This is a genomic window from Stenomitos rutilans, from assembly GCF_059505485.1.
In genome coordinates this window covers 1-115,343 of record NZ_JCACKR010000022.1, presented here as the reverse complement: position 1 = coordinate 115,343, position 115,343 = coordinate 1, and the positions used below count along the sequence as shown (strand labels likewise).

The 115,343-nt window shown below is 50.7% G+C and carries 94 protein-coding genes, 1 tRNA gene and 1 pseudogene (1 of these 96 running past the window's edge); 46 read left to right on the top strand and 50 right to left on the bottom strand.

Going from position 1 to position 115,343, the window contains the following annotated elements:
• On the bottom strand, positions 1-489 hold the 5' portion of the coding sequence (locus AC5JLP_RS02535) for an ABC transporter permease (RefSeq protein WP_496066326.1). It extends 366 nt beyond the left edge of the window; the window shows 489 of its 855 coding nt (coding positions 1-489); the start codon lies at positions 487-489; its stop codon lies off the left edge, out of view.
• Between the two features lie 245 nt (positions 490-734).
• Positions 735-1,781: an ABC transporter permease gene (locus tag AC5JLP_RS02530; RefSeq protein WP_496066325.1), complete on the bottom strand. Its 1,047-nt coding sequence runs from the start codon at positions 1,779-1,781 to the stop codon at positions 735-737.
• A 766-nt stretch (positions 1,782-2,547) separates the two neighbouring features.
• On the opposite strand from AC5JLP_RS02530, the gene AC5JLP_RS02525 reads away from it, so the two are divergent.
• Complete coding sequence (locus tag AC5JLP_RS02525) at positions 2,548-2,949, top strand: hypothetical protein (RefSeq protein WP_496066324.1); 402 nt, start codon at positions 2,548-2,550, stop codon at positions 2,947-2,949.
• Positions 2,950-3,148: 199 nt separating this feature from the next.
• Positions 3,149-4,618, top strand: coding sequence for a LuxR C-terminal-related transcriptional regulator (locus AC5JLP_RS02520; protein ID WP_496066323.1), 1,470 nt, complete (start codon positions 3,149-3,151; stop codon positions 4,616-4,618).
• Between the two features lie 155 nt (positions 4,619-4,773).
• On the opposite strand, the gene AC5JLP_RS02515 is transcribed toward AC5JLP_RS02520, so the two are convergent.
• Positions 4,774-7,128 carry a CHASE2 domain-containing protein gene (locus AC5JLP_RS02515; protein ID WP_496066322.1) on the bottom strand — a complete coding sequence of 785 codons (2,355 nt, stop codon included), beginning with the start codon at positions 7,126-7,128 and terminating at the stop codon, positions 4,774-4,776.
• Positions 7,109-7,960, bottom strand: coding sequence for a FecR family protein (locus AC5JLP_RS02510; protein ID WP_496066321.1), 852 nt, complete (start codon positions 7,958-7,960; stop codon positions 7,109-7,111). The genes AC5JLP_RS02515 and AC5JLP_RS02510 overlap by 20 nt, the downstream gene beginning before the upstream one ends.
• Positions 7,961-8,655: 695 nt before the next feature.
• On the opposite strand from AC5JLP_RS02510, the gene AC5JLP_RS02505 reads away from it, so the two are divergent.
• Positions 8,656-8,817 carry a hypothetical protein gene (locus AC5JLP_RS02505; protein ID WP_496066320.1) on the top strand — a complete coding sequence of 54 codons (162 nt, stop codon included), beginning with the start codon at positions 8,656-8,658 and terminating at the stop codon, positions 8,815-8,817.
• A 458-nt stretch (positions 8,818-9,275) separates the two neighbouring features.
• Here AC5JLP_RS02505 and AC5JLP_RS02500 read toward each other — a convergent pair whose 3' ends face one another.
• Together AC5JLP_RS02500 and AC5JLP_RS02495 are read right to left on the bottom strand one after the other, a co-directional pair.
• A complete protein-coding gene (locus AC5JLP_RS02500) occupies positions 9,276-9,812 on the bottom strand; it encodes a shikimate kinase (RefSeq protein WP_496066319.1) in 537 nt (178 codons plus the stop codon).
• Between the two features lie 67 nt (positions 9,813-9,879).
• Complete coding sequence (locus AC5JLP_RS02495; RefSeq protein WP_496066318.1) at positions 9,880-10,668, bottom strand: HAD family hydrolase; 789 nt, start codon at positions 10,666-10,668, stop codon at positions 9,880-9,882.
• A gap of 230 nt (positions 10,669-10,898) precedes the next feature.
• On the opposite strand from AC5JLP_RS02495, the gene AC5JLP_RS02490 reads away from it, so the two are divergent.
• Complete coding sequence (locus tag AC5JLP_RS02490; protein ID WP_496066317.1) at positions 10,899-12,557, top strand: peptidase M15A; 1,659 nt, start codon at positions 10,899-10,901, stop codon at positions 12,555-12,557.
• Positions 12,558-12,802: 245 nt separating this feature from the next.
• Entirely contained in the window at positions 12,803-13,594 is a 792-nt protein-coding gene (locus AC5JLP_RS02485) for a hypothetical protein (protein WP_496066316.1), read from the top strand.
• A 113-nt stretch (positions 13,595-13,707) separates the two neighbouring features.
• Here AC5JLP_RS02485 and AC5JLP_RS02480 read toward each other — a convergent pair whose 3' ends face one another.
• On the bottom strand, positions 13,708-15,321 hold the full coding sequence (locus tag AC5JLP_RS02480; RefSeq protein ID WP_496066315.1) for a serine/threonine-protein kinase: 1,614 nt from the start codon (positions 15,319-15,321) through the stop codon (positions 13,708-13,710).
• A 527-nt stretch (positions 15,322-15,848) separates the two neighbouring features.
• On the opposite strand from AC5JLP_RS02480, the gene pheT reads away from it, so the two are divergent.
• Together pheT and AC5JLP_RS02470 are read left to right on the top strand one after the other, a co-directional pair.
• On the top strand, positions 15,849-18,368 hold the full coding sequence (pheT, locus tag AC5JLP_RS02475) for a phenylalanine--tRNA ligase subunit beta (protein WP_496066314.1): 2,520 nt from the start codon (positions 15,849-15,851) through the stop codon (positions 18,366-18,368).
• An 87-nt stretch (positions 18,369-18,455) separates the two neighbouring features.
• Positions 18,456-18,725 (top strand): YciI family protein, encoded by a 270-nt coding sequence (locus AC5JLP_RS02470; protein WP_496066313.1) that lies wholly within the window; start codon positions 18,456-18,458, stop codon positions 18,723-18,725.
• 31 nt (positions 18,726-18,756) lie between these two features.
• Here AC5JLP_RS02470 and AC5JLP_RS02465 read toward each other — a convergent pair whose 3' ends face one another.
• The 7 genes from AC5JLP_RS02465 to AC5JLP_RS02435 all read right to left on the bottom strand — a co-directional run bounded on the left by AC5JLP_RS02465 (position 18,757) and on the right by AC5JLP_RS02435 (position 25,435).
• Positions 18,757-19,515: an energy-coupling factor ABC transporter ATP-binding protein gene (locus AC5JLP_RS02465; protein WP_496066312.1), complete on the bottom strand. Its 759-nt coding sequence runs from the start codon at positions 19,513-19,515 to the stop codon at positions 18,757-18,759.
• Positions 19,512-19,781, bottom strand: coding sequence for a UPF0367 protein family (locus AC5JLP_RS02460; RefSeq protein ID WP_496066311.1), 270 nt, complete (start codon positions 19,779-19,781; stop codon positions 19,512-19,514). Before AC5JLP_RS02460 ends, AC5JLP_RS02465 begins: the two co-directional genes overlap by 4 nt.
• A 316-nt stretch (positions 19,782-20,097) precedes the next feature.
• A complete protein-coding gene (locus AC5JLP_RS02455) occupies positions 20,098-21,489 on the bottom strand; it encodes a sensor histidine kinase (RefSeq protein WP_496066310.1) in 1,392 nt (463 codons plus the stop codon).
• 108 nt (positions 21,490-21,597) lie between these two features.
• Entirely contained in the window at positions 21,598-22,395 is a 798-nt protein-coding gene (locus tag AC5JLP_RS02450; protein WP_496066309.1) for a winged helix-turn-helix domain-containing protein, read from the bottom strand.
• Positions 22,396-22,511: 116 nt separating this feature from the next.
• Positions 22,512-23,582: a SpoIID/LytB domain-containing protein gene (locus AC5JLP_RS02445; protein WP_496066308.1), complete on the bottom strand. Its 1,071-nt coding sequence runs from the start codon at positions 23,580-23,582 to the stop codon at positions 22,512-22,514.
• Between the two features lie 42 nt (positions 23,583-23,624).
• Entirely contained in the window at positions 23,625-24,287 is a 663-nt protein-coding gene (locus tag AC5JLP_RS02440; RefSeq protein ID WP_496066307.1) for a DUF2301 domain-containing membrane protein, read from the bottom strand.
• Positions 24,288-24,481: 194 nt separating this feature from the next.
• Positions 24,482-25,435, bottom strand: a complete 954-nt coding sequence (locus AC5JLP_RS02435) for an alpha/beta hydrolase (protein WP_496066306.1) — start codon at positions 25,433-25,435, stop codon at positions 24,482-24,484.
• A gap of 190 nt (positions 25,436-25,625) precedes the next feature.
• Between AC5JLP_RS02435 and AC5JLP_RS02430 the strand changes: the two are divergent.
• From AC5JLP_RS02430 to AC5JLP_RS02415, 4 genes and pseudogenes are all read left to right on the top strand, one after another.
• Positions 25,626-26,017 (top strand): annotated as a pseudogene (locus AC5JLP_RS02430) (IS1 family transposase); the annotation flags it as partial.
• A gap of 212 nt (positions 26,018-26,229) precedes the next feature.
• A complete protein-coding gene (locus AC5JLP_RS02425; protein WP_496066305.1) occupies positions 26,230-26,646 on the top strand; it encodes a hypothetical protein in 417 nt (138 codons plus the stop codon).
• Positions 26,639-27,133, top strand: coding sequence for a hypothetical protein (locus AC5JLP_RS02420; protein WP_496066304.1), 495 nt, complete (start codon positions 26,639-26,641; stop codon positions 27,131-27,133). Before AC5JLP_RS02425 ends, AC5JLP_RS02420 begins: the two co-directional genes overlap by 8 nt.
• A 1-nt stretch (position 27,134) precedes the next feature.
• Positions 27,135-27,587 (top strand): hypothetical protein, encoded by a 453-nt coding sequence (locus tag AC5JLP_RS02415; protein WP_496066303.1) that lies wholly within the window; start codon positions 27,135-27,137, stop codon positions 27,585-27,587.
• A 485-nt stretch (positions 27,588-28,072) separates the two neighbouring features.
• Here the strand turns inward: AC5JLP_RS02415 and AC5JLP_RS02410 are convergent, their stop codons facing one another.
• From AC5JLP_RS02410 to AC5JLP_RS02400, 3 genes are all read right to left on the bottom strand, one after another.
• On the bottom strand, positions 28,073-28,501 hold the full coding sequence (locus tag AC5JLP_RS02410) for an HHL1-like protein (RefSeq protein ID WP_496066302.1): 429 nt from the start codon (positions 28,499-28,501) through the stop codon (positions 28,073-28,075).
• Between the two features lie 789 nt (positions 28,502-29,290).
• Positions 29,291-29,881 (bottom strand): L,D-transpeptidase, encoded by a 591-nt coding sequence (locus AC5JLP_RS02405; RefSeq protein WP_496066301.1) that lies wholly within the window; start codon positions 29,879-29,881, stop codon positions 29,291-29,293.
• 112 nt (positions 29,882-29,993) lie between these two features.
• A complete protein-coding gene (locus tag AC5JLP_RS02400; RefSeq protein WP_496066300.1) occupies positions 29,994-30,764 on the bottom strand; it encodes a proteasome-type protease in 771 nt (256 codons plus the stop codon).
• Positions 30,765-31,117: 353 nt separating this feature from the next.
• Here AC5JLP_RS02400 and AC5JLP_RS02395 point away from each other — a divergent pair, with 353 nt between their 5' ends.
• From AC5JLP_RS02395 to AC5JLP_RS02385, 3 genes are read left to right on the top strand one after another with little or no spacing between them, the layout of a single operon-like run.
• A complete protein-coding gene (locus tag AC5JLP_RS02395; RefSeq protein ID WP_496066299.1) occupies positions 31,118-32,269 on the top strand; it encodes an NAD-dependent epimerase/dehydratase family protein in 1,152 nt (383 codons plus the stop codon).
• 6 nt (positions 32,270-32,275) lie between these two features.
• A complete protein-coding gene (locus AC5JLP_RS02390) occupies positions 32,276-32,572 on the top strand; it encodes a hypothetical protein (RefSeq protein ID WP_496066298.1) in 297 nt (98 codons plus the stop codon).
• Between the two features lie 59 nt (positions 32,573-32,631).
• Positions 32,632-33,744, top strand: a complete 1,113-nt coding sequence (locus AC5JLP_RS02385; RefSeq protein ID WP_496066297.1) for a glycosyltransferase family 4 protein — start codon at positions 32,632-32,634, stop codon at positions 33,742-33,744.
• A 40-nt stretch (positions 33,745-33,784) separates the two neighbouring features.
• Here the strand turns inward: AC5JLP_RS02385 and AC5JLP_RS02380 are convergent, their stop codons facing one another.
• From AC5JLP_RS02380 to AC5JLP_RS02370, 3 genes are all read right to left on the bottom strand, one after another.
• Entirely contained in the window at positions 33,785-34,024 is a 240-nt protein-coding gene (locus tag AC5JLP_RS02380) for a DUF7219 family protein (protein WP_496066296.1), read from the bottom strand.
• A 255-nt stretch (positions 34,025-34,279) separates the two neighbouring features.
• Entirely contained in the window at positions 34,280-35,242 is a 963-nt protein-coding gene (locus tag AC5JLP_RS02375) for an FTR1 family iron permease (protein WP_496066295.1), read from the bottom strand.
• 101 nt (positions 35,243-35,343) lie between these two features.
• The gene (locus AC5JLP_RS02370; protein ID WP_496066294.1) at positions 35,344-36,357 is read right to left on the bottom strand and encodes a 4-helix bundle domain-containing protein; all 1,014 of its coding nucleotides are present in this window, start codon (positions 36,355-36,357) and stop codon (positions 35,344-35,346) included.
• Between the two features lie 616 nt (positions 36,358-36,973).
• On the opposite strand from AC5JLP_RS02370, the gene AC5JLP_RS02365 reads away from it, so the two are divergent.
• The 3 genes from AC5JLP_RS02365 to mug all read left to right on the top strand — a co-directional run bounded on the left by AC5JLP_RS02365 (position 36,974) and on the right by mug (position 39,327).
• The gene (locus AC5JLP_RS02365; RefSeq protein WP_496066293.1) at positions 36,974-37,516 is read left to right on the top strand and encodes a GAF domain-containing protein; all 543 of its coding nucleotides are present in this window, start codon (positions 36,974-36,976) and stop codon (positions 37,514-37,516) included.
• A gap of 469 nt (positions 37,517-37,985) precedes the next feature.
• Positions 37,986-38,765, top strand: coding sequence for a photosystem II electron transport protein, Sll1252 family (locus AC5JLP_RS02360; protein ID WP_496066292.1), 780 nt, complete (start codon positions 37,986-37,988; stop codon positions 38,763-38,765).
• 10 nt (positions 38,766-38,775) lie between these two features.
• Complete coding sequence (gene mug / locus AC5JLP_RS02355; RefSeq protein ID WP_496066291.1) at positions 38,776-39,327, top strand: G/U mismatch-specific DNA glycosylase; 552 nt, start codon at positions 38,776-38,778, stop codon at positions 39,325-39,327.
• Between the two features lie 93 nt (positions 39,328-39,420).
• On the opposite strand, the gene AC5JLP_RS02350 is transcribed toward mug, so the two are convergent.
• The 4 genes from AC5JLP_RS02350 to AC5JLP_RS02335 form a co-directional block, all read right to left on the bottom strand.
• Entirely contained in the window at positions 39,421-40,926 is a 1,506-nt protein-coding gene (locus AC5JLP_RS02350; protein ID WP_496066290.1) for a glycosyl hydrolase family 57, read from the bottom strand.
• A 140-nt stretch (positions 40,927-41,066) separates the two neighbouring features.
• Positions 41,067-41,819 (bottom strand): GDSL-type esterase/lipase family protein, encoded by a 753-nt coding sequence (locus AC5JLP_RS02345; protein ID WP_496066289.1) that lies wholly within the window; start codon positions 41,817-41,819, stop codon positions 41,067-41,069.
• A gap of 73 nt (positions 41,820-41,892) precedes the next feature.
• Positions 41,893-43,737, bottom strand: coding sequence for a DUF262 domain-containing protein (locus AC5JLP_RS02340; protein WP_496066288.1), 1,845 nt, complete (start codon positions 43,735-43,737; stop codon positions 41,893-41,895).
• Positions 43,738-43,821: 84 nt separating this feature from the next.
• Positions 43,822-46,440 carry a M1 family aminopeptidase gene (locus AC5JLP_RS02335; protein WP_496066287.1) on the bottom strand — a complete coding sequence of 873 codons (2,619 nt, stop codon included), beginning with the start codon at positions 46,438-46,440 and terminating at the stop codon, positions 43,822-43,824.
• 215 nt (positions 46,441-46,655) lie between these two features.
• On the opposite strand from AC5JLP_RS02335, the gene AC5JLP_RS02330 reads away from it, so the two are divergent.
• Positions 46,656-47,696, top strand: a complete 1,041-nt coding sequence (locus AC5JLP_RS02330; protein WP_496066286.1) for a class I SAM-dependent methyltransferase — start codon at positions 46,656-46,658, stop codon at positions 47,694-47,696.
• Between the two features lie 129 nt (positions 47,697-47,825).
• A complete protein-coding gene (locus AC5JLP_RS02325; RefSeq protein WP_496066285.1) occupies positions 47,826-48,293 on the top strand; it encodes a DUF29 domain-containing protein in 468 nt (155 codons plus the stop codon).
• A 107-nt stretch (positions 48,294-48,400) separates the two neighbouring features.
• Here AC5JLP_RS02325 and AC5JLP_RS02320 read toward each other — a convergent pair whose 3' ends face one another.
• The 5 genes from AC5JLP_RS02320 to AC5JLP_RS02300 all read right to left on the bottom strand — a co-directional run bounded on the left by AC5JLP_RS02320 (position 48,401) and on the right by AC5JLP_RS02300 (position 53,120).
• Positions 48,401-50,479: an FAD-dependent oxidoreductase gene (locus AC5JLP_RS02320; RefSeq protein ID WP_496066284.1), complete on the bottom strand. Its 2,079-nt coding sequence runs from the start codon at positions 50,477-50,479 to the stop codon at positions 48,401-48,403.
• 132 nt (positions 50,480-50,611) lie between these two features.
• Positions 50,612-50,845, bottom strand: coding sequence for an acetyltransferase (locus AC5JLP_RS02315; protein ID WP_496066283.1), 234 nt, complete (start codon positions 50,843-50,845; stop codon positions 50,612-50,614).
• Positions 50,846-51,197: 352 nt separating this feature from the next.
• Entirely contained in the window at positions 51,198-51,581 is a 384-nt protein-coding gene (locus tag AC5JLP_RS02310) for a VanZ family protein (protein WP_496066282.1), read from the bottom strand.
• Between the two features lie 244 nt (positions 51,582-51,825).
• Positions 51,826-52,497, bottom strand: a complete 672-nt coding sequence (locus tag AC5JLP_RS02305) for a Pr6Pr family membrane protein (RefSeq protein WP_496066281.1) — start codon at positions 52,495-52,497, stop codon at positions 51,826-51,828.
• Between the two features lie 143 nt (positions 52,498-52,640).
• Positions 52,641-53,120: a hypothetical protein gene (locus AC5JLP_RS02300; protein ID WP_496066280.1), complete on the bottom strand. Its 480-nt coding sequence runs from the start codon at positions 53,118-53,120 to the stop codon at positions 52,641-52,643.
• 131 nt (positions 53,121-53,251) lie between these two features.
• On the opposite strand from AC5JLP_RS02300, the gene AC5JLP_RS02295 reads away from it, so the two are divergent.
• Positions 53,252-53,494: a hypothetical protein gene (locus tag AC5JLP_RS02295; RefSeq protein WP_496066279.1), complete on the top strand. Its 243-nt coding sequence runs from the start codon at positions 53,252-53,254 to the stop codon at positions 53,492-53,494.
• Between the two features lie 58 nt (positions 53,495-53,552).
• Here the strand turns inward: AC5JLP_RS02295 and AC5JLP_RS02290 are convergent, their stop codons facing one another.
• Positions 53,553-54,338 (bottom strand): MBL fold metallo-hydrolase, encoded by a 786-nt coding sequence (locus AC5JLP_RS02290; RefSeq protein ID WP_496066278.1) that lies wholly within the window; start codon positions 54,336-54,338, stop codon positions 53,553-53,555.
• A 121-nt stretch (positions 54,339-54,459) separates the two neighbouring features.
• Between AC5JLP_RS02290 and AC5JLP_RS02285 the strand changes: the two genes are divergently transcribed.
• The 5 genes from AC5JLP_RS02285 to AC5JLP_RS02265 all read left to right on the top strand — a co-directional run bounded on the left by AC5JLP_RS02285 (position 54,460) and on the right by AC5JLP_RS02265 (position 59,105).
• Positions 54,460-58,095, top strand: a complete 3,636-nt coding sequence (locus AC5JLP_RS02285; RefSeq protein ID WP_496066277.1) for an NACHT domain-containing protein — start codon at positions 54,460-54,462, stop codon at positions 58,093-58,095.
• Positions 58,096-58,154: 59 nt separating this feature from the next.
• On the top strand, positions 58,155-58,340 hold the full coding sequence (locus AC5JLP_RS02280; protein ID WP_496066276.1) for a hypothetical protein: 186 nt from the start codon (positions 58,155-58,157) through the stop codon (positions 58,338-58,340).
• Positions 58,327-58,548, top strand: a complete 222-nt coding sequence (locus tag AC5JLP_RS02275; protein ID WP_496066275.1) for a type II toxin-antitoxin system VapC family toxin — start codon at positions 58,327-58,329, stop codon at positions 58,546-58,548. The genes AC5JLP_RS02280 and AC5JLP_RS02275 overlap by 14 nt, the downstream gene beginning before the upstream one ends.
• 74 nt (positions 58,549-58,622) lie before the next feature.
• On the top strand, positions 58,623-58,796 hold the full coding sequence (locus AC5JLP_RS02270; RefSeq protein ID WP_496066274.1) for a hypothetical protein: 174 nt from the start codon (positions 58,623-58,625) through the stop codon (positions 58,794-58,796).
• Between the two features lie 216 nt (positions 58,797-59,012).
• Positions 59,013-59,105 carry a DUF2283 domain-containing protein gene (locus AC5JLP_RS02265; protein ID WP_496066273.1) on the top strand — a complete coding sequence of 31 codons (93 nt, stop codon included), beginning with the start codon at positions 59,013-59,015 and terminating at the stop codon, positions 59,103-59,105.
• Positions 59,106-59,222: 117 nt separating this feature from the next.
• Here the strand turns inward: AC5JLP_RS02265 and AC5JLP_RS02260 are convergent, their stop codons facing one another.
• Positions 59,223-59,531 carry a hypothetical protein gene (locus AC5JLP_RS02260; protein WP_496066272.1) on the bottom strand — a complete coding sequence of 103 codons (309 nt, stop codon included), beginning with the start codon at positions 59,529-59,531 and terminating at the stop codon, positions 59,223-59,225.
• Positions 59,528-60,493 carry a DMT family transporter gene (locus tag AC5JLP_RS02255; RefSeq protein ID WP_496066271.1) on the bottom strand — a complete coding sequence of 322 codons (966 nt, stop codon included), beginning with the start codon at positions 60,491-60,493 and terminating at the stop codon, positions 59,528-59,530. The genes AC5JLP_RS02260 and AC5JLP_RS02255 overlap by 4 nt, the downstream gene beginning before the upstream one ends.
• Positions 60,494-60,627: 134 nt before the next feature.
• On the opposite strand from AC5JLP_RS02255, the gene AC5JLP_RS02250 reads away from it, so the two are divergent.
• Positions 60,628-61,545, top strand: a complete 918-nt coding sequence (locus AC5JLP_RS02250; RefSeq protein ID WP_496066270.1) for a LysR family transcriptional regulator — start codon at positions 60,628-60,630, stop codon at positions 61,543-61,545.
• Positions 61,546-61,573: 28 nt separating this feature from the next.
• Here the strand turns inward: AC5JLP_RS02250 and AC5JLP_RS02245 are convergent, their stop codons facing one another.
• The 3 genes from AC5JLP_RS02245 to lysS all read right to left on the bottom strand — a co-directional run bounded on the left by AC5JLP_RS02245 (position 61,574) and on the right by lysS (position 64,266).
• The gene (locus AC5JLP_RS02245; protein WP_496066269.1) at positions 61,574-62,158 is read right to left on the bottom strand and encodes a YdeI/OmpD-associated family protein; all 585 of its coding nucleotides are present in this window, start codon (positions 62,156-62,158) and stop codon (positions 61,574-61,576) included.
• Between the two features lie 188 nt (positions 62,159-62,346).
• Positions 62,347-62,562 (bottom strand): hypothetical protein, encoded by a 216-nt coding sequence (locus AC5JLP_RS02240; RefSeq protein ID WP_496066268.1) that lies wholly within the window; start codon positions 62,560-62,562, stop codon positions 62,347-62,349.
• 153 nt (positions 62,563-62,715) lie between these two features.
• Positions 62,716-64,266, bottom strand: a complete 1,551-nt coding sequence (gene lysS, locus AC5JLP_RS02235) for a lysine--tRNA ligase (RefSeq protein ID WP_496066267.1) — start codon at positions 64,264-64,266, stop codon at positions 62,716-62,718.
• A 401-nt stretch (positions 64,267-64,667) separates the two neighbouring features.
• Here lysS and AC5JLP_RS02230 point away from each other — a divergent pair, with 401 nt between their 5' ends.
• The gene (locus tag AC5JLP_RS02230; protein WP_496066266.1) at positions 64,668-66,341 is read left to right on the top strand and encodes a hypothetical protein; all 1,674 of its coding nucleotides are present in this window, start codon (positions 64,668-64,670) and stop codon (positions 66,339-66,341) included.
• 10 nt (positions 66,342-66,351) lie between these two features.
• On the opposite strand, the gene AC5JLP_RS02225 is transcribed toward AC5JLP_RS02230, so the two are convergent.
• Positions 66,352-66,609: a hypothetical protein gene (locus AC5JLP_RS02225; protein WP_496066265.1), complete on the bottom strand. Its 258-nt coding sequence runs from the start codon at positions 66,607-66,609 to the stop codon at positions 66,352-66,354.
• Positions 66,610-66,640: 31 nt separating this feature from the next.
• On the opposite strand from AC5JLP_RS02225, the gene metH reads away from it, so the two are divergent.
• Positions 66,641-70,378, top strand: coding sequence for a methionine synthase (gene metH, locus AC5JLP_RS02220; RefSeq protein WP_496066264.1), 3,738 nt, complete (start codon positions 66,641-66,643; stop codon positions 70,376-70,378).
• Positions 70,379-70,542: 164 nt separating this feature from the next.
• The gene (locus tag AC5JLP_RS02215; protein WP_496066263.1) at positions 70,543-71,034 is read left to right on the top strand and encodes a hypothetical protein; all 492 of its coding nucleotides are present in this window, start codon (positions 70,543-70,545) and stop codon (positions 71,032-71,034) included.
• A 186-nt stretch (positions 71,035-71,220) separates the two neighbouring features.
• Here AC5JLP_RS02215 and AC5JLP_RS02210 read toward each other — a convergent pair whose 3' ends face one another.
• From AC5JLP_RS02210 to AC5JLP_RS02200, 3 genes are read right to left on the bottom strand one after another with little or no spacing between them, the layout of a single operon-like run.
• Positions 71,221-71,931, bottom strand: a complete 711-nt coding sequence (locus AC5JLP_RS02210) for a carbonic anhydrase (RefSeq protein ID WP_496066262.1) — start codon at positions 71,929-71,931, stop codon at positions 71,221-71,223.
• The gene (locus AC5JLP_RS02205; protein ID WP_496066261.1) at positions 71,928-72,239 is read right to left on the bottom strand and encodes a P-II family nitrogen regulator; all 312 of its coding nucleotides are present in this window, start codon (positions 72,237-72,239) and stop codon (positions 71,928-71,930) included. Before AC5JLP_RS02205 ends, AC5JLP_RS02210 begins: the two co-directional genes overlap by 4 nt.
• Positions 72,240-72,243: 4 nt before the next feature.
• Positions 72,244-73,212, bottom strand: a complete 969-nt coding sequence (locus tag AC5JLP_RS02200; protein ID WP_496066260.1) for a sodium-dependent bicarbonate transport family permease — start codon at positions 73,210-73,212, stop codon at positions 72,244-72,246.
• Positions 73,213-73,423: 211 nt separating this feature from the next.
• Here AC5JLP_RS02200 and AC5JLP_RS02195 point away from each other — a divergent pair, with 211 nt between their 5' ends.
• Together AC5JLP_RS02195 and ndk are read left to right on the top strand one after the other, a co-directional pair.
• A complete protein-coding gene (locus AC5JLP_RS02195) occupies positions 73,424-73,924 on the top strand; it encodes a pentapeptide repeat-containing protein (RefSeq protein WP_496066259.1) in 501 nt (166 codons plus the stop codon).
• A gap of 242 nt (positions 73,925-74,166) precedes the next feature.
• Entirely contained in the window at positions 74,167-74,616 is a 450-nt protein-coding gene (ndk, locus tag AC5JLP_RS02190) for a nucleoside-diphosphate kinase (RefSeq protein WP_496066258.1), read from the top strand.
• A gap of 122 nt (positions 74,617-74,738) precedes the next feature.
• Here the strand turns inward: ndk and AC5JLP_RS02185 are convergent, their stop codons facing one another.
• Positions 74,739-75,491, bottom strand: a complete 753-nt coding sequence (locus AC5JLP_RS02185) for a TerC family protein (protein ID WP_496066257.1) — start codon at positions 75,489-75,491, stop codon at positions 74,739-74,741.
• Positions 75,492-76,012: 521 nt separating this feature from the next.
• Here AC5JLP_RS02185 and psaM point away from each other — a divergent pair.
• On the top strand, positions 76,013-76,105 hold the full coding sequence (gene psaM / locus AC5JLP_RS02180) for a photosystem I reaction center subunit XII (RefSeq protein WP_496066256.1): 93 nt from the start codon (positions 76,013-76,015) through the stop codon (positions 76,103-76,105).
• A 370-nt stretch (positions 76,106-76,475) separates the two neighbouring features.
• The gene (locus tag AC5JLP_RS02175; protein WP_496066255.1) at positions 76,476-76,871 is read left to right on the top strand and encodes a slr1601 family putative cell division protein; all 396 of its coding nucleotides are present in this window, start codon (positions 76,476-76,478) and stop codon (positions 76,869-76,871) included.
• A gap of 80 nt (positions 76,872-76,951) precedes the next feature.
• Here the strand turns inward: AC5JLP_RS02175 and AC5JLP_RS02170 are convergent, their stop codons facing one another.
• Positions 76,952-77,797, bottom strand: a complete 846-nt coding sequence (locus AC5JLP_RS02170; RefSeq protein WP_496066254.1) for a tetratricopeptide repeat protein — start codon at positions 77,795-77,797, stop codon at positions 76,952-76,954.
• Between the two features lie 446 nt (positions 77,798-78,243).
• On the opposite strand from AC5JLP_RS02170, the gene AC5JLP_RS02165 reads away from it, so the two are divergent.
• Complete coding sequence (locus tag AC5JLP_RS02165; RefSeq protein WP_496066253.1) at positions 78,244-78,708, top strand: hypothetical protein; 465 nt, start codon at positions 78,244-78,246, stop codon at positions 78,706-78,708.
• Between the two features lie 72 nt (positions 78,709-78,780).
• On the top strand, positions 78,781-79,338 hold the full coding sequence (locus tag AC5JLP_RS02160) for a glutathione S-transferase family protein (RefSeq protein ID WP_496066252.1): 558 nt from the start codon (positions 78,781-78,783) through the stop codon (positions 79,336-79,338).
• Between the two features lie 30 nt (positions 79,339-79,368).
• Here the strand turns inward: AC5JLP_RS02160 and AC5JLP_RS02155 are convergent, their stop codons facing one another.
• Together AC5JLP_RS02155 and AC5JLP_RS02150 are read right to left on the bottom strand one after the other, a co-directional pair.
• Entirely contained in the window at positions 79,369-79,878 is a 510-nt protein-coding gene (locus AC5JLP_RS02155; RefSeq protein WP_496066251.1) for a hypothetical protein, read from the bottom strand.
• Positions 79,879-80,257: 379 nt separating this feature from the next.
• The gene (locus AC5JLP_RS02150) at positions 80,258-80,521 is read right to left on the bottom strand and encodes a hypothetical protein (RefSeq protein ID WP_496066250.1); all 264 of its coding nucleotides are present in this window, start codon (positions 80,519-80,521) and stop codon (positions 80,258-80,260) included.
• Between the two features lie 39 nt (positions 80,522-80,560).
• Here AC5JLP_RS02150 and AC5JLP_RS02145 point away from each other — a divergent pair, with 39 nt between their 5' ends.
• Positions 80,561-81,982 carry a glycoside hydrolase 100 family protein gene (locus AC5JLP_RS02145; protein WP_496066249.1) on the top strand — a complete coding sequence of 474 codons (1,422 nt, stop codon included), beginning with the start codon at positions 80,561-80,563 and terminating at the stop codon, positions 81,980-81,982.
• Between the two features lie 4 nt (positions 81,983-81,986).
• On the opposite strand, the gene AC5JLP_RS02140 is transcribed toward AC5JLP_RS02145, so the two are convergent.
• The 4 genes from AC5JLP_RS02140 to AC5JLP_RS02125 form a co-directional block, all read right to left on the bottom strand.
• Positions 81,987-82,071 (bottom strand) — tRNA-Ser (locus tag AC5JLP_RS02140).
• An 89-nt stretch (positions 82,072-82,160) separates the two neighbouring features.
• Positions 82,161-84,404 carry a ComEC/Rec2 family competence protein gene (locus tag AC5JLP_RS02135; protein WP_496066248.1) on the bottom strand — a complete coding sequence of 748 codons (2,244 nt, stop codon included), beginning with the start codon at positions 84,402-84,404 and terminating at the stop codon, positions 82,161-82,163.
• Between the two features lie 105 nt (positions 84,405-84,509).
• On the bottom strand, positions 84,510-89,390 hold the full coding sequence (locus tag AC5JLP_RS02130; protein WP_496066247.1) for an ATP-binding protein: 4,881 nt from the start codon (positions 89,388-89,390) through the stop codon (positions 84,510-84,512).
• On the bottom strand, positions 89,383-89,571 hold the full coding sequence (locus tag AC5JLP_RS02125) for a hypothetical protein (RefSeq protein ID WP_496066246.1): 189 nt from the start codon (positions 89,569-89,571) through the stop codon (positions 89,383-89,385). The genes AC5JLP_RS02130 and AC5JLP_RS02125 overlap by 8 nt, the downstream gene beginning before the upstream one ends.
• Positions 89,572-89,758: 187 nt before the next feature.
• Between AC5JLP_RS02125 and ilvA the strand changes: the two genes are divergently transcribed.
• The 6 genes from ilvA (at position 89,759) to glgB (ending at position 98,938) form a co-directional block, all read left to right on the top strand.
• Positions 89,759-91,270, top strand: coding sequence for a threonine ammonia-lyase, biosynthetic (ilvA, locus tag AC5JLP_RS02120; RefSeq protein ID WP_496066245.1), 1,512 nt, complete (start codon positions 89,759-89,761; stop codon positions 91,268-91,270).
• 411 nt (positions 91,271-91,681) lie between these two features.
• Positions 91,682-93,262 carry an RluA family pseudouridine synthase gene (locus AC5JLP_RS02115; RefSeq protein ID WP_496066244.1) on the top strand — a complete coding sequence of 527 codons (1,581 nt, stop codon included), beginning with the start codon at positions 91,682-91,684 and terminating at the stop codon, positions 93,260-93,262.
• A 102-nt stretch (positions 93,263-93,364) separates the two neighbouring features.
• Positions 93,365-93,517, top strand: coding sequence for a hypothetical protein (locus tag AC5JLP_RS02110; RefSeq protein ID WP_496066243.1), 153 nt, complete (start codon positions 93,365-93,367; stop codon positions 93,515-93,517).
• Positions 93,518-93,560: 43 nt separating this feature from the next.
• Positions 93,561-94,367, top strand: a complete 807-nt coding sequence (locus AC5JLP_RS02105) for a pentapeptide repeat-containing protein (protein WP_496066242.1) — start codon at positions 93,561-93,563, stop codon at positions 94,365-94,367.
• A 431-nt stretch (positions 94,368-94,798) separates the two neighbouring features.
• Positions 94,799-96,922 (top strand): glycogen debranching protein GlgX, encoded by a 2,124-nt coding sequence (gene glgX / locus AC5JLP_RS02100; protein WP_496066241.1) that lies wholly within the window; start codon positions 94,799-94,801, stop codon positions 96,920-96,922.
• A gap of 75 nt (positions 96,923-96,997) precedes the next feature.
• Entirely contained in the window at positions 96,998-98,938 is a 1,941-nt protein-coding gene (gene glgB, locus AC5JLP_RS02095; RefSeq protein WP_496066240.1) for a 1,4-alpha-glucan branching protein GlgB, read from the top strand.
• 4 nt (positions 98,939-98,942) lie between these two features.
• Here the strand turns inward: glgB and AC5JLP_RS02090 are convergent, their stop codons facing one another.
• Together AC5JLP_RS02090 and AC5JLP_RS02085 are read right to left on the bottom strand one after the other, a co-directional pair.
• On the bottom strand, positions 98,943-105,479 hold the full coding sequence (locus tag AC5JLP_RS02090) for an AAA family ATPase (RefSeq protein ID WP_496066239.1): 6,537 nt from the start codon (positions 105,477-105,479) through the stop codon (positions 98,943-98,945).
• A 180-nt stretch (positions 105,480-105,659) separates the two neighbouring features.
• Positions 105,660-107,405, bottom strand: a complete 1,746-nt coding sequence (locus tag AC5JLP_RS02085; RefSeq protein WP_496066238.1) for an ArnT family glycosyltransferase — start codon at positions 107,403-107,405, stop codon at positions 105,660-105,662.
• 146 nt (positions 107,406-107,551) lie between these two features.
• On the opposite strand from AC5JLP_RS02085, the gene AC5JLP_RS02080 reads away from it, so the two are divergent.
• Both AC5JLP_RS02080 and leuC read left to right on the top strand, forming a co-directional pair.
• Entirely contained in the window at positions 107,552-108,955 is a 1,404-nt protein-coding gene (locus AC5JLP_RS02080) for a CPBP family intramembrane glutamic endopeptidase (protein WP_496066237.1), read from the top strand.
• A gap of 81 nt (positions 108,956-109,036) precedes the next feature.
• A complete protein-coding gene (leuC, locus tag AC5JLP_RS02075) occupies positions 109,037-110,440 on the top strand; it encodes a 3-isopropylmalate dehydratase large subunit (RefSeq protein ID WP_496066236.1) in 1,404 nt (467 codons plus the stop codon).
• A 61-nt stretch (positions 110,441-110,501) separates the two neighbouring features.
• Here the strand turns inward: leuC and AC5JLP_RS02070 are convergent, their stop codons facing one another.
• Complete coding sequence (locus AC5JLP_RS02070; RefSeq protein ID WP_496066235.1) at positions 110,502-110,789, bottom strand: hypothetical protein; 288 nt, start codon at positions 110,787-110,789, stop codon at positions 110,502-110,504.
• A gap of 394 nt (positions 110,790-111,183) precedes the next feature.
• Here AC5JLP_RS02070 and AC5JLP_RS02065 point away from each other — a divergent pair, with 394 nt between their 5' ends.
• Both AC5JLP_RS02065 and AC5JLP_RS02060 read left to right on the top strand, forming a co-directional pair.
• Positions 111,184-111,981: an MlaE family lipid ABC transporter permease subunit gene (locus tag AC5JLP_RS02065; RefSeq protein WP_496066234.1), complete on the top strand. Its 798-nt coding sequence runs from the start codon at positions 111,184-111,186 to the stop codon at positions 111,979-111,981.
• A 248-nt stretch (positions 111,982-112,229) separates the two neighbouring features.
• Positions 112,230-115,238, top strand: a complete 3,009-nt coding sequence (locus AC5JLP_RS02060) for a WD40 domain-containing protein (RefSeq protein ID WP_496066233.1) — start codon at positions 112,230-112,232, stop codon at positions 115,236-115,238.
• Positions 115,239-115,343: the final 105 nt, after the last annotated feature.

Below are 115,343 nucleotides of genomic sequence, written 5' to 3'. Positions count from 1 at the left end.
TGCACGAGTCAGACGCGTGAAAATGGGAATTTGCACTACTCCAACCGCTACGATAACGCTCTGCAAATTGGGACGAGCCACCGTGACAATGGCGATCGCCAGCAGAATGGAGGGAAACGCTAGCAAAATATCCGTCAGCCAGCCAATAATGCGTTCTAGCCAGCCTCGAAAATACCCAGATAGCAGCCCCAAAACAACGCCGATCGCCAGTCCAAACCCCACTGAGATGACGCTGATCAATAATGATGTCCGAATGCCGTACCACACCAGCGTGAGCACATCACGCCCCAGCGCATCGGTACCAAACCAGTGCGTGACTGTGGGTGCCACAAGCCTCGCCAAATAATCTCGATCGGTCGTTGGTTCGTAGGGATGCAGCACCGGAGCGAATAGTGCTAGAGCAATGAGTGCGATCGTCAAGATGAGTCCAATTTTGCCAGCCGTAGATTGCCAGAAGTGCTGGAAGGTGCGTTGAGTAGTGTATTGCATGAGAAGGGTAAAAGGCAGAGGGCAGAAGGCTAAAGGCTAAAGGCTAAAGGCTAAAGAAGTTGTTGGTTGTAAAGCTCTAAAGCCTTTCGGCATATCAGAAACGGGCATACAAGAAAGGTTATTGGTTGTTAAAAGTAAGCTGTCAGCTGGTGGCTGACGATTCGTCGCTGATAGTTCTTCAACTCAAAACTCTCTAGCTTGTCGGCGCAAAGCGCTACTCAAAACTTCTACTTCCCCTTCATCTGTTACTTAAACTGGACTCTAGGATCAAACGCAGCGTAGGACAGATCGACGAGTAGGTTGATGAGGACGAAGGCGATCGCCACTGTAATCACGCCGCCTTGCACAACAGGATAATCGCGCGCCAAGATACCGTCGTAAATCCAGGAGCCGATGCCAGACCACGAGAAAATCGTTTCGGTGAGAATTGCGCCTCCTAGTAAGGTGCCGAATTGTAAGCCTGCGATCGTGGTGATGGGCAGCAGCGCATTCTTAAAGGCATGGCGTAGAATGACCCAGCGTTCGGGTAGCCCCTTGGCGCGAGCCGTGCGAATGTAGTCCTGCGACAGGGTTTCGAGCATGGCACTGCGGGTAATGCGTGCCAGAATAGCGAGCGGAATGGTGCCCAGCGTCAGTGCAGGCAAGATGAGATGCGCCAGAATATCGGTTAGTGCGTTGCCATCAAGGCGCAACAGTGCATCCAATACATAGAAGCCCGTCAGTGGTTGAAAGCGAAACCCAGCATCAACGCTGATGCGTCCACCGGGTGGCAGCCAATGTAGGTGAACCGCAAACAGATAGATCAGTAGCAATCCCAACCAATACACAGGCAGCGAAACACCCAACAGTGAGCCAGCCATCGCCAGGTTGTCTAGCCAGCGATTTTTACGAACCGCCGCAAAAATTCCAGCCGGGATGCCAACTAGCCCTGCAACCAGCATGGCCGCGATCGACAGCTCTAGCGTCGCCGGAAATCGCAACCGAATCTCTTCAGCGATAGGAATGCCGCTCATAATGCTAGTGCCCAGCTGAACGTGCAGCAGGTCATTGAGAAACGTGAGGTATTGAGTGACTAATGACTGATTCAACCCAAGCCGTTCTCGCAGTGCGATCAGCTGTTCGGGTGTTGCGCGTTCTCCAAGCAAGGCTACTGCTGGATCGCCGGGGATAAAGTGCAGGAAGCCAAAGACTAAGAGAGTAATGCCAAACAAAACGGGCACCAGGCTGAGCAATCGTTTAACAATGTAGAGCCACACAAGCAGTTGACCAAAGATTCGTATGGTTGATGACAACGCTTCAGCAGTAACGACTTTAGGACTTACGCAGTCGCCCCTTTTTCTTGTATGCCCAAGGGGCTTAAGTCCCCCAGGATTGGGGGACTTTGAGTGCTTGCTCCCCCTTTCTTGTATGCCCGCTAGGGCTATAAATTGGGGGCTGGGGGGCTAGTTTTAGAGAATTTGCGTAAGTCCTGGACTTAAATCGTTTCAGCAGCCTGAGCATTTCGGTCGTCGGCTGATTCTAAACCATTTCTCAAGTTGGGATGCGTAGAAACATTCCGGCGTGCAAAATCTCTCCTCTCGATCCGTTGAATTTGAGCAAAGGGTTGTGCGATCGCCAGTTTTTTCGCAAAGCTTAAAAGGGTTTTACATAGCGCAACAGATGGTTAGAGATCTTAACGATTTGCTAAGGTCTGTCAAATCAGCGATCCCAGCTTTGTTAACTCAAATGAATCAAAATACTCCGGATAAACATGGAAAATATGAGTGGAAAGAGCCATATTAAATATGTTGGCAAGTGGCTTCTTTTCTCAATCTTTCAGTGGCTTGAACGGCATTTAAGTGACAACCAGCACGTGTACTTAACGCCTAACTGAGCGTTGCTAATTCTGTGAATAGATCGCGATCGAGCGCCTAAATTTGTGCGATCTTTCCCCCTGCTGCCACGTTTTCTTTGCGGTTGGCATTCTACATACGTTGCCCTTGTCATACCCAAAGACCTTAATGACACTAAAACGGTTACGGCTCAAAGCTCCTCAACTTTAACAAGGATAGATTTATTATGTCGTCACCATTTAAAACAGGCGTAGAAGAATATGCTCGCCAGTGCACCGTACAACGGCGGCGTTATGAAGACTGTAGGCAACAAACTCGGCAGGATGAGACCTCTAGCGCCGTTACCCAAACCTGGACAGTGGCTCAAACGATCGCTGTGAGAGAAGCAGCCCAAGCGCATAACTTAGAGCACTGCACAGAACACACTCTGCAAAGCTGCATGATTGATCTATTAGAGTTGCCCGTTGATCCACTGAGTTGGGAAGGACAAGATTCGGTTTTAGGTAAGACTAAAACTTCAGAGTTTGAAGAGCAACAATGTCAGGATGATCATATATCAAACCCTTCTCAAACGGTTACTAACCCTGTGGGAAAAACTCCTTGTTCTGTAAGGTATGGTGCGCCGTAACTGGAGCAGTGCTTTGACAACATTGGCATTGTTATCAGCAAAGTCTCTCTTGCGGCAAGAGCACTCTTACTGTGAGGGCAGATAATACAGCAAGCACCAAGCAATTCTACTGTTGTGTAGAGTTGAATTGTATTTCTAGATACAAAGCAAGCCTGATAATTGCGTCTCAATAGAGAGGAACGCGTTGTAGAGGTTGCTCGTGCCTGAGCCGACTTCTGGATTTTTAAACTCTACTCGGCTGTTATTTGAGTTGCAGCAAGGCAACGAAATTGCTCGCAGTCTCAGCGGTTGCTTGAAGCCTGAAGCGATCGCGCACCGCGTTACAGAGGGTATGGTAGCCGAGTTTGGCTGTGCGTTTGCCCGCATCTGGTTGGTTGAGCCTGACCGCACCACACTTAAACTGGTGGCGTCCTCTGGTATGTATACCCGCATTGATGGGTCTTTTGCCAGCGTACCGATGGGAGCCTTCAAAGTAGGCAAAATTGCTCAGAATGGCATTCCTTTTTTGAGTAATGCCCTGGCTGATGAAGCGTGGGTGCGCGATCGAGAATGGGCGATCGCAAACGGCATCCGTGGTTTTGCGGGCTACCCCTTAACAGCAGGTGGCGACGTGGTTGGCGTGCTGGCTGTTTTCAGCCGTCAGCCAATGGCACCAGAATTTCTCGAAGTGTTGCAGAGCCTTTGTGCAACGGTCACGATTGCCCTGGAAATTGCGCTACAGCATCAGCAAGAAAAGCAGGCATGGCTTCAGGAAAAGCAAGCATGGCAAGCATCGCCTCAGCTTAATTCTGCAAATCGTAGTCCGTTGTCTGAGCAACTCGCAAGCATTCTTGCCAACGTGCGACCGACTCTCGTTGGAACTGAAGTGCCATTATCCGCACCGCTCACCTACCTGTTTCTACGGGCAGCGGAGATTCTGCGCGACATGCAATGTCTGTACTGCCGCCTCACGTATGACACCGCATCCATTTCTTTAGAAGCCATGACATCATCGTGGATACCCCAGGCTTCAGAGACCAATCACCTCAGTATCTCGCCTTTTAGCGAGCTGTTGTTTGCTGTGAGCTGCTTGGGGGGACGTTTACAAATCTATATGGGGGGCGATCGACGGGCTGTCCAAGTGTTGCTGGCCGTTCCCTATCCGGGCTGTGTTTTAGGGCCGCGTTTACATGTCCGGTGCGCGTACCCTGTCCTACAGATGGCGTTTACGCACCTCGCCTACCTGGCAGGCTTAACTCTTTGCGAAACGGCAGACGATATGACCGTGCCCATTCTTACCGATACACTTACCCCCACTGAAAGGCTCAGTCCGCTTTTGTGGATCGAGACGCAAACGCAACCTGTGCCGAAACAGGCAAGAGCCAAGTTGAACCTGACGATCGCGCCTGTCCAATTGCGTGCTGCGGTCGAAGCAGTCACTCAAGGCGAAACCTGGGGCTTTGACCAAAAGCCAGAAACCGATACAAAGCAGCTTTCGGAGCGTGAGCAAGAAATTATGGCATTGCTGGCGCAAGGGCTACGCGATCGCGACATTGCAATGACTCTGCACATCAGCGATCGCACAGTCAAATTTCATATCAACAACATCCTGGCGAAACTCAACGCCAAAACGCGCTTTCAGGCACTCTATCAAGTAACCCGCAACGGTTGGATTCATTCCAGTGGATGAGGAGTTTTGAGTTTTGAGTTGAAGAACTATCAGCGGGCAGCCAACCGTAAAACGGAAGCAAGCTACCTGCTCCACTGTCCCATTTGCTTCTGACAACCAAAAACTTTTCTTGTATGCCCTTTCTTATATGCCTGAAAGGCTTTAGGGCTTTACAACTAAAAACTTCGTTCGCCTTCTTTTAAGTCTTGTTTGGAGTTGACTGGATATTTCAGCGGTAGCTGAACTGTAAAGGTTGTCGTTCCAGAGGCGCTGTTGACCAGAATTTTGCCGCCTAGATAGTCTACCAGGCGACTAACCAGGGCTAGCCCTAATCCTGTGCCTCCACGCTTCCAGGGATCGGCTTGGGGCACACGGTAAAACTTTTCAAAAATGCGGGGAAGTTCTGATGCTGGAATTTCGGTACCAGAATTCTTCACCACCAGTTCCATATAGGGAGGTGCCCAATTGACCGCTACGTTAATTGCACCGTCTGGCGGCGTATATTTGCACGCATTGTTGACAAGTTCTACTACAATGCGCTCCAAACTCGGTTGGTCGGAGACCAGGACAGGGAGTTGCTGTGGCAGATCGATCGACAAACTTTGATGTTGCGTTTCTGCCCGCTCTAAGAAACCCTGAATGATAGGTGGAAGCCAATCGTTGAGGTTGATGCTTTCGGGCGCGTAGGTTTGAGCACCCGCTTCTAGACGCTGTAGATCGAGAAGATCATTGATGAGATCGGTTTCACGCGCACATTCATACTGCAAAATCTTTAGATAATGGGCAGTAGAGGCTTCCGAACGGGTGACTTTGAGCAATTCGATCGCCATTTTGATATTTGTCATCGGCGATCGCAGCTCGTGCGAAACGGTACTCAAAAAGTCGTCTTTGAGTTGTGCCAGTCGCTGAAGTTCTTTGACCTGTTGTTCGAGGGTAGCTTCTACCTGCTTACGGGGAGTGATGTCTTCTAGCACCAGCAGAAAGCCATCCAATTGAAAAGGGTCATCCGTCGTCATCTGCCGCTGATAGGTCAGCGGTTCTAGCTGTAGCTCAAACCAGCGATCGCCCTGCTGCAACTCATTGGGGCGCACGGGAACCTGCTGTCTCAAGGTTTGCAAGTCAGACTGCCACTGCTCAGCGCTGAGCCACAACGGTACCAGGTGCTCACTTAAATGGCTGCCAATTGTTACCTGCAACCACTGCGCAGCCATTGGGTTGCAAAACCATACGAAACCATCCAGGTCAGCGGCCAGTAGCCCGATCGGCAGGCTGCGAGCGATCGCGGCCTGAGCCGACTGAGAGCGTGCAAACTGTTCTGCCAGCGTCGCCATGCGGGTGACACTTTGCACCAATCCCGCTTTTTGGCAGGGGCTGGTAGTTTTGTAAGCAATTGGCTGTAGCCGTGACCGTGAAATCAGGTCGCCTTGATGGTGCTGCCAGAGACGCTGCACCTGCACTTGTAGCAATGTTGCCAGCCGCATGCGATCGTTGATACTGACTGCAAGCGTCGTCAAGCTAGCCAAACCCAGCGGTAAGGCAATTGGCACCCAGTAACCGAACTTGAATAGCAGCAAACTCGCAGCACCCCAGCCGGAACACAATCCCAAGAAGATGAGAAGCTGAAATAACTCTCGACGACCGCTCAACAGCCAACTCAGACCAGGTCCTGCTAAACACAACAGCAGCAATGACCAAATAAACGAAGTCGGTTGTAGGGCATTTTGCTGCAAGAGATTGTTGATGACAGCCGCATTAAGATACACTCCCCCAATCGGTGGATTGCGGTTGAAGGGAGTCAGGGATGGATCGATGCCCGCAGCCGTTACACCGATCAGAACAAGCTTATTTTGCAGTGCTTGCTCTGACACTCGACCCTGCATAACGTCACTAAACGAGTATTGCTGTAGGCTCTGGGCTCGTCCTGCCCAGTTCAGCCACAGAGATTGGTTGTTTTTTGGTAAAGGTACAGGAGCGTGAACCAGCGTATAGGCTTCTACAGCCGCTAATCCCAGCGTTGGCACGCCCTTATCGTACAAGTCAACGTGACGTACCAGTCCATCCGCATCAGACTGAATGGAAATGTGCCCGGTGGCGATCGACGCATTTTGTAAAACTGGCACAGGCTTGAGCGGTAGACCTGTGCTATCACGTGCCTGCGCCAGCACTACACGACCAGAATGGGCGATCGCCTGTGCCAGATTAGCATCCTCTGGACTAGGCTCAGACCAGATCAGGTCGATCGCAATCACACTCGGTGCCATCGCTTCATCTTGTGACAACACTTTCAGTAATTTTACGTACTGTTCACGCGACCACGGAAACCGACCCAACTGATTAATACTGGCATCATCGATCGCAATCAGCACCAAGCGCTCGTCCCACGGTTGCTCTCCTCTTAATTGAAACAAAACGCTGTAAGCTATTTGCTCTAAGGGTTTCAGCGCTCCCAAAGAAAGTAGGCCAGCAAAAACAAGGGTCGTTAACCCACCCGGAAGCAACCGCCAACCATAGTTACTGAAGCGCCAGATCATACATTTTTTGTCTTCCAAGCGGTGTCATAACGACTACCTGAATTCTCAGGTATGATGGCACTAGCTGCAAGTCAGTGATAAACCTTCCCTCGCGATCGGTGCTTTGCGAAACGCCATCAACCACCACACTGTTAACCGGATTAACTTGGCCCTGGAGTCGCACTTTACGCACACCCCTCTCAATTCTTTTCTCAAAGTCATATTGCAAACTGGTGTCATCTGTCCACCGTACTGGGTGTGATGGCGGTTCTCCAGGTAAGGTAAAACTTTGAAACCCCGCTCCTACAGTAACAGACCGATTTTGTGCTGTACTCATCACAAGCCCCTGGCGAACTGCTAAACCGGTCTTGCCATTGGGCTGTACTGCCACGCCAAACTCAGTACCACGTACTCCACTTAAGCCCACAGGAGTTTGAATCTCAAGCTCTGAGCCTTTATGAGTAAAGCGACGCACTCGCAGTCGAGCATTGCCTATAGGCACATCTAGTCGTGTAATCCGACCGTTATCAGGTGCCATCGCTAACGATCGCACGCGCAACGTTGTTTGCTCAGACACTTCAATGACACCCACACCCGTGTCAACGATGAGCGTAGCCGAAGATTTTTTACCTGTCGTAATGCTGTCACCCACCGCTTGCAGTCGATCGCCAACCTGCGCTGCATGACGGCTAGAGCTATGTTCGATCGTGACCTCATTTGTCACTTCACGTACCTGAAGCCAGCGATCGACCCGTACCTGTATTGCCTGTTGCGCCATGCTCTGAGTCACAAGCACAACGAGAAGAATGGCTGCTATAACCACAGTCCCAATTGGCGCAGCCTGACGCTTCATGCATGCCTCTTTTGCTAATAGTCTCAAGATTGCGATTAATCTGTAGCTTGCGTAGTAACAATTATGCTTTAGCGGTTAAATACAGCGATCCTCTTTGCTTTGTGAAATGATTCTGGCTTAGCCTACGCCTTTGGCGAAGAGCTTTTAGCTTTCAGCTTTAAATTCCAGGCTGACCGCTGACCGCTGACCGCTAACTGCTGGCCGCTGCTTGAATCCAACACAGCATGCTTTTCACGCATAATTTAGGACTGCCATAGCAAACTTAAACATAAAGATGCGGATGCTTTTCTTAAAAAAGAAGAGCAATCCGTGATCGTGCCGATGATTTCAACGTCATGTACGCCCAGAAACGGAGAAAACGATTTAGGCCTCAGGTCTTCGGGTGCTCAGTCACATGTGTAGTTCGATTCTGCTTTCCAGGGCGATCGTCTGCATTCATCCTTCTCAAAACTCAACATCCCCAGTGTGTGGCAGACACAAGCATTGTGAAAGAAAAGCAGTCTCAGCCTTTTAATCATAGGCTGCTTGACTGATGGCTACAAGCAACTTGAGTCAGCCGAGATTATTTGTTGTAAAGGCGCACAGCCGTCGCCCTACTCTGCTAGCGACTCGCTCAGTTTCTGTAGCGCGTTCTACGCAAAAGCCCTCCTCGTTGAGAGAAGGGCTGACACATGATGTTAAAGCGTAATCCAGCAATGGTTAGGTCATGTACTCACCACTCCACTGCTTGCTTTCTTGCGGTGTACCTCGGTGCACCATCACAAGCAACGGCGATCGTGGTCAATAACGGACTCCACGCTTATGCAGTGAAGCAAGAAGTTGGGGGCGAACCTGCTTTGCCCACAAGTCAAAATTAAAGTCGTTTGCATTGCTGCCAATGGCTTCAGCAGCCTTTTTTTGTTCGTTCTCAGCTTTCCCTTTCATACATTTCCCAATGGTCTCTATAGGTTACTTTGCAGCAAAACAGACGTTCATATCTACGCCTTACGGCATAATCTATGGTGAGAACATGCAACAAATGCAATCAATCAATGTCATTTGCGCATGGCTTTCATCAAAGCATTCAGCACGGTCATCTCTAGCTAGCAATTGCCTTGCTAAGGGGCATTGCTAGAAGTTGTGTAAGTGATGTCTGTATCATTGATGACAGAATCATTCTAAAAGCGTCCGTCTAGGGCTGTGGTTAAGCTTTCGTAAATGTTCGACAAATCTAGAATACCCCTCCTACCCCAGGAAGACCCATCGTTCAGAGGCTAATTTTGTGTTTTCCTCATAAGCTTTTTTGCTCTGCTTTTGTCCTGCTGGTAAACCAGGGCTACGCCTTTCTGAGCACCTGTTTGACTTGCTCGATCGCTCGATCGGCTACTTGTTCTGGCGTTTCACCATCATGATGGCTAAGGCGTACATCAGCTTGCGCGTAGAGTGACTGCCGCTGCTCAAGGAGCGCATGAAGCTTCACGGCTGGATCGGTATCCTGGAGCAAAGGGCGCGTGTTGTCTGCTTGCAATCGCACCTGAAGTTGTGTGACTGGAACATCAAGCCAGACGACAATGCCATGACGCAGGTAGCCCCAGTTTTCGCGTTTAAGTACAATGCCACCACCAGTCGCAATCACCGACCGTGTATACGCCGCTAACTCTGCCAGAACCTGGCTTTCAAGCTTGCGGAAGGCTGCCTCGCCTGATTGAGCAAACAAGTCACTGACCAATAAGCCAGTCACGCGCTCAATGACACGATCGGTATCAAAGAAGCGGTAGTTGAGCCTGTCTGCCAGATATTGCCCAACCGTCGTCTTGCCTGCACCCATCAGGCCAATCAGGTAAAGGTTTGTACCTTTTAAGAAATCACTCACCGTCAACGCTAAGCCAACTTGCCTTTGTCAGAATACCGCGATCGCGTTTCACCTGACACCCGTTACCTCAGTGCCTCATCATTGCTTGTGCGACAAGCTGTTGGGCTAAGGCTTGAAAGCCTTCCCCCTCTGCTAGATCTGCCACATAAGCTGGTTGGTACGCCAAACGATCGCAGTAATCCAACACATTTGCCACACCCACCGAAAGGGGAAATTTGCTCGGATCAAAGAGGCTTTCATCATTAGGGCTGTCGCCAATCGTCACAATATTTTCGGTCGTGCAGGTCGGAAAATAGTGCTGCAACACGTATTGCAGTCCAGCGGCTTTTGTCTGCGATCGCAATGTAATGTGGCATTGCACAGTGCTATAAGTGAAGCCCCAGGCATGCTCGTGACAAAGCTGCTCAAGTTGGACAAGCTCTGCCGTTGCTAAACCCTGCACATCAAACGTCCAGTCGGTCAAACGAAAGCGGTTGTCATCCGACTCTCTCAGCGTTGGGAATAGGGACTGTAAACGCTGAAACATCTCTGCTAGCTGCTGACGATGCAGTGTTGTATCCGCGATGGAAACAAGCAATCTTTCTGAGTCCTGCGCTCCAGCATAGAGCAAGCCACCGTTTTCAGCGATCGCGCCCCAAACAGGCAGGTAATGAGCCAAGCCGCTGACCCACCCCGCCGATCGTCCCGTGACAATAAGCACCTGAATCCCTACAGCGGCTAACTGCTCAAACGCTTGCAGCAAAGCAGGTGTAAATTTTCCTACCGTCGTTAATGTCCCATCCATATCCGTAGCCACCAGACACACGGACTGAGCGTTAATAGCAGACAATGGCTGTAGTAGGGGTGCGATCGACATGAATGGGAAAAAAGCTTTAAATTTATGAAAATGATTCTGGCTTAGCCATCAGCTATCAGCGGTCAGGTAGAAGTTTTGAGTAGGGCTTTACGCCGACAAGCTAGAGAGTTTTGAGTTGAAGAACTATCAGCGGTCAGCTTTCTTCTAACAACCAACAACCAACTTCTTTAGCCTTTTACCTTTAGCCTTTTACCTTCTTTGCCTCCTCCTACCCTATCCCCTTCGTCTCTATGGGACAACTCACTTCTGCTCAGCGTAGGCTTCTGTATGTGGAAGCTGCAGCCCGATCGGGAATCCACAATGCCATCCTTGCAGCACTCTACCGGGTGCAAGCCAAGCCAGCCCTAACCGATGGTGAAATTGGCATGGGTATTGCGCCTGCAAATCAGATTTTATTGGAACAACTTGATACCTTCCCTGCCCAGGTACAGTATGCCGCCCACACAATCCGTAGCTTCATCAATGACCTGATCAAGGCAGGATGGCAAAGTACAGACCTATGGAATGTAGAGAAGGGACGCTATACAGACAGGTTTGTGCAGGCGATCGCAGCGGGTTACACCGCACGATCAAGCGATCCAACAGCGGCCCTTTTGGAAGCAAGTGACGCAGAAGGGTTATTACAGGCATACATCGACAACGTTGCAGCAGACGCGCAAGCAGCGGGGCTACCCGAATCGCTCACAGGTCTTGAGGCTGCACTGCTAGCCTTTCTACAGCAATTGCCTCGCTGCTATTTCAGCCTGCCTCACCAACGAAATGCGTTAGTAGAAGCCGTCCGCCTGTGGCAGCAGTTAGATACGCACGCAGCCGCGATCGCCTTCCTTCAAATTGAGTCAGCCAATCAGGGCGCGATCGCAGACGAAGTTCAACTAGATAGGGCGTTACGGCAGTTTGTTCCGCTCATCGCCTCTGACTATGCTGGCTATCCTCATCAGCATGAGGCTCTGTTGCGGCTGACGCAACTCTGGCAGCAGTTAGACTCACGCGAAGCCGCGATCGACGCGCTTTTGCAACATCGTTCACCCACCCTAAACTTCAATAGCCTGGATGCAGCTTTGATTGCGATCGTCCAGCGGGTTCCCCAAAGCTACGAAGGTAAAGGCGACCAGCGTAACGCACTCGTCGAAGCCTTTCGCCTCTGGCATCGACATGGCACCCGTAGTGAGTCCTTGGTTGCGCTTGGCATCAATCCTGACCTTTTCACCACGGCCGACCCATCGCAGACCGACATTACCAACGCCGCCATTCAGCTTGACCAGGCACTGCTAGACTTTTTTCATCGCCTACCCAGGCTTTACACAGAGACTGATGGACAGCGTGATGCGTTGCTGCGGTTAACCCAGCTCTGGCGATCGATCAGCACCCCCGAACAGGCCCTTCAGTCGCTGCTGAATGATCTAAAGCACATGGCAACCGCACAGCGCGATACACTAGAAGCGCCGCCCGCACCTGCTCTACTCCCGTTACCAACTCGCCCTGATCGCTGGACTCCAGACACCCTTCAACTCGATGTTGCTATCATCCCGAACGGCAGTTTTACCTGGGCAGAAGCAACCAGTGGTGGCATCTGGATGCCAGCTAACCAATCAATCGTGGATGCCATTGTGCGATTGGCCCAACTCATCCAGCAGGCACGCGATCGCCTCAATCGTCCGTTTCACATCACAAATTGGTACTGTACCACTGATATCACCGATACCTCAGACACTGCCTCCTACGCTTACTCGCTGGGCGATGCCCTCACCTTCTACTGCCACGGCTTCACAGGCAACCAGCTCTATTGGTTTCTAGACCCTTGGTGGACAGGAGGGTTGGGGCGTTATGAATCTTTTCCCTATCTCTGTTACGTCAATGCCCGGAGCGATCGCGCCCGCTGGGTACAGTAATGCTCTACCGCTTCGTCACAATGCACCAAAGGCAAATTGGCACATCAATCGCGGTCTATGTACATCAACCCAACTTAAAGACTGGCTGTTGGAGGCTTTGAGCCTTATGCAACAATTCCAAGAGCAGCATAAGCAACAGCTCCTCAGCGGTTTTTATTTTTGCAAATTAAGGTAGGTTAGTGATGTCCAATCGCTTTATTTAGGGAATCCTACCAATAGAACTACACGTTTCAACCCTCACTGCCATGTCAACCCCTATGCTCTTTGTAGAAACCTGGTTGGCTCAAACACCCAGCAAGACTGCAAAGCCAAAACCGATCACCACAGAACCTGCAAAGGCTCCAGATGCTAACTCTAACCAGCTATGGATGATGACATCTGGCGGACTACTACTGCTGCTGCTTGTTTTGGGGGTTTTCTCCAAACTGGCGATGGACAAACTTGCCAAGCAGGTAAAGTTTGAAACCTTTAAGAACCGGGAGCTACAAAAGAAGCTAAAGTTTGCTGTGGAAACCATCGGCAAGATGGAGAAAAACCCGGATCTAATCCACTCCCGCGAGTTTAACCTCGACTATCTTAGAATGCGGATGGATGAGGAGGTCTTCCACTTTGCCATTCTGAACCAAATTAAAATTAAGGTCAAGGATAAGATTTCGGTCGCCTTACGCCCCAGTCAGGCCAATCAGGGTGAAATCGGCATCGCCAGCACCGGAAGACAAATCGATGAAATCTTTGACGTAGAATACGAACCGGGCGATTTGCCCAAAGGCACCAAGCGCGTGCTCTTTCGGGTTGAAATTAAAATCTTTAAGCTACCCACGCAGCCAACATCCGTCACGATCGGACAGATTATCGACTGCATGGAAACCTTTCTCAACCCCACTAGCGAACATGATAGTTGGCAACCTACCATTCAAGGGCGCATTGCCAACATGCGCTGGGATCAAAAAGCGAAACCAACGCCGCTTCTGGTACTGGAGCAAACCCAGGAAGGCTCGAACGTCACCTTCAAAACTACCCGCATGGCGCATAATTAGCTACACAAGACTATTAGCTGCACGGGGCGGTCGGTTTGGTAGAGAGCGGCTTGCATAGGATATAACCACAGCTTCCAGTGGTGGAAGCTGTATTACTAGCCAACGTCCTGTATCTACCACATCCCTCGTTTACCGCTAGGGCGAACCGTCATCCAGTTGGTTCGTGCCATTGAGAGCTGATCTTCAGTCAACTTGGCACCCGTCAAATTGGCACCACATAGATTCGCACCGCGCAGATTGGCATTCAGCAAATACGCATGGGATAGGTCAGCGCCTCGTAAATCAGCCCCTTCTAAATCGGCGTTGTTCATGTATGCCTTGACCATTGTGGCATCGCGCAGGTTGGCTCGGTTTAAGTTTGCCCGCCCAAAATCTGCATTAAACAGGTTTGCACCTTGCAAGTTGATCTTGCTCAAGTTGGCTTGATGAAATGTTGCGCCAGATAAGTTTACTTTGGGCACGTTAAGCGAGTTGAGGTCAAAGGAAGCAAAGTCGCGCCGTCCCTTAGAATAGTAGCTTTGCAGGCCTTCCGCATCCAGGCGCGTGGGCGGTTTGGTCTTCTCACCCTGACCGTCTCTGCCTCGCCCTGTCGAGTCTTTGCTTTTAAGCGATGTGCTAGCAGCGCCTCTAGAGTCAAAGACCCGGCTCCGCGCTGGCCCAGACTGAAGGCTGGTCGCATCGGATTTGATTTGTCGTGCCCGGATCGCAGCCGCTGCACGGGCATGAGGAGAGGAGGGTGTGCCTGTGGAGTCAGGGCCAAAGCGATAGTCACCTGGCTTGCGGGCCGCACTACCTGGCTGCGTAATCATGCTGTTGGCAAGGCTATCCAGGTACGGCTCCAAGTCAAGCGCTCTAAAGATATCGTCCGCAGATTGATAGCGATGGCGCACGGACACTTCAAGCATTTTTTTCAAAACGGTGATGAAGTGGTCGTTAATGTGAACGTGCTTTTGCCAGAGCAGTTCGCCTGTAGAAGGGTCGTAATCCAGGTCTTTAGGCGATTTTCCAGTAAGCAGGTAAATACAGGTCACGCCCAGGGCATAAATATCACTGGCGGGTACTGGGCGCATCGCCATCTGTTCAGGTGGAGCAAACCCTGGTGTGCCGATCGCGTAGGACGTAAAGGCCGTTTGCTCAGAATTAGTCGAGTTTGGCTGATGCTGGTATTTGACGGCACCAAAATCAATCAGCACAAGCTTGCCATCCTGAGCACGGCGAATCATGTTGGCAGGCTTGATGTCACGATGAATGACTCGATTTTTGTGGATGTATTCTAAGACAGGTAAAACCTCGCTCAAGAAGCGCTTTACTTCCTGCTCGATCATAGGACCGTCACGTTTCACAATTTGCTGCAAGGTGAAACCACTGACGTACTCTTGTACTAAGTAAAATTCTTGATTCGCTTCAAAGTAGTCGAGTAAGCGTGGCACTTGAGGGTGGTTTCCAATTTGGCCCAATGTACGAGCTTCGCGTTCAAACAGCTCCCGTGCCATCTGTAAAACATGAGGAGCGGTAGCACTAGGACGAAGTTGCTTGATTACGCAGTTAGGTTGACCGGGTAAGGATTCATCGATCGCCAGAAACGTTGCGCCAAAACCGCCTTGTCCTAATGCTTGCATGACCCGATAGCGATCGTTCAGCAAAATATTTGAGCCACAGGCTGGGCAGATGTCAGCCGTAACTGAGTCTTCAGGATTAGGACAGCTTGGGTTTAAGCAGTAGCTCATTTAGCATCACTCGCTTTGACGTTGCCTACCGGGGTATTGCTACCCTAGCTTCATTATCTGTGCAGGAACAGCAAACAGGAGTGTCGTTCATGCGGGTTGCCCCTTGAAGAGTTGCTAAAGTTCTTCTGCCTGCGCGTAAAGCTATTGATCTTGTCCTTACATCTACGGACTTCGCTGTCTCTTCAAGATACACCCTTACTTTTAATGTGCCCAAAAGCTAAAGGTGCTCAACAGGCTGAGAGCTAATCCTACTAAGTTATTACTGAAGGCTGAGAAAAATTCCGAACATTTAGCGATTAATTTTCGCTTACTTGATTCTCCATTGCCGAAAGGATTTTGAAAAGGTGCTGGCAGAATTTTGTGGGAGAGGGGAGAAGGCAGAAAGTAAGAAATAGAGGGGAAGGGGGGACAGGAGAAGGGGGAAAGGCTAAAGGCTAAAAGCTAAAGGCTGACCGCTGACGGCTGACCGCTGATGACGGGGAGAACGATAGAATAGTTTTGCATAAAAGAAGGTTAGCAGGCAGGTCATGCGTATTTCTTTGAACTGGTTGAGCGAACTGGTTGACATCACAATGAGTCCAGAGGCGCTGGCAGAAATGCTGACGATGGCAGGGTTTGAGGTAGAGGAAATTGAAGATCGGCGGATGTGGGCTGAGGGTGTTGTGGTCGGTAAGGTGGTCGATCGCCAGCAGCATCCCAATGCCGATCGCTTGAGTGTATGCCAGGTAGACATTGGTATGGGAACGCCTTCGACGATCGTTTGCGGGGCTGCCAATGTCAAAGCGGGGCTTTTTGTGCCTGTAGCAACGCTGGGTGCCTTTTTGCCTAAAGCTGGGGAGGGTCTCAGAATTAAGCCTGCCAAGCTGCGTGGTGTAGCATCCGAGGGCATGATTTGCTCGTTAGCTGAACTTGGTCTGACAAAGGAATCTGAGGGCATTCATAGCTTTGAGGGGGAAGAGCTACAGGTGGGCAGCGATGTTCGCTCGCTACTGGGGTTGGATGATGTCATTTTGGACTTGACCTCAACCGCTAATCGCGCCGATGCCTTGAGTATGGTGGGCATTGCGCGTGAAGTTGCAGCGCTAACGGGTGCCACCTTAAAGCTTCCTCAAGCAGCGACAACTACTATTCCAACTAGTGCAGAGATATTGACGCTCAAAATCTCAGAACCACAGGCGTGCCCAACCTACATTGGAACGGTCATTGAGCAGGTGACGATCGCACCCTCGCCACTTTGGCTCCAACAGCGGCTACAGGCAGCAGGAACGCGCCCCATCAATAATGTCGTGGATATTACCAACTACATTCTGCTGGAGTGGGGGCAACCGCTACATGCGTTTGATGGCGATCGGCGGTCAGCGGTCAGCGGTCAGCGATCAGCGGTCAGCAAGGAGTCAGAACTCAAAATATCTCCTTCGGAGACGCTTCGCGAACAAAACTCAAAACTCAAAACTATTACAGTCGGTGTGCGCTTTGCGGAAGCGGGTGAAACGCTCAAAACGCTGGACGGGCAAGCTCGATCGCTTCAGGAGCAGGCCTTGTTAATCACAGCGGATAATGAACCTGTAGCGTTGGCAGGCGTGATGGGTGGTGAGGCCACGGAAGTTCATGCTGGCACGCAGCGCTTAATGCTAGAGGCAGCATTGTTCGACTCTGCTGCAATTCGACGCTCTGCTCGATCGCAAGGGATGCGCACAGAAGCATCGGCGCGCTATGAACGGGGTGTCAACGAAGCGGAGCTGGAGGTTGCCTGCCGTCGTGCGATCGCGCTCATTAGTGAACTGACGGGTGGTGTGGTCGCAGCCCAAGCTGTTGCGGATGCCCGTAGTAGCCAGCCATCGACGGTGCGATCGGTTGAATTACGGCTTGATCGGGTCAATCAAGTGTTGGGGCCTGTTACCGTCGGCGAAGAGTTAGGTGAATTGCAACCGCGAGACATTGAGCGGACTCTAACGGCGTTGGGCTGCGAACTAATGACCATTACCCCAGATCGTGTCTGGGCTGTGACCGTGCCACCCTATCGCTATCGAGACCTAGAGCGCGAAATTGATCTCATTGAAGAAATTGCGCGACTGTACGGGTACAACAATTTTTGCGATACGTTGCCTGACAAAACCGAGGCGGGCTTTCTCTCGATTGAGCAGGCGCTTAGTCGCAACTTACGGCAGGCATTACGGGCGATCGGGCTTACCGAAGTGACCCACTACACGTTAGGCAAACCCGGTGACACACGGCAAATTGTCCTGACAAACCCATTATTTGTAGAATATTCGGCGTTGCGAACAAATCTGACAGCGGGCTTAATTGACGCTTTTCAGTACAACCTGGAGCAAGGGAATGGCCCTCTGAACGCTTTTGAAATTGGTCGCATCTTCTGGTCTGAAGAAGACGGTTTTAGCGAGGCAGATTCCGTTGCAGGCGTTTTGGGTGGTGATGCGACGCGCGGTACATGGGTGCGCTCTGGTCGTGAACAACCGCTAACCTGGTTTGAGGCCAAAGGTTTGTTAGAAAGTGTTTTTCAGCGGTTGGGGTTGGCGGTTGAGTACCAGCCCGATCGTCGAGATGAGCGTCTCCATCCCGGTCGCACCGCGTCTCTGTGGATTCGAGGCATTCGGTTAGGCACCTTCGGGCAACTGCACCCACAGCTACGTCAAGAACGGGGTTTACCGGATGAAGTCTACGTGTTTGAACTGGATCTGGATGTGCTACTCGATCAGCTTGATCAGGATGAAGCCCAAGTCCCTATCTTTCAGCCATTTTCAACCTATCCACCGTCCGATCGCGATATTGCCTTCTATGTTTCGACCCAGGTATTGGTGGCAGACATCGAGCGCGTCATTACCAAAGTGGGCGGTAGTTTGCTGGAATCGATCGACCTGTTCGATGAGTATCGCGGCGAGAACGTTCCTGATGGGCAACGCAGCTTAGCGTTTCGGCTCCTGTATCGGGCGGACGATCGTACCCTCAAGGACGAAGACATTGATCCAGTGCATCAAAAGGTGCGCGAAGCGTTAGTCGATAAATTCCGCGTTGATCTCCGAAGCTAGAAGTCAGGAGTCAGAAGGTAAAAGCTGACCGCTGATGGCTAACCAACTCAAAACTCAAAACTTAAAACTCTTCCTCCTCTCCCTCTTATGACCAAATACGTTCTCTGGGGCAGCTATTGCGCTGATGTGCTGGAAAAGCGTGCCCCTCATCGGCAGGCGCATCTCGACGGTCTTGCGAAACAAAAAGAAGCCGGAGTGCTGCTTACGATCGGCCCGACTAAAGACCTCACCAAAGTCTTTGGCCTTTACGAGGCTGAGGATGAAGTGATCGTGCGTCAACTGGTTGAGTCCGACCCCTACTGGCAAAATGGTGTGTGGACTGAGTATGACGTGAAAGAATGGGTTCAGGCGCTTTAATGGTTCTATAGGGACGTTACACGTAATGTCCCTACGAAACAGGTGTTTGCATCAAACGCTGCTTTAGGCGGTGCGGATCGCCGCGATCGACCACCTTGCCCTGCTCTAACAAAAAGGCACCATCGCAGTAATCCAGTTCATCTAGGCGATGGGTGACCCAAAGTGCTGTTAAGCCACGATCTTTGACCAACCGCTGCACCTGTGCAACCAACTCAAGCTGACTATCAGGATCTAAGAGTGCCGTCGGTTCATCCAGTAGCAGCACTTCACAGCGTGTAGCGATCGCACCCGCGATCGCCACACGCTGCTTCTGTCCTCCGCTCAGAGCATAAATGGGTCGCCGGAGCAGCGGCAGCAAGTTCACAGCATTCAGCGCTTCTTCTACCCGTCGCCGCACTTGGGCATAGGTCAGCTTTTCGGCCACTAACCCAAAGGCAACATCAGCGCCCACAGTTGGCATCACAAGCTGGTGATCGGGATTTTGAAACACGAAACCAATGTGTGGGCTGATGTGAATGGAACCTGTCTGAGGCTGCAAAAGCTTTGCCAGCAATTTCAACAGCGTAGATTTACCACTGCCGTTGGTGCCTAAGAGCATCCAAAATTCGCCTTGAGGCACCTCTAAACTGCAAGACTCTAAGACCGTTTCGCCCTTGTACCAGCGAAACGACACATCTTGTACTTGAATGGCAGGCAGTACCTCTAGAGGCTCTAGCTTGCCAACATACATAGCGGGCTGATTGGCAAAGCTGTCATCCTCTTGCCGTGCAAAACTTCCTGAGTTACTCATTCCGCTAGGGCAAAGAAGCCAGGTGGTCTACCAGAAGCGGCGGCGGTACCAGACTTATCAGAAATCTGCACAGCGGAGATTTCGTTGCCAAGGATACCAATTTTTTTTCCAGGCTGCTTTTCACAGGACAGTTCTAGCAGTTCATTGCTACCAGAGCGAAGCACCTGCAAGATTTTTTGATAGGTCGCTTCGGCATCTTCTTTCGCTTTGCGCTGTACAGACAACGAGAGGGGCGTATTTTTGAGCGTAATGTCGATAATAAACATGTGTTGCGTGCGTCACAGAACCAGCTTCTAGTATCGCAAATCGCGGCGATCTTGGTGGGGTGATTATGGCGCGATCGCTAGCTTAATTAGCTATCAACCATCAGCTTTCAGCTCTAAATTTCAGGCTGGCCGCTAAAGCCGTTGTTGGTTGTATAGCCCGTTGGTCATTCAAAAAAATTGTTGGTTATTAGAAAAAAGCTGACCGCTGACGGCTGATCGCTCTTTAACTAAAAACTCTCTAGCTTGTCGGCGCAAAGCGCTACTCAAAACTTAAAACTTCTCCGCTGACCGCTGATAGCTGACCGCTCCAAACCCGTTAAAGCGAGGTCGCTTCATCCAGCAGTTGCCACGGTAAGAAGATTTGGAGCCAGCCGCCGTGGGTCTCAGGATGATTACTGGCCTGAACCCTGCCCTGGTGAGCTTCTACAATTTGGCGGACGATCGCTAAACCCAGACCACTGCCGCTGCTGATTGGTGTGGTTTGAGTGTCACTGCCTGTTTGTGTCTCATCGGTGTAGGCATTGCCAGCCAGGGCGCTTTTGCCCAACGCATACACTTTGGAGACTTCTAATTCAGCATAATTGCGAGCGCGTGACGGATCTGCGCGGTAAAAGCGATCGAACACATACGGTAATGCCTCAGGTGGAAAGCCTGGGCCTGCATCGATAATTTCCAGGTGGACTAACTGGTCGTGAGTTTGACCATCGGCAATAAAACTCACATGCACTCGAATAGTCTGATGGGCCGGACTGTACTTAATGGCGTTGTCCAATAAATTCAGTAGAACTCGATACATCCGTGACTCATCCAGGTGCAGCAGTACACGATCGAGACCAGCGTAATCCAGTTGAAGCTGTTTTCGCCGCGCCAACGGTTCCAGGCTCAACCAGGCAGATTGAATCACTTTGGCAAGATCCACCGTTTTGAGCTTTAAGCTCAGGTCAGGGTTTGCTTCTAATTGACTCAAATCGAGCAAATCTTGCACGAGGCTACTGAGCCGAATGGTTTCCTTCAGCAAGCGATCGACCCAATCGCGTAGGGGCGCTTCCAAACGCGTTTGAAGGGTTTCTGCTACTAGGCGAATTGACGTTAATGGCGTTTTTAATTCATGGGCCACATCAGAAATCCAGCGATCACGCTGTTGAGCCAGCAGCACTGCTTCCTGACGGCTTTCCAAAAACACTCCCACGCAATCATCGGGAAGGGGCACACTATGCGCTCGCAGCGATCGAGACAACTGACGCGAGAGCTGTGATGGATCGGCAGAGACCGGATGAAACGTCCAGTCACTCTGACAAGGCTTACGCAACAAGCGTGTTTGCTCAATCAGTTGATCAAGTTCATAGGAGCGAACAAGTTCCAACAACAAACGGCGATGAGCCGAGTGAGGTAGCTGAATGCTGAGCAATTGACCAGCCTGAGCATTACACCAGACTAACTGATTCTCTTCATCTACCTGCAACATCCCGATCGGGGCAGTTTTGCAAAGATGCTGCCAAAGTTCGAGGTCTTGCGTTAGTTGCTCACGGTAATCTACATGACCTGCGATCGTCCGTATCAGCCGTGATGGTGTGCCAAGAGACCAGCGCGGCATTTCTGACTGAAGAGACTCAGCCAGTCGCCCAAGTTTGCGGGTGAGTTGAATGTGGTACCAACCCAACAGCCCCAGCCCTAGCCCCAGCCCCAGCAAAAACCATAAAAATGTCACAGTAGCGTTAGCCCTCAGCCAAAGTCAGATTACGTAGCCGTAACCAATACAGGTAGAATGTGTCGCTATTCTAAGCCGATCGCTGGCTGCTGGCTGTGAAGGGTGGCGTTAACCGAAGCGGTAACCAAAGCCACGCACTGTTACCAGGTAAGTGGGGTTGCTGGGATCGACTTCAAGTTTCTCGCGCAGCCAGCGAATATGGACATCCACTGTTTTGCTATCGCCAATAAAGTCAGGCCCCCAGATGCGCTCTAGCAACTGCTCCCGTGACCAGACTCGTCGGGGGTAGCTCATAAACAGTTCGAGAATCTTGAACTCTTTAGGCGAAAAGCTGACGGCGACACCCCGTACGGTAATGCGGCACTCTTGGGGATACAGCGCAATGTCTTGATATTTGATCGCTGGCTGCTCTGGCTGTACTTGAAACTGGTGGTGACGGCGCAGCAAGGCTCGGCAGCGGGCAATCAGCTCACGAATGCCGAAAGGTTTGGTCAGGTAATCATCCGCCCCAACTTCAAGACCCACGACGCGATCGGTCTCGCTGCCCTTTGCACTGAGCATCAAAATGGGTACGCTGATACCTTCTCGACGAATGAGACGACAGAGATCCAGCCCATTGATGTAAGGCAACATCAAATCCAGGATGATCAGGTCGAGCGATCGATTACTCAGTTGGGATACCGACAAGCCCATTCCAAAACTGCCACTAGACTCCGCTTCTTTAAGCTGATGGATCAGATCAAGCGCTGCTCGACCATCTTCTGCCCTCACCACATCGTAGCCCTCATCCGTCAACGCCAGCCCAATGGTTTCTGAGATCAATCCCTCATCTTCAACCACTAAAACTCGCCCCAGCTTAATACCAGACCTGTGCTTTGCTCTTTCCGACGGTAGCGTAAGTGGCATAATGCGAATCCTGTAAACCCAGGTAAATTCTTTCAACCCACGGCGATTCTACCATTAGTAAGATATTTAGTAAGGATTGATACTGTTCCTAAACTTTCTCACGTCTCTGGCTGCCCCTAATCTTTATCCTCTTCAATACGTGCGACTCCCGTGCTGGGATAATAATTGCTCAAGATCTTCTTGTAAGAGTAGCCCTGCTCGGCAAGAGCCAGTGCGCCTAGCTGACTCATCCCCTTGCCTTGAAAGGCTTCGGCCACAATATCATCAGAGGCTGCATAGAGAGATTCCACAATGCCACCGCGGTAGCTGACAAACTCGCCGGCTGTTGCGTCAACTGCTTCGCTGGTTGTGGCGGCTTCGCGTTGGGTGCCGCTATACACCTGGTAATACTCGGTCGCGCCCATGTGAAAGAGCGGGCTAACGGGTTTGAAGTAATAGGTTAAAGCGTAGGAACGGGCTGCAACCGCTTGAGCTTTTAAGGCTTCCATCTTCCAACTGGGCGACACTTCGCTGGCAACCACGCTGTAAAGGTACTGCCGCATGTTGATGTAGTTAACGCCCCAGAGTTTGCCTTCAGTCGCCACTAGTAGAAGTCGTCCCCGGTAAGTACGATCGCCTAACTGAAAAAGACTGCCTGACGGTATTTCTAGCCAAACCACTTCGGGTACCTGCCATTCACCAAAGCGTATGGCCTGTCCTTCGGGCTGAGCACTGTACGCGCTACCAGGCGTTAGTTGATGGAGTTGCTTCCCATTACGATCGAGCAAACGTGCGCCACCAGGTGCACCGACCGTTACAGAAGGTTGTCCTTCTGCAATCGCCACATGCATCTCAATTAAGGCATCGACTGACGAACCAACGGAGCCAAAGGCCGCTTTCGCCTTCTGATTGAGCGCTTTCTGCTCTGCCGTCAGCGCCGTTGGGTCAACAGGTTTGGGTGAGGGTTTAGCGGCTGGCTTTTTGGCTACTTGCGGTGTTTTGCTCGGCGTGGCTGAAGGCGAAGGGGTGAGAACCTGAACCGACGACGCAACAGGTGAGGGACTGGGTGCCTGAGTCGCTGGCTGTACTTGCTGACGACTGAAGGCCACACCCAAAACTGCCAGCACACCCAGACAAGGGATGGAAAGCCAGAGGGCAGGTTTTAGCCAGGGCGATCGAGAGAGTGAGGGCGGTTTGTCAGCTTTCATATGTGGCTCCCCTAAGGTGACGATCGTATCTACGCCACTGCATTACAACGCTCCTGTTTTGGTAAGTTGCTGCTGCTTAAGGTAGGCAAAGACGCTCTTGTCACCAATATCCGGCGGGATAGGTTGAATAACTTTACGAATGGCAAAGATGAGGAACAAAACTGCCCAGAGTGCCAGTAGGCTTTGTTCGATCGCTAACGGTAGCCAGCCAAACAGGTGCCCTAACAACAGCAGCGGCAGAAGGGGTGTGAGCAGCTTGGTTTCTAGCCGATTGAAACAAAAGGCTTCTTTGAAGAAAATGCCCGTGAGTGCTGCAAAGGTAAACCCAATGCCCAGAATGCTCAACGGTTGGTTATAAACAGTTACAGCAAGGGGTTCGAGGTGAAGATGCCCGATCGCAAGCGCCGAGAGGCTACCAATGACCCAAAAGGCTTGCAGCGCCCGATGTAATGGTGCCATATAAATGTGAATGGTGAGCAAGCTCACGCCTAACGCCAAACTAAAGCCTGTATAGAGCAACGTCAGCCCCTGCAACACCGTGGGATTTTCTGTCTGCCAGAGGGTGAGTGCAACCCCGATCGCAAAACAGAGCGCTGCGACCATCAGCCCGGCTCGATAGATTACGACACCCCGGCGATCGTCGGGCGTAATCGTAAACGTCCCAAACTGACCTTCGTAAACGGCTGGCTCAAATGCGTGTGTCATAAGGTTGAGTGTGGCGAAAGTGAGTGTACGAAAGCGTTATAGCGTTATGTAGAAGAAAAGCCCCTTTGAGGGTAGAGTTATGACGCGACGAATGAAGAGAATTTGCAAGTTGAGTGACCCATTACCCACCGTCTATTCTGCCTCAACCGCTAACAGGTAACAACTCACGCCAGATTTGTTTGACCGCAACGCTGCTAGTTGACACGCCAGATTTGTTTGAGAAACTGGTTAACGCTGCGCGCCCATTGTTCTCTATCAACCGTCACGAGTAAATCATGACCCGCATGAGGGAAAATGATCAGTTGTTTGAAACCACGCAGATTTTGCAAGATTTGCTTGATCTCTGCTTCGGTTGTCCACTGATCAAGTTTGCCGTGTAGTAGCAACGTAGGGCACTTCACTCGACTGGCATACGTGACTGGGTTATGCGTAAACCCATTAAAGCCATGCTGAATGCTTCCCCAAAAAACAACCAGCTCGGCGATCGGGAATTTAGGCAATCTAACGGCTCTCACCCGGCTTCTAACCGTATCAAGAAGACGCGCAAAAGGAAGCTCAAGAATGGCAGCATCAGGATTAACGTTTTCGTGAGCGATGGCTTTAAGAATGGCTACACTCCCCACCGACACACCATAAAGGACGATTGGGCGTTTCAAGTTTGAGCGTTGAGCATAACTCGCTGCCACGGCGACATCTTTAGCTTCTCGTACACCCAGCGTTGTTGTGTTGCCACTAGAACCGCCTACCCCTCGAAAATCAACCAGCAAAGCATCATAGCCCAAACGATGAAAGGCCTGGGCTGGCGCTAGAAGTTGTTTGGCTTTGCTGCCTGCGTTACCAGGAAAGAGTAGGACAGTCCCCTTAGACTCAAGCGGCTGAGCAGGCATAAACCAGATTTCTAACCACTCTGCCTGACCGATTGGTATGCGCTGTGTGGTATATGCCAGTCCAATATCCGTTGGGAGCTTAGCACTGGTTGGTCTGGGAAGCCCTAATATCCAAGCGTTTGGGGAACTAAAATGTGTCAGAACATAGGCACCCGCAAACGATAGAACATTGAAAACACAAAAAGCAGTCAGTACAAATTGACAAAGACGCTTTCTTCTCAATTTGATGCGGTTCAACGACTGCATTAACGGTGCCCTCATCGACTGACTCAAATGTTTTACAGTGGTTTAAACACAACTGGCTCAGGGCTTTCCGGTAATTGTACTTAATGGTTGTTTTAAATACAGCAGGTGCCAATGGGATGATGAAGTATCGACGGTCTAAGTACAGGACAGAAGTTGTAGGGACTGTAAAAAGTCGGACTCAAAGTCAGGAGAAGCCCATCAGGCTGATCATCACCGCAAGGTTTGGCGCGAAGGGTTAGAAGCGCTATGAAAATCAAAGGGTCTTAGGGAAACAGGCGGGTTGAGTGGGTTAAGTCTGAGCATCCATGCACAGCCCTTAGTCCCGCATCTGAGGTTCATGCCAATCACAACGAGGCTCAAAACAGCGCCCTCAGACGACGCTTTAGTGCCTATTGCAGACGACAGAACCTCTACGCCAAGTGCGTGCCGGGATGACAACGAGTCTTGGCGGTGCAACGACTGCTCCATCATTGGGTTCGTTCTCACTGGGGCTTAGCTAAACAAACGACTCCAGCTATGGCAATGGGGGTGTGCGATCGTCCGACCTCAATCCAGGCACTCCTGACCTGTCGTGGTTTTGCTGCTATCCTCCATTAAGAAATCGGCTCAAAACGCCTGTGAATCACCTCGCCTGCGTGGGCACGTCCGCCACCCTGGGCAGTCATGCCAGCCAGGAGGATGTGCTCAACTATGCGTCTACCATCTTTCAAGTAGGACTTACGCACTTGCCCCCTATCCCCCAATGCTGGGGGCTTTAGTTGGCTCTGTTCCCCCAAAATTGGGGGATAGGGGGCGAAAGATGACCGCTTTTGCGTAAGTCCTATCAAGAACCCTTTCTAGACGGCGCACTGATTCAGGAAGATCGCCTCACTGCTGCGGCGTTTTTGCAAGAGGCACTCTTGAATGTGTTGCCTGTGCCTGGGCTAGAGGCGATCGCCCAACTCAATCCTGACTCCTACACCACGCCAGAAGCCTACATCCGAGCACAGGCGACCCTCTGGCTGCAAGATCTGACTCTCACCGATACTGCTGACCCTGACGCGTCCTTTAGCGATGAGTGGCGTGTCCAACTTGGCGAAGAACTCAAAACCCTACCGATCATCCACAATCTGATCTGCCTGCTGGGGCAGACAGCCCTCACCTATGCTGATCTGCTGGATCGACTCAGCCGCCGACTTCAGCTCCCCCAAGAGCAACCCGGCTACAGTCAGTTACTCCTTGGATAGTTTGCTCAGTTTGGTGGCGATCGCCCGCCGTCGCGTTTTGCGGCCCAATGGCACAGCGCTCATTTTGCCCTGGGTCAACTTACACGTCCAGCTTCGGTTTCGCGAGTTAAAGCGGATGGTTGCCACCGTCGAACCCCGCCCTCAATTGCTCTACTCTGACGATTTGACTCCAGAGCAGGCAAAGAAAACACTGCCCGTAATGCACTACCGCGACTGCGGAGCCACTGGCTGGGGAGGCATCAAACCCGCTCAAGGATCGACAAAACTTGTTGCCAACGATCTGCAACGCTTCTACCGGGAATATTTTGGACACAAGCTACTTGTTACCTTTGCCTTTCCAGTCGATCACCCTCATCTCCCCAACCCCCTTCTCCTACAGGCGAAAGAGGAGCCGAGCCTTTCTGGTTCCCCACGCCCTCTGGGAGAAGGGCTAGAGGTGAGGTACATCCGCAAGCTGTGTTCAGAATGCCTGACCTTAAAGTTCTAGAGTGGAAAGCTGTCTTGCGTGTAGGCATCCTGATCTGATTCGCGTTCACATCCCTGAGATTACAAAACCAACAGAAGATGCCGCCGGACAGAAAAAGCTCGTTTCCAGTGGTGACTGCCCCTTCTGTAACAGCAGCAATGGCTTGTCCATCTTGGGCGCACAAGCTGCTAGCCTGACCAGCGCCATGATCGGGACACTCTACACCACCCCATTCAACCGCGATAAAAAACTGCTCACCTTCTCAGATTCAGTGCAAGATGCTGCTCACCGTGCTGGCTTCTATGGGGCGCGTACCTATCGCACAACCTTGAGAACGGCAATTGCCCATACAGTTTACTCAATCAAGAGACCATCGCAAAGCTGGGCATCAAGAACAAGCGACTGCGGGCAGGGTGGGACGAAGACTACTTGCTCACGGTCTTACTGGGATAAGATGCGTTTGCCCTGTACTTAAGGACTTTACTGTTGGCTTAGGAACTTTATTGCTTGTCTACATCGTCAAACGTCCAGCTTTGCGGCCTGCACTTCTGCGTTGACCGCAGTTGACCCATCTTTATCAAGTGCCTGAAATGCTTTCTTGAAAGCCGTTTTAGGAAACAAGAAATTTTTAAAGAGAGATCTGGACTAGATTTGGACTAAAATTTCAAACGGTTTTTAGCGTCGTTGATAGCACGCCTTCCATCTACGCTCAGCTACAACAATCAAAAACTACCTCAGTCCTCAGCAGACTAATATGATCTCACTTACCTTTTTGAGACTCAATTTAAGTCCAATTTTGAGACTCAAAATCTTGTTTAAGACAACAATACTGCACTGCACTTGAAAATCGTTCAATGTAGTGCAGTATTGTTGAAAACTAAACTGATTAGCCTTATCTTTCGAGAGAGCCAAAAACGCTTGTCTTCTATCTTTTGGAGCAAGCAGGCGTGCGATAAAGACCTAGCCGCGCTGAAAAATTGACGCAACGCGATCGCCAACATGCGTCAGAAGGCTTTGAATTCCAGCAGTACCCTTGGGTGGTGGCGCAACAGCTAATTGAATCGGCTCATCCTTAAACTCCTTTAGTCGATAGCCATACTCCAACTGGGTTTGATGTTTCCGCAAGATTGGAAAGAGGCGAAACGCACCTTGTAATAAATCATCCTGACTACCAAAAACGGCTCGATTAATCTGATCCGATCGCGGTAAAGCGATCGACCCTACGGGATACCAGGCTTTTTTACCTTGAATGCGAATGTAAATCTCAAAATCTGGAATGCCCTCAGCCTTCAGCTTGTCATCCCGCTTGACGGCCTCAGCGCGCACTGCCGCACGTTTTGACACAGTTGGCTTTGATTGAGTCTTACCAAAGCCGGAATTGGCTGTCATAATCAATACCCATTAGCTCTTAATAAAAGTTTACTTCATTTTCAAAAAATAGCGCCTGGGTGCAGCCTCAAGCAGCAAGATTCTTTTCAGCTCAGATGTTACTAGAACCTACAAGGGCTTTTCCAGCGTCTGGACTCCGCAAACGTACTTCATCTGAAAAATAGCGCTCCGGGAGAGCACTGCCATGATCCCTACAACCCAAACGAGATGTCTTTCCGTCTTAAATGAGTCTCAGTATAAGTCTTTTTGCAAGTCTCGAAATCTCAAATAAGAATCCCTTGGTCTTAAGTGTCTCATAACAGAATCGCTTTAGAACTTAATGTGAGTCTCATTTGAGATTATTCCAGCCTCTGGTTTAACGTCTCATTCAAACTCAGATTCGTCAGCCTTGTCTTGTAGTCTTATTTTAGACTTTTTATGAGACTTTATATGAGTCTCGTTTGAGACCAAAAGACTAGAGTCGTGCTTGTTTAGTATCTCAAGCAACGTTGTCTTAATGTCTCAAATGAGTCTTGAAATGAGTCCAAAAAGGAGTCTCATCATCTCTCGTTGCAGGGTCTCAACAAAGGAAAAGTTGTCTTGCTGTCTCAAGTGAGTCCCAGCGCGAGTCTTATGGCAGATCTCAAAATCTCAATTGATTGCCTGTGATTTTCTAGCTGTAGTCCGCTGCAAAGAATGAACGCAACGTACTAATTGGTCGTAGCCGCGTGAGTCAAACACAAGGCATCACTTCGTTGCTTGATACCGAGAGGGCAATATAAAAGCTGTAAAGCCTTGTTGCAAGCGAGTTTAAGGTTCCACCATCACAGCCGTACCAATGGGAACTTGTTCAAACATCGTAGTCACATCACGATTTCGCATCCGAATGCACCCATGAGAAACCGCTTGCCCTAAAAGTTCTTCTTGATTGGTGCCGTGAAAGCCGATTTGGGTCTTGCCGTCCGTCCAGATGCCAATCCAGCGCGACCCTAATGGATTATCAGGGCCAGGATAAATGAGTTGTCCAGTCCGAAAGTTCTTAAACACAGGGTTTTTCTCTTTCGACAACACCTGAAATCTGCCAGTTGGAGTTTCCCAACCACGCTTCCCGATCGCGATTGGATACTTCGCCAACACCTGATCGCCACGATACACATAGACCCGCCGCTGACTCAGTCTCACTACAACACGAACGGCAGTCATTTCCTCTCCCTGGATGGGAATGGAGTCAATGACGGGTAGCGGTGGCAGAGTGGTTAGTAGAGCTGGCAATTGTCTAGGTGTGGCTGCATGTTGTGCATTCACCGCTTGGCTTGTGCCCAAAACAACTGCGAAACTCAAACCCATTATGAGCGATCGTGATTTGCCGTGACATTGCTTAGGAGTAAAACCGCTGACCATCACTAGACCTGATTCTCTGCTGTTTCTCAATTGAGCCTACCCGGTTGACTATCAATCCTCTCAGACCAAGTTCCTTAAGGGCTTTAAATAATAGTTTGTTGATAAACCCTTGTTAATCTTGGGAGCTAACTGGATCGTCTGAAAAATCTTGATAATGTTCCCAATCAATGTTGGGCATGCGATCGAACGCTTGATTCAGCGAAATTTCCCACATCTTACGAATTTGAGCCAGGTAAGGGGCACCTAGACTGAGCTTGAGTTCATACCGAATCTTGAATGAATCCGTTTCATACATCACCACGTTAATCGGTGGCCCTACAGAAATGTTGGATTTCATCGTAGAGTCGATCGACAGCAGCGCGCACTTAGCAGCAGCCTCAAGCGGGGTATCAAAGTCCAGGATGCGATCGAGGATGGGCTTGCCATACTTCGCTTCACCAATTTGCAAAAAGGGAGTTTCCTTTGAGGCTTGAATGCAGTTGCCCTGACTGTAGACCAGAAACAGTGCTGGCTCTTCGCCGCGAACCTGCCCACCCACCAAAAACGTACACTTAAAATCAATCCCGTCTTTCTCCAACCAGGGACGATCTTGCTCTTGAATCTGCCGTGCTTTCGCACCGACATAGCGAGCCACCTCGTACAGCGTCGGCAACGTATGCAAATTGCTCTCCTCCTTAGCCGTCAAGTCATGCCGCAGCAGCGTCAACGCCCCTTGCGTGACCGACAAATTCCCCGCTGTGCAGATCAAAATGACTCGTTTCCCAGGGTCGGAGAAATCGAACAGCTTTTGATGCGTCGAAATATAATCGACTCCGGCGTTTGTGCGAGAGTCCGCAGCCATTACCAAACCAGAGTGAGAAAGGATGCCGAGACAGTAGGTCATGCAGGCAACTAGAGTGGGGGATCTTTTAGATTCTAAAGCGGTGTCTCTCTCAGGCGCGATCGAATTTAGCAGCTGGCTATTAGCTATCAGGTAATGTCCCAGACCTATAGTTTGCCTTTAGTAGGAACGTTACATATAGCGTCCTCAGCGTTAATAGCAGGTTTACTTCTGCATAAGGCCTCAGAGCTGACCGCTGACGGCTGATCAAACTTTCATTTGATCGATAGATACCTTTTTGCTAGCGTTCTGCATCAATAGCAACAAAAGCTGATCCCACCTTCACCAAATTGATGCTCCAAAGGCACCTATGGATGGTAAATTTAGCGGAGTATCTGCAAGCAAGATTTGGCAAGATGAAAGTCCTTGTTATTGGTGGTGATGGCTATTGTGGTTGGGCGACAGCGCTGTATCTTTCCAACCAGGGCTATGAGGTCGGCATCTTAGACAGCTTTGTGCGCCGTCATTGGGATTTAGAGCTGTGTGTAGACACATTGACTCCGATCGCGCCCATCCAGCAGCGATTGCAGCGCTGGTATGACCTTACAGGTAAAACCATTGACCTGTTTGTCGGTGACATCACCAATTATGCTTTTTTGGACAAAGTGCTTCATCAGTTTGAACCAAGCGCGATCGTCCATTTTGGTGAACAGCGATCGGCCCCCTTCTCAATGATCGATCGTGAGCATGCCGTTTTAACTCAGGTTAACAACGTGGTTGGCACGCTGAACCTGCTCTACGCCATGAAAGAGAGCTTTCCCGACTGTCATCTGGTCAAGCTGGGAACAATGGGCGAATACGGCACCCCCAATATTGATATTGAAGAAGGCTACATCACGATCGAGCACAACGGTCGCAAAGATACGCTGCCCTATCCCAAACAGCCCGGCAGCATGTACCACCTGAGTAAAGTACATGACTCTCACAATATCCACTTTGCTTGCAAAATCTGGGGCTTGCGAGCAACCGATTTAAATCAGGGGGTCGTCTACGGTGTGCTGACCGACGAGACGGGCATGGATGAACTGCTCATCAACCGTCTCGATTATGACGGGGTATTTGGTACGGCACTCAACCGCTTCTGCATCCAGGCGGCAGTGGGGCATCCGCTTACGGTTTATGGCAAAGGCGGACAAACGCGCGGCTTTTTGGATATTCGGGATACGGTACGCTGCGTCGAGTTGGCGATCGCAAATCCTGCCAATCCTGGCGAATTCCGCGTCTTCAACCAGTTTACAGAGCTATTTAGTGTCGGCGATTTAGCAGACATGGTGGCAAAAGCGGGCAGCGCGATCGGGCTAAACGTCGAAGTGCAGCATACCGAAAATCCGCGGATTGAGCGTGAAGAACACTACTTCAACGCCAAAAACACCAATCTGCTAGATCTCGGCCTACAGCCACACTTCCTTTCTACATCGTTGCTCGATTCGCTGCTCAACTTCGCTATGAAATACAAGGATCGCGTAGATGAGTCCCAGATTCTTCCCAAAGTGAAATGGCGGCGGTAAGCCCCTATGAGCAGTCGCATCCTTGTGCTTCTAGTGCTGGTTGTCTTACCGGGTGCCGCCCTAGTCAGCATCAGCACTTATTACCTGTTTCCTGAATGGGCAACGCTGACAAAAAGCTACCAGAACGTGCAAACCCTCGCTCAAACGCCTACGTCATCAGGTCGAGAGTTAAGCCTTGCCCAGGCTGCCGAAAGTCGGCATCGGCTTAATTGCTTTGCTGAAGGCATGGGTGTTTTGGTGGGTACCGTTGTCGTTGCAATTGGTATTCATGGCATCTGCACTCTGCCTCAACAGCGGCTTTAATGAATCTCGATCGCCGACTCTAAACCCTGCCCCATTCACCCTTTTGGTTCTCCGCCCCTATGCGAATTGCCCTCTTTACCGAAACCTTTCTGCCTAAAGTAGACGGGATTGTGACGCGGCTGCGCTACACGGTTGAACAATTGCAACGTCTGGGTGATCAGGTACTAGTCATCTCTCCTGACGGTGGGTTAACCGAATACAAAGGGGCACAAATTCATGGGGTTTCTGGGTTTCCACTGCCGCTTTACCCAGAGCTGAAATTGGCGCTACCCCGTCCCTCGATCGGCTATGCTGTCGAACGCTTTAAACCCGATTTAATCCACGTGGTCAACCCAGCCGTACTGGGCCTTGCCGGTCTTTTCTACAGCAAAACCTTAAATTTGCCGTTGCTTGCGTCCTATCATACCCATCTGCCAGAGTACCTTCAGCATTATGGGTTAGGCATGCTGGAAGGACTCATGTGGGAACTGCTCAAAGCAGGCCACAATCAGGCACGGGTGAACCTTTGCACCTCAACGGCTATGCAACAAGCCTTAACCGAGCATGGCATTGAACGTGTGAGCGTCTGGCAACGCGGTGTGGATACCGAAACGTTTCAACCGTATCTGGCAGCCCAGGAAATGCGATCGCGCCTGAGTCAGGGACATCCCGAAAGTCCACTCTTGCTCTACGTGGGTCGCCTGTCGCCTGAGAAAGAAATCGATCGCATCAAACCAGTCTTAGAATCTATTCCCGGTGCGAGGCTGGCGTTAGTCGGTGATGGCCCCCATCGGCAGGTGCTAGAACAATACTTTGCAGGCACTCCCACCCACTTTGTAGGATATTTGCAGGGGCGAGAACTGGCCTCCGCCTTCGCCTCTTCTGATGCTTTTGTGTTCCCATCCCGCACCGAAACGCTGGGCCTGGTGCTGCTAGAAGCAATGGCAGCGGGTTGTCCAGTCGTGGCTGCACGATCAGGGGGCATCCCTGACATCGTACAGGATGGAGTCAATGGCTATTTGTTTGATCCCTTGGAGGAAAACGGTGCGATCGCTGCAACTCAGCGTTTGCTAGCGAATCCCGAAGAACGCGAAACCCTGCGCCGGAATGCTCGTCGTGAAGCCGAACGCTGGAGCTGGGAAGCCGCAACCCGTCAGCTCCGCAGCTATTACCAGGCTGTGGTCACTGCTTAGCAGGCAAATTCTATCGCAGCCTTGAGAAGCGACCAGACGATCACTGTGGCAATTCAGTTTTACCAATTCCAAGCTGCCGCTTGCTGCGTTTAAGCTGCTTCCACAGGGCTTTAATTTCTTGGTAAGACGCTTCTGGCGAAAGCTTACCCCCCGTTTCAAGGCAACAGATGTAGTTAACCCGCTGCGAAAACTCTTGCAGGTTCGCATTGAAGACCAGGTTTTCCGGCTTAACAGCGCCTCTATAGCGCGATCGAGGATACAAAAAATCAGCTTTGTCCATCAAGACGCTCCTAATGTGCAACCTGCTCACCATGACCTACAGCGGAGCCAGACCAGCAATGACGGGTTTGCAAGGTGAGACCCCTGGCAGAGAAAAGCTTCTCTTTAACCCGACATCTTAAGTTGATGGCGATCGTTGTACAAGCATAATGAGTTGTGGAGCGTCTATATTAACCTAACCTTAACCTGATTGTAATTATTCCTCATCACAGCTTGATGTTGATAAAGCTGTATTCAACGTCGCATGCCTATATCACTAGGATGACTTGCTAGTTGAGGTTTCAACACCAACGGCTTTGACTGGCTTCAGTTTCCAACCCATCACGCTTCTGAGGTAGATGCCACCAATTACCAGCAGAAACACGACATAGCCAACGGCTTGCACGAGATAGAGCTGATCTTCGTAGCCAAACAGCGTATGGAGAATAACGCCAGGAAATTGGCTATCAGGCAGTACTCTACTGGTATTCCAAACCAATGGCCCCAAGACACAGGAAGGAAACTTTGTGAACCGTTCGTAGTAGAAACAGAGACCCTCAGACTGACGATCCATCTGCGCGAGGGTGCTGATAGCAACATCAAGATGCCCCAGTGCTGAAACCACTAATCCTGCCACAATCAGCAGCAAGAACACGCCCATAACCAGGAAAAAAGCGCGAAGATTAATTTTAACTCCCCACCGGAATAGCAGAAACCCGATCGCAATCGCGCTAATGATGCCCGCTGTGGCCCCAATCGCAGGCACAAGTCCCTGCTGAAACTTGGCTGCAATAAAGAGCACCGTTTCAAACCCTTCTCGCAGCACCGCAAAAAAGACGAGTCCAAAAATCCCCCATCCTGCTGCACTACCGCCCGTTAATGTGGCATTGATCGCACCTTCCACCTGTCCTTTTAAGAGTCGGGCCTGCTGAGTCATCCATACCAGCATCCAGCTCAGCATGACGATCGCAGCAACACTAAAAACGCCTTCTAGCAACGGTTCAAAAACAGGTGCATACTTTTGGTTTGACGCCCCTAGAGTTTGCAGCAGCAAGCCAAACAGCAACCCCACGATCGCGCTGATGATTAGTCCGCCAGCGATGCCACCATACACCCATGAGTTCAAGTGTGATTGTTTCGCTTTTTTGAGGTAAGCAAGCACAATGCCCACCACTAGAGCAGCTTCTACCCCCTCGCGGAGGGTGATGATAAAAGTCGGTAAAGCAGAGCTAAAGTCCATAGCAAATGCCGATAGGGTTAAAGAGATAGGTTAAGCGTAAAGGGTTTACAAGCTTTAGTCTCCCACCCCCGCGAGAAAAGGGGAAGTAGATGCCTTCTAGCTTAAGAGGTCTTGACCGCTTTCTGAGTACCTATCTCCACTGTTTTAATCAATTGAGACACCTGCGTGGGAGTTTTAATCGGTGTAGCAGGTGGTAAGGGAGCAGGCCAGACTTTCGTTAGCTCCGCCATTGTCTGCTGAATATCTTTGTGCGTTTCAGGAGCGTCTTTCTCAACCTGCGCTGAAACGCCGCTGTAGAGGGTGTTGGCATAGGCTACAAACCCGCGCGAATCTTGATATTCAATAGCTTGAGTAATCTTGCCGTTGGCGATCGCGGCACCATACTCAGAATTAGCGGTATCCAGCAAGCCATTAATCACCTGCAAAACAAAGGTAGGCGACTGCCGCTGTGCCTCAGGTAAGGCCGCGATCGCGTCGTCTACAGCCTTCATTGATGTCTTAAATTCAGTATTGACTTTGGCCGTGTCTTTTGCCCCAGCCCGCACCAAATCTTGCAGAGCGATCAGCGTTGTCTTAAATTCTTTGACATTGCGCTCTTGAAGCTGGTCTTCAACATCAGCATAAATCTCTTCTACTGGGTGCCCAATATGAGGTTCTGCTTGAGCAGGCTTTTGCAAGTCCAACAATTCTCTCGCTACAAGCAAATGTCCCTTCATCAGCCCCAGCTTCGTCATATAATCTACGTCTTTGGCTTCTCCGGTCAATGCAATATCCTCAACCGTCACCATCTCTTTAATTTGGTCAAACTGTGCCTGGGTAATAACATTCTTCGACACTAGCTCTTCTGGCTTTCCATAAGGACGGCTGGCTTGAATTTTGTTGGATAACGCAGGTACGCCAAGCTGCGCCTCAAACTTATCTAACTGAGACAAGATAGCTGTGTTGATGTTGATTTTAGGCTTGCCACTATGATTCATACTGCTCATAGTACTGCTCTGAGGAGAGGGCGCTGTTGTGGGTGCAGAAGCCGTATCAGGCGGTTGTGTGCTGCACGCAATCAGCACCGTTAAGCTCATCGACGCAAGCAGTAAAGCAAAAAACCTGAACAAAGACATAGTTAGATCCAAAAGTTTTCAACAAAAGATTTAGCCAAGCCTTGCAAAAGGCAACGAATGGTTCAAGACAAAACCCACTAGATCGCAGTGATTAGTAGTAAAGCTCCTGTAGGAAAGCATTTTTTTCGCTCTTTCCACTGACGATTTTGTCTTCAAAGTTAGAGCAACCGAAACACAGCAAGAACCTTATTGCAATCAATTCTTATTAGCGTGTGTAAAAATTATTCTGAGCCTATCAGCACTAATTGTCAATAAGATTCCCAAATTTCTCCGGAAACATTACTTTAAGGCAGAGCAATTAAGCTGTTGCCACAGAAGTTAGAACCTTGAAATCAGAAGGGAGATGTGGGCATTGGCCTCCAGCCATGAGTTTCACCCCTGGACGTCGTCCTAGCCAATCTGACTACACCAGTCTGTCTATGGTCATAGGTGAAAGATAAACGAGAGCCGAGGGCAATGCAGCCTGGAACGCTACTGAGGACGGCTGTCTAAGGCTACACGCGGTTAGCCAAGGGAATATCGAGGGGTCGCTTCATCAAGTCAACGCCCCATTCTCCCCTGGGTTATTTACAATAAGTAATAATGATTAAGCACTTATGCCGTTCTGGCTGTAGAAATGTCTTTTCCTGAAGAAATAAATTCTGGTAGGGTGCTGCGGGGCGATCCGAAACTGCGCCGAGTCAATGCTGTCATCTCCAAAACGCTTGAGCGCGATCGTCTGGTGGAACAAAGCACACAAGACCTACAGCAAAAGCTAGGAGTCGATCGAGTGGTGTTGTACTACTTCTACCGTCAGTGGAAGGGGCAAGTGACATTTGAGGCACTTAGCGATCCTAGCTATTCTATTTTTGGCTCGACGGGGCCAGATGCCTGCTTTAACGATGAGTATGCGGCACTGTATTTGGCTGGACGCGTGCGGGCGATCGCCGATATCGAAACAGACTCGATCGCAGAATGTCACCGCGATTTTCTTCGTACCATGCAGGTTCGCGCTAACTTAGTGGTGCCAGTGCTAACGATTCAAGGACTATGGGGGCTGTTAGTGGCTCATCATTGTCAGGCAGCGCGCTCCTGGATAGATGCAGACATCAGTGACATGCAGCGTTGTGCAGAGGCGTTGGCGATCGTGCCGTCCATTCGCGGCAGTAGAAAGATGTAGCGGCATTCCATGAAAGCTCTTAGCGTTAAGGTAAAGCCTAATGCAAAGCAACAATCCCTTCGGTACGAGGATGACAGTAGTTGGAAGATTCAGCTCATCCTCGCCGATAGACGGCAAATCAGGAGCTGATTCAACTATTATAGGACTTACACATTTGCCCCCTAGCCCCCAATGCTGGGGGCTTTAATTGGCTCGGTTCCCCCAGCATTGGGGGCTAGGGGGCGAAAGATGATCGCTTTTGCGTAAGTCCTATATTAGCAACTGAATTGGGCATGCCGAGGATTGCAATTCGCACCAAAACGGGTAGCGCTTGAAGCTAAAACGCGTTTAGATTGATGAGTCTTAAGGCACGATCAACAGCTTTCATGCACGCATCAACGGTTGCTCCAGGCAAAATCGTCTTTAGGTCGATCCTCGTTTAGGTCGATAGTGACTCGTTAGAATAGATCTTCGTTACCAACGTTTTGTGATGTTGCCCAGAGAAAACCTGTTAAAGGGAGTGGAAAACCGTGAGGCGATCGCGCGGGTGATTGACCAGGCTGATCAGGCCATTAAGACCTGGGATATCGTGCAAACCGATTTTCTTTCACCACCAGAGATGGCTGAAATTCAGCAGACCTTTAGTCGCTTATCAGAAGTACAGCTTGTAGCGTGGGGTGGCTACCCTCAGGCAGAACGGCAGCGACTAGCGATCGCCCGCACAGAGACTCTCCTGGATATCACTCACGTTGAAATCGCTGCCCTAGAAATTGCAGGCAACTTTCTCTTTGACCAGGCAAGCCACCGCGACTTTTTAGGCGCACTGCTAGGGACTGGCATCATGCGCGAAAAAGTTGGCGACATCATCGTTTTAGGAGAGCGTGGCGCACAGGCGATCGCGGTACCAGCACTGGTCGAATTTCTCGAACTGCATCTGACTCAGGTACGATCGGTGCCCGTCAAAACTCGTCGCATCGAGTTATCTGAACTAAAAGTACGCGAACCCAAGAAGAAAGAACTCATCACCGTAGAAGCATCCCTGCGCCTGGATGCGATCGCCTCAGCGGGGTTTGGCATGTCTCGTAGCAAAATGGCAGACCTGATCAACAGTGGCGATGTGCGCGTCAACTGGAAAGAAGTCACCAGTGCCAGTCATACCGTTAAAACCAATGACCTGATTGCCATTCGCGGTAAAGGCCGCGTCGAAGTTGGCGAGATTGCAGTCACGAAAAAAGACCGCTACCGCGTGCAGTTAACCCGCTTTGTGTAAAGCAGCCTCCATGCCCCCTCTTCTAAGACCCACCAAAACTGAGCTTCAAGCGGCGATCGACACCACAGTGCCCGACATCATTGCACCAGACTTACGGGTACTGTTCTGCGGCATCAATCCCAGCCTCTATAGTGCGGTTGTAGGGCATCATTTCGCACGCCCTGGGAACCGCTTTTGGCCCACGTTACATCGAGCTGGGTTTACGGATCGACAATACGCGCCGAGTGAAGATGAGTCGTTGCTGGCGTTAGGCTATGGCATTACCAATGTGGTCGATCGCGCAACCGCAACCGCCGATCAACTGTCAACTCAAGAGTTGATCGCGGGCGGACAGCAGCTTCAAGCAAAAGTGCAATGCTATCGACCGCAGGTGCTGGCAGTGTTAGGGATTGGTGCCTATCGCACTGCCTTTGCAACTCCAAAAGCGACGATCGGGCCGCAAGCATCATTACAGGGTGCGATCGTTTGGGTCTTACCCAACCCCAGTGGTTTAAATGCCCATTATCAGCTCAACGATCTTGCCCAAGTGTTTCGAGCACTGCTGGTGGCGATCGCAGATTGATGCTGTCTTGCTCTGAGCGAGATTCAGACCGAAAACGCTTGGCACCATTGCCACCTTTAGTTGAGCAGAGCACCTGGAGATGGCGGGTTCTGCTCATGAGCCGATCGCTGCCTGCCCCTGCTGATAAAAATCACGGGCATAATCTGTCCACGCGCCCTGTCCCCAGTAGCGAAAGCAGCTTGTTTGCAGCAGCAGATTATACAACAGTGCTTTGCGGTAGTGAGAGGTTTGCGTAATGGGTAGCTGCCCTAACTCCGGGGGCGCTTCCAGGAGTGGATCGAAGGTTTGGTGGAAGTGGGCGCTGAGTTGATTCATTGGGGTCAGCACGTTGTCGTAATCTTTCACCCAACTGCGATCGTTCGTCCAGGATGAGCCTTCCATGTGAAAGTGAGAATTTTCTTGTTTGATCGCCACGATCGCGGCTTCGATGGCTTCTGGCGTAGCATGTTCGGGAGATACGCGCTGCCAGATCTGGTGTTGCCCGATCGCCTGACAGGTCGGGAAATCCTCTGACCTCGCACCTGCGGCTTCCAGCAGTTCCAGATACTCCGTCCCGTTGACACCCACAACGCTCGATCTGCCACCATTCTCTGCCATCTGATACCAGGCTTGCTTAAACGCAGGCGGAAATTCGTTCATCATCACGCCGCCATTTTCGCCATCGCCAATTTGCGAGACGATCGGGGGAATGGAGATGCCGTTGAGCGATCGACGCGATAGTGTTTTCGCCTCGTAATAGGGCTGCATTTGAGCGACCAGCTTGGTATCTGACCCCTGCGTTTTAATCAGCACCGTGATGCTTACCGTTTCACCGTGCGAGTTCCGGGCAATGAGTTGATGGGGCAAATGCTTATCGTGCAGCGACTCTCCCTGAAGCGTTTCAACGGAATGTTCCTGTACCAGCAGCCAACGGTATCCACATTCTTTCAGTGCTTTGACAAAGGCGTAGAGCGTGTCGGGCTGGTTCGGCAAGTGCATTTCTGGGGGTGAGAAGCCCTTCACTCGTGCCAATGCGTCCCAGCCAAACACCGCTGCAAAGTAGTGCTGCCACGCCTGAATGTGCAGCTTGATATCGGGAATGGGCGTAGAGGGCACAACCGAATGGCTCCACATTGTTCCCAACCACTCGACGTAGGGCTGATAGTTGGGGTCGCAGGTAATGCGCTTCAGGTTATCCAAAATATCGCCACGCCCCATTTGCCGCAGTCCCCACAGCAAGTTGCCGGAATAATCCAGCATGACGCGAGGATTGCAGCCGTTGCCCACCAGTTCGGGGATAAAGTCACCCATGCGCGAGTAGCACCAGGCAAAGGTGCCTGCGTTGTGGTTGTCGCCTTCACCAGAATGCTCAAACATGTGTTGCAAATGCCCGATCGGCGTACCATTCCAACCAGTAGGGACGGTCGGTTGATGCATGTGCAGGGCGATCGCAAACGTTGCCGTCACATCATCCAGACGTAAGTTGGTTGTCGGTAAAAAGACCGGATGATTTTCGCTGGTGACTGCCTGTACATCAGCTTCCCAGCCCGAAATGTTTGGCAGATCATCAACCAACTCAGGAATTGGTGCTGGATTGATGGTAAGTGTGGAGGAAACCATAGGAAGCCTTGAGGTTAGTGGACGTGTGATTCTGACATCTCACAGTAGCGCACATTCAGTTTAGCCAAACCTGGTTGAAGGGGAGGGAGAGGCGGAAGTCAGGAGGCGGAAGTCAGGAGTCAGAAGTCTGCGATCAACACTTATGAAAATACGTGGGGTTCAATGAGTTTTGCCCAACGCTGATAGGCGATGCCGTTGAGGTGAATGCCATCGATCGTGTACGTTGTGTCTAACTGATGGTGAGCATCGAGAAAATGAGAATGCAAGTCGATATAGGTATAGGAAAATTCGTCTGCTAAACTCTGGAGTTGTTCGTTTAAGGCTCGAATATTGCTATTCGTTGTAGAGCCAATAAACAGCCCTGGATGAATGGGTAAAACGCTTTGAATGAAGACATTCGTTTGAGGCGATCGCGCACGAATTTGAGTCAAAATCTCTTTGTATGATTGGCTCACTTCAACGGGCGATCGTCCCAGGTTCGACAAATCATTCACACCAATCATCAAGAATATCTTTTGCGGTTGTGAGTTGATGATGTCAGGTAAGCGATCGAGAACGCCGATCGTCGTGTCGCTAGAAATACCACGATTCTTAATAGCAGGATTTTTAAGTAGCTCCGCCCATTCCCCCTCATCGGTAATGCTATCGCCCAGAAACACGATATCAGATGACTGAATGGGCAATCGTTCTAGTTGACTCTGGCGATGATCGTAGTAGGGGAAATTGAAAGCAGCAATCTGAACGATCGGAACGCCAAGCTTTTTCAGCAGTGGTACTCTCATCGCCAAATAGGATAAACCACCCCGCTTGAGAATAATCCATATGCCGAATGAAATGAAGAGTGCATTCAAGCAAACGGAAAGCCATAACGAAGCTTGAAGAATCAGTTTCACAGGCAAATCCTCCCTTTAGACTTTCGTTCTCCTGGAAAAGACTCCTTATTTAGTAACAGGCAGGTTAATATTCCTATGCCAAGAGTAAATTTATATCAGCTTCCGAAATCGATATCGCATAAAGAGCAAAAATTTTCTTTATAACTTCTTTGTGATTTTTAGTTAAATCTGAAAGGCCCCAGGTGTTGTAAGTATTAAATATTCTCACCGAATTGCTAAACAGTTCAATATTGCTTCTAAAGTATCTTTCTTTTTTTAGAGTGAAATCGAGATTGCTTTGTGCGGAGTTTTTCCTGCGAGATAGAAGAACAAGATTACCCATTCTATTTATCCATTTTTCTCTCTCATTAGTGTCAAAATCAATAGACCATTGACTTGATGGACTAGGATTTTGCGGAAGAATATGTTCAATACTTACGGTTTCAGGAGGTGAGAATTTAGTGTTATGCCCATGAAAAGCAAGATCTAATTTGAGAAGTAAGTAACGAGCATATCGACGACCATATACACTTCCTGACAATACCCTCTTTAGATCATCTACTTGAACATTAAAAACATTTGAGGTCATTATCACCTCTGGATCATCAACATCATCAATGAACTTGATGATAGAGTTCATATTTTCGATACGCATTGTTGGTGACAAACCAATAATCCAATCGGCAGAAAATTTCCTATCAAGAAGCTTGATAAAATGAATTAAATTGTGGTTCTTGAATTTGTCATAGTAGCGTAATAAAGGAGCGATCCAGTAATCTGCTTCCAAACCAAATTTCATCAGAGAAATCTGATTGCCCAGTTCAAAATTCTGGTTTTCACTGTCCTCAAATAAGGCGCAGTAGTAATCATAGTAAAGCTCAACAAATTTAAAGGTATCCTCGCCCTTCTCCAGCAATGGTGGTTTTGGTATATATTGCTTAGTACTCTTATTGAAATCTTTTGGATTATAAATGTTATCTTCATACTCTTTTAGGAGATTGTATCCTGCTTTCTGCTTGACCAAGATAGTCCGTATATGAGACAGGAAATTATCAAAATCTTCAGCAAAGTATCTCTCTATACTTTCCCATGTCCGTGCATAACTTGCCCTTTTAATAACGTAAATTTTAGAAAGGTTTTCTGCTTTTAAAATGTCACTGTTGCGGAGCTTAATCCCGCGATTATTCATTACTGTGAATAAGTGAAAAGCATCTTCAAGTTCTTCGGTTGCTACGTATATCAGTAAAACATTAGAGCGAAAAAACGGAAAGAATTGATCTATAGAATTTCCGTTCTTGAAAGCGTCTTTTGTAAAGAATTCTTGAATAACTAAGATTGCATTAGCTATATTTTTGATAGAAATATCTTTATCGGATTTTTCTAAAATCTCCTTCAACTCATCTGTTTTGCTTGTACCACCGTCAAGTTTGACATATTTATCAACAAATTTTCGAACATCATCGCGGATGTCAAAAACAATCCGGCTTCTTTCAGGGATGTTATCGTAATGATTGGCTTTTCGATGTATCGCATCTTGACAAATTTTCTTAAGATCTGAATTGCTATCCGGAGTTAAGTCTCGAACAACAGCAGTAATTAGGAACAGCGTTGTAAGCCGCTGCTGCCCATCGAGAAGATCATATTCTTCATATTGGGTGCTTCCGTCCTGTTCGTTGCTTTTCTTAAGCACCATTGACCCAAGAAAATACTGTGAATTAGGATTAGATTTTTGCGCTTGACATACATCATCTAGGAGTTCATTAACTTGATCCGAACCCCAGATATAAGGTCTTTGATACTCTGGAATGCGATACCATTTTTGAAAGACATCTTTGATGAAGAGCTTATCGCTCTCAATTCTTGTCTGTGGCATTTTGCTTTTCCTTTTCTCTGTAAAATCGAGCGTATTAGTGGCAGCTAATTTCAGCAGTACCTTCAATAAGATTTCTGTTGCATAAGCTTACGGACTGTAGATTCAGCCAGTTCCAAACCATCATTCCCCTTAGCTAAATTCGACTAACAGCTATTTTGCCTTTGCTTCCAGGTTTTCCAGGCGGCTTCTCAACTCCTGGTTTGCTTGTTTCAATTGATCCAATTCTTCGCGGAGTTGCTTCACGGCTTTGTCGGAACCAACGTTTTTCTGAACGCGCTGGACGGCTTCTTCGGCGATGCGACGCACGCGACCGTCGGGAGTTTGGTCTGCAAGAGCTTGCAAGATACCGATCGCCCGTGCGGTTTCCATCTGTCCCAGTGCAATCACAACGGCTACTTGCGTCAGGAAGAAGGTTTCGCGCGACAGTTCTCGAAGGCGATCGAGAATGCGTTCCAGGTTACTGTTCGCTTGTCCAGTAGAAATAGCACCGAGGGCACGAATGGCGGCGAGGCGCAGCGCTTGGGGTACACCGGGAGCCGTGTATTCTAGGATGAGGTTCAGGGCATCTTCGGAGGTTTTCATTTGGCTGAGGGCACCGATCGCGCCCGATCTCACCACTTCATTCCAGCCCTGCCGCTCCTTCAGCACCGACTTGAGCACCTTCATCACCTTCTCTTCTCTTGACTCACCCAGGCTGGAGGTGACAATGCTGCCCAATCCACGAATAGCCGCCGCTTCCACGTAATAGCTGGCATCGCCCGCTTCGGCAATGGACTTCAGCGCTTTATAACTTTCGCGGGTCTTGATGGTTGCCAGAACTTCAACAGTGGCTCGTCGCACCCGTGCATCGGAGTCTTTCAATCCGGCCGTTAAGCCGTCAAAGGCCTGATCGAGCTTAATCGTGGCAAGATTTCTAGCGATTTCAACGCGCACACCCCAGAAGGGTTCAGCTTTCAGTGCGTTCGTGAGCGCCTTTACAGTCTCCAAGCCGCCTTTCTTTGCCAGCATTTCAGCCGCCACAATGCGCGACAGCGGATCGGGATCAGCCTGTAGCTGCACTTTGAGTTCTGGTAGCGGATATTCCAGCACCACCGTTTTGAGAATATGGCTGCTCACGTCAAAGCTCACAAAATCCGGCTTTTTCTCCAGCGGGAAGTAGAAGGCTTGCTCGCGCTCGTGAATGCGGACGGGGAAAGTTTTGAGTTTTGAGTTTTGAGTTTCGAGTTTCGAGCCATTGTTAGTTTCTGACTCCTGACTCCTGACTCCTGACTCCTCTCCTACATACCCAAACCCGATCGGCACTTTCAAATCAAACAACTCCGCCTGCGTCTGCGTAACGGTCACTTTAGCGAGGTTGCTGTCGTTATCCCAGGAGTAGGCGACTTTGTAATCGGGGTGCCCGCCGCGATAGACGTACTGATCGAAGAGGAAGAGCAGGTTGCGTCCACTGGCTTTTTCGATCGCCCTCAGCAAATCAACGGTTTCCACCGTCTTGTGGGCATTGTCGTTAACAAACGTTGCAACTGCTTTCCAGAAAAGGGCATCGCCCAACTCGGCGCGAATCATGTGATAGACGCAGGCACCTTTTTCGTAAAGATGGCGATCGTAGAGTTCGATCGCTTCTCGGTAAACATGGGTGACGATGGGACGACGATAGCGAGAACTGTCTTCATCCAGGTAATTCCGGGCTTCACCAAGACGGTAATAGGCGGCATCTTCAGCACCGTATTCGTGGTCCGTCCACATGATTTCGGAGTAGGATGCCATGCCTTCTTTTAACCAGGCGTGCGACCAGTGCTTAATGACGACCAGATCGCCAAACCATTGATGGGCAAGTTCATGAGCCACTAAGCTTTCGGTACCCCGGTTGTCGATCGCAGCGCGTTCATCCAGCAGGCAGCGATCGGTCAGCAGCGTTGTCGAAGTATTTTCCATCCCACCAAAGATGAAGTCATCGACACAAACCTGCGCGTATTTAGGATAGGGATAGGTGTAGCCGTACTTTTCGCTAAAAAACTCAATCATGCGGGGCGTTTTGCCCATGCTGATCCGTGCTTCTTTTTCTTTGCCTTTCTCGGCGTAGTAAGTGACGGGCTTACCCTTCCACTCATCCCGTAGCTCAGCAAAATCTCCCACTGCCAGCGTCATCAGGTAGGTAGGATGCACCTGCTTTTGGTGCCAGTGATAGATTTTGTCGTCACCATCCGCCTCGGTGTTAACTAACTCACCATTGGAAATCGCCATGAGTTGCTTCGGCACGCGCACCCGAATTTCGGAGGTTGCCAGTTGTCCGGGATAGTCGAAGCAGGGAAACCAGAAGCGAGAGTCTTCGTCTTCGCCCTGAGTCCATACCTGGACGGGTTTATCGGGATAATGCTTGTCGGGCGCGATGAAGTAGAGGCCGCGTTGGGGGTTGTTAACGCGATAGGCGATCGTCAGCTCAATCGGTTCTCCGGCTCTTGTCGTCGGCTCTAGCTGGATGTGCAGCAGTTCTCCATCGTAGTCAAAGCGTTGTTTTGTCTCGCCTACGTAAACCGAGTCGATCTGTAAATTCACCGCATCTAACGTCAGACGATCGATGCCGTCGCGCACAGGATTTAATCGAATCGTACAGGTGCCGTGATAGCGCTGATTCGGAATATCCAGATCGAGATCCAGAAAAATATGCTCCACCTGTCCGGGACGATCGGGGTTGTAGTGAGGTTTCGCACCGGGCAGTTCAAAGGACTTGTGACCATTCGTATCAGGGTCAAAATAAACCTGTGGCATAAATTGGACGCTCTGTTGCTTAGAAAATTAACGGTGGAAATAAACGATCATCTCGCAGATTCAGCATTGCTTTCTTCTCAGCCTAGCGTGGATGCCTTCGATCGGCTGTCTCCATCATCCACTGCTGTCAATGGCATCATCAGCAACCGCCTCAAACGATGCAGACTACTGAGATAATAATCCTATTCCACCCATTCTTTTGCTAAATCGTACTCATGACGGCTACAAGTTTTGCACCCAATCTTGCGTCCCACCTCATCAACGGTCTCTTAGCAGTCAAGCCGCTGGCAGCTTTGGCAAAGCACCAGGCACGTCAGATGATGATTAAGCGGGCAGAATTGATCGGGGTCTACTGGCTAAAAGAAGTAGAGGCATTGCGATCGCGCGCCTGGGACAACGATTTAGCGCAGGTACAAAACCCAGATCTGTTCTATCCGGAGTACTATGTCACCTCGTTTCATGCCTACGAAGAAGGCAATTTGGGTTGGGAACCCGCGCTGGAGGTAGAAGTTGCGGCTCATGCCGTCCACGCTCGCATTTGGCAAGACGCTGGAGCGCAGGGCGATGCGTGGTTGCGTCAGAGCTATCACGATGTCTTAAAGGCTCAACTGCCTGTAGCGCCCAACGACATTTTGGACATTGGCTGTAGCGTGGGGATGAGTACGTTTGCGCTGCAAGAAACGTTTCCAACCGCGCAGATGACAGGACTGGATTTGTCGCCGTATTTTTTGGCAGTAGCGAAGTACCGGGGGGAAGGTAGAAGGCAGGAGGCAGAGGGAGCAGGGGGATCAGGAGTCAGGAATCAGGAGTCAGGGGAAGTAAGGGAAGCAGGGAGAGACGGAAATTTAACTCAAAACTCAAAACTCAAAACTCATAACTCTTCTCCTCACCCCTTACCCACCTGGCTACACGCAGCGGCTGAGTCTACGGGCTTACCGGATGCGTCGTTTAATCTGGTGTCGGCGTGTTTAGTGTTTCATGAGTTGCCGCAGAGTGCTGCGATCGCCATCCTCCAAGAAGCGCGTCGTTTGCTGCGTCCAGATGGGCACCTGACCATTATGGATATGAACCCCAGGTCTGAGATCTACTCCAAAATGCCGCCTTATGTGAAGACGCTGCTGAAAAGTACGGAACCCTATCTGGATGAGTATTTTTCGCTAGATCTGGAGGGCGCGATCGCCGCTGCTGGTTTCGCTCAACCAACTGTGACGTGCAATAGTCCACGCCATCGGACGATCGTCGCTCAAGTAAAGTAATTGGCGATTTTCGACACATCCTAACGTTTAGTGGTGCCCACCTACTTACCGCAGGAGTTGCCGCACTAAAAGCTACCTTAAATCGTCTATGTTACGCTTGGAAGTGGCTTTAGTACTCCAAAAAACGACGTGGCCCAAACTGTCAATCAACTCAAGCTTTACGATCGCGACTTTGTAGCCTGGTGTGAAGACACGGTTGCCAAGCTAAGAGCGCATGACATTGAGGGGTTGGATTTTGACAGTCTGATTGAGGAGATTGAAGGCTTGGCAGGCAGAGACAAGCGAGAAGTTGTGAGCAGATTAGATGTGCTATTGGTGCATTTGCTTAAGCGAATCTACGTTGCCAGTCCCTATGACTATAGAGGTTGGGAAAATACGATCGCGGAACAACGTCGGGAGTTAAACACTTTATTGAAACAATCTCCTAGTTTGAAGCATTATTTTGTTGAAGTGTTTGATGACGGTTGGCAGTATGCATTGAAGCGAGTCAGAAAAGATTATCCAGACGTTAAATTTCCTGAGAAGTGGCAGTTTAGCCGTGAGATTGAGGCACTTCTGGATCAGGAGTTTTGGTTGGCGGCTGAGGATTTAGAATAGGCGATCGCACAGCGACGTTGGACGTTGTTTCACCCAGCTTGCAAGCTTACCAAAACTCGATCGGCTGTTTCTTCCTTACAGCTATCAAGTAATTGATTCCATGTGCCTTACCAAACTGTCCAATCTTCCCATTTTTCGTTGAAGATCGAGGTGCTGGGGAATGCGGTTGGATTACCGTTTTGGTTCAGGCGCTTTTGCAGTTTTTGTAGCTTGGGTGTGGTGCCGGATAAATCATCAACTAACTGATAGGGATAAATGCCTTCGGACAGTACGAAGTCGGCTGTGGTGCCAGCCGCCGCGCCTACTGACCACTCAAAGGAATGAACGCGATAATCGGCGGCAACAATGAAGCTGGTAGCGATACTTTTGCTGGCAACGAGGAGATTGTCGAGTTTTTGCGGAATCATCGATCGCAATGGAATCTGCCCCGGATAGGACTGCCCATGCGCTTGCCGTACACCCGGACGCTCAATATTGCCAGGTTTTTCGGGTGGGGAGTCTTGCATACAGGGATGGAAGTCGATCGCGTACTGAGAAATACCAACCGAATCGGGATAGATGGTAGAGCGAGTGCGAGGAGTGACGTTCTCCGGTGGAATGTCGTTCACAATGACTTTTCCTGTTTCCAGTCCAGCCAGGGCAATGTAGAGCGATCGATAGAGCGATGCAGGCAACTTGCGGTAATACTCCTGCCGATAGTCTGCACGCGAGACATCAATCTCATTCACGCTGAAACCGTTGGGGTAGCCAGTAGATGTTCGCCCGATCAACCGTCGCCCTTCGCGCATGTAGGGATATTTGGACAAGCCGTGCGCGGTGCCCATTGGCGTATTGAAACCAGTAAGTAGGCGATGGTTGGGTGCAGGTTTCTTAAAGCCGGGGCCAAGTTGCGAATCGGTCGTACCTTCAACTAGCCAGTAGTAGAAGCCCAATGCTAACTCCTCGGCTTTACGGAGAGCATCAGGTCGTAAACCGCCCATCCAGCTTCCAGAGGCGAGTTGTCCCATTTGTTGCAACTGATCACGGCTGTAGACCAAATTATCCGCTGCGGTACCCGGACGGTAATCGTTGCCCCACACCCAGTTCTGCATGGAAATATCGCCAGGAGACGGGGCTGTGACGGTCAACGGGCCTGCTTTGATGCGCGCTCCCGGTCTAGGACTCCAGATGCGACGGTAGGTGAACACAAAGTTGAAGTCGGCTTTGCGGTAATCGGCATCATAACCGTAGTACGGCTCGTATTGCTCATAAAAGGGTGGCTTTTGCTGGGGCTGATCACCATCCATCTGCTCCATTGCAAAGGTATAGGTGAAACCTTGCAAACAGTAAGGATCGCCTGTTTCTGTGGGCGAAGACGGATTCAGATAGGTACGAGGATCAAGCCCAATCCGATACGGCACATCTGCTAGCGCGATTAGTTCGCCTGTTTCTGTGGCATCGACGACGATCCAGCGCTGTTTCAAGGGCACCAAGCGAATGACTTGCTTGGTCAGACGCGAGGAATTTTCGTAGCGATACGCATCTTCGATCGTCCTTGACAACGGTTCTGTATTCAGAGGTGGCGTACCGATTGCAGGACTGTGGTGAATGGCGATCGCCGCTTGAATCAGCTTGCCATCCGTGCCTACAACCAGATCTTTGACGACGGTAGAGGGAAACCATTGCAGAGTGCCCTTCCCTTTCTTTGCCGCCTCTTGCAGCATCGTCATCAAAATCTGCTCGGCATCGTTTGGCAAAAAGCACGACACGCTGACCCAACATTGACCAGGGTTGAGTTTGCCATACTTTTGCTCAATCCGCTGACGTAGTTCGTTGTAGCCCCGTGCGTAGAAGAGAAGTGCCCGCTGCTTTTTCGCCTCATCCAGCGCAGAGGTACCTTGTGACGTGAGTTGTCCCCCAACCCAATCGGTAATTTCCGTCAGGCAAACAGTACGCCCAGCTTGCAATGCTTCGTAAGCCGTTGCTACGCCAGCAAGGCCGCCGCCTGCAACTAAAAGATCACAATTGACCGTGCGATCGATCGATCGAGGTAGGTTTATCGGCACTACAAGGTCGCTTTGAACGATCGGGCCTTGAGCCAAAGGACTTTGAGCAGGCGCACGAAACGCCCAACTTACCATGCTTACAATCAAAAAAGCGACAACAGTAAGCTTGATAGAACTGCGCCAGCGAACACGTTTAACCATGCAAGTTGAGGAATGCGACTGAAGGTAAGACTCTCAACTCTGGACTATAGCTCACTTCTCAATTGAGGGATCGAACTAAACGAGCGATCAACAATGCTGATAGCTTAGTTACTCCAAAGATGCCTTACCTATCTACTCAGGAACACCTGCTGGCGCATCATGTTCCCGATAGTTGGCATCAACCCAACAGCGCGGCAGGCTCTCTCCCGATGGAAAAATCAACGTCTCTTTCGCGATCGGCTCTTTATCCTGCTCCTCTTCTCCTGACTGCACACGCCCAGAAATCTTATCTTTTGCAGGATTAACCAAATCAACAATTTCAACCACTTCAATCAGTGACCCTGTGCGCTTGTCTTGTAGCAACATCAACGTTTCCTCAATGCGATCGGTGGACAGTCATCATTTCGTTTGTAAGGGCATTTCATGTAACCTCTTTACAAACATCCCATCCTTGAACACATCTCATTAAAGGTGAGCACGCAGATTTTTACGCCATCCCGCGGGAAGAGACCGCTGGAGAATAGTGCAGTCATTCTGAATGAGAAGGTGATCTTAGTGGTCAGCGGTCAGCGTAGAAGTTTTGAGTTCTGAGTTTTGAGTTTTGAGTTAAATTGCCGTCTTCCCCCGCTTCCCCGTCTTCCTCCGCACCCCAACTCCCAACTCCCGACTCCCTTCTTCTATCTTTTACCTTTTGCCTTTTACCTTCTGCCTTTTGCCTTCAACGTCCTTTCTCCGCCAACCAGTAACCTACTGCAATGCCCAAGAAGCTGGCGGCTAAGTCTGTGGCATCGAGTGTGCGATTGGGTGAGAACGATTGGAGCAGTTCCTCTATCACTGTTCCGATCGCAAAGAGAATGGGAAACAGCGGTACTGCGATCGCTCGCATGACCAGCCGACGATACGCAAACACTCGATGTCCTAAATAAACGGCAACACCATAAAGAACGACATGTCCAATTTTGTCGTAGTACGGAATCTGGCTAAATTGTGGCGGCAGATTGCCAGTATAGGCGAGCAGCAGAATGATGAGAAAGGCCGTGGTGTAGAGAACTGCTAAGAGTTGCCACCCGAAACGTTTTGCTGCGGTCGGTTGCCCTTTCATCAGGTTGCTCCTCTAAGTTGTCTTTGCCATCACTACCCGTTTGGCACGATCGCTTTCGTAAGCTTCATCCAGGCTTGACGCAACCTTTAGTGACTTTCAGAGGCAACACACGGCATGCTTGAGGAGTCAGGAGTCAGAATGTATACTGCTCCTGGCTTCCGATTCCATGCTGAGGATGAACTAGAACAATCGCCAGAATCAAAATACTGATGGGCAGGGTTGTGCCTTCTGCCTTTTACTTTACTTACCGAAGCGATCGCACCGAAGATGGATCGCGCAGTGCAGTTGAGCGGGCATCTTTGCCTAGCGCGCGATCGATTGCAAGGAGCAGTAACCCAATGACCAGAAAGCCGATCGCCATAAAAAAGCTGTTGAGTAACGTCTGCGGGTAGCCCAGCTTTGCCACATCAATAAAGGGATAGGGATAAAACCCAAAAATAGCACCCCAAAACAAGGCCCAGCCTAGAAACGCCAGGGGAAACACTAACCATCGCACGGCATCGTTCCAGCGCAGGTAGCCTTTGGGTGTGAAGAATAACCATTCAATGAGATACAACCCAGGCAGCACGTAATGCAGTGCGACATCGGCTAGCCACGACAGCCCGGTGGGGGTCCAAATGTGTCTGAGGATGAGAACGTAAACAAGACTTGTGATAAAGATGTAGACTCCTACGCCAGTTTTCACTTTGGGATGAGCAAAGAAGCCGTCTGCGTAGCGCTGTACCCCTACCGTTGTAAACACTATGGCAACCAGAATATTGCTGAGAATGGTGAAGTAATCAAAAAACTTCATCACGCCCACGATGCCAGGTAAGCCCTTTTCCAGGTTGATCACGATCAGCAGATAAAGCTGTAGTGCCAAGGCGCTCCAACCTAAGATCGCGCTCAAAATCCTAAACAACTGACGGCTATTCATTACGTCTCCCCACTACCTATTCCCTGAGTTCTTTTTAACGTGGTTGAATGGGCACCTCTGGAGCCACTAATGCACGCCACACTGGAAGCTTCCTCCTTAAAAACGCTTTCGACTATATTTTTTACCGTCCGGGAAATAATAGCTTAGATAGCGAGAGCTATTCTGACCTTTGCCAGGGCAAGTGCCTCTCGTTCGCTGACTTTGGCCCCAGAACCAAAGAGTCCTTTCCCTGCCGCGTTTGCTACAGCTTCAGCACAGGTGTAAATGAATGCCTTATACTCGCCAATTTCTTCCGGTGTGGCTTTGCCGTGTAAGGAGTCAAGCGCCGTATTGATGGCTGCGATCGCCTGATCGACTAAAACACCTGCTTTGACATCTTCAGGCTTCACGGAGGGCGGTTCAAGTACAACCGCGCCACTGCGTAATGCTGCTTCTGAAAACACGGCTTGAATAATTGAATTTTGGGGATATTTTTGAGCCGCTCTCACAATGGCTCTAGACAATGCTGCTAGTTCGATCGCGGTTGACACAAGGCCCAGATCTGATGTAGCAATCGCAAAACCAGCCATTAGAGGCGCTTGGGCAACCGTTGCTTGCTCTTGTGAGGTGTAGCTTGTGATCATTCTTTGTAGCAACAATACGCTGTCGCTCACTATAGGTAAGAAAGATAAGGAATCTATAAGTGCACGTTAATAAATGCAGCATCGCCGACTGGACTGCCTGCATCTAGTGTTCTGAAACAGAATGATGCAACATGCTTGAGCGCTACTCAGTCCTCAGCACTCAGTCCACCGCAAAGCGGAAGCAAGCTACAGCACTCAGCACTCTTGCAACCGACATTGCAGAACTTTTGATGCGCTGTACTAGTGCTCTGTTCAGTGCCACCACGATCGACATTAATGGTGCAACGGTCAATTTGGGGACTGGTGAGACTGCCGAAGCATTACAGGCTGTGCTAGATGGAAAATGGGGTATAGCCGCAATCGATCGCTTGTGAAACCACTAACCTTCTTAGTTTTTCTATCTTCTACCCCAACTGCCAATTTACAATGCCCTTACGACACGGCCTCTTTAGGCCGAAAATCGCTTGGGCAGCCTGGTTGCCGCTTCGCTTCTAGATACTCCGCCATGATTTCGTGATAACGATCGCGGCCAAAGGTGTGGTAGTGACCGGGATAGACAGTTTCGATCGGCAATTTTTGCAACCGCTCATAGGTCGCAATATAGGTGGGAATGTCGCTTCCCGGCAATTGGTCGAGTAAATCGCCATCGTAAATGACATCGCCAGAGAAGAGTTCCTTGCTTTTGGCATCGTAGAGCGCAATGCAGCCGGGTGAATGTCCTGGCAGGTGCAACACTTCAAAGGCGCGATCGCCCAGATCCAGCACGTCGCCTTCCTGCAAGAGCTGTGTCGGTTCAGCACTGTTGAGTTTATATTGCATGGCTGTAAAGCCTGCGTAGGGCAACTGCTCGAAGTGCTCATCCAGCACAAAGCCCAGTTCATGGGAGCACACAGCCGCATGGTTATCGCCCGATCGCAAAGCGTCTGCTTCAGCGAGATGGATTGCTCTATGGTCAAATTCGTGCAGTCCGCCTGCATGGTCAAAGTGGATGTGAGAGGCGATCGCCAGCAGGGGTTTATCAAGCAACGAGGCAAGATGCTGTCGCAAACTCGCTACGCCCAGGCCAGTATCAATCAATAAATCCTGCTTTTGTCCTTTAATCAGCCACAGGTTTGCACGATTCCATTCCCAATAGTGCTTTTCACCAATGCAGTAGAGTCCCGAATGGATTTGGCGTGTGGCGAACCAGCGATCGCAGACAGGTTTAGTGTTCAACACGGTTGATAGAGGCGAAAGATATAGACCTTATAGCAAATTTCCCAGACCTCGGAGATTTTGAAAACCTCTGAAGTTTAAAGCCATTACGTCATAATACGGTCAGAGTAAAAGGTCTTATCTTATGGTCTTTGAATCGCTTGCAGGTGGATTGGTCAAAGCCGCATTGCCGAAGGTGGCAGGCGCGATCGCCACAGCAATCAAACACAAGTTGCATCCGACTGAATTGGAAAGATCGCTAAAAGTCGGTTTGCAGCAGTCGGAAGCCTTGGAGCGAGGGCAGAAGGTCAATAACGCGGTGTTCTATCACTGCACCGATAAGGATGCCGATACGTTTCTAGCGACGCTGCTTGAACATCCAGAAACGCAGCGCGAATTGCAGAAACCACTAGAGCAGGACGGTGCGCCCGATGTTGCGATTCTGGTGCAGACTGCAAAGCAAATTGCGATCGATCGCGCATTTACCATTCCAGATGAATCTTTAGAACCCTGGCTCAAAGCCTTTGCAAATGCTTACTTTGATGCCATTACCGCGATTCGGTTTCAGGTGGCAAAAGACGATTACCTGACCCAATTAGCCAACTGGTTTGATGATGTGAAGTTTGCAGGCGTTGCCGTGCCAGGACAGGATGTGGAACGAGCCGAACGCTTGGCGCAGATCTTTGTGATGCCGGATGTGGAGGAGGATGGGGAACGGCGATCGCGGGTGGCGTTTGAGCGATCGTGGTTTGAGGAGCAGGGTGAGCAGGGGCGGCAGGGGGAGCTTTTGCAGGAACAGCGAATGAGAGCACAGTTGGAACGATCAGGGCGTAAGTTTTCAGCATGGCAACTGCTGAACCAGCCTCAGAAGAAGATCGTTCTCTTAGGCGCACCGGGGTCGGGTAAAACAACGCTGATGAGTTTCTTTGCGGTGGAGTTGGCAGAACGGCAAGGGGCGATCGCACCTACAAGCGATGTCGCCACACAAGGAATGGATCGCGATCCAACTCAAACGCATCCGGATACAGAAGGATTGCGACTCGATCCAACTCAAAGCGATCGCCTTACACAAGGAATGGATCGTGATCGACCTCAAATGCAACGCGATCCAACTCGAATGGTTCTGGGTACAGAAGGATTGCGTCTCGATCCATTAGCATTGCAGACGGATGCAGACGCATTGCTGCTGCCAATCTTGATTCGCATTCGGGATTGGGCACGAACGCCGGATGTCACCATCCCTGAGTATGCGCGGCAGTTTGCGGAAACTACGATGTCTTGCAAACCTTTGCCGAAGGGCTTCTTTGAGCACTGGCTGAACAATGGTCGGGCGCTCATTCTCCTCGACGGGTTAGACGAAGTGGCAGAAGAAGCGAAGCGCTACCATCTCGTGCAGTGCATCGAAAACTTTTTGGGACAGTATCCGCTCAATCGCGCCATCATTACCTCGCGTCCAGCAGGGTACAAGCGTGACTTTTTCCGCACCGAGGAGTTTCCGCACTACGAGTTGCAGCCGTTTGATGATGGGAAAATTGAGGAGTTTTGCGATCGGTGGTATCGGAGTCGGATACAGGACACCGCAGAAGCGCAGCGACGCAAAGAGAGTTTGCAAAAAGCCTTGAAGCAGCAGGATCGCATCAAATTATTGGCGCGTAATCCCTTGCTGCTGACCATCATTGCCCTGATTCATCGCTATCAGGCACGATTGCCCCGCGAACGCTACAAACTCTACGACAAAGCGGTAGAAACGCTGCTCACCGCCTGGGATGACAACAAGGAACTGAGCAATCAGACGGTGCTCAAATACCTGCAACTGGACGACCTGCGACGGTTGATGGAAAGCCTCGCCTACTGGATTCACACGCAGGGCAACACGGGCGATCGCGAAGGCGGCACCCTCATCGACAAAGACGAACTCATCCAAAAACTCTGCCAGGAAATCAAAACGCTTAAACAACTCCAGCACTACGAAGCGAAAGCAGAAGCCGAACGGTTTGTGAGGTTCATCCGCGATCGCACCGGACTCCTCAACGAACAGGGACAGGACTGCTACGCCTTCGTCCACAAAACCTTTCAGGAATACCTCACCGCGCAAGACATCAACTACCAGGCAGACAACGAAGACGACTTCGAGATTGTCTTAACGCACATCGCGCAACACCTCCACGACCCCCACTGGCGCGAAGTGCTGCTCCTCCTCATCGCCCAACAAAGCCCCAAAAAAGCCGCGAGAGCGATCCGCAAAGTCCTCACTGCCAACAGTCCCTATGAACAATGGCTGCATCGTGATTTACTGTTTGCAGGTCGCTGTTTAACTGAAGATCCAAAAGGATTAAAAGGCGCTGATCCAACTTTGTCGCTAGAGATTTTAGAGAGATTAATTGAGTTGGGAGTGAGTGAGACCCCAGAGCTTACGGACAAAATTCGTTCTCAAATAAACTATGTCCCTCGTCATTTGGAAGAAACTGAATTTGAGGCTGAAGCACTTAAGCTTCTTAACAATCGAAAGGATCGTATAAGCCGATGGCTTTTTTTAGAATATCAAGCTGATTTAGGAGAGCGAGAAGCGACAATCAAGGCATTGCTTCTACATCTTCAAAATCCAGAAGCTTTGGATCGTTCTAAAGCAGCTATGACTTTAAGTAGTCTTGGTAATGCATCTGAAGAGATACTAAATGCGCTACTGAAAAGGCTGCGCCAGGATCAAGTATCAAATGTTCGAGCTAGTGCGGCAGAAGCTCTGGGTAAGCTAGGTTATGCTTCTGAACCAGTCATCACTGAATTACTATCTCGACTGCAAGATCCATATTCGGATGTTCGATCTCGTGCAGCGGAAGCTTTAGGTAAGCTAGGCAAATCATCTGAATCGACAGTTGTTGGACTCTGCTCCCTTTTACAAGATCGAGCTATGGCTGTTCGAGCTCGTGCAGCAGAAGCTTTAGGCAAGCTAGGTAATTCTTGTAAGGAAGTTGTTATTGCGTTATTGGCACAAGTTCAAGCTCCAGACCAATTAGTGCGTTCTAGTGCTGCATCTGCATTAGCTAGTTTAGGAGATTCTACTGGAGCAATTAGAAGCAACTTGCTGACTCAACTGCAATCTCCAGATTCTTATATACGCTACTTGCATGCAATTGCGTTAGGTGGGTTAGGTGATTCATCCGAAGAAGTTATAGACAGTTTACTAACATTACTAAACGATCAGGAGGCGATGGTGCGTTCTACAGCGGCAGGGGCATTGGGTCGATTGAATACCCAATTGAATAATCTTTCTGATAAATCAAAGATCATACAAGAATTGGAAATTTTGCTCGAAGATCCTGTTTCAATTGTTCGTTCTACAACTTTAAGAACACTGAGTAAGCTAGAGGTTAAATCGGAAATTATTACGTCAAAAGCAGTTGCGTTGATTCAAGATGCAGATGTTATGGCACGTTTAGATGCTGCTTATACACTTGGTAGCTTTGGAGAGACAAGTGAAGAAGTAATTAATGGCTTGTTGTTACTACTTCAGGATTCAGACTCTAGAGTTTGTTATGGTGCTCTAGAGTCATTAGGTAAGCTAGAGCATATATCTGAACTTGTAGTAAATAATTTGTTGTGCTTACTCCAAGCGCCAGATTCATCGATACGTTCTCGAACACGATCTGTCTTGGTAAAGTTAAGCAAAAAGGCTGATTGGATTGAGCCCGCGATCGTTCAGTGGATTGAGCAGCATCAGGATGAGGAGTGTGTGGGAGCAGGGATTGATGCGCTGTGGGAGATTGTTGAAGGGGAGGGATGAGGGATGAAGGATGAAAGGAAGAAAACCAGCAATTTGTAGAGAGTTAGGAGATAGAAGCGATGAAAGGGTACGTAAAAGATAAGAGCATTGTCTTGATTGATTCATTACCTGAGGAGATTCAGGAAGGTGATGAAGTTGAGGTCGTTGTCACGCTAGTTGCCAAGCGGAAATATCCCTTTCCCACCTTTAAGTTGGGGGTTAAAGAAAACTATCTAAATCGAGACAACATTTATGAGTCCGATTAGAATTTTCTTCGATACCAACGTTTTAGTCTATGCTCACGATCAAACGTCAGTTCATCATTCTGACTCTGCATCACTGCTAGAAGCAGCCTTTCAGCAAAGCATTCAAGGTATCATTGCTGAACAAAACATCGTTGAACTGTATCGAGTTTTGACTAACCCCGCTGCCATGACTGGCAGCCCTTTAACGCCATCTGAGGCAAGCCCTTAATCACCGAGACGTATCTCAGCGGTAACTTTGAAATCCTGTTTCCAACTACTTCATCGATCGCTACAACCCTGGAATTGGCTGTTGCTCGAACGATCACCTCTGCCAAAATTTTTGATTTGCGGCTGGCTGCATTAGCGTCTGAAGCCGCGATCGATTACTTTGCAACCTACAACATTCGAGACTTTCGAGGAATCTCAGGCTTGCCTCTAATGCTTCCCCAGGATATTTTGGCAGTCATTCAGCCTTAAGTTAAGAAGGAGACAAAAGGATAAATACACCATCAGAGATTGATGAGCTGTGAGAGATTGTTAAGGGGGTGTAGTGTGTGGGGTGTAGGGGAAAGGCTAAAGGATGAAGGATAAAATGGTGGGATTAGCATTGAGGGACCAAAAACGATCGGACAACCACTCCAGGTCGCGTAAACTCAGGAAATGATGCGCTGTGGGAAATGTGGAGGGAGAGGGATGAAAGAGATTCGCTATAGCAAAGATGTCGATGCTTTACTGATTGAGCTGTCAGATGCGCCCATAGCGTATGCCGAAGACGACGGGCAGTGATCCTGCATTACTCTGATGATGAAACGCTCGTCCTCATCGAGCTTTTAGCTGTCACTCAATTATTAAGTACATAAAGCCTGACGCAGGGTACCCATTGGATACCCTGCATCTGCATCATTAGCTTGCTAACGTTGAGGCGTAGCGCTGTTCAATCCAGGCACGCATCTCTGCTTCAGATACATGGGTGAGCGATCGACCCGTGACCGGATCATGCGCATGCCACCAGAGACGGCCTTCTGCATCGCAGGTGTACCAAACGTGTGGCTCCACATCTGCAACCAGACGCTGCACAATAAACTGGGACACTTGCTCGACCCATTGCATGATGGATGTAGGAGTGCGATCGCTCGGCGCAACTTGCCTGGATTGCGTTTCCCACGCTTGATGACCAAACCGATTCCCCAACCACTGTAATGCTAGTTTCATCTTGAAACCTCCGTTGTTGATAATTCTGTTGATGACAATTCCGTTGGTGGTAACACAGCCAATGACAGGACCGACGCTTCATCAGGGCTTGTCCTTCCTAACCGTTGGGCTATCACGGCTTGACCTTGACTCAGCACCATTGCGATGAGAACGAGTCCGGCTCCAAGAAACCCGCGTGCTCCAAAGTGCTCTCCCAGAAGCCAGAACGAGAAGATGGCTGCAAAGACGGGTTCGAGCGTATAGAGCAGCGCTGTTTCATGCGCTGAAACCCACCGCTGCGCGATCGCTTGTGTAATCGTGGTCATCGCCGTAACTACTAACCCCAGGTACAGGAGTGGTCCCCAATGAGAGGCGATCGCCTCCCATTCCATTACCATTGCAGGGGCTGCCCAGATGGTACTAACGCCAGCAACCAATACCAGTTGCACGGCTGACAAGGCCAACGGTGGATGACGCAGCGTAGCGGCTTCTAGCAACAGGATGTAAACGGCATAGCTCAAAGCACCACCCATGACCCAAAGATCGCCCAGGCTGAGTCCACCTCCTTCCCAGGACATGATCCCAATGCCTGCGATCGCCAGTCCCGCCGCAGAGATTGTCGTTCTTTCGAGCCAGCGACCCAGAAATAGCCCCAGTAAAGGCACTAAAATGACGTTCGAGCTCAGCACAAATGCGGCCCGACCCGCTGCGATCGTTTCAACGCCGATCGCGAGGGTAATGTAGGATGCTAGATAAGCAATTCCCAACAACGCACCATCACGTAAAAGTCGAGCGTTCATGCGTTGCAGCCAGGGCACAAAGACTAGCGCGGCCAGCAGAAAGCGAACGGCAGTCAGTACCATCGGTGAAAGGCTAACCACTGTTTCTTTAACGACCGGAAACGTCGTGCCCCAAATTAGGGTCGTTGCTACGAGCAGCAAGATGCCTCTGGTATGAAGAATGTTTGAATTTGTATTAGACATAACAGAAAGCAGCTTTGAACTGTCACTATTTGCTGGACTGTGCTTACTCTAATGGATTCGCTTTACATCAATCAAAAGACGGCTTTTATCACGTCCATGAACAAAATCGATGGAAATCTGAAGGATCTCTGTTTATGAATGCGAACCGTCAAGGTCAGATTAAATTGTCACAATTGCGTGCCCTGATTGCAGTGGCAGAGCGCGGTAATTTCGGTGAAGCGGCATTGCAGTTGGGGCTTTCACAGTCAGCCGTAAGCCACGCGATCGCCACGTTAGAAGAAATGCTCGGCGTAGTGCTGATTTCGCGGGGTCGTCATGGCGCGTCGCTCACGCCTGTGGGCGATCGGGTGCTTACCTATGCCCAGCAAATGATGCAGTCGCTAGATGGCATGCTCAAGGAAGCAAATGTGGCAAAAGGGTTGCAGGGTGGACAGGTGCGGATTGCCTCTTTTCGCAGTGTGGCGACCCACATCTTACCAGAGGCGATCGCGCAGTTCCGGCAGCGGTTTCCAGATATCACGGTACGTCTCACCGATCATGAAGACCTGCCCGAAGTTGAGCAAACGTTGCGCGAAGGACGCGCCGATATCGGCTTTACCTATTTGCCGACGAATGAAGATTTTGAAGTTTGGGAATTATTGCAAGATGAATTTGTGGCCTTATTTCCACCGACTTTTCAGCCCAAACAAACGCGCCTTACGTGGGAAGAACTCGCGCACCATCCCATGATTATGCCGCCTGAAACGGATGCCACGATGCTGCAATTTCACACCCATTGCCTTAAATATGGTTGCACGTTGAATATTGCTTATCGGGTGAATACTGATTCGACGATCGTCAGCATGGTGGCTCGCGGATTAGGTGCAGCCGTGCTCCCTCGCTTAGCGGCTGAACCAGTTCCCACGGGTGTGCAAATTCTTAGTTTGCCTGTACCTATCTACCGAGTGATTGGGGTTGCCGTGCTGGCCGATGCGCTACAAGTCCCCGCAGTCTATGCTTTTTTAGATATCTTGAAATGTAAGGATCTCTTGCCATCAAAGTCGATCGGATGAGCAAACGTGTGAAGTGTGCAAAAAGTTTTCATCGTGCCAACGGACTTCTGTTTTGTAAAGCTGAGTCAATCGTTTGCTCGATTCTTTTCAATCTCGTTTCTACCCGCTTTGCGCTGGCAATCCAGAAGAGAATAGTTTTCTTGGTTGAGTTATTAAAGGTTTGAAAATTTTGATTAGCAATGTCACTCGCTTCTAACGCTTGCTTTAAATCAGACGGGATGATTAAGGCTTCAATATCATCTAACGTTACCCAGGAGCCATCCTGCTTAGCAATGTTGATCTTTTGAAGACCTACATCATTCATTAATCCGGTTTGAGTGAGTTCTTCAATATATTGTTTATTTAATTTTGACCATACGCTGCCCAGTTTACGGGGCGTAAAAATCTGCTTATAACGCTCTTCATCGAGCGACTTGACTTTACTGTCAATCCAGCCAAAACATAATGCTTCTTTGACGGCTTCGCTGTATTGAACACTCGGTTTATCACTTTTCACTTTGTAATAAACCAGCCATACGCCAAGCGATGTGACATGATTTTGGATTAACCATTCGCGCCATGCTTGACGATCGCTAGCATAAACGGTTTCAAGCTGGTCTTCAAACTTTTCCATCACAGAACATTGCACAAAGCCGACTGCTAAAACGTTAACAGATCGAGGACGGGCAACGTCTTCAGTGAGGATGAAAGCAATGTGTCAAATCGCTTACGCGCTCTGGCGATGCAATCCTCGGTGTACGTAAGATTGAGCTAACAGGTGAAGAAAATCTCTTCAATCACGGCTTTAAGTGATCGCTCAACTTATGGTTCGTCTTCAGGTTCGGCTAACAGATCATCGCGCAAATCTTCGGGACGATCGAGCATTTCGGGTGCAACCGCAGGATTTTCAATAATTTCTCTAGGGGTGCCCGTGTAGCCACCCTTAGAAACTAGCTCTAGCGGGTCAAACAGCCCTTCTTCCTTAAGCTTTTCGGCTTGCGTCTCATGTGGTGGAGTCTTTTCCGTGGGGTCGCTCATCGTTGAATACTTGTAAAACATAGTATCAAGCTTAGAGTGACCCGCTTCAGCCAGTGACTACCGCAAGGACGAACTCGACCTTGATAAAAACTCTACTTTTGAAGCAGGCTCTTTTGAAACAGATCAGTCTGAAATCGACCCTTTTGAGATAAATTACTCATCTGCATCAGCCTTTTCTGGCTTCAGGAGTGGGAAGGCGATCGCATCGCGGATACTGGCGCAATCGGTCAGCAGCATCACCAGGCGATCGATCCCAATCCCTAAACCGCCTGTGGGAGGCATCCCGTATTCCAGCGCTGTGATGAAGTCTTCGTCCACGCCGTGCGCTTCCAGATCGCCAGCGGCTTTGCGTTCAGCCTGGGCTTCCAAGCGATCGCGCTGTTCCACTGGATCGGTCAACTCTGAGAAGCTGTTGGCAGTTTCGCGCCCAACGGCAAACAGCTCAAACCGTTCCACTAATCCGGGTTGGGAACGGTGAGGCTTGGCTAAAGGCGAAATTTCTACGGGGTAATCCATCACGAAGGTGGGTTGAATCAGCGTGGTCTCCACTTTTTGCTCAAAGGCCTCGTTGAGCAGCTTGCTGATCGACGTAGCATCATCAATTTCTGTGATGCCTGCCTTTATTGCTGCTGCTTTCGCCTTTTCAAGAGTAGTGAACTGGCTGAAGTCAAGACCTGTTTTCTCTTTGACTGCTTCATTCATCGTCACTCTACGCCAAGGTGGAGATAGGTCGATCGCCGTGCCCTGATAGGTAATTTGTAGCGTTCCCAGGACTTCCTGCGCGGCATAGACGATGATCGCTTCGGTCAACGCCATCATGTCGTGATAGTCCGCGTAGGCTTGATAAATTTCGATCGTGGTGAATTCGGGGTTGTGTCGGGTCGAAACGCCTTCATTACGAAAGATCCGCCCCAGTTCAAACACCTTTTCAAACCCGCCCACAATCAGCCGTTTCAGGTGAAGCTCTGTGGCAATCCGCAGAAAGAGCGGCATTTCCAGCGTGTTGTGATAGGTCGTGAAGGGACGCGCATCGGCTCCTCCGGCTTCCGTTTGCAGCACGGGCGTTTCGATTTCGATAAAGCCTTGCTGATCCAAATAGCGACGAATGGCTGCTGTGATGAGCGCTCGACGACGAAACGTTTCGCGCACATCAGGGTTCACGATTAAATCCACATAGCGCTGGCGGTAGCGCTTCGCCACATCGGTTAAACCATGCCATTTGTCCGGCAAGGGCAGGAGAGATTTAGTCAGCATGGCGTATTCGCTGACGTAGACCGACAGTTCGCCCTTTTCGGTGCGCTTGATGGTGCCTTTTGCGCCAAGGATATCCCCCACATCAGTCAATTGCTTTAATTGATTGAAAGCATCGGGCGTATCTGGCATTCCTGCCTCAATGCGGGCTTTTTCAAGGTAAAGCTGAATGGTGCCCGTTTCGTCCTGCACATTGAAGAAGGCGAGTTTGCCAAACACCCGACGCGCCAGAATGCGTCCCGCGATCGCCACCTCAACCTGCACTTCTTCACCGCTAGGTAAGTCGGCGTATTTCGACTGCAAATCAGCCGTATGGTGCGTCATCTCCCACCGATAAGCGTAGGGATTTTGTCCTGCCTGTTTCAGTTGCCCTACCTTCTCCAGCCGAGTTGCACGAATTTCTTCCAGGCTTGATTTACTTTGTTCGTTCGGTTGAGAGCGATCGGAGGACATAGAACTTCTTTGAGAAAGGATGCAGCATGAAGACGATGGTACTAATCGTACCTACCACGCCAATGGCAAACTCAATTATAGGAAGGAATTGCCGCGACCATCACAGTGGTTAGCGCGATCGCGAAAAAGATTGTTTGTGAAAGTCGGGGTTAGGGAGCAGCGGTCAGCGGTCAGCATGGGAACTTAAAGCTGAAAGCTAAATCAGAATCATCTTCACAAATCAAAATTGCTTCGGTTCTGCGTTAGAGCCTTCAAAGCCAGTTATTCTCGGCGATCGAGCGCCATCCCCACCGGAAGCAACTGGGAAGCTCGCTATGATAATGCCATCAGGGAGGCAAAAACTTGAATTTCGTGGTGCGCCGCACAGGCCCGCTTGCAGTCAACGGAAACACAAGAGTGACGTGAAATTAGAAAGTCTTTCTAAGAATGGCATCAGTAGCCTTCTCCTGTTAGCAACGCTGTCGCAATGCAACGCTTTGCTAACGAATCCAGGCAAATCTTTGCCTCCAGAGGCTACCAGTTCCGTAAGTCATGCGGGGGCTGGCACTGCCCCTGATCCCAGGCACCCCAACGCCTCTTTGACTCTGGGCATCAACCTCTCCGGAATCGCTAGCTACAGTACAGAACTCCCTTTCGTCGATGTTTTTAAGACCTCACACACCTGGTTTTCTAATGCGGAGGGTGCGGGTTGGGCGCAAGGTGGCCCCTTAGCTCTGACCCCCAACGGTTGGGTAGCATCATTGCGATCAGGACAGTACGCCACAACGGGACTATTAGATAACGGTCGGCACTATCCCGCCGGAAACTACACGCTGCTTTACGATGGCGAAGGGAAATTAGATGTCACGGCAAACAGCGGCAAGGGACTCACGATCGTCAGCCAATCGCCCGGTCGTATGGTAGTTCAGGTCACACTGGAAGCGGATGGCGTGCAGCTCAACCTGCGATCGACCAATCCAGCCAACCCACTCCGCAACATCCGGTTCATCATGCCGGGACACGAGAAAACCTATCAGACTCAGCCGTTTAACCCGCAATTCCTCAAGGCGCTGGCTCCGTTCAAAATCATCCGCTTTATGGATTGGGCCGGAACCAACGGGTCTCAGCTTGCCAACTGGAGCGATCGCACGACCCCATCCTTTGAAACCCAAGCAGCAATGCATGGAGTCTCGCTGGAGTACATGATTCAGCTTGCCAATACCCTGCACGCCGATCCCTGGTTTACCATTCCCATTCGCGCCAATGATGACTTTGTACGTCAGTTTGCCACCCTGGTACGCGACAAACTCGACCCGTCGCTGACCGTTCACATTGAATACTCGAACGAAGTCTGGAATTTTGGCTTTGAACAGGCAACCTATGCCAAAGACCAGGGCGTGAAGCTAGGCTTAGACAAGGATCAATATCTGGCCGGGGCCAAGTATTACTCGCAGCGATCGGTCGAGATTTTCAAGATCTTTGAGACGGTGTTTGGTGGAACGAGTCGGCTCGATCGAGTCCTTGCAGCACAAGCAGTCAACACCTGGTCTGGTGATCAAATCCTGGCCTGGAAAGATGCGTCTAAACAGGCCGATTCCTACGCGATCGCCCCCTACTTCGACGGACGAGACACATTGTTGAATGCTGATAAGGCGGCTCAAATTGCACAAATGTCGCAAGATCAGGTACTCGACATTCTGCAAGCCGACATTCGCGGTCCCATTAAAGACCATATCGTAGCATCAGCGAATCTAGCCCGTAAGTATGGGCTAACGCTCAGAGCTTATGAAGGCGGACAGCAACTCACAAGCTTTCAGTTTGGCAGCAATGAGCCTCAAATCACCAAGCTGTATTCAGAGGTCAACCGCAACCCTCGCATGGGCAACCTGTACACCGAATATCTCAACAACTGGAAAGCAGCAGGCGGTAGTTCGTTTAATCATTTCAGCGATATTGGCACACCCAGTAAATACGGCATGTGGGGCGCGCTGGAATACTTAGGACAAGATTTGAAAACTGCTCCTAAATACCAGGCATTGCTGCGGTACATCCAGGACAACCCCACTGCTAAGTACGAAGTGCAAAATCGGGATTAGCGTTCAGCGTTCAGCGTTCAGCTTTAAATTCCAGACTGACCGCTAAAGCAGTTGTTGGTTGTATAGCCCGTTGGGCATTCAAGAAAAGTAGTTGGTTGTTAGAAGAACCGCTAATAGCTGACCGCTGATAGCTGACTGCTGCCCACCAACCTGTTGTGGCAAAAAGTTTGCACAATAGAATAAGTTGCACCGATCGCAGTGCCTGCTGAGAAATTGTGCTGGTCAGTGCCTTACAGCCGATCGTGATGTCACAATTGGTTGGTAGCACAACCGATATCCAGTGTTGAGTTAAATTCCAGATGAACAGCCCCTTCCTCGATCGCCTGCACCACCCGGATCGCCCCGTCATTGTGTTTGATGGCGCGATGGGCACCTCACTGCAAACGCAAAACCTCACCGCAGAGGACTTTGGTGGCGCAGAGTACGAAGGCTGCAACGAATATCTGGTGTTTACCAAGCCCGAAGCCGTGGCGAAAGTGCATCGCGAGTTTCTGGCAGCGGGTGCCGATGTCATTGAAACGGATACCTTTGGTGCCACGTCGATCGTCCTGGCAGAATACGATCTCGCGGATCAGGCGTATGCCCTCAATAAAGCCGCTGCCGAGTTAGCCAAACAGGTCGCTGCTGAATTTTTCAATCCAGAGAAACCCCGCTTTGTGGCTGGCTCGCTCGGCCCTACAACCAAACTTCCCACACTGGGACACATTGACTACGACACCATGAAAGCCACGTTTGCGGAACAGGCAGAAGGCTTGTATGACGGTGGTGTGGATCTGTTTCTGGTCGAAACCGCACAGGATGTGTTGCAGATTAAGGCCGCGCTAAGTGGGATTGAGGAAGTTTTTGCAAAGAAGGGCGATCGCAGACCGCTGATGGTCTCTGTGACGATGGAACTACAGGGCACCATGCTCGTTGGCTCCGATGTCACGGCAATGCTGAGCATCCTGGAACCCTTTCCCATTGATATTCTGGGGCTGAACTGCGCGACTGGCCCCGATCGCATGGCAGACCACATCCGCTACCTCTCTGCCAATTCGCCCTTCGTCATCTCCTGCATCCCCAACGCAGGCATTCCCGAAAACATTGGCGGTCACGCCCACTACAAGCTGACCCCAATGGAACTCCGCATGTCGCTCATGCACTTCGTCGAAGATCTCGGTGTGCAGGTCATCGGTGGCTGCTGCGGCACCCGTCCCGATCACATTCAGCAGCTAGCGGAACTTGCACCCACATTAACGCCGAAGGAACGATCTGTGAGGGGAGACACGGGGACACGGGGACACGGAGACACGGAGACAACCATCTCCCCATCTCTCCATCTCCCCATCCCCCCATCCCCCCGTCCTCTCCTCAGCTATACCCCCTCTGCTGCCTCCATCTACAGCGCCCAGCCCTACGACCAGGACAACTCCTTCCTCATCATCGGGGAACGACTGAATGCTAGCGGTTCCAAGAAGTGTCGTGACTTGTTGAATGCAGAAGATTGGGATGGGTTAGTGTCGCTTGCAAAGGAGCAGGTGCGAGAAGGCGCACACATTCTGGATGTGAACGTGGATTACGTTGGTCGTGATGGCGTGCGGGATATGCACGAACTCGTGTCACGCCTCGTCACGAACGTCACGCTACCGCTGATGCTCGACTCCACCGAATGGGAAAAGATGGAAGCGGGGTTGAAGGTGGCGGGTGGTAAGTGCTTGCTGAACTCCACCAACTATGAAGATGGCGAAGTACGCTTTCTCAAAGTGCTGGAGTTAGCGAAACAGTACGGTGCAGGGGTTGTCGTCGGCACGATCAACGAAGATGGGATGGCACGTACCGCTGAGAAAAAGTTTGCGATCGCCCAACGCGCCTATCGTCAAGCTCTGGAATTTGGCATTCCCGCCCACGAAATCTTCTTCGATCCGCTGGCACTACCCATTTCCACGGGGATTGAAGAAGACCGAGCCAATGGACGCGCCACAATCGAAGCGATGCGCCAAATGCGCGCCCAGCTTCCCGGTTGCCACATGCTGCTGGGTGTGTCCAACATTTCCTTCGGCTTGAGTCCCGCTGCGCGGATTGTGCTGAACTCCATGTTTCTGCACGAAGCGACTGAGGCAGGGATGGATGCGGCGATCGTCAGCGCCAGCAAAATCCTCCCTTTAGCCAAAATTGATCCCGCCCATCAAATTGTTTGCCTTGACCTGATTTACGATCGGCGACGCTTTGATGGCGATGTGTGCATTTACGATCCGCTTACCGAACTGACTACCCTGTTTGAAGGAGTATCGGCAAAAGACGCGCGAGCCTCTCGCACCGCCACTGCAGATTTACCGCTCGAAGAACAGCTCAAGCAACACATCATCGACGGTGAACGCATTGGAATGGAGGATTTGCTCAAGCAAGCAATGGAAACTTACCCACCGCTCCACATCATCAACACCTTCTTACTGGATGGCATGAAAGTGGTGGGTGAACTGTTCGGCTCTGGTCAGATGCAGTTACCCTTCGTGCTGCAATCTGCCGAAACCATGAAAGCCGCCGTTGCCTTCCTGGAACCCTTCATGGAAAAAGAAGACTCCGGGCAGGCGAAAGGCACCTTCGTCATTGCCACTGTCAAAGGTGACGTACACGACATTGGGAAGAATCTAGTCGATATCATCCTGTCCAACAATGGCTACCGCGTCATTAATCTGGGCATCAAGCAGCCCGTCGATGCCATCATCGAAGCCTACGAGCAGCACAAGCCTGACTGCATTGCCATGAGCGGTTTGCTGGTGAAATCGACGGCGTTTATGAAAGAAAATCTGCACGTCTTCAACGATCGTGGCATCACAGTCCCCGTCATCCTCGGTGGTGCAGCCCTCACGCCCAAATTTGTCCACGAAGATTGCCAGAACGCTTACCACGGTCGGGTTGTTTACGGCAAAGATGCCTTCTCCGACCTGCACTTCATGGATAAGCTGATGCCCGCCAAAGCAGCGGGAGAGTGGGATAACGTGAAGGGATTTTTAGGAGAAGAGGCAGACGGCAGAGGGCAGAGGGCAGAAGGAGCAGAGGGAGCAGAGGAAGCAGGGGAGGCAATTCAAAACTCAGAACTCGACATTACTCCTTCGGAGTCGCTACGCGACCAAAACTCTCCTTCCACCCCACCCCACACTTCCACCGTCGAAGACACCCACCGTTCCGACGCGATCGCTGCCGGTACTCCCCGTCCGACACCACCCTTCTGGGGTACCAAAATCCTCCAACTTGCGGATATTCCCTGGGACGAGCTTTTCTGGTATCTCGACCTACAAGCACTGATTGCCGGACAGTGGCAGTTCCGCAAACCGCGCGACCAGTCCCGCGAAGAGTACGACCAGTTCTTACAAGAAACGGTCTATCCTATTCTGGAGCAGTGGAAACATCGCATCGTCACCGAAAATCTCCTGCACCCTCAAGCCATCTACGGCTACTTCCCCGCCCAGGCAGACGGCAATAGCGTTCACCTCTACACACCCCACGCCCCACACCCCACACCCCACGCCCCCCTCGCCACCTTCACCTTCCCCCGCCAAAAATCCCTTCGCCGCTACTGCATCGCCGACTACTATCTGCCGAAAGACCTAGTAACTCAAAACTCAAAACTCGAAACTCAAAACGCTTTCGATGTCTTCCCCATGCAGGCAGTCACAATGGGCGAAGTAGCAACGGAGTACGCCAAAAAGCTCTTTGATGGCAACAACTACACCGACTACCTCTACTTCCACGGCATCGCAGTACAGATGGCAGAAGCGCTGGCAGAGTGGGTACATGCCCGTATTCGTCGTGAGTTGGGCTTTGGCGACGAAGAGCCAGGCAACATTCGAGACGTACTGGCGCAGCGCTACCGGGGTTCACGCTATAGCTTTGGCTACCCCGCCTGCCCCAACATGCAAGACCAGTACACGCTGCTGGATTTGCTAGATGCTAAACGCATCAACCTGCACATGGATGAAAGCGAGCAGTTGCATCCAGAACAATCAACCACCGCGATCGTGGCCTATCATCCTGCTGCTGCCTACTTTAGTGCGTGATGGAGAGGCAAGTTGGAGTTCATCGGCGAACATTTGTCTATCATGGCAATCGTTGAGAGTTACCACCGCTGCCAAAAGCGACAAAGCTATAGCAACTCGTCGGATGGACGACCTTGCCAGTTTCCAGTAGGTTGGAGAGACTGAATTGCTGTATTCGTGACCTCATGCAAAAGACTCGTGCCTTCGCTCTCCTTGCTTCCGTGCCCGAAATAGACTTAACGTCTGGGCTAGAAGCCATTGCTGCTCAACTGGATGCCGACGATTTGCCACCAGACCACTCACCTAAAGTTGCCTTTGGCAGCATGGCGTTTGAAGTATTTGCAGAAGTTGAGAAACTGCGCGCTGGAAAAGCGATCGAAGTTTTCATCTACGCCGCCAATGCCAAAGGAGAGCAACCGTTAAATCCCCAAGTGACCTGGCATGCACTCTACGTTGGTTCTGTGGGGTCTCGCCGTGGGCGCTACCCTGGTAAAGCTATCTTCCGTCCCAAATCGACCGCCACCGATCGCCCAAACTGGGCCATCTTCTGGGAGGTGCAGGAGCTAGGGCGGCTCAAAACGCCCATCCAGATCGGGTCGCTACGTGGAAGGAACAAGAAGACAAATTTACAGCCACGCTTTATGCCAGAAGAACCGATATTGGTGGAATATCTGTAGAGTCTGGCGATCGTAGCCCGCTCAGTTGAGTCTCCTCGGTTGAAGCCCTGCGCCACTCATTACACAGCTGAACTTCTGGGTGGCACAGATGTTTTACAGCCGTTTTCATTCGCCCGATCCCCTACACCCCGTGCCCGTCTTGAATAGCTTGTGGCGTACCAGATTGAAAACCGCTGTCAGTGTTGTCTAAGCCAGCATTGTCACCGCTCCCGTATCTAGATCGTAGCGTCCACCCACAATTTTCAACTTGCCGGACTGTACCCGCTCTGTGAGCAGGGACGATCGCTGTAGCTGTTCGATTTGATAGCGCACATTTGACACCACCGCATTATCCACCGCATCACCGGGTTGGCCCTTCACCCGCTTGACAGCAGGCAAAATTGGCGTGACAAACGTGCTGATTTCACCGGGAAGTGGTTCGTTTTTGACAGCGGCCGTCACCGCGCCACAGCGTTCGTGTCCCAGCACCAGCAGCAGCGGTGTACCCACCAGCGCTACAGCATACTCAATGCTACCGATCGCCTCTGGGGTCGCAATATTCCCCGCAATCCGCACATCAAAAATGTCGCCAATGCCCTGATCAAACACGATCTCAGCTGGAACGCGTGAATCTGCACAACTCAAAATAGTGGCAAAGGGATGCTGGGCTTGAGCTACTTCCTGTAACCGTTTCGCAGATTGATCGGGATACTGAGGCTTATGCTGCACAAACCGCTGATTGCCTGCCACGAGTTTTTTCAAAGCCGCATCAGGGCTGAGCGGAGGCGCGATCGCTGATACCTCAGCAGCATGAACTGACTTCACGTGCCAGAGCAGATTGCTGGCTAAACCCAAAGCGCCGATCGACCCTAGCTTGAGCAGGTCACGACGACCGACAAAACCGTCTCTGTGATTCATAGCGATGCCACACATTTAATTGAGCGAATTTCCATTACGTCTGAAATGTAACAGGTACCACCAAATTTATTGAGTAGAGGACGAACATTTTCAGCCACTGTTTTGACGTGCTCAGGCATACAAAACGCAAGAATATAGACATTGTCAAGCATCGTTATATCTATACCTTCGCCGCTTTCGAGCAACCCTTTACCAGCCACATTCCGCATGACAGCATGACCGTAGACACCCGACTTATCTAAACTCTCTAAAATTTTGCCAAGCTCAAAGGAGTTAGCAATGATTTCAATTTTTTTGACAAGATGCATGCGCTTACCTCCATAACAGGTTGATTCCATACAGGTACAGCGGAATTCCCACAATAATGTTGAATGGGAACGTCACTGCGAGAGCGGTCGAAACGTACAGGCTAGGATTTGCCTCAGGTACCGTCATCCGCATCGCTGCTGGAACCGCAATGTAGGAAGCACTAGCACACAAAACAGAAAACAAGAGGGCATTCCCTTGAGGCATGTTGATGAGTCGGGCGATGAGCAACCCAATGCCTGCGTTGAATATAGGAATCAGTATGGCAAATGCGATGAGGAAAATGCCGGTTTTTTGTAAGTCTTTAATTCTTCTGGCGGCAACCAATCCCATGTCGAGCAAAAAGAAGGTCAAAACGCCGTAGAACAAGCCCTGCGTGAAGGGCTCTAGCACTTTCCAGCCGCGCTCTCCTGTTAGCACCCCAATGAAGAGGCTACCCACGAGCAAAAAGACGGAACTGTTGAGAAAGGCCTCTTGCAGTACCTCACCCCAGGAAAATTCGCGGTTTTCGTCCTTTGTAAAAAGGCTCACCAGGATCAAGCCCACAATGATTGCAGGAGACTCCATCAAGGCGAGCGCTGCCACCATGTACCCGTCATAGCCAATGCCTAATTCCGTCAGAAAGGCACTGGCTGTAATGAAGGTAACCGCACTAATGGAACCATAGGTCGCCGCGATCGCCGCCGCATCATAGGTATCCAGCCTGAGTTTCAGGATAAAAAAGGTATACAGCGGGACAAAACATGCCATTAGCATGGCAGCGAGGAGCGTTAGCACGACTTCTTGCGTCACGCCACTTTTGATCAACTCAACCCCTCCCTTAAAGCCGATCGCAAAAAGCAGATACAGCGAGAAAAGCTTCGGTACGGGTGCCGGAATTTCCAGATCGGATTTGACCAGAATCGCCGTTATCCCTAAAAAGAAGAAGAGAATCGGCGGGTTCAGAATATTGGAGACGATTAAGCTAGCATCCATAACCGTTCCTCCTGACACTGCTGTAGCCGGACGTTCAGAAAACGTTGCATTGTAAAAAAATGATGTGAGCTTGAATCATGATTATCGTGTCCTGTGACCCCCTGTCAATGAAATGAAGAAGTGTTGCAAACGGCAAACAAACGCGTCATGAGAGCCGCCTAAAAGATGCTAAGTTTGACGGTGGCAAGCGGTTTCACCCCTTTCACTTACCATGCGTCCACTTCAGCGATTTTTTACTCTCCTGGCTCTTTTGTTTCTGCTTGCGATCGCTCCAATGCCCGTTCTAGCGGCCAGTTCAGCCGCCATTCGCGCTTACGATGATGCTGAAGCAACCACCCATAATTACTCTGGTCAAAGCCTGGTCAAAGCAGAATTTGCAGGGGTCAAACTCCAGGGCGCTAATTTTAGCGGTGCTGACCTGCAAGGTGCGGTATTTAACGGCTCTGACTTGACAAGAGCGAATCTGCACGGGGCTAACCTCAACAACGGGATCACATACCTGACGAACTTGACAGAGGCAAACTTGAGCGATGCGATTTTCACGTCTGCCATGATGCTTAAATCGGTGTTTCGGAACGCCAATGTCACAGGTGCAGACTTCAGCTTCGCCGTACTCGATCGCACCCAGGTACTGCAGCTTTGCAAAACGGCCAGCGGCATCAACCCCACCACTGGAGTAGACACCCGCGAATCTTTGGGCTGCCCATCGTAATATCTCAATCCTGCCTTCAGCAGTCAGCATAGAAGTTTTAGTTTTAAGTTAGAGAGCGGTCAGCCGTCAGCGATCATCGGTCAGCGTAGAAGTTTTGAGTTTTGAGTGGAAGAACGCTCAGCGGTCAGTGGTTAGCCATCAGCCGACTCCCGACTCCCGACTTCCCACTCCTTCTCTTCTGCCCTCTGCCATCATGAGCTAATCTAAGGCTGTAACAGTTGATTAAACTCTAGGAGTTAGCCTTGGAACGGACATTTTTGGCAATTAAGCCCGACGGCGTACAGCGGAAATTGGTCGGCGAAATCATCCGTCGTTTTGAAACAAAAGGGTTCACTCTTGTTGGCTTAAAGCTAATGAACGTCAGCCGTGAACTGGCAGAAACCCACTATGGCGTGCATCGTGAGCGCCCCTTCTTTGCAGGACTAGTAGACTTCATTACCTCTGGCCCTGTGGTCGCGATGGTGTGGGAAGGTGAGGGTGTAATTGCCTCTGCCCGTAAAATCATTGGTGCCACCAATCCGCTTAATTCAGAACCTGGAACCATCCGTGGCGACTTTGGGGTAAATGTGGGTCGCAATCTGATTCACGGCTCTGATGCACCCGAAACAGCGCAGCAAGAGATTAGTCTTTGGTTCAAGGATGAAGAACTCGTCAATTGGCAACCTACTTTGATGTCGTGGATTCACGAGTAGTTGCGAACAGCGATGAGTTCTGAGTTTTGAAGTAGCGCAACCTCTTGATCTACCGCCGCCGAGGCAACAGGGCCTACTCTTTGCGTTCTCTGCGCCTCAGCGGTTGTTTTCAGCGTGCTTTTCTAGCGTTCAGCTTTCTCTTTTTCAGGTTCTTTAGTTTCAGTCACGACACTGGGTAGAGAAGGCTCAGCGATCTCTGTATCATTGCGCTTAGAGAAGCCCCATAAGAAGATCAGGGCGATCGCGCTAATCATGACCCACTCTGGTGGCACCAGCGCGTCGTTGAACACCCGCACCAGTAATCGCAATCCCACCAACGCCACCGTAAGATAGCCCGCATCTTCCAGGTACTCAAATTCCTTGAGCCAGCGGATGAATAGCCCTGCCATAAAGCGTAGGGTAATAATCCCGATCGTGGCACCCGTGAGAATCAGCCACGTATCCTGCGAAACCGCGATCGCCGTTGTGACGCTATCAAGCGAAAAAGCTAAATCGGTAATGCCAATCATGGGGATCGCTTGCCAAAGCGACGAAAATCGAGGGCCGTGATGGTGGCTTTCATCGCTTTCATCGGGCTTCGACGTGAAGTATTGCAAGACTAACCACAATAAATACAGCGCTCCTGCCAGTTCAAATTGCCAAAACTGGATCACCCAGGTTGCCGTCAAAATGAGGGTAATCCGCAAAATATAGGCAAGTACCAACCCAATGTTAAGCGCCCGTCGCTGTAAGGCACTGTCTTGCAAACCTTGTGCTAAAGCAGCAAGGGCGATCGCATTATCCGCCGATAGCACAGCCTCCAATGCAATTAGAACAGGCAGCACCAGTAGCGTTTCGGGGCCAAAATTAGGCGAGTCAAGCAATTGGTCTAACATTCAGTGATTCTTAAAATTCAAATATAACGAACTGAAGGCAATAGCTTGCAGCAGTCTCTACTCCTTCAAGTGGATGTTGAACACGGGATGGAGTAACGCCGATTCAAGGTTGGGCCAACGTATGACCTAAGCTCAGCATTACTGCCATCCAGAGACCTCTTGTTTAGCCATAGCGTACCTCCACACAGATGCGCACCATCAGCAAGCAACACAGATTGATCCCCGCTTTTCAAAGCCTACTTAATCTATTATTCAGCCTAACGCTTATACGTAACCATTCGCTAACGAATGTGATGTGTTAGCGGCATCGTGGAAGAGCAAAGAAGCCCCAACCTGCTGGTTAGAGGCTTGCTCCTCCATTTCCCCACTCCTAGCCTGCCCAAAATGAGCACTCCCTCAACGACCAGAGCAGGAGTTACTCGCGTCTGGGTTCTGTTGCATCTTGTAACAAGATGTTCCCGGAACGCACACTTTAGAGGACATTGGGGAACTATAAACCCCAAAAGAAGGAGTTTTTGACAATGCTATCGGAGACTCAGATCTTTATCGCTTTGGTGGTCGCACTGGTTCCTGGCGTTCTCGCCTTCCGGCTAGCCACCGAGCTTTACAAATAGATCGCTTTTGTTGCGCACCCTGTGCCGTGACAAAATAGTGTCGTAGCAAAATAGGTAGTCTGTTTTGTGGATTGGCTCTATAATCTTTCGGTGCTTCCTTGGGATTAGTGGGATGACGTGTCATCCAGGGCACAATCGTCTAGATAGGCTACCTATTTTTAGTTTTTGGCTTAAAGATTGTTTTTAAGTTAGAGAATTAGCCTTAGTAGCGTTGCCAATTCGCGTATTGTTGCTTTTAATGGATCAAGCTTTTTAAGATCGTTGGTTCTTAAGTCGCTTTAAGCACAGCTATCTTTACGACTACGGTTAACCTGTAGCGTGATGCCAGGGATTGCCTTCTATTTTGCCTGCCTAGACCGGACTGAACGCCATGCACGCACTGAAACCGTCCTACCTTCCACCACAGCCGCCTAAACGCGTCCGGACGGTTTCCCGCTCCAAAATCAAGCAACAGCGACGTCCCTACCGTGCTGTTGTGATTGAATCAACGGTGAAGCTATCGGTGAACGTTACCTTATCGATGGTTGCCATCAGTGCACTAACGCAACTTTTACCCTATCGAGCATCCCAAGCAACGAAGCTTCAGGAGCTTCAAGTAACCGTGCGGTCAACGGGCGAGCGCGTCCAGCGCGTCCAGGAGCGCTTCAATCAATACTTTGATCCAGCTCAGACAGATGCAAATATGCAGGCTCAGAGCAATCGCATCGGCACGCAACAACGACGCATCGTTTGGAGTCAACCTGCAAGACCTGCAACGGATCATTAGCCCTTAAGCGAGGAACGTTGAAGTTCTTATCGATCGATCTGGGAAGCCTTGTACGTCCGACTGCCGACACAATAGCGCCTTTAGGCGTCAAGTTTAAAGTCTGTACTGAGTTCAGGGTTGAGAAGATCACTCAACCAGCGCTTTACTTGAACGTGTAGGCGTTTAGAAACACGTAACTGTGTGGTATTGCTTGCAGATAGTGCCAGAAGCGCACGACGGTAGTCTGCCACAGCATAGTTCCAGTCGCCTGCCAAATGAGATGTGCGACCACGCTGAGCGTAGATGTGTCCTGCGACCGAAGTGGTTGGTTCCGCAGCTCTAGCACCACTCAACATCTGATCAAATTGAAGGGCGAGATCAAACGTTTCGATCGCATGTTCGTACATGTCTAACTCACGAAACGTAATCCCCTGATTAATCCGTGCATGGGTATTGGCAGGGTTGAGATCCAGCGCCGTCTCGTAATCAAAGAGCGCTTCCATCGGTCGTCCCATAGAGGCATAGCAGTTTGCGCGGTTGTTATAAATTTTCGCTAGCGTTGGGTTCAGTTGCAGCGCACTATTGTAGTCAGCCAGCGCATAGCTAAATTGACCGTTTTGAAAATACAGCAAGCCGCGATTGTTGTAAGCGGTAACGTTTTGCGGATTACGCTCGATCAATAAGCTGAAAAGGTCGATCGCCGCTGCGTAGTTGCCTTGCTTAATTTCGTACAGCGCTTTTTGGCGTAACAGGGCATCTTGCTCAGCAAGGCTAAGGGATGCAGTGCGGGTACTCGATCGATCAGGCGCAGTCTGTTTACCGCTGGGTTGGTGTCTGTGTCCAGGCTGAGAGGCAACAGCGTGAGAGGGAGTGGGCGAGCAAGGGAAGGACGCAGCACTGCTCTGCGAACCCTTATCCTGCTGGCCTTTGAATGTGCGAGGATTCATAACCTTTTTACCTTTGGTATGCGATCAGATTAGAGATGTTCCTTTTAGAGTTGCTCTATCTGTGTGTCACTTGCTTATGTGTCTAAAGTGAGACCTTGTACTGTATGACGTGAAAAAACTCTGAAGTGAGCGATTGTTGTTTGGTTTAAGAAGCGTCCGGTTTAGGGGAAAAAATGTCCATTGATTCCTTTGAAACCAGTGCCTTACGTTACTTAACAACAGTTGGCTAGTGTATATCCGGACAACTCGTCTGTTGAAGCCTGGAGGAACTACAGCGTGGGTTGCCTCCATTTCTGAAGTAGGGTGCCAGATCCTCCGCGTGGTTACCTACCTAAAGAGAATGGGTCACTCAGCGGGAGGAGATGTGAGAAGCGTTCCATGAAGTTGGTAGAATGCAACACAGTGCCTGCTTTCTCTGGCGCTAGATCTGAACCTTGGACTTTCCTATGACCACCGCAGCGTTTCACTTGAATGCACCTGATTTGGCAGCCGAAGACTACATCGTTTTGGGTTTGGCAACGTGTTTTGCTAAAGACGAAGGCGAAGTGCATGAGGTTGCGGTTGTGGAACCGATTCCCTCAGCGGCGTTAGAAGCGATCGTGAAAGGCATTCCAACGTCTTATCAAACCGCGATCGCCACCACACTGGGCGCTGTGTTTACGGGTGACACGCCTCAACTACCAACAGAGTTTCCAACGAGCGCACAATTCTGCGATGAATTTGTGGATCGGGCGATCGCGGCTGCCCGTACCTACAAAGTGCGTCCGGTGGCACAGGGGCATATTCCCCTCGGCTCCAGCCGGAGCGATTTTGCCTATTCGGTTGAGCGCAAGCGCGTCCTCAATTCGCAACGCCTTGTCCGCACTGAAGACAATGTGAAGCAGCACGAATATACACATAAGGTGCTTTAGTCGTTGTTGGTTTGCTAGGTGTGGAGGTATTAGACGGGCTACAAGACAGTTGAGTTGATAGCAAAGGATCTTATGCTCAAGCTTTATGGTGGTAAGTTTAGTCGAGCCTCGATCGTGCAGTGGTGTCTAGAAGAATTGCAGGTGCCCTACGAGTTTGTGTTGCTGGATATGCAGGCGGGCGAACATTTGGAATCTGATTACACCGCCATTAATCCGATTGGCAAAGTGCCCGCGATCATAGATGACGACTTCAAACTTTGGGAGTCAGGTGCCATCCTGCTTTATTTGGCTGAGCGGTATGGTCATGCTGACACGGTCAAGCTACGGGCTGAGATCGCTCAGTGGGTGTTGTATGCTAATGCGACCTTGGGGCCAGAGCTGTTGAACGAAGCTACGCGCGATCGTGAAATGTCTCGTCTACTTAAACCGATCGACCAGATTTTGACGCTGAAGCCTTACCTGCTGGGTGATCAGTTCAGCACGGCTGATGTGGCGATCGGCTCAACCCTTGGCTTTTTTCAAATACGGTACAAAATGGACTTTACGGCCTATCCGGCTGTAGTGGACTACATTAAACGGTTAGGCAGCAGATCGGCCTTTCAGAAGACGATGGGTAGCAGAGGCGTTTAGCCCAAGCATCGACTTAATCTGCTTCAGTACCTAGTTTTCACTTTTTTTACTTGCTTTGGGTTCCGTATCTTCAGTGCCGAGAGCACGATCGAGTACAGCACGGGCCTCTTCTGCCTGCTTTCTTGCCTCTTTAAAGCGGAGGTTTGCCTGTGCATAGGTTTTGAGCACTTTGAACCCATCTTTGAGCGCGGTAATTTCCTCCTCGCTCACGGGATCATCGCTAAAGAGCATATCAAGCTGAGCGTGTACCTGAAGGGCTTCTGACCGGGAGTCTTGCAGCTTCAGCTTGAGCGTGGCTAGGTGGCTCAGTATTTGCACGGCCTGAGTGACGGCATCTTCTTCGGGGTTGGGGTTAAAGGCAGGTTCTTTCACTTCAATAAACTGTTGGGGAGCAAAACCGTCAGATAACTCAGTGGGAAGTTCACCCGCGTCCATCAGCTCGATTAGTTGATCCATCGCTTTTTCGCGGGCTTTGACCGAATCTTTACCAGAAACGGTCAAAATCACTTCTGGGCTTTGAGCGAGCGTGTATTGAACCATAGGGGCAACAATAAAACATTTGTACTATAAAATCTTACAGCATTACGTCTGCATAAACAAAAACTGGAGCCGACGATCGAGCAAAACCAGCATTACTCCAGGTCTCCCGCGCTTATCCTACTCCACATTGCTTCTGCTAACACACTGTTTTCTTTCAACCCGTAGATGGCTGCAACACTAGAAGCAACTTCTGATTCTGCATCCTTTGATACTCGCAACTTCATCGTAATGTTTCGGCATCTACCTAGAGCTGTATAAAAACGCTATAAACTTCATCGTTTTCGATCAGTACAGCGCTTTTCCTTACCAAGAATTTACTGAAAATCCCTCCTGGTGGGCACTAAGCTAAGTGTATAAGTTCGTAACAGGTGCACTCACTTCAGGGTTGTTCTGGAAGCGCTATAGACGTGCCTCTTTGGTGACGATCGGTTTGGTAGCCATCGGTTTGGTAGCCATCGATCGCCGCATCTACACCTGGCTTTATAAACGTTGGCAGATTGTTCCCGTCCTGTCTTTGTTCTGATCGGGGTGCAGCAGACTTTAAACCAGCTTGCTCGGCGGACTTGAACGCTGGAGCAATTTTAGCTTTTGAAAGCTCAGCCATCGGGATATGCCCAGGTTGGTTGAGTTTACTGATTGTCATGGCGCGATGCAAACCAAATCATTGGATCTAACGAGGAGCATGAAGCAAGCAATGCAAGGACAAAGCAATCTCGTCAAAGAAGCCTGGGAATTGCTGGAAGATGCGATCGTTTACTACCGGGGGCGTCCTGTCGGTACGGTGGCAGCACGAGATCCCTATGTCGAATCACTGAATTACGACCAGTGCTTTGTGCGAGACTTTGTGTCGGCAGCACTGTTGTTTTTAATTAAAGGCAAACCTGAAATTGTTCGTAATTTTTTAATTGAAACCCTGGCGCTCCAAAGTAGCGATAAGCAGATGGACTGCTTTAATGCGGGTCAAGGGTTGATGCCTGCTAGCTTCAAGGTGGAATCGTGGGATGGGCATCAGTACTTGACGGCAGACTTTGGGGAACACGCGATCGGCAGAGTCACTCCGGTTGATTCGTGCCTCTGGTGGCTGTTGCTGCTGCGGGCGTATGTCAAGTCCACAGGTGATATCACCCTGGCACACGAACCAGAATTTCAGCACGGCATTATTTTAATTTTGAAGCTGTGTCTTGCCGATCGCTTTGACATGTATCCCACCATGCTCGTGCCCGATGGCGCGTTTATGATCGATCGTCGTATGGGCGTATACGGGCATCCCCTCGAAATTCAAGCGCTGTTCTACGCCGCACTCCGAGCGGCCCAGGAACTACTCGCACCAGGTCGGCGTGGCGATGTGTATATTCAAGTGGTCAACCAGCGGTTAAGCATCCTGAACTATCACATTCGAGAATACTACTGGCTAGATTTGAGTCGCCTCAACGCGATTTACCGCTATCGAGGTGAGGAATTTGGTGAAACAGCCGTCAATAAATTCAACATCTATCCCGATTCCATTCCGTATTGGTTGACCGAATGGATGCCCGAAAAAGGCGGCTACCTGGCAGGCAACTTAGGGCCAGCGCAGATGGATTTCCGCTTTTTCTCGCTGGGAAATCTGCTTGCGATCACGTCCTCTCTAGCAAGCGAGCACGAAGCGCAGTCGATCGTAGATTTAATTGAACAGCGCTGGCAAGATCTCGTCGGCTATATGCCCATGAAGATTTGCTTTCCAGCCGTGGAAGACCTGGAGTGGAAGATTCTCACGGGCTGCGACCCCAAGAACGTTCCCTGGTCGTACCACAATGGCGGCAACTGGCCTGTTTTGCTCTGGAGTCTGGCAGCAGTGGCGCAAAAGACAGGCAGACCAGAGCTTGGCTGGCGTGCAGTCGAAATGGCAGAGCGGCGATTGACCGAGGATGAGTGGCCCGAATACTATGACGGGCGAAACGGCAGGCTCGTTGGTAAAGCCTCACGCAAGTACCAAACCTGGACGATTTCCGGTTATCTCCTTGCCAGAGAGTTCCTCGAAAACCCAGAGCATCTCAAGCTGATTAGCTTCGACGAAGACCTGGAAATGCTGGCACTGATGGGTAAAGTACGCGAACTACGGTAGAAAACGGAGAGGGGGGGATTCGAACCCCCGTCGGCTTGCACCGAACCTGATTTCGAGTCAGGCGCATTCGACCACTCTGCCACCTCTCCAGGACTTACGAGTTGTGAGTTGTGAGTGATGAGTTTTAAGTTGAACAGCCTGCCAACTCAAAGCTCAAAACTTTGCACTCAAAACTATTCTACAGGGCAGATGGGGCGTTTTCCTGCGATTCCAAACTTGTCTTGAAACCACTGTCAGGATTCCACTGAAGCGCACCATCTCGCTCGATCGCATAAACCTGAGTGCCTCGCTGGCGAAGTTGGGCTTCGGTTTGAGGGTGAATTTGGCTGGTGGCGATCGCCACGTTTGGGTGCAGCGCCTCCAAGATCGTTGCTTCTAGCCGCTTGCCAGACCACCAGAGGACGTGTGCTTCTGGCAGGCCGTGGGTCTTCAGAAGTGTACCTTGCTGCTCTGATGGGAGGTTTCCCAGCCAAATCCAGGTTTGCGTCGGCAGACGGAGTTCTGCAATGAGCGGCTCTGTGCTGTGGAGCTTGAATTGGCTGGAGCCAATGGAAGCCGTTTGCCCGCTTTCTAAAAGCGTTGGTTTTACAGTCATCGAGACTCCCTGCATCGCGTCCTCGTTCACAGCGTATAAACGCTTGATGGCTAAACGCTCGGCAATTTTGCCCCAGCCGCTGGGCTTTCGGAGTGATTGGTCGGCTGCGATCGCCCACGTGATCTCATTCACACCCGTTTTTTGGAGAAACGGTAGCACTGCAAAACCAGCGGTAGACACGTCCCCAGTGTTGATGAGTGTTGTGCGTCCTGCCTCTTGAATGACCATGATCGGCTGTCCTGCTGCCAGTAGGGTGACGCGAAACAGCGCTGCCTTAGCCTGCCATGCAGGAATGACAACCAGCCCGATCGCCATTAGTAAAGCCACCCACCACCGCTTGCGCCACCAAGGTTGTAGCCAGGTAAGGCCAAGCAGGCTGTACAGAGCGATCATGATGAATACTGAAATCGTACCCACCGCATAGGCATTGCCGGGTAAGCGGCTAAAGCCATCGACCACCAGCATGAGGGCTTGGGTAGGGTATTTTAGGAGCCACGCGATCGCGCTTCCGGCAGGCGACCAGACCAAAGCGGCGAGGGCACTTGCCATACCACCAATGCTGAGAATTGAGATGAGCGGGGTGGTGATCAGGTTGACTACCACGCTGTAGGGAGACAGCACACCAAACGCTTGAAGCTGTAGCGGCAGCGTCCACAGGTAAGCGGCGATCGGCACGGCAAAGAGGGGCGCGATCGCGCTGGGCATCCAGTCCAGTTGTTTCGTTAGGGGTGGCACCGTGACCATCAGACCCATTGTGGCTAGAAAGCTCAACTGAAAGCCCAGATTCCAGATCCACAGCGGGTTAAACAGCAGCAAGAGTACCCCAGTGACCAGCAACCCTCCTAACGGCTTGACTTTACGCACCATGACTAAAGCCACAAGACCACCAAACCCCATGAGTGCAGCCCGCAAAACGGCAGGTTGAACGCCTGTCAGTCCTACAAAGACGAAGAGCGATACGATTCCCGCTAAAAACTGTACTTTGGCAGAGAAGCGGCGTGTGAGAGATAGCACAACGCCCAGAATGAGCGATGACTGAAATCCAGAGGCTGCGAGTGCATGAGCCAACCCCGCACGGGCAAACTGGTCTTTCAGATCAAACGGCAAGTCAACCCCACGGCTGCCTAAAACCATTGAACTGACCAACGCTCCTGCTGGGCTACCCAGCCAACGGATTTGCGATCGCACCACTGCTTGCCTGATCTGCCACCAACCCCAGCGCGATCGAGCGTCCACGACTTCCACTGTCTGGCCCTTCATGCCAGCAAAGCAGCCTTCTTGCCGGAGGTATGCTTGAAAGTCAAAGCCACCGGGATTCGTAGCTGGCTGCGGCAGATATAGACCACCCATCACCTTGACGAGTTGCCCAGGATAAAGCCCCGTCGCTTGAAGCAAGGGCACCGTGACGTAAAGCGTGCCCGTGGGTGCCTTCTCATCCACATATTGCACCTCGCCACTGGCAGACTCAACGTGCCTCACCGTCAACCAAAACTGCGCCTTTTGGCTGCGGGTTAGCTGCGGCACGCTGTCCATCTCACCCGTAACCAACCACTCCTGCTTTGGTACCTCGGCAGGCGGAATCAAGTGGCTGACTTCCGTAGCGGCTGGTTGCGGCATTCTAAGCTGGAAGTAGAAAGTGGCAAACAATCCCAATATGCCAGCCAGTAGCCATACCCAGCGCTTTGGGGCCGCTCGCCAAACGCGCTTGACGCTGAGAGAAAGCCCAACGCCTAGCACCAAAACGGCATAACCGCCCCAAGCAAATTTGGTCAGAAAAAGCCCCAGAACGTATCCCAAGCAGAGGATGATGGTACCTGTAGCGGTCATGAAGCACCCCGATCGCAGCACAAACTACACTAAGAGTGCCCAACCGAAGGGACGAGTTTTGAGTTTTGAGTTGATTTAACGGTTAGCAGCCAGCTAAGTAGCTAGTTACGTTGCGTCACTAATGAGAGCGGCGATCACAGTCATTAAGGTGACTGGCTCGATCGGTTTAGTAAGGTGTTGCTGAAAACCTACCGCGATCGCCTGCTGCTGATTGATCGCTCCAGCATAAGCAGTCAGGGCGATCGCGGGAATTTGCCCACCTTGTTCGGGTGCTAATGCTCTCACTTGTTGCAACAACATATAGCCGTCCATGTCTGGCATACCGATGTCACTCAGGAGGATATGCGGCTTGACTTGCGGCAACAGCAGTAGCGCTTTGCGGGCCGAAGCGACGGCTGTCACCTGTGCCCCTTGCTGTTCTAGGAGAAACGCTATGAGTTCCCGCGCATCGGTGTCATCATCAACGAGCAGAATTTTGATGCCATTGAGGTCGAGAGACAACTCAGGCGATCGCTCATCCTGGGTCACGTTTGATGGCATGGGCAGCAGCGGTATTTGGACGACAAACGTTGTACCTTGACCTTCTCCAGGGCTTTTGACTCGCACCGTCCCTCCATGCAGTTCCACGATTTGGCGCACGATCGCCAACCCCAAGCCCAGTCCGCCAAACTTTCTCGTTGTTGCTGCGTCCGCTTGACGGAAGTATTCAAAGACGTAAGGCAAAAAGTTGGGTGCAATGCCTTGCCCGGTATCGTTCACCGTAATCTGGGCGGATGAGTCTAGCCGTTCCAGTCGGATGCTCACTTGTCCTCCTGTTGGTGTGAATTTCACCGCATTAGAAAGGAGATTCCAAAGCACCTGCTGCAACCGAGTGGCATCGCCTGAGACCAGTCCGACATCCGGTGCAAGGCTGGCTTCGACCTGAATTGACTTCGCTTCTGCTGCTAGTCCTACCGTTTCCATTGCGGCTCGAATGACAGAGGCAAGATTGACCGGAGCCGCCGTGAGGCTGAGTTTACCTTGCAGAATGCGTGACACATCCAGGAGATCTTCAATCAGTTGTGATTGCAGTCTGGCATTGCGCTCGATCGTAGCTAAGGCTTGAGCAGTCTTTATTTCATCGAGCTTGCCGCTCTGAAGCAACTGAGACCAACCCAAAATTGGATTGAGAGGCGATCGCAGTTCATGCGACAACACAGCTAAAAACTCATCTTTGACGCGATTCGCGCGATCGGCTTCAGCGCGTGCGGCTTGTTCACGGGTCAGCAGTTGTTCCCGTTCAGCGACGGTCTGCCGCTGCTCAATCAGGTCTGCCGCCTGACGGGCGAGTAGATCGAGAAACCGCAACTCGCGATCGCTGGGTCGGTGGTGCTTACGCCAATGGGTTGAAACCATCCCGATCGGGTTGCCCGACCGCGTGATCAACGGAGTAGATTGCGCGGAGAAGTAGCCAGACTTTAAATGCAGGCGCAGTGACCCATCAGGGTCTTCACTCTCTGGCACATCAAAGTCAACGAAGGTGCGATCGCCATGTTTGAGAGCGAGGCCGCAGGGGGTGAGAGAGCTTGCATTCACGCGGTAGAAATGCTCGGTCATCGTTGTCTCAAAGCCCTGAGTGGCTAGTAGTACTAAATCCTGCGTCGCCTCGTCGAAGATTTGCACCATTCCAGCATCTGCCCGTGTGATCGCGATCGCAGTAGACATGATCGCTTGATAGAGCGTTTGAATGTCGCTTTCAGTCACGAGCCGCGCACCCAGTTCACGGAGCCGCTGCGTATCTCGTAAGTCTGCTGCGATCACGGCTTCGGCACGGGCGCGATCGACCGTTGCCCACGTGCGCTCGGCGACCTCTTCCGCCAAGGACACCTCTTCCGGTGTCCACACACGCGGTTTAGATGTGTGGATAGCAAGCCCCGCTACAAACTCGCCGTCCTTCAACAGCGGGATGCCAGTGTAGGCACCAATCTGGAGCGCAGCGTAGGCTGCTTTCTGCTCTGGGGACAGATTTGGATCGGCTGCCACATCAGATACAGAGACAGCACACCCGTTGCGGTACGCTGCCAGCAGATCGAAACCGAACGCAGCAACGGGGTAACTGCCAGAGATCGTCTTAGCTCCATTCACGTAATCGCGCTCAACGACATAATGATCGCTACGAACCTCGAAATAGGCTACGCGGTTTGCACCCAGATATTCGCCCAACACTCGGCTTGCGGTCGCTTGCACCTCGATCGGGTCGGCCAGCGGGCGGATTGCGTCGGTGAGGGAGACGCGGAAAGCATCGAGTGCAGCAGCGCGGCGCGAACTTTCTTCTGCTCGTTTGCGCGCAGTGATGTCATTGAACACAATGGCAACATGGCGGCTAGCGACATCGCTGATCCGTGAGGCACGCACCTCAAACCAACGGTTCATTGGTTCGGACTTGTTTTCAAAGTGTGTGGCTTGTCCCGTCAGTGCCACCTGACCATAGACTTCAAACCAGAATGCTTCCAGGCCAGGCACTAGCTCACGCGCCGTCTTGCCTAATGCATCTTGGGGTAAATCGGTGAGCCGGAAGAACGCCGGATTTACCTGCACGAAACGATAATCAACTGGCTTTTCTTCACCATTGAACAGTACTTCAACGATGCAGAAGCCTTCGTCGATCGACTCAAACAGGGTACGGTATTTTGCTTCTGACTCGCGCAGGGTCGCTTCTGACTCGCGCCGCAGGTGTGCCAGCTTGAGCGTGGCTTCCACTCGTGCCAACAACTCTCGTGCCGAGAAAGGCTTAGTCAAGTAATCATCGGCTCCAGCCGTGAGTCCTTCAATCCGGGCTTCTTCGCCTGCACGCGCTGATAGCAAGATGATGGGTATGTTTTGTGTTGCCGGATTAGAGCGCAGCGATTGCAATAATTCAAAGCCATCCATCTCTGGCATCATCACATCGGTTAACACCAGATCGGGCGGATGGGTTTGGATCGCGGTCAAGGCTGCAACGCCATTGGCGACGGCTTCAACTTCAAAGCGCGAACTCAACAACCGTTTCACATAAGCGCGCATATCAGCATTATCGTCAGCTAAAAGAATCCGTCCCCCGCTTACACTTGCTATCGCAGGCGGAAGTACAGCATCGAAGCCTGCAACCGTTGCCTGCCTCTGCCTCACGTCAGAACCATCTGGTAGCCAATGTAAGGCTTCCTCTACAAAGATTACGGCTCTAAGCGCCGTTGATTCCAACGTGCGAGCCGCTTGAATATCGTCTGGGGGGAGATGAGCCGTGCCCAAGGGAATGGCAATTGTCAAGGTTGTGCCACAGTCAATTTGACTGGCAGCCTGGATTGTGCCACCGTGCAGTTTGACGAGTTCTTGCACCAAAGCCAGACCGATGCCAGAGCCTTCATGGGTACGCGCACGAGTACCGCTCACCCGGTGAAACCGTTCAAACAAGCGTGCGAGCTCGGCTTCAGGAATGCCAACCCCGGTATCGGCAACCGTCAATGTCACCGTATCCCCAACCGCTTGCAGGCGAACGATGATACTGCCAGCAAACGTAAACTTAAACGCATTGGACAGCAAGTTGAGAATAATCTTCTCCCACATTTCTCGATCGACATACACAGTTGGTAACGCGGGGCAGTCAATCACTAAGGTCATGCCAGCCTGCTCAATCAGGGAGCGAAAGCTGCTAGCCAGTTCAGCCGTATAGGTTGCCAAATCGGTGGGTTCATAAGATGCCTGCACGCGCCCTGCTTCAATGCGAGAAAAATCGAGCAGCGTATTCACCAATTTCTGCAACCGCAGGCCGTTTCGCTGCACGAGCTGTAGCTGTTCCCACTCATCGGGTTGCAAGCGTCCAGCTAAGGTGGTTGCCAGATTTTCCAGGGGACTCAGCATTAACGTCAAGGGGGTGCGGAATTCGTGGCTGACATTACTGAAGAAAGTTGTTTTAGCGCGATCGAGTGCGGCTAAAGCTTCAGCGCGTTGACGTTCCGTTTCATACGTCTGGGCGTTAGCAATTGCCATAGCGACCTGTCCAGCAATCTGGGTGAAAAAATCGCGGTAGGCATCGTCAAGTTTGAGACGTGGGCTAGCGACGGCAACCAGCAACCCGCTGACTTTACTACCGTAGCCAGAGACAGCGATTGGCAACACCATTGCCTCTTGTGGCGGCTCTGTCCAAGGGCTTCCCGGAAGTATTCCAAAGCGTGCCACCAGATTTGTGATTACTTGAGGCTGGGCAGTACGCGCAGCCAGCGCGATCGACCAGCCGTTGGCATCCTCATCTGTCTCCAGATCGATCACCGCAGGACTGGCAGCGCTGTTTAGAACCGATTCACTACCCTTACAGAGTCGAGCACGTTTTCCGTCTGGATCAACGAGGTAGAGCAGCACCAAAGGAAGGTCAAACGGATCGGACTGGAAAGCCTCCAATATCAGCTCACAAGACGCTTCAGTCGTCTTTGCAATGCCAGTTTTAGACGCTAACTCCCGCAACAGCCGTGCGCGGCGATCGTTCAACACCCGGTAGGTCGTCTCACTCACAATGTTGAAGACGCCGTCAATCGTGCCACTCCGCCCCTGAATGGGATTAAAGGTGTACTCGAAGAAGCACTCCTCGGTATAGCCAAAGCGATGCATCGACAGCAACTCGTCTTTATGAAAAGTGCCTTCGCCAGTCGCCAAGACACCGGCCAGTTCTGGCCCAATGTCGTTCCAAATTTCAGACCAGACCTCGCGGGCAGGATGACCGAGTGCCCAGGAATGCTTGTCGCCAAGAATAGGTCGCCACGCGTCGTTGTAGAGCAGGATGCAGTCTTGCCCCCAGTAGATCGCGATGGGAAAACGGGAGTTCAGGCAAATACTCAGCGCCGAGCGTAAACTTTGGGGCCAAGTCTCAATCGCACCTAAGCGTGTTTGCGACCAATCGTGCGATCGCATCAAGGCACCCATCTCACCGCCGCCCGCAAACAAATTTTCCGAAACGGCCTGGCTCACTTCATCCATCCTGCCCACTACCTTCCTGTGCAAAAGACTGCGTTAAGAGCCGTTGGCTACCCACTCGCAGCATGTCTGAGGAAGGCTGGCTCAGTTGATCAATGAGTCGCAGATCATGAGTTAAGCAACCGACTTCAGGCTGCTTCAGCATTATAAATCGATCGACGACGGCGGTTTTGAAAAAACCCATAGAGAGAGTATGCATAACACTCGTTATGGCACACATCTTATTCCTTTGTCCTGATCAGTTTGGGCATGTTAATTCTGCTAGACAGTGATGCCTGAAGTGAACCAACGGGGGAAGCAGGCTACGCGTTTTTGGGGTGCTGTGTAGTAGCGTAAAATTGTCTTCCATCTGGCCTTTCTATCTCACACCCATGTACTGCGACTACCTGGTTCAAATTCTGACCGCCCGTGTCTACGATGTTGCACAGGAGACCCCGCTAGAAGTCGCTCCCAACCTGTCGGTACGCTTGCATAATACGGTGCTACTGAAGCGAGAAGATATGCAGTCTGTCTTTTCCTTTAAGCTGCGGGGGGCGTATAACAAAATGGCGAACCTGTCGCCCGATCGACTGGCGCAGGGGGTAATTGCGGCTTCTGCTGGAAACCATGCGCAGGGGGTCGCTCTGGGTGCTCATCAGTTGGGTAGCCGAGCGTTGATCGTGATGCCAGAGACCACGCCTCAGGTAAAGGTGGATGCGGTCAGAGCGCGGGGAGGGGAAGTGATTTTACATGGCGACACTTACGATGATGCCTATGCCTACGCTCGCCAATTGGAGGTAGAAAAAGGGTTGACGTTCATCCATCCATTTGATGATCCAGAGGTAATTGCGGGGCAGGGAACGATCGGCATGGAAATTTTGCGTCAATATCAGCAACCCATTCATGCGATCTTTGTGGCGATCGGGGGCGGAGGGCTGATCTCTGGCATCGCCGCCTATGTGAAGCGCATCCGTCCCGACATCAAAATCATTGGGGTAGAACCCGTTGATGCTGATGGGATGTCTCAATCCCTCAAAGCAGGAAAACGCATCCGCTTGCCTCAAGTGGGCTTATTTGCGGATGGTGTGGCCGTGCGGGAAGTAGGGGAAGAGACCTTTCGCCTGTGTCAGCAGTATGTGGATGAGATCATGCTGGTTGATACGGATGCCACCTGCGCGGCGATTAAGGATGTGTTTGAAGACACCCGCTCGATTTTAGAGCCTGCTGGAGCGTTGACGATCGCGGCTGCCAAAGCTTACGTGGAACGGGAGCACATGCAGGGAGAAACGCTGGTGGCCGTTGCCTGTGGTGCCAACATGAACTTCGATCGTCTCCGGTTTGTGGCGGAACGGGCGGAACTGGGAGAACGCCGCGAAGCCATTTTTGCCGTCACGATTCCCGAAAAACAGGGCACACTCCGCAAGTTTTGTGAATGTATGGGTAGGCGCAATCTGACGGAATTTAACTACCGCATTGCGGATGAGCAAGCAGCCCATATTTTTGTCGGAGTGCAAATTGAAGACCGCGCCGATGCCGCGAAGCTGGCTGAGGCGTTTGAAGCGTGTGGATTTAAAACCCTGGACTTAACCGACGACGAATTAACAAAATTGCATCTGCGTCACATGGTAGGTGGCCGTTCTCCGCTAGCTCATCATGAATTACTGTATCGGTTTGAGTTTCCTGAACGGCCCGGTGCCTTAATGAAGTTTGTTAATTCCATGAGTCCCGACTGGAATATCAGCCTCTTTCACTATCGCAATAATGGGGCAGATTACGGGCGGATTGTGGTCGGCATGCAAGTGCCACCGCACGAAATGTCAGAGTGGCAGGCATTTCTTGATACGCTGGGTTACCGCTACTGGAATGAAAGCCAGAATCCAGCCTACAAGTTGTTTCTTGCGTAACTGATAACTTGCACCCTTCTCAAGAAGGCGTCTTTCAAGCATCCCGACGATCGCAGGTCCCACTCTGCAATCAACTGCGGGCTAATAGAATGAAGTCCGTTAAAACGGACTGACAATCCACCCCCTTAGCTCTGAATCCACTACCATTCAGGAAGGCAAAGCCTACAGTGGGCTTACTGCTATCAGCCTGCAATAAATTGCAGGGAGGGTTATTGAGAACGGTGCAAGATTTAAGGTAAGCCATTGCCAATTCCATTACCAGCCAAACACCCATCCAAACGCCAAACTGATTAATGTCCACGACCTACTGGTATGAGGGCCGTTGTCCCCAGAGCAATAAGCTGCTGAGATTACCACGCACTGCTTTAGTGGACGCGATCGCCTACGATTTAATGCAGCACCTAGCCAGCGATGACCGCTATGCGCTTGGAAGGCAAGATGTATGGCGTCTTGTTGGTTGAAACGCCTTCAGGCAAACAACAAGTATTGAAAGCATTCTCCGGGCTGCTCAAGGGTGAGAGTGTGGTGGAGGGATGGGTGCCGCCAATTCCAGGCAGAGAGCAGGTTGCCCTTGAGGAAACTCGGACACTCGTGAGTTTAGAAACGATTCAGCAAGCATTAATGGCCTTGCAGCAGCGTCCCGATCTCAAACAGTACGAAGCGTCTACCCAAGAGTTTGAAACGCGCTTACAGCAACTGGCGGTGCATCACCAGCAACGCAAGCAGGAACGGCAACGCCAGCGTCAAGCGGCTTTAGAAACTTTGCAGGGAGAGGCGTTAGCAAGAGCGCTGGAGCAACTGAATGAACAGAGCCGTCAAGATGGCATCGAGCGACGGCACCTCAAGCGTCAACGGGACAGCGTCTTGCAACCCCTCAAACATCGCCTTGATCAGACGGACGATCGCATTCGCGCCTTGAAGCAACAGCGCAAAGAGCGATCGCGCCAGCTTCAGGTACAGATGCATGCAAGTTACCAATTGACCAACTTTGCAGGGCAAACCCTACCCCTTCAGGTGTTAATGCCTCAAGGTGCTATGCCCACTGGAACAGGAGATTGCTGTGCGCCCAAACTGCTGCATTTCGCAGCCACACAAGGATTTAAACCCTTAGCTATGACAGAGTTCTGGTGGGGGCCCTCTTCCACCGATGGAGACAAAGTTCAGGGAGCATTCTATGGCGCTTGTGCAGAGCGTTGCCAGCCATTAATGGGTTTTTTGTTGTCAGGTATGACCGAGTTTTCCCGGCCTCAGGCATCCGCTCCGCTTTCGATCGAGGAAACAGAAGCCAGTCGCGACGTTAGAGCAATTGCTCCGTGTACTTTGCTGACCGTTCCCTTATTAAGGCAGGCAGAAAAGGATCTGTCGCTACCCATTCTCTATACCGATGACTGGTTAATTGCGGTGGACAAACCAGCAGGGCTTCTCTCTGTACCCGGTCGTTACGCCGATCGCCAGGATAGTGTGCTCAATCGTCTACGGGTTGACTTACCCGATGGACGATCGCTGCTGACGGTGCATCGTCTGGATCAGGCAACATCGGGGATTCTGCTACTGGCACGAGATGCCCAAACCTACCGCCACCTGAGCCAACAGTTTCAGCAGCGGACGGTGCACAAAGTTTACGAAGCGGTTTTGTCTGGATCAGTCAAACAAGCAAACGGTGTGATTGATCTGCCACTGTGGGGCAACCCCTGCGATCGCCCTCATCAAACCGTTGATTGGCAACGGGGAAAACCTAGCATGACCCGCTTTCAGGTGATTGCAAAAGCAGCGAACTCGACACGCGTTGCCTTCTTTCCGTTCACCGGACGCACCCATCAAATTAGAGTGCATGCCGCTGATCGAGAGGGTCTTGGCGTACCAATTTTGGGCGATCGACTTTACGGCTGCCATGCCGATGCCGATCGGTTACATCTGCATGCGCGCGAACTGCGGTTTGAACACCCACAGTCAGGGCAAACCCTCCACTTACAAAGCACCACAAGCTTCTGACACCAACTCCGGTTGTGCCAGTTGCACCCATCTCGTAAACGGTCGAATACTGTTGGCCCACTGTCCATCGACTAATACCATTTCCCTTCAGTTGAGCTACAGATGATGCGCTCCAATCAGCGACGCTATGAAGGTTCTGCAACTCAAAACTCTCTAGCTTGTCGGCACACAGCGCTACTCAAAACTGAGAACTGGTATAAATCTGCCTTTTTGCTTCACCCCTTTGCGGCCCCATTTTTTGCCACTGCCCTGTAGCATGAGAAATAAGCGTGAGAAATATCCCCATTTGCCTCGACGTATGAGTGACTTTGATCGTTACTACCGAGTGCTCGGACTCAAACCTGGAGCTTCCCTTGAGGCGGTCAATCAGGCTTATCGCCAATTGGCATTCCAGTGGCATCCTGATCGCCTACCCAAAGACGATCCAACGCTACAAGCGGAAGCGCAAGAAAAGCTCAAAGCGCTTAACCAAGCACGGGATCAGTTGCGATCGCGCCCGCTTCGCGTCCCACCTCGTGCCGAGCGCTATGCAGACAGAGACTATGCCGCTCGGAGACATGCTCGTGCTTACGATTACCAACCGCCGCGCTCAGAGCCATCGCAGGCCCCTTCTGCTCAAGCCGCTCCCTCCAACTCGGCTCAGTCTCCGCCCTCTTCATCACGCTCGTCTGCACAGCAACCCGCTAATTTCGCTTCTTGGCAGCAGTCGCCTCAGCCCGCTCCAGCGAACCGCCGATCGACGACTGATTTAAGCGGTACTGATTGGCAAGGAGCCGATTTACGCGAGCAGGATTTCTCCAATCGCAATTTAAGTCACGCTAACCTGAGCCACGCCAATCTCAGCGATGCTTTTTTGCATAAAGTTAACCTTTCAAACGCTAACTTAACGAGTGCCAATTTATTCCGAGCCAATTTGCTGCAAGCGGATTTACGCCAGGCCAATCTGCAAGGCGCAAATTTGATTGGGGCTGATTTAAGTGGCGCTGATTTAAGTGGGGCTGATCTTCGAGGAGCCAAGATTGGCTTTGCCGAAAAAATCATGGTCAAATTCACGGGTGCCATCCTCACAGGCATGATTATGCCAGATGGCAGCGTGCATGTTTAGGCCACTACCCACATAAAGCTTCGTACAACGAGACGAACCTTGAGCGGGATGGAGGCGATGCTGCTAATCAACAAGGGGCCAGTGTCGGCAGGAAATAGGAAGCTCTGCGTGAGTGGTGCCCCGTCTCAAGATCTTAGGACTTACGCAAAAGCGGTCACCTTTCGCCCCCTAGCCCCCAATTTTGGGGGAACAGAGCCAATTAAAGCCCCCAGCATTGGGGGTTTGGGGGCAAGTGCGTAAGTCCTAGATCTTTAGTTTATTCCCGCTAGAGATAGATAGTCAAAGCCGTGTGGGATCGTTACAGTCAAACATAATTGACCTCAATTTGCCGTCGGGTTGGTCTCAAGATGTTGCAGTCTGTTTAGCCGATCGAGTGCTGCTTGCCATCGTAGTACTACCGCTCCCGATCGCCCGTTTTAGGAGTGCTTGTTATGTTTATTCCCCTTTGGCCTGGTAATGTCTATCCCTTGGGTGCCTATTGGGATGGCAAAGGCACCAATTTTGCTTTGTTTTCAGAATACGCTACAGGTGTAGAGCTATGCCTGTTCGATCGCGATGATCAAGAAACCCGCATTGCCCTTACCGAAGTGAGCAATTTTGTGTGGCACGGGTACCTGCCAGGAGTTGGTCCCGGGCAGCGCTACGGCTTTCGCGTTCACGGCCCTTACATACCCGAAAAAGGGTTTCGCTTCAACCCCAACAAGCTCCTCCTTGATCCCTACGCCAAAGCGATCGATGGGGATGTGCAGAACGGTCCAGAACTCTTCGGCTACGACTGGAACAACCCCGATGAAGACCTGTCCTTCTCCGACCTCGACAGCGCTCACCTCATGCCCAAATCCGTCGTCGTCGATCAATCGTTTGATTGGGAAGGCGATACCCTACTCCGTACCCGCTGGCACGAAACCATCATCTATGAAGTCCACGTCAAAGGCTTTACCAAACTTCATCCTGATGTCCCAGAAGCACTGCGAGGTACCTATGCGGGGTTAGGGCACCAGGCGGCGATCGAGCACCTCCAGCGACTCGGCATCACCGCCGTCGAACTCATGCCCATCCATCACTTTCTAGCAAACCCAGGGCATTTAGCCGACAAAGGACTGCGAAACTATTGGGGCTACGATTCCATCAACTACTTCGCCCCTTATGCAGGCTACAGCGCCAGCGGTGCCCTCGGTCATCAGGTGAATGAATTCAAAGAAATGGTCAAAGCCCTGCATCGGGCAGGCATTGAGGTCATCCTAGACGTAGTGTACAACCACACCGGCGAAGGCAATCATCTTGGTCCTACTTTGACGTTGCGCGGCATTGACAACACCAACTACTACCGCACAGTAGAAGGTAACGAGCGCTACTACATGGATTTCACCGGCTGCGGTAACTCACTGTATGTAGGACAGCCTCAAGTCCTGAAGCTGATTATGGACAGCCTACGCTACTGGGTGACCGAAATGCATGTGGATGGGTTCCGGTTTGACCTGGCATCAGCGCTGGCGCGAGAACTGTACGAAGTCAATAGTCTGTCTGCTTTCTTCGATATCATCCACCAAGATCCGGTGCTGGCAGACGTGAAACTGATCGCTGAGCCGTGGGATGTGGGCGACGGTGGCTATCAGGTGGGCAACTTTCCCGTACTGTGGTCAGAATGGAACGGGCAGTACCGCGATACTGTGCGCGACTTCTGGCGCGGAGAAGATGAAACGCTGGGCGAATTTGCTTACCGCCTCACGGGTAGTCCCGATTTATACTTTCAGCAAAACGGACGACGGCCGAATGCCAGCATTAATTTCGTTACGGCACATGACGGCTTCACATTGAATGATTTAGTCAGCTACAACGAAAAGCACAACGAAGCCAACGGTGAAAACAGCATGGATGGCGAAAGCCATAACCGCTCCTGGAATTGCGGTGCCGAAGGTGAAACCGATGACCTCGAAATCTTACGGCTACGGGAGCAACAGCGACGCAACTTTCTCACTACGCTGATGTTATCGCAGGGCATTCCCATGCTGCTAGGCGGCGACGAATTGGGTCGCACCCAGGGGGGCAATAACAATGGGTACTGCCAGGACAGCGAAATCTCCTGGTTCAACTGGGATCTGGTAAACGGGAACGAAGATTTTGTCAATTTCTGCCGTGAACTGGTCTATTTCCGGCGACAGCATCCAGTGTTTCGCCGTCGCAAATGGTTTCAGGGGCAAGCAATTCGAGGGGTGCCTGATATTAACTGGTACAACCCTGATGGCAGCGAGATGACACAAGAGGAATGGGAGGTTGGCTATGCCAAGTCGATCGCCCTGTTCCTCAACGGCAACCTGATTCCCAGCCCTGGCCCGCAAGGTCAGAAAATCAGCGACGACAGCTTTCTGCTCTTCTTTAACGCCCATTGGGAAACGATCGAGTTTGCCTTACCGAAGGAGTTTCAAGACAACCAGTGGGCAACGGTCATCGACACCAAAGAACCCCGTTTTGTGCAGGAACCGCGCCTTTCTACAGGTGAAAAACTCATACCTGTCGTTGCGCGATCGATTGTTGTGCTTCGTCAAATGGTGTAAGCCAGCGCTAAAGCCAACTCCTCATGCGCCTAAACCCGAACCCCAAACGTCTTACCCTCACACGAGATTTCTCCCATGACTGCCACCTATCACCCGTCCCATACAGAATCAACCCTTCTGACTGAGGATGACCTTTACTTGTTTAACGAAGGGTCGCACTTCTACCTGTATGAAAAGCTGGGCGCTCATGGGCTGAATCAAAATGGTGTAGAGGGCACCTACTTTGCTGTGTGGGCACCCAACGCGGCGTCTGTTTCGGTGAAAGGTGATTTTAATGATTGGAGCCGCGATCGTCATCCGCTTACGTTAAGAGGAGCATCCGGCATCTGGGAAGGCTTCGTGCCCGATGTGAGAAACGGGAGCGTTTACAAATATCACGTCGTCTCTCAGCACAACGGGTATGAGGTCGAAAAAGCAGATCCCTTTGCGTCTGCCTATGAACTGCCGCCCAAAACCGCTTCGGTCGTGTGGAATGATGCGTATCAATGGCAGGATGCGGAGTGGATGGCGACCCGACAGCAGCGTCATGCACTCGATGCGCCCATTGCCATTTATGAACTCCACCTCGGCTCGTGGATGCACGTTCCTGAAGCGGACAACCGTTCTTTCAGCTACCGCGAACTGGCACCAAAACTCACGAACTATGTGCAGCAGATGGACTTTACGCACGTTGAGTTTTTGCCCATCACTGAGCATCCCTTTTATGGGTCGTGGGGCTACCAGACCAGTGGCTACTTTGCGCCAACGAGCCGCTTTGGGACGCCGCAAGACTTCATGTACCTGGTGGATTATCTACATCAGCACCACATTGGCGTCATTCTGGATTGGGTGCCGTCTCACTTTCCAGTGGATCAACATGCCCTCGCGCACTTTGACGGCACGAGCCTTTATGAGCATGCCGATCCGCGTCAGGGCTTCCATCCCGATTGGGGCAGCTTCATTTTTAACTATGGGCGCTATGAAGTGCAAAGCTTTTTAATTAGCAGCGCTTTTTTCTGGTTAGACAAATGCCACATTGATGGCTTGCGTGTGGATGCTGTGGCGTCGATGCTGTACCGCGACTACTCGCGCGAAGACGGCGCATGGATACCCAATGAATACGGTGGACGCGAAAATTTGGAAGCGATCGCCTTCCTTCGTCGCTTCAACGAAGCTGTTTACACTCACTTCCCTGATGTGCAGACGATCGCTGAAGAATCCACGGCGTACCCGATGGTATCACGCCCCATCGACCAGGGCGGTTTAGGCTTTGGCATGAAGTGGGATATGGGCTGGATGCACGACACACTCAGTTACTTCAGCCAGGATCCCCTTTATCGGAAATATCATCAGGGTGCACTCACATTTCGCTTAATCTATGCCTTTCACGAGAACTTTGTGCTGCCGCTCTCGCATGATGAGGTGGTGCATTTGAAAGGCTCACTGCTCACCAAAATGCCGGGAGACGACTGGCAGAAGTTTGCTAACCTGCGATCGCTCTACGGCTATATGTATGCCCAAGCAGGCAAAAAACTGTTATTTATGGGCGGCGAATTCGGTCAGTGGGGCGAATGGAATCACAACGCCAGCCTTGATTGGCACCTGTTGCAGTACCCCATGCATCAAGGGTTACAGCGATGGGTGGCTGATCTCAATCAGTTCTATCGCACTGCATCCGCTATGCATGAACTGGACTGCGATCCGGCTGGCTTTGAGTGGATCGACTGTCAAGACGCCGAACACAGCGTCTTGACCCTACTCCGTCGAGGCAAAACAGCCACCGATATTGTCTTAGCGGTCTGCAACTTCACGCCCATTCCACGCTATAACTACCGAGTGGGAGTGCCGTTTCATGGGTTCTGGCAAGAGGTGCTAAATAGCGATGCTGTGACCTATGGCGGTAGCGGTGTGGGTAATTGGGGTGGCAAAACGACGGATGCTATTCCCTGCAACGATCGCCCCTTCTCGCTCGATCTCACCCTACCGCCCTTAGCGGTTGCGTTCTTCACGCCGACTGCCGGAGCCGGAGCCGTGTAAGCTTTCATACAGAATTAGTCTTTTCAAGCATCGGTAGGCGAATACAGAACTCAGTCCCCTGACCCAATTCAGACTCTACATCTAAGTTGCCATCATGCTTTTCCACTACAATTTGATGAGCGATCGCCAATCCTAACCCTGTGCCTTTATCCACGGCTTTAGTTGTAAATAAATGGTCGAAGACTCGTTGCTTTACTTCGTCACACATGCCCATGCCATTGTCTCTGATGTGAATGAGTATGTGTTGTGCAGAATCATCTAACTGCGTTTGAATTTCAATCCGCTTTGGATGGGCGACGATGTCCGCAAACGACCGTTTCTGGCTGGCTTCTTCCAAAGTATCGATCGCGTTTGCCAGAATATTCATAAAGACTTGATTGAGTTGCCCAGGGAAGCATTTGATCTCAGGAATCATGCCATAGTTCGTCACCACCTCAATGGCAGGGCGATTTTCATTTGCTTTAAGGCGGTGCTTGAGAATCAAAATCGTACTGTCAATACCATCATGGATGTTAAACAGCACTTTGTAATCCTTATCGGCTCTAGAAAAGGTGCGGAGGCTGGTACTGATGTCGCGAATGCGATCGACCCCCAGTTTCATCGAACCGACCAGTTTAGGTAGATCCTCACGCACATATTCCAGGTCGATCGCGTCTATTTTGTTTTGAATGACTGCACTGGGATGAGGATATTCCTGCTGATATAAGTCAAGCAAGCCGAACATATCTTTGACATAATCGAGCGCGGGTTGTAGATTGCCAGCAATAAAGCCAACCGGGTTATTAATTTCGTGGGCAACTCCGGCAACCAGGTTGCCCAAAGCAGACATCTTTTCGCTTTGAATGATTTGCAGTTGTGCTTGCTGCAACTCTTGCAAAGCTTGGGCTAATTCCTGAGATTTTTGCATGATTGCGGCTTCAGTTCGCGTACGATCGCTCACATCTTGAACAATGGAAAAGACGCCAATTGAATGTCCCTCCGTGTTGAGTAGAGGCGTGTTAATCCATTCGCAGGTGATGAGCGTGCCATCTTTGCGAATGTTTTGATTTAAGCTGTAGAACCCACCTTGCTGATCAATGAGAGTTTGCATCACCACAGCGATACGAGGTCGATCGACTTCTGGAACAATTTGAATCGCATGTTGGCCTTGCATTTCTGCCAGTGAATAGCCAAAAATCTTCTCCGCCGCAGGATTCCATCCAGTTACTTTAAATTCATCATTCCATTCAACGATACCGAGAGGAGCTTGCTGAATTAAGAGAGACAGTCTTTCCTGAAAGTCTTTTGATACCGCTTCAACTCGTTTTTGCTCACGAATATCGCGCATAATCGTTGAGAGAAACTCGATCTCACCTTGAGCATTTTTGTGGGTCACAATGACTTGAGAGACTGGAATTTCTTCACGGCTACGACTGCAAATGAGCATTTCGCCCGCCCAGCTTCCTTGCTGCATTGCTGTGGGTAAGATCGCCAATTGCATCATTTCTTGAAACGTAGGGGCAATGACTTCTGAAATGTGAAACTGGTTCGTTTCCTCTGCCGGAATTTCTAAAAGGTGCTGCCCTGCTTGATTGAGGTAGAGGTTATTGCCTACCGGATCGGCAATGCCAACGATGTCAGGGGTTGCCTCCAGAATGGCAAGCAAGCGAGCCTTTTCTTGCTCTGCCCGTTTGCGATCGCTAATATTGACAGCGAAGGTGAGGTGATATTCCTTCTCCTGAAATGTCATGTGATTCACCGTGACTTCAACCGGGTAGAGCATTCCCCCTTTGTTGCGAATGTGGGTTTCAGTGGTCACTGAGCCTTGCTGGCGGATCTCCTCCCAATGGTGCGCCCATGTTTTCTGGGAAAAGTTTGGGTCAAAGTCATACACATAGCTGCCCACAATCTCTTCGCGAGGGTAGCCCCAATCTTGACAAAGGGCATCATTGGCATAAGAAATGCGGGCATCTGACTCGACCCAGCAAATGGGTATCGTGACGCGATCGATCGAGAATTGCATTAATTTGGCATCTTCCAGCGCTTGCTTTGCCTGTGCATAAAGGCGAGCATTTTCGATTGAAATTGTGGCTTGAGCGCAAAGTAGGTTGAGGATTTGCACACGATCATGGGTAAAGGCATCGATCGTCAACTGGTTTTCTAAATAGACGATGCCAAGCAATTTGCCTTGATGCAAAATGGGACTGCACAAAAGACTCTTGGGGTGTTGCCGCAGAAAATAAGGATCAACAACAAATTCAGAGTTAGCCGTAGCATCCATCAATACAACGGGTTCTAAACGATTTTTAACGCGATAAATCAATTTGAGGGGAATGTCCTGGCTCTTCTCTACAGGAATGCGCTGCATCACGATGGGATCTGCCTCCAGCGTCCCAATGCCTTTGACAAATAAGCGATCGTCTTGCATTAGCATCAGCACACATTTATCGGCTCCAGCATTCTCGATCACAAGTTGCAGCAAGGTAGACAAGAGTTTGCCTAATTCGATCGCACTAGACAGCGTGTGGGAGGCTTTCAGAATTGCGGCTAGATCGAGCGCGTCTGAGATACTGCCGAAGGAGGGTATTGATGTGACTGTGGAGGACGCAAAAACCGTTTCGTTGACAGAGATGGGCGATCGTTCTTGCTGAAGCATGGAAGCCAGCAGCGTGGGGTAGCGTGTTTCCAGGTCTACAATTTTGGCTTTGGCTCCCCAGTGGGCGTAACCATAATAGGCTTCAATCAAGTATTCCTGAGCGATGCGCTCTTTGCCCCACTCTAAGTAGAAGTTTGCTGCCAGTTCATTCGCTAACGCGGCTTCCTGGATGTAGTCGTTCTCATTGGCTCCTGCGATGGCGCGATCGTACAGGTCGATTGCTTCAGCTTTCCTTCCCAGCACCCGATAGTGTTCTGCTTCGACTAAAAGGTACTTATGTAGAAAGTTCTCTGGGCAGTTCTCTGACCAAGTTTTAAGACGTTCTTGATGCGCTCGAATTTGTTCCAGAGCGCTGCTTTGTTCTGCTTGAGATAAACCCGGATACAGGTTCAGTAGAATCAGAGAACCGTAGTAAAAATAGCCGCTATAGGTTGTGAACCCTACAACAGAGTTCAGAATCTTTCCCGCTTCAATGAAATAATGGTGGCCTCGCTCGAAATCTGCTGTTAAACATGCAAGATGCATTCTGAGAATGTAGTAAAGACAAACCGAAAGTAGTGTTTGTGTTGCTTCACCCTGCTGAACTATTTCTTCTGCTTCAACGATCACTCGATCGTCTTTCTGTACTTGCCGTAAGAGTTTTGCTACAAAAATTTTAGCTCCAGCAAGTGCTACCTTTAAAAGCTCATCCTGAACCTGCTCCGCCACCAATCGGTATTTTTCGATGTCTTCTGCAACGTCTGTTAAGTTTTCTCCTTCAAATAATCGGTTGAAAATGTTGCCAAACAAGTTATAGGCCGCAAACTGAATTTCTCCCGACTCCATTCCTGCCAGAAAACCTTCATAATTAATGGCTGCTGCTCCTGCAACGGGTTTTGCCCAAACTTGACTCCAACCTCCTAGTTGTAGTTCAGCCTTGCACTGCTGAGATTTACTGTTGAGCTTATAACTAAGCTGCACAGCCAAATTTGTAAACTCATAGCCTCGTTGATATTGCCCTTCCATCAAGCCTAAAACGAAACCGTAGTTTGCATAAGCCTTGATTGATTCAGCAATATTTCCATATTCAATCGAAAGACGAGCCGCTCTTAAAGAGACAAAACTGTAAAGTTCAATATTTGCTGTGATATATACAGGTGGATCTAGAATAATTAGTAATTTAATGGTTGCTTGAATAACCGGATCAGTCGCTGTTGGTAAATCTAAAAGCGAGGAAATTGAACGATTTTCCAGGCTTTTGGCAACAGCAGCAAATTCTTCACGGACTAATTCTGTCAAATTCTCGGTTCCGACCTCAATACCAAGATCACTTAACGCGATTAAACCGATTTGAATTGCTTTCTCGCATTCACCTTGTAGCGTATGTTGAGTAACTTGAAGAACATAAATATCAGCACGATCAACGGAAGAAGAAATGTGCTGTAGCGCGATCGCCGTTGTTGCGCTCAGTTGCTCATAGCTGGCATGACTCAATTGTGCTGCACAGAGGTTGTGATAGAGCTTAAACATCAAGTCATACTGATTGTTCCAAGCCTCTTCTCCAAGTAAGTCAACACCAGTTTCAAGATACCGGATCGCAGCTTCATAGGCTGTAGACGCGATCGCTTTTTGAGCAGCAGCCAAATTGAGCCGTGCTACTTTTTCTTTCTCACCTTTGTCTTTTATCAAAAATTGACCAAAGTTGATGTGATTGACAATATCAAACAGTATTTCACTTTGTCCAACAGCAGAAAGCCCGTTGAGCAGCAGTTGACCGATCGCTAAATGCGTTGTCTGTTTCTGCTCATCAGGAATCAGAGAGTAAGCAGCTTGTTGCACGCGATCGTGCAGAAAGCGGTAGTGTGGATTAGCTGAATCTCGTTCAGATTGTTCTACATTCTGAAAGAACTTATAGGTCTGGTTTGTGGGTAAAATCAAACCCTCCTGCAAGGATTTCCACAGTGCGGTTGCAGCATCCGCGAGGGATTGTTCAGACACGATCGCCAACGTCGCTAAATCAAACTGATTGCCCACACAAGCGGCTAGTTTGAGAATCTGCTGCGTTTCGGCTGGCAATTTCTGCAACTGCAACGCCATAAACTCCACCACGTCATTGGTGAGCGATAGTGCATTAATTTGAGCAATATCGCATTCCCAATACCGTTGCTCAGGGTTGAAGGTGATGTGTTCATCGGCGTGTAGCGCTTTGAGAAATTGACCCGTGAAAAACGGGTTGCCTTGTGTTTTGCGGATGATCAGTTCCGTTAAGGGGTGCGATCGCTCAGTTGTACAATTCAACGTATCGGCAATCAAACGATTGGTATCGGCAAAAGCCAGTGCAGTTAGGGTAATGGTATTGACGATCGCAGTTGTTTTCTTTAGTTCCTCCACCATCATGATAAATGGATGTGCGGCTGACACTTCATTGTTCCGATACGCCCCTAACAGCAACAGATGCCCCTGATCCTGCACCAGCAGCTCGATTAACTGAAGCGAAGCCGAATCTGCCCATTGCAAATCATCGAGAAACACGACCAGGGGATGTTCTGGGGTGGTAAACACCTTGATGAACTTTTGAAACAGCAGGTTAAATCGATTCTGTGCGGCAGTGCTCGATAGTTCTGGGGCAATTGATTGTTGACCGATAATTTGCTCCAGTTCTGGTATCACTTCAATCAGAACTTGTCCATTTTCTCCTACGGCTGCAAGGATCTTGGTTCGCCACTGCGCCAGTTGCACATCCGATTCTGACAACAATTGAGCGATCAGGTCGCGTAACGCCTGCACAAACGCAGAGAGCGGAATGTTGCGATTAAACTGATCATATTTACCTTTAATGAAGTAGCCCTGCTGCCGCGTAATCGGTTTATGCACTTCATTGACAACCGCCGTTTTGCCAATCCCAGAAAACCCTGCCACTAGCATTACTTCTGAACTGCCACCCGCGGCGCGATCGAATGCCTCCAGCAAGGTTTGCACTTCAGTTTCGCGACCGTAAAGCTTCTCCGGAATCAGGAACCGATCGCTCAAGTCGCGCTGCCCCAGTGCAAAGTCTGCGATTGCACCCGTTTCTTGCCATTGAGTCAAACAGTGTTCCAGATCATGTTTCAACCCCGGCGCGCTTTGATAGCGATCTTCGGCATTTTTTGCCATCAGCTTCGTGACGATCGCGCTCACCTGCTCTGGCACAGCAGGATTCATCCGATCAACTGATACAGGCATTTTGGCAATGTGGCAATGCACTAATTCCAGCGGATCATCCGATGCAAATGGCAGCGTTCCGGTCAACAGTTGATACAGGGTCACGCCTAGGGCGTAAAAATCGGTACGGTAGTCAATGCTGCGGTTCATCCGTCCCGTTTGTTCTGGAGCCAGATACGCCAGAGTCCCTTCCAAAATGTTAGGGTTTTGGATCTCCTGGGTCTCTTTGGGCAACAAAGACGCAATACTAAAGTCGATTAGCTTGATTTGTTTCGACTCAGGATGAATCAAAATATTGGCGGGTTTAATATCCTTATGCACCACCTGATGCTGACATAGGGCATGAAGGATGTCGGCGAGCTGGAGAGCGATCGCCAGGATCTCAGGTAGCGCTAGCGATCGCTCCTGGATGTATTTTCCCAATGCGACTCCACCACAATCCTCCATGACCAGTGCATAACCATGCCCTAATGGTTCCAGGCTCAAAGGTTGTACCACTCCAGGGATAGGAAGATTTTTGGCGATCGTATACTGATTGCGAAACTGTACCAATTCACCAAAACTCAAATGTTCACGCCGCAGCAGCTTGATCACCACCGGACGTTGCTGAGCTGTTTGCACCGCTCGATACACTGCCGTGCGCGACCCTAAATACAGTTTCTCAACGACCGTATAACCAGAAATTTCAGGTAGTGGATGAGGAGATGTGTTCGCTAGAAAGGTCATGAGTTTGCGTGGGTAACTTCAACTTAATTGGGTTGAATTTAGCCCTTAGGGTTCCCTGAGTTCCTGGCGAGCTAACCGTGGACTCTTGACGACTCTAAAAATCATCTAAGTTTGACATTAGCCATTTTGCAGAAAATCTATTCTTGGCGATGCCTAAATTGCAAGTAAGGTCAGCTTTTCTCATTTTCCATAGGGTCGTGGATAGGGTTTGAGCAGCGTTTTACATTGGTAGATTTCAATCATCTGGACGATCGCACCACCGCGCTGAATAGGAATCTCGGCAATTTTCTGAATGTCCTTAAAGTAATCCTGATATTGCTTCACAGTGGATTGTGACTGTACGGCTGAAGTCACCAGCAAGCCATCTTGCTTTACCCATTGGTCGCGAGTTGACCAGAAGGCAAAGCCACGCAAATCTTTGTCAAAGCAGGTGATGGGTTTGGGCTTGAGCGGCGCGATCGCCATGCCCAACTGTCCCGCTAGATACAAATCATTAGTAAACAGAAAGTCTGCCTCTTTCATGGCTGCCGTGATGGCGATTGAGTCGGCAAAGCCTCGCCGCAATTGTCTAATATCAATGAGTTGGGTTGAAGCATCGCTACTGGGCGAGAGAACGCCTCCAAACCACGCATAGCGGCTCGATTTTTGTAAGGTGCCGATCGTCACATGCAGGAGTGCCACCAACAGCAAGCTGGTAATGATCAATCCTGAACCCCACAACCAGCGTTTGATCGTTCGCTGTCGCCAACTTGCAGCCTGCTGACCTAACAAGAGTGTTACGCCCCAAAAACCCGGCATTGCCCAAGTGGGTAGGATCGATCGATAGCCACCCATCAGCGTAAAGGTCAGCATTAAGGGGAGAGAAAGCCAGAGGATAAAGAGAGTTTTGAGTAGCGCTTCACGCCGCGCTGCTAGAGAGTTTTGAGTTTTGAGTTGGGTCAAAGTGGGCGATCGAGTCTCTTCCCCTTCTACCTGATCGCCTTGCCACTCTGACATTTCTCCGCGTCTCTGCGCCTCTGCGGTTTTTTGCCCCCACTGTTCAAATATCGCCTTTCCACTCGCCCACCACAAAGGAAAGCCAAAGGTGGGAAACAAGTAGGCAACCCCTGCTAGGAAAGTTACCAGAAGATCCAAAAGGCTATAGCCGCGATCGGGCACAGCACGGCCTGACTGAAACCGCAGCGACACCCAATCGTATTGAAGATTCCAGATGACGATTGGCAAAACTGCTAGCCCAAACAAACCGACACTTGCCAGCGTCCAGGGCGAAAACAGTGCTGCTCGATGTCGTGGGCTAGTCAGGCAGAATCCAACTACCCCGAACCCCAGCGCCAACCCATGATATTTACCCAGGCAAGCCAGACCGACGAGAAAACCCGCGATCGCCAGTCGGTAAGTAGGATGATAGGCGACGGGAGCAGAGGAGGCAGGGGCAGCAGCGGTATTTTTCTCACGTTTTGGGTCTCTTGTGCCGAAGAATTCACAAACGGCGATGTAGAGCGTTGCCGTCCAGAAAAACATCAGCGGGCTGTCGGGCAGAGTGAGAACCCCGAAGCCAAGTTGAAAAATGGGAATGAGAGACGCGATCGCCAACGTCACGATCGCAGCCTGCCTTGAAAAGAGCCGTACAGCCGTCAAATACAGCAGCAACAGTGAGCCAGTATGCAGCAGCAGCGTCCCTAATCGAATGGTAAACGCTGAAACATCGCCTGTAAGCCAAACTCCAAACCCTGTAGTAAGCGCAACCAATAATGGATGATCAAAATAACTCCAGTCTGGGTGAAGCGTGTAAAGGTAGTAGTAGCCTTCATCGAAACCCGGTGGGAGCCAATAGGCGATCGCGCCCCGCAGCAGCAAACCACAGACCAGAAGGCAGAGCAGTTGACGATTTTCTGGCTGAGCCAACCATTTTTTTGCGGCTTCCATCCCATCCTCTTGGTTCTAGTGAGATTGTCCATTTGATCACGGACGGCTTTAATACGCTATCAAGTTTCAGCCGTGTACTCTCGACGACAGAGGGAAAAAGCAGAGTGTTATGATTTCAGAGTTCGTTTGACTTCCAGTGCCGATCGATGACTGTGGGCTTTTTAACCAACCGCTGCGAGTTTGCCGAACCAAGGCGCTACAGTGGCAACGGCGAGTTGATGATGGCTACGATCGGCTGCGTGCTCTGGTTCAGCGCGATCGTCATTCGGCTCAGTTTTAGCAGTAAACCCTGGACGTTGACTGAACGCCTCGTAGAAGCAGCGTCTTTTCTCCTTTTTGCGGCTGTCCCAATCTTTTTTTTGGCAACGCCGATTGGCGCAGAGTTTGCAAAGCGCGTGTTACTTAGAAACAACGGACTCTGGTTTCAAACGCTGACATGCTTGCTGTTAGGTCTTTACATCAGCGTTGTGAAATTGCTGGCCTTGAATCCGACGCGATTTAGCTGGCTTAAGCAATTAGATAGCCTCATTGTTAGAAATTATTTCCCGCTGAACGTTATTTTCTTTCTCATTGGAGTTTTTGTTGTTCTGCGAGTTCCTTTTTTACTGCTGGAGTTACGCGATCGTAGAATTTACACCAAAAAGCATCAAACCATTGCGACCTTTATTCGGCGAAACGGGCAGCTCATTCTTTTGCTAATGGCTAATTTTCTTTACGTTAGCCTTGTTAATACATCACTAGTATCAACAGCATTTGAAGCGGAATACTCAGGTTATTTTGTTGGTTTTAGCTACGTGCTCATTGCCTTTTTAATGCACCTGCCCATTGTCAGAACGACTTCATCCGATCGCATGATGGTGTTTGATTTACTGCTAGCGGCAGCTTGTTTAACCAGCCTTTTTTGGTTCTCCAGACCTTCATTTAGTTTTGGCCCCTTTATCAGTCTCACCCTATTTACAATTGTTTTGGTCTACGGCACCGGGCTAGGCCGAGCACATTTTGGCTATAGCTTTGCTGTGCGTAAAGCAGATGTACTCTACGCAGCCAAGCTGATTTTGCTGGCAGTTGCACTCTTAGTACCGCTAGCGTTCCTGTTCAAATTTGCCGCATCCAAAACCGCTTCGGCATTCGATTTAACCTCTGCTGGTCGCTACGCACTTTTTTTTCTCAGCTACGCCATCCTTTTTAGCTTTCGGGTTGGCATTTTTGAGGAAATGCTGTTTCGCTCAGGTCTCATGGTTTTCATCCGCGATCAACTACAGGCGCGATCGCCTCAGCCGTGGGAGCGTCAACAGCTTGTACTCATCTCGGCGATCGTCTGTTCCATCATTTTTGGTCTTTGCCACATTGGCAACAATCCTGGAGCCGGGATTGCGCTTTCGCCCTTGCAGTACAAAGCCATTTACGCGCTGCTGGCAACTCTGGCATCTCTGTTCTACTCGCTTGCGTTTGGCGAAACCAATCGCCTTTGGGCTTCGATTACCATTCACGGCATTGTGGATACCACGGCTGTGTTGGTGCTGGGCGCATCCTTGGTAGTGCCGTTTTAGTCAACTCTTTCCCACGTTGTCAACATCACTTGGTAGAATGAATACCCACATAGCCGATCGCGGGCAGGCAAGACAACTACCATGAGCAAAGGGACGCTGTTTGATAAAGTTTGGGATGCACACACCGTTGGCCTTTTGCCGTCTGGGCAAACGCAGCTCTTCATCGGGCTGCATCTAATTCATGAAGTCACCAGCCCCCAAGCCTTTGCAATGTTGCGCGAACGCAACCTGAAGGTGTTGTTTCCCGATCGCACCATTGCAACCGTCGATCACATCGTCCCTACCGATCATTTGACGCGCCCCCTGGCAGACGCGATCGCGGAGGAAATGATGCAGGCATTGGAAAAGAACTGCAAAGAAAACGGCATCACCCTTTACAATGTCGGCTCTGGCAATCAGGGCATTGTCCACGTCATCGCACCAGAACAGGGCTTGACCCAACCAGGGATGACGATCGCCTGTGGGGATAGTCACACCGCCACGCACGGAGCGTTTGGCGCGATCGCCTTTGGTATTGGCACCAGCCAGGTACGCGATGTGCTGGCATCCCAAACGCTGGCGCTGGCAAAGCTCAAAGTGCGCAAGATTGAAGTCAACGGCAGCTTGAGACCCGGAGTCTACGCCAAAGATGTCATTCTCCACATCATTCGCAAGCTGGGCGTGAAAGGTGGCGTGGGCTACGCTTACGAGTTTGCAGGCACCACCTTCGAGCAGATGAGCATGGAAGAACGGATGACCGTTTGCAACATGGCGATCGAAGGCGGCGCTCGTTGCGGCTACGTGAACCCAGATCAGGTGACGTATGACTATCTGAAAGGGCGCGACTTTGCACCCAAAGCAGCAGAGTGGGACAAAGCAGTTGAGTGGTGGAATAGCATTCGCAGTGATGCTGATGCCGTCTACGATGATGTTGTGGTGTTTGACGCTGCCACGATCGCGCCTACTATCACCTGGGGTATCACACCCGGTCAGGGGATTGCTGTGAACGAAACTGTCCCTACACCGGACGAGATGCCAGTAGACGAACGGGCGATCGCTAAAGAAGCCTATCAGTATATGGATTTGCAACCTGGCAAGCCTGTACAGGGCACTAAAGTCGATGTCTGCTTTATCGGTAGCTGCACCAACGGCAGAATTAGTGATCTCCGCGAAGCCGCCAAACTCGCTCAGGGACGGCACGTTGCAGACGGCATCAAAGCCTTTGTTGTCCCCGGTTCAGAACGAGTGAAAAAGCAGGCAGAAGCCGAAGGATTGCACGATATTTTTGTGAAAGCAGGCTTTGAGTGGCGGGAACCAGGCTGCTCGATGTGCCTCGCTATGAACCCCGATAAGCTTCAGGGTCGCCAAATTAGCGCGTCATCGTCTAATCGTAACTTCAAAGGTCGGCAAGGCTCTTCATCTGGTCGCACGTTGCTGATGAGTCCGGCAATGGTCGTTGCAGCAGCCGTCACGGGGCAAGTCACGGATGTACGAGAGTTAATGTAGCGATCCGCCAGCAGCTTGATCAACTGCCATCGCTGACCGCATCTGCCAAAGACGGCATCAATCAGCTATCGCGTAGGTTTTGATGGCGGCGAAAGGCGTATGCATCAAAGAGCGCACCGACTAAGCCGCAAGTCAGCCCAATCACCAAAACACCCTGAAATGCGTCACCGCTCCCAAAAACTGCAAGAAATTGCAACAGTTTTTCGGCTCCTGCCTGCGCGATCACAGTAGCCAATGGAATTTGCTCGATCGCGGATAGCACCCCCAGCAAAAGGCCAATCAGGATAATGGGTAGAGCAAAGCTAAAGGTGCTGGTGAGCAACAGAGAACGAATGAAGGTGGGGGACATGAGCATGATGGATACGCTGGTTCATTTAAGAGAGTAGTTGGAGAGAAGTGCAATCATCTCTACCATAGGAGCGATCGCCTCAAACAAGTAGGGCTGTGAAAAATCTTAAATCAAGCTTAAATATCTTGTTGAAGCTCTGTGAACAATTCTAAGAAAATCAAGATACAGATTTTGGTGTCATTGTAGAGGAGGCAGCAGTTGCAAAGGAGATTCGATTGTCCTGGCAAAGATTGTAGAATCACAGGACATCGTTAAACGCCTAGAGCTAAACGTATAGAGTCGCTGAAAGTCAATCGTTCGCTGCGATCGTCAGACATTCCCTTACTGACATTTTTGCTGACGACCTTCCGGTAATCCGCTATTCTGCTAAAGTTACCGTTTTAACTGTGTTCTTGTGAGTGAAAAGCCGTTTACGACTGGCTTAAGCCTTTGGAGTCAGCGACTACTGGCTGCTATCCTGCTCGGTGGGCAGGTGATGGTGCATCTGCTGTCAGGCAAAATTCACCGTCGCAATACCCTTGAGCAAATGGCGGCTGTGGGGCCAGAGTCGCTGTTGATTGCGCTACTAACCTCCACTTTTATCGGCATGGTGTTTACCATTCAGGTGTCGAGAGAGTTTATCAACTTCGGGGCCAGCGGTGCAGTGGGAGGAGTGCTGGCGATCTCGCTAACTCGCGAAATGGCTCCCGTGTTGACCGCTGTGATTCTTGCTGGTCGGGTGGGATCAGCGTTTGCAGCCGAGTTGGGTACCATGCGCGTCACTGAGCAGATTGATGCACTGTACATGCTCAAAACTGATCCGATCGACTATCTTGTGATTCCTAGAGTCATTGCCTGCTGCATCATGCTGCCGATTTTGACTGTGCTCTCACTCTTAACGGGGATAATTGGCGGCATGCTCATTGCCGACACGTTGTATGGCATTCCGCAAAAAGTGTTTGTCGATTCGGCGCGCAACTTCTTAGGTGTCTGGGATCTGTGTGGAGCGCCGATCAAAGCTGTCTTCTTTGGGGCGTTGATTGCCATTATTGGTTCTAGCTGGGGACTCACAACGACAGGTGGCGCAAAAGGCGTAGGGCAGTCCACTACGACTGCGGTTGTCACCTCGCTGCTTGCCATTTTTATTTCTAACTTCTTTCTGTCGTGGCTCATGTTCCAGGGGTTAGGCAGTGCCTTAGGGCAAGGGCTGTGACCCAAAAGGGCACTCTAAAGGGTGATTGCAATACCATTCCTCCGGAGAAAACTTCTGTGGTGGTGAAGCACGCAATAGATTGAAGCACGCAGTAGTAGGACTTACGAAAATTCTCGCAAAACTAGCCCCCAACCCCCAATTCTGGGGTAGCAAGCACTCAAAGTCCCCAACTTTGCGGGATTCAGGGGGCGACTGCGTAAGTCCTAAATAGATTGAAACAATCGCCTCTCGCCCCCAAAGAGGAAGCCATGTCTGACGTTTTTATCTCTTATTCACGTAAAGACAAATCGTTTGTGCAAACATTGCATGCAGCGCTGTGCCGCCAGCGCTGTGATACCTGGGTCGATTGGGAAGATATACCACCGACAGCAGACTGGTGGGATGAAATTGAGCGCGGCATTAATTGCACCAATGCTTTTGTTGTCGTCATTACGCCTGACTCGATCGCCTCTAAAGTGTGCGGGCAAGAGTTAGAGTATGCCATGCAGCAAAATAAGCGTCTGGTGCCGATCGTGCATCGTGAAGGGTTTGATCCTGAGCAGATCCCATCGGCCTTATCCCGCCATAACTGGCTCTTCTTTCGAGAACAGGATGATTTTGAGCAGGCACTTCAGTCACTTCTCAAGGCAATTCATACTGACCTGGATTATGTGCGATCGCACACGCGATTGCTAGAACGGGCGATCGAGTGGGAGCATCAGGAACGAGATGAAAGCTTTTTACTGCGTGGCAAAGATCTGGCCGAAGCTAGACAGTGGTTACTCCAAGGCGCTGCCAAAGAACCTCATCCCACAACGCTGCAAACCGATTACGTGTTGACTGGCGGGAAAGCAGAAGCCACTCGCCGCGAGGCTGAAATCAAACGCCAGCACGCTGAAATTAAACAGCAGCGACTCTGGCTTGGGTTGGTGTTGGCAGCCCTGACCGTGGCAACGGGTCTAGGCATTGTCGCGTTCAGGCAGTACCGTGTAGCAAAAGAAGGCGAAATCAAAGCGGTGCTTGCCTCCTCTGAAGCGCTGTTTGTCTCGAACCGTAAATTTGAAGCGTTGATTGAAGCGTTGCGGGCAGGCACCTTGCTGAAAGAGTTATCGAACCAAAAACCAGCACTCCAGGCGCAAGTACTCACCACGCTTCAGCAAGCTGTGTATTGGGTCAGGCAGTCTGATAGTGTGCAGGCTCATCAGAACGGCATTACCGATCTGGCGTTAAGTCCTACTGGCACTGGTCAGCCATCAGGCACGGCACAAATTCTTGCCTCTGCTAGCCGAGATGGCACTGTAAAACTCTGGCGATCGGATGGTTCCTTTCTGCGATCGCTAGCAGGACATACCGATACCGTGTGGGACGTTAACTTCAGCCCTGATGGGCAGACGATCGCCACCTCCAGTCGCGATCGCACCAGCAAACTCTGGCGAGTCGATGGCACCTTACTCGCCACATTCAAAGGTCATACCGCTAGCGTCTGGGAAACGGCCTTTAGCCCCAATGGTCAAGTGCTGGCTTCTGCTAGTGAAGATGGACTGGTGAAACTGTGGCAGCCTGACGGAACGCTGATTAAAACGCTCAAAGCCCATGCAAATGGTGTGAAGGACGTGGCTTTTAGCCCCGATGGTCAATTTTTCCTTTCGGCAGGAGCGGATGGCACGATCAAGCGCTGGCAGTTGGATGGCACGCTACTATCAACCCTGGAAGGACATCAGGCGGGCATTAAAAAAATCAGCCTCAGCCCCGATGGTCAGTTTTTTGCCTCTGCTAGTGCAGATAAAACAGCCAGATTGTGGCGGCGTGATGGCACTCTCGTGAAGGTGCTAAATGGGCATACAGCTGCCGTCTCAGGGGTCGTGTTCAGTCCCGATCGACAACTTCTCGCCACCATCAGCTACGACAAAACCGTCAAGCTCTGGAAACTGGATGGCAAACTTGTCGCCACCCTAAGCGGACACCAGCACATTGTGCATAACGTGGTTTTCAACTCAGATGGTCAAACCATTGCCACCGCCAGCAAAGATAAAACCATTAAACTGTGGACGCGGAGTGGCACTTTACTAGAATCGCTGACGGGCCATACCGATTGGGTCAGTCGCATCGTCTACAAGCAGGATGGCAAAACGCTGTATTCTGCCAGCGAAGACAAAACCATCAAGCTCTGGAGCTTTAATCAACCCTTGCTGAAGCGTTTGAGGGGACATCAGGATGCCGTACAAAAGGTGGTTTTTAGTGCCGATGGACAGTTTGTGGTCTCCAGTGGTGATGATGATACGCCCCGACTCTGGCGATCGGATGGCACGCTCGTTGCACCGCTTGCAGGACATAAAGGCGCGATCGCAGGCGTGAGCTTCAGTCCCGATGGACAGACGATCGCCTCAACCAGCGCAGACAAAACGGTCAAACTCTGGAATCTCGACGGCACGTTGCGAAAAACGCTGACTGGCTATCAAGACACCGTTTGGGAAGCCCGCTACAGCCCAGATGGACAACTGATTGCAACAGCTAGCGATGACGGTACTGCCAAACTCTGGCAAGCAGACGGCACACCGCTAACGACGCTCCGACATCGCAGCAGCCTTTATGACATTCGGTTTAGTCCTGATAGTCAACTGATTGCGACCGCCAGCCGAGATGGCATCGTCAAACTTTGGCAGCGAGATGGCACTTATTTGGCAACTCTTGAAGGGCATAGCGCGGCTGTTTACCGCATCATCTTTAGCCCCAATGGGCAACTCCTGGCATCAGCGGGCAAAGATGGCACCCTGCGACTCTGGCAACGGGATGGTACACCGTTGAAAACGCTCACTGGACATCAAGGCTCTATCTTGCAACTTGCCTTTAGCCCCGATGGTCAGACGTTGGCATCAGCCAGTGCAGACAACACCGTCCGGCTATGGCAACGCGATGGCACCTTGCTCACAACCCTGCAAGGACACAACGCCGAAGTTACCGATGTTAGCTTCAGCCCCGATGGAAAAACGATCGCGACTGCCAGCTATGACAACACCATTAAGCTCTGGAAGACTGACGGTACACTGCTGAGAACCTTGTTAGGACATGAAGGCGCGGTTGCCAATCTTGCCTTCAGCCCTGACGGGAAGCTCCTTGCCTCCGCTGGACAGGATAAGCAAGTGATGCTGTGGAACTGGAACATAAACCTGGATGGACTCATGGAGCATGGCTGCACCTGGCTGCATCGCTACCTGACTAATAATCCAACAGTGACTGAACGCGATCGTCACCTTTGCGATGGCATCAGCCAGACGTGATCGATCGCGTTAGCTGGATTTCTTAAGCTCAGAGAGGTAAGCCTGTCAGGTTAACGTGAGTTCGACGAACAGAAATTGATACAAGAAAAGCTGAGACTGGTTTTG

Bases quoted from the DNA above. Each gene is read 5' to 3' on its own strand.
- AC5JLP_RS02525 (WP_496066324.1), top strand. From the start codon at position 2,548: ATGTCGTCACCATTTAAAACAGGCGTAGAAGAATATGCTCGCCAGTGC.
- AC5JLP_RS02515 (WP_496066322.1), bottom strand. From the start codon at position 7,128: ATGATCTGGCGCTTCAGTAACTATGGTTGGCGGTTGCTTCCGGGTGGG.
- AC5JLP_RS02510 (WP_496066321.1), bottom strand. From the start codon at position 7,960: ATGAAGCGTCAGGCTGCGCCAATTGGGACTGTGGTTATAGCAGCCATT.
- AC5JLP_RS02505 (WP_496066320.1), top strand. From the start codon at position 8,656: ATGGTTAGGTCATGTACTCACCACTCCACTGCTTGCTTTCTTGCGGTG.
- AC5JLP_RS02495 (WP_496066318.1), bottom strand. From the start codon at position 10,668: ATGTCGATCGCACCCCTACTACAGCCATTGTCTGCTATTAACGCTCAG.
- AC5JLP_RS02490 (WP_496066317.1), top strand. From the start codon at position 10,899: ATGGGACAACTCACTTCTGCTCAGCGTAGGCTTCTGTATGTGGAAGCT.
- AC5JLP_RS02485 (WP_496066316.1), top strand. From the start codon at position 12,803: ATGTCAACCCCTATGCTCTTTGTAGAAACCTGGTTGGCTCAAACACCC.
- AC5JLP_RS02480 (WP_496066315.1), bottom strand. From the start codon at position 15,321: ATGAGCTACTGCTTAAACCCAAGCTGTCCTAATCCTGAAGACTCAGTT.
- pheT (WP_496066314.1), top strand. From the start codon at position 15,849: ATGCGTATTTCTTTGAACTGGTTGAGCGAACTGGTTGACATCACAATG.
- AC5JLP_RS02470 (WP_496066313.1), top strand. From the start codon at position 18,456: ATGACCAAATACGTTCTCTGGGGCAGCTATTGCGCTGATGTGCTGGAA.
- AC5JLP_RS02465 (WP_496066312.1), bottom strand. From the start codon at position 19,515: ATGAGTAACTCAGGAAGTTTTGCACGGCAAGAGGATGACAGCTTTGCC.
- AC5JLP_RS02460 (WP_496066311.1), bottom strand. From the start codon at position 19,781: ATGTTTATTATCGACATTACGCTCAAAAATACGCCCCTCTCGTTGTCT.
- AC5JLP_RS02450 (WP_496066309.1), bottom strand. From the start codon at position 22,395: ATGCCACTTACGCTACCGTCGGAAAGAGCAAAGCACAGGTCTGGTATT.
- AC5JLP_RS02445 (WP_496066308.1), bottom strand. From the start codon at position 23,582: ATGAAAGCTGACAAACCGCCCTCACTCTCTCGATCGCCCTGGCTAAAA.
- AC5JLP_RS02440 (WP_496066307.1), bottom strand. From the start codon at position 24,287: ATGACACACGCATTTGAGCCAGCCGTTTACGAAGGTCAGTTTGGGACG.
- AC5JLP_RS02435 (WP_496066306.1), bottom strand. From the start codon at position 25,435: ATGAGGGCACCGTTAATGCAGTCGTTGAACCGCATCAAATTGAGAAGA.
- AC5JLP_RS02410 (WP_496066302.1), bottom strand. From the start codon at position 28,501: ATGACAGCCAATTCCGGCTTTGGTAAGACTCAATCAAAGCCAACTGTG.
- AC5JLP_RS02405 (WP_496066301.1), bottom strand. From the start codon at position 29,881: ATGGTCAGCGGTTTTACTCCTAAGCAATGTCACGGCAAATCACGATCG.
- AC5JLP_RS02400 (WP_496066300.1), bottom strand. From the start codon at position 30,764: ATGACCTACTGTCTCGGCATCCTTTCTCACTCTGGTTTGGTAATGGCT.
- AC5JLP_RS02395 (WP_496066299.1), top strand. From the start codon at position 31,118: ATGAAAGTCCTTGTTATTGGTGGTGATGGCTATTGTGGTTGGGCGACA.
- AC5JLP_RS02390 (WP_496066298.1), top strand. From the start codon at position 32,276: ATGAGCAGTCGCATCCTTGTGCTTCTAGTGCTGGTTGTCTTACCGGGT.
- AC5JLP_RS02385 (WP_496066297.1), top strand. From the start codon at position 32,632: ATGCGAATTGCCCTCTTTACCGAAACCTTTCTGCCTAAAGTAGACGGG.
- AC5JLP_RS02380 (WP_496066296.1), bottom strand. From the start codon at position 34,024: ATGGACAAAGCTGATTTTTTGTATCCTCGATCGCGCTATAGAGGCGCT.
- AC5JLP_RS02375 (WP_496066295.1), bottom strand. From the start codon at position 35,242: ATGGACTTTAGCTCTGCTTTACCGACTTTTATCATCACCCTCCGCGAG.
- AC5JLP_RS02370 (WP_496066294.1), bottom strand. From the start codon at position 36,357: ATGTCTTTGTTCAGGTTTTTTGCTTTACTGCTTGCGTCGATGAGCTTA.
- AC5JLP_RS02365 (WP_496066293.1), top strand. From the start codon at position 36,974: ATGTCTTTTCCTGAAGAAATAAATTCTGGTAGGGTGCTGCGGGGCGAT.
- AC5JLP_RS02360 (WP_496066292.1), top strand. From the start codon at position 37,986: ATGTTGCCCAGAGAAAACCTGTTAAAGGGAGTGGAAAACCGTGAGGCG.
- mug (WP_496066291.1), top strand. From the start codon at position 38,776: ATGCCCCCTCTTCTAAGACCCACCAAAACTGAGCTTCAAGCGGCGATC.
- AC5JLP_RS02350 (WP_496066290.1), bottom strand. From the start codon at position 40,926: ATGGTTTCCTCCACACTTACCATCAATCCAGCACCAATTCCTGAGTTG.
- AC5JLP_RS02335 (WP_496066287.1), bottom strand. From the start codon at position 46,440: ATGCCACAGGTTTATTTTGACCCTGATACGAATGGTCACAAGTCCTTT.
- AC5JLP_RS02330 (WP_496066286.1), top strand. From the start codon at position 46,656: ATGACGGCTACAAGTTTTGCACCCAATCTTGCGTCCCACCTCATCAAC.
- AC5JLP_RS02320 (WP_496066284.1), bottom strand. From the start codon at position 50,479: ATGGTTAAACGTGTTCGCTGGCGCAGTTCTATCAAGCTTACTGTTGTC.
- AC5JLP_RS02315 (WP_496066283.1), bottom strand. From the start codon at position 50,845: ATGTTGCTACAAGACAAGCGCACAGGGTCACTGATTGAAGTGGTTGAA.
- AC5JLP_RS02310 (WP_496066282.1), bottom strand. From the start codon at position 51,581: ATGAAAGGGCAACCGACCGCAGCAAAACGTTTCGGGTGGCAACTCTTA.
- AC5JLP_RS02305 (WP_496066281.1), bottom strand. From the start codon at position 52,497: ATGAATAGCCGTCAGTTGTTTAGGATTTTGAGCGCGATCTTAGGTTGG.
- AC5JLP_RS02300 (WP_496066280.1), bottom strand. From the start codon at position 53,120: ATGATCACAAGCTACACCTCACAAGAGCAAGCAACGGTTGCCCAAGCG.
- AC5JLP_RS02295 (WP_496066279.1), top strand. From the start codon at position 53,252: ATGCTTGAGCGCTACTCAGTCCTCAGCACTCAGTCCACCGCAAAGCGG.
- AC5JLP_RS02285 (WP_496066277.1), top strand. From the start codon at position 54,460: ATGGTCTTTGAATCGCTTGCAGGTGGATTGGTCAAAGCCGCATTGCCG.
- AC5JLP_RS02280 (WP_496066276.1), top strand. From the start codon at position 58,155: ATGAAAGGGTACGTAAAAGATAAGAGCATTGTCTTGATTGATTCATTA.
- AC5JLP_RS02275 (WP_496066275.1), top strand. From the start codon at position 58,327: ATGAGTCCGATTAGAATTTTCTTCGATACCAACGTTTTAGTCTATGCT.
- AC5JLP_RS02265 (WP_496066273.1), top strand. From the start codon at position 59,013: ATGAAAGAGATTCGCTATAGCAAAGATGTCGATGCTTTACTGATTGAG.
- AC5JLP_RS02260 (WP_496066272.1), bottom strand. From the start codon at position 59,531: ATGAAACTAGCATTACAGTGGTTGGGGAATCGGTTTGGTCATCAAGCG.
- AC5JLP_RS02255 (WP_496066271.1), bottom strand. From the start codon at position 60,493: ATGTCTAATACAAATTCAAACATTCTTCATACCAGAGGCATCTTGCTG.
- AC5JLP_RS02250 (WP_496066270.1), top strand. From the start codon at position 60,628: ATGAATGCGAACCGTCAAGGTCAGATTAAATTGTCACAATTGCGTGCC.
- AC5JLP_RS02245 (WP_496066269.1), bottom strand. From the start codon at position 62,158: ATGGAAAAGTTTGAAGACCAGCTTGAAACCGTTTATGCTAGCGATCGT.
- AC5JLP_RS02240 (WP_496066268.1), bottom strand. From the start codon at position 62,562: ATGAGCGACCCCACGGAAAAGACTCCACCACATGAGACGCAAGCCGAA.
- lysS (WP_496066267.1), bottom strand. From the start codon at position 64,266: ATGTCCTCCGATCGCTCTCAACCGAACGAACAAAGTAAATCAAGCCTG.
- metH (WP_496066264.1), top strand. From the start codon at position 66,641: ATGAACAGCCCCTTCCTCGATCGCCTGCACCACCCGGATCGCCCCGTC.
- AC5JLP_RS02215 (WP_496066263.1), top strand. From the start codon at position 70,543: ATGCAAAAGACTCGTGCCTTCGCTCTCCTTGCTTCCGTGCCCGAAATA.
- AC5JLP_RS02210 (WP_496066262.1), bottom strand. From the start codon at position 71,931: ATGAATCACAGAGACGGTTTTGTCGGTCGTCGTGACCTGCTCAAGCTA.
- AC5JLP_RS02205 (WP_496066261.1), bottom strand. From the start codon at position 72,239: ATGCATCTTGTCAAAAAAATTGAAATCATTGCTAACTCCTTTGAGCTT.
- AC5JLP_RS02200 (WP_496066260.1), bottom strand. From the start codon at position 73,212: ATGGATGCTAGCTTAATCGTCTCCAATATTCTGAACCCGCCGATTCTC.
- AC5JLP_RS02195 (WP_496066259.1), top strand. From the start codon at position 73,424: ATGCGTCCACTTCAGCGATTTTTTACTCTCCTGGCTCTTTTGTTTCTG.
- AC5JLP_RS02185 (WP_496066257.1), bottom strand. From the start codon at position 75,491: ATGTTAGACCAATTGCTTGACTCGCCTAATTTTGGCCCCGAAACGCTA.
- psaM (WP_496066256.1), top strand. From the start codon at position 76,013: ATGCTATCGGAGACTCAGATCTTTATCGCTTTGGTGGTCGCACTGGTT.
- AC5JLP_RS02175 (WP_496066255.1), top strand. From the start codon at position 76,476: ATGCACGCACTGAAACCGTCCTACCTTCCACCACAGCCGCCTAAACGC.
- AC5JLP_RS02170 (WP_496066254.1), bottom strand. From the start codon at position 77,797: ATGAATCCTCGCACATTCAAAGGCCAGCAGGATAAGGGTTCGCAGAGC.
- AC5JLP_RS02165 (WP_496066253.1), top strand. From the start codon at position 78,244: ATGACCACCGCAGCGTTTCACTTGAATGCACCTGATTTGGCAGCCGAA.
- AC5JLP_RS02160 (WP_496066252.1), top strand. From the start codon at position 78,781: ATGCTCAAGCTTTATGGTGGTAAGTTTAGTCGAGCCTCGATCGTGCAG.
- AC5JLP_RS02155 (WP_496066251.1), bottom strand. From the start codon at position 79,878: ATGGTTCAATACACGCTCGCTCAAAGCCCAGAAGTGATTTTGACCGTT.
- AC5JLP_RS02150 (WP_496066250.1), bottom strand. From the start codon at position 80,521: ATGACAATCAGTAAACTCAACCAACCTGGGCATATCCCGATGGCTGAG.
- AC5JLP_RS02145 (WP_496066249.1), top strand. From the start codon at position 80,561: ATGAAGCAAGCAATGCAAGGACAAAGCAATCTCGTCAAAGAAGCCTGG.
- AC5JLP_RS02135 (WP_496066248.1), bottom strand. From the start codon at position 84,404: ATGACCGCTACAGGTACCATCATCCTCTGCTTGGGATACGTTCTGGGG.
- AC5JLP_RS02130 (WP_496066247.1), bottom strand. From the start codon at position 89,390: ATGGATGAAGTGAGCCAGGCCGTTTCGGAAAATTTGTTTGCGGGCGGC.
- AC5JLP_RS02125 (WP_496066246.1), bottom strand. From the start codon at position 89,571: ATGGGTTTTTTCAAAACCGCCGTCGTCGATCGATTTATAATGCTGAAG.
- ilvA (WP_496066245.1), top strand. From the start codon at position 89,759: ATGTACTGCGACTACCTGGTTCAAATTCTGACCGCCCGTGTCTACGAT.
- AC5JLP_RS02115 (WP_496066244.1), top strand. From the start codon at position 91,682: ATGACCGCTATGCGCTTGGAAGGCAAGATGTATGGCGTCTTGTTGGTT.
- AC5JLP_RS02110 (WP_496066243.1), top strand. From the start codon at position 93,365: ATGATGCGCTCCAATCAGCGACGCTATGAAGGTTCTGCAACTCAAAAC.
- AC5JLP_RS02105 (WP_496066242.1), top strand. From the start codon at position 93,561: ATGAGTGACTTTGATCGTTACTACCGAGTGCTCGGACTCAAACCTGGA.
- glgX (WP_496066241.1), top strand. From the start codon at position 94,799: ATGTTTATTCCCCTTTGGCCTGGTAATGTCTATCCCTTGGGTGCCTAT.
- glgB (WP_496066240.1), top strand. From the start codon at position 96,998: ATGACTGCCACCTATCACCCGTCCCATACAGAATCAACCCTTCTGACT.
- AC5JLP_RS02090 (WP_496066239.1), bottom strand. From the start codon at position 105,479: ATGACCTTTCTAGCGAACACATCTCCTCATCCACTACCTGAAATTTCT.
- AC5JLP_RS02085 (WP_496066238.1), bottom strand. From the start codon at position 107,405: ATGGAAGCCGCAAAAAAATGGTTGGCTCAGCCAGAAAATCGTCAACTG.
- AC5JLP_RS02080 (WP_496066237.1), top strand. From the start codon at position 107,552: ATGACTGTGGGCTTTTTAACCAACCGCTGCGAGTTTGCCGAACCAAGG.
- leuC (WP_496066236.1), top strand. From the start codon at position 109,037: ATGAGCAAAGGGACGCTGTTTGATAAAGTTTGGGATGCACACACCGTT.
- AC5JLP_RS02070 (WP_496066235.1), bottom strand. From the start codon at position 110,789: ATGTCCCCCACCTTCATTCGTTCTCTGTTGCTCACCAGCACCTTTAGC.
- AC5JLP_RS02060 (WP_496066233.1), top strand. From the start codon at position 112,230: ATGTCTGACGTTTTTATCTCTTATTCACGTAAAGACAAATCGTTTGTG.